The organism is Halobacillus sp. GSS1, assembly GCF_017307035.1.
Taxonomy (GTDB): Bacteria; Bacillota; Bacilli; order Bacillales; family Halobacillaceae; genus Halobacillus; species Halobacillus litoralis.
The window spans coordinates 57,672-173,014 of sequence record NZ_JAFLHE010000003.1; the positions used below are offsets into that span (position 1 = coordinate 57,672).

The following is a 115,343-nucleotide window of genomic DNA, read 5'->3' on the forward strand; positions in this document are numbered from 1 at the left end:
CCTTTTCATCTCCCTCTATTGTTTGTGTTCTGCACTGAAAATATTCCCTGGGAATGGCACCTCTTACAAGTTTTAAAGAAAGGTCAGGAATAGGGAGTATTTTGAGAAATGAAAAACTCAGAGCCATGCTCTGAGTTTTGTTTCACGTGAAATATTCGAGACTTGCCTCAGGAAAGTATTGATTGATGTATCCGCCTAGTACGTTCTTCATTTCTTCTTGTTCATCTTTTTGATAAACGTACTTTCCTATGCCATATTTGCCCCACTTGTATTTGCGTTTTTCCTCATCCATTTCCAATTTTGTCATCGGATAATTCTTTTGGATGACGCGCTTCGCCGGTTTTGTAAAGCGGTGTTGAATCAATTCAAAGGTTAAATCCTTCGTAGCATAGTCCGGCAATTTGTCCTGAAGCTTTTCAAAAAGGATACGGTATCCTTCTTTCCAATCCTCGTACAAATAAATTGGTGCAATGATGAACCCAAGAGGGTAGCCGGCTTTTGCGACTTTCGCAGCAGCCTCAATCCGCTCATCTAAACGGGACGTGCCAGGTTCTAAGTATTTGATGACATAATCTGCATTCATGCTGAAGCGAAATCTTGTTCTTCCGTTGTGTTTGGCGTCGAGCAGATGGTCGACATGCGCGAATTTCGTTACAAAACGAAGTCGTCCGTGTTCTGATTCTCCAAAGTATTCAATCGCCCGCTTCAACGAGTGGGTTAAGTGATCGACTCCAACGATATCGGATGTACAGGAGGCCTCAAAGCGGGTCTCTTCCGGCGCACGCTCCTTCATATATTGTTCAGCCGCATCAAACACTTCCTCGACATTCACATACGTACGAATATAAGGCTTGCTGCCCATCGTGGTTTGCAGATAACAATAGTGGCAATGCCCCATGCACCCTGTTGCAAGAGGAATGGCATACTCCGCAGAGGGTTTCGATGTATCGAATTTAAGCGTTTTTCTTACCCCGACCACAAGTGTGGATTTCGCCATCCGGTATTTTTGAAAATCATTTTCCCCAGGAAGGTTGCGCACCTGATTGTGCGAGGTGGTCTCCCTGATTTCTATTCCCAAACCTTCGAATTTTTCTTTTAATTCCCGACCTAAAGGGTATTCAAGAGCTCTTGGTTCGATATAGACAAGTTCTGGCATGAATGGTTTTACCACAGCTCACCCTCCGATTCTACTCCCCCACCAAAGGCATCGTAGTACGCGCGTTCCGCTTCCCCTTCGGAGGCATATATTGCGATATTTTCATCCAGCGGAAAATAGGTTTCATATAAAAACAAAGCCAATTCTCCTGGTTGTTCAGGGTTATTTACAACAGCAGCTTCTTGCACATTGGCTACATCATACGTGTGTGGGTTTCTGTAAACCACGTAAACGATGTCGCCTGCTTTATAGTTTTGTTGTAGATCCATCCGATCACCTGCTTTTCATATTTTTGGGTTCCATTTGTCCCTTTTAGTTTTTCATCTAATCGTGCTCATTTTTCCACAAATGCCGACTTTTATTACGACTTTATTTGTAAAAAAGGATTATCCCATATGAAACTAGAAGTACATTCTATATCCAAAGAGGAGGGTGGAAATGGAGCTGCATACAGAGAGACTTTGTTTGAGACCTTACACGAATGATTTAGCAGAACGGGTGGTTGAATTAGCAGGAGATGAAGCCGTGGCGGCGACCACTTTTGTTCCCCATCCTTATACGCTTGAAGTGGCTGAAGAATGGATAGCCCTACATAAGGATTGGATTGAAAAAGGAACGGCGTACCCTTTGGCAATGATCGTAAAGGAGTCCAATGTCCTTGTGGGTACGATGACTTTAAGAATCGATGGAAAACACCACAAAGGGGAACTCGCTTACTGGGTTGGGAAACCTTATTGGAACCAGGGATATGCGACAGAAGCGGCAATCCGGGTAGTGGACTTCGGTTTTGGAGAATTGAAGTTGAATCGAATATGGTCGGCAGCTATCACTTCCAACCCGGGCTCGACCAAAGTCATGCAAAAAGCCGGTCTGAGCTATGAGGGAACGTTAAAGCAGGACATCTATCATTGGGGAGAATACAAAGACCTTGATGTGTATGGAAGAATCAATAATAATGGATAGGTTTCATGTGAAACAAAGCCCGCCCGATCGTATCGGACGGGCTTGTTAATTTTTAAAAAGTTATGTTGAAGCTTGACGAATAGGGATCAACGTTCCTATCAATGCAATGCCTGCACAAACGAAGAACATGGGCATAAAACCGAAGGGTGCAATTCCGCTTACGGTCATAAAAATTACCAGGTCAAACAAAGAGTCCAGAATGGAAAGCAAAGAAATGGTCGTCGCTCTCACATTTGAAGGAATAATGTCGTTGGCCAACTGAGAATAAACGGGATATCGTATGGCGCTCACAAGTTTCAAAAAAATGAGTGCTAAAAGAACCATCCAAAGATGAGTGTGCAGTAAAGCAGTGGCTGTAAGTGAGAGCACGGCAAGGATACCTGTGATGAACAAAAGCTGTACCCGTGTCACCCACTTTGTCATCCACCCAATCGATCGCGCCGCAACAAAGCCGAAGATTGCAGTAACTGCATACACCACCCCGATTCCGTAAACCGGGAGTCCGGCATCTACCAACAATTTTTGATCGAATTTCTCAAAAATAGCGACAGCCGGAATGAAAACCAGGGAGATGTTAATGAACATCCAGAGCACTTGCGGCGTTTTGCGGATGGCCTGATATCCTTCTATCACTTGTTTCACCATTGGCGTCCGTATCCCACCTTGATTCGAAGGGTTCTTAACGAACAAGAGCACGACGAATTGGATGACCATGAAAAAGACACCAAGCATGAGGAGAAGTCGGAATTGACTTTCATCCAGGTCCCTGGCTAGGAAGGCTCCTATGATGACCACAAATATAGAAACGATAAAACGGGCGGAACCAATCTGCCCCATCGCCCGGTCCATAAGATTTTCTTCATTACTTTCTTTTAATGATTCATAGACGAGCGCTTCATCTGCCCCACTGAAAAACGTTGCAGCGAAGCCCGTAAGAAAGCTGCTTGCGAAAAACACCCATGGATCGAAAGCGAAAATTAATATAGCGTGGGAAAAGATGCTGAGAACAGAACCAATAAGAAAAGCCTGTTTGGCACCAAAACGATCGGCAATGACCCCTGTAGGAATCTCCCCAAATAGTACGCCTATACTGAAGAAGGTCATGACGAAGAGAATCATTGTTTCATCAAGACCTCTTGCGAAATAAAACAACGTAAGGACAGGCTGAATAAAACGGAAGTTTCCAAAGATTTCTGCCCAAAATAATAGTTGAATGTTATAAGATGCTAACGTATTCCTTTTCAAGATGTTTCCTCCTGCAAAGTAAAATCTGATGCAAGCAGGAGATTAAGCGTAAGTGAAAATTAAGAAGCTCTCCCCCCCTGCTGATTGAGTGATACGTTCTGTGGAATTTTTTTGCATATCTATAATCCTCCTAAAAATTAGTCCAATTCTATATATTATTCATCCCTCCCCTATATTCCTCCCCAACCTCTAACACTATAGCTCCCTATTCTTGAAGACTCAATTTCGAGATGTTTCCAGGGTTGTTGCCTGGTTAAGCGTTAGGGGCGGCTGGGAGCCACTCGCTTTCCTGTGGAGGAGCGCCGAGCTTCCTCGGACTACGTCCTGCGGATCTCGTCTATCTCCTTCTGCCACGGGAGTCTCGCAGCTTCCCAACCACCCCATTTCATATGAGGGAGAAACGAACCCCCTATACCGAGATGGAGTGTCCCCCACTCTCCCATCTAGAGTGGGGATAAGCTTCTGTATCAAGCTTTCACTTTCTGAATGCCCACTGGGGCAGAATTAATATTATCCTTTTCCCAAAACCATATAAGCTTAGTTTTAAGTAGTGGTTTCGAGAATCTTCCGTAGCCCCCATCCACTCAATCAAAGACTCGAAACTGAGTCTTCCACAATACTGCCATATTGCTTAAGAACTTTTGTCATTGAGAAAATATATCGACTTGTTTTGTCAGGAAAAGTCATGAAAGGGAGGCGTTCAAATGGCGGAAAAACACGTTTTACATGAGAAAATTGTGCGTTTTCGACAAAGACGACGATCATTTCTTCAATCTTGAAGATACTTTTCATAGATTAAATGTGATAAAATGAATAGAGAAATGAAAAACGGCATACGTACGCGCAGCAGCTGAGTAGCCTGCGGCGCTTTTTATGTTTCAAAATATAGGGTATATACAATAAAAACAGCGTATGCTCGATCGTATAAAGGTGGTGTCTGATCGTGTTACATCCTTTTGGTCGTTTGTTCGGGCTAGGGGACAAACCGGATTCGGATAATGACAACAATGAAGAAGAAGGCTACAACCCCGACGAGGTTGTACAAGTTCCAGTCGAACGCGTGCAGCCCAACCGTTACCAACCTCGAGCGATTTTCAACAACGAGAAGATTAGCGAACTCGCCCAGACGATACATACGCATGGGATGATTCAGCCGATCGTTCTCCGTCGGTTAAATGAAGAAGAGTATGAATTAATCGCCGGTGAACGTAGGTGGCGTGCCGTTCAGTCTCTGGGCTGGGAAACGGTCCCTGCGATTATCCGCGAGATGAATGATTCACAAACAGCTTCTGTTGCTCTTATAGAAAACTTGCAACGGGAAGAGCTTACCGTAATTGAAGAAGCAGTCGCGTATGCGAAGCTTCTGGAACTGCATCAGATTACGCAGGAAGCCTTAGCGCAACGGCTGGGAAAAAGTCAATCGACCATTGCCAATAAATTGCGTCTTTTGAAGTTGCCGGAGTCTGTTCAGCAGGCCGTTATGGATAAAAAGATTACGGAACGGCATGCACGGGCTCTCATTGCTCTGAAAGAAGAGGAACAACAGGAAAAGATTTTGGCAGAAATCATTGAAAAGCAGTTGAACGTGAAGCAGACAGAAGAACGGATTGCTAAATTAAATGACCCGTCACCAAAGAAAAAGAAACCGAAGATGAAGGGCGTCAATAAGGATATGCGTATCGCCATGAATACGATTCGCCAATCCTTGACAATGGTGACGGATACTGGGATCGACTTAGAAACGGACGAAGAAGATCATGACGATTATTATCAGATCACAATCAAGATCCCAAAAGGTAAGAAAAAATAATAAGCCTGAACGACCCATCTTGACTTATGTGGAGATGGGGCTTTTTTTAAGCCATTTTACCTAATTCTTTCAATAAAATGGTAGAATGATAAAAAAGACAGTGAGGCAGGTGACATCATGGGGAAAGTGATTTCAATCGCCAATCAAAAAGGCGGGGTTGGGAAAACAACGACAGCCGTCAATTTAAGTGCATGTCTTGCGCACTTGAATTATAAAGTCCTTTTGGTGGATATTGATCCCCAGGGGAATGCAACGAGTGGAATAGGCGTAGAAAAAGGAGATATGGAGCGGTGTGTCTATGACGTGCTCGTGGATAATGTAAAAGCGAAGGATGTCAAGACAAGTACGATTGTAAGCAACCTTGATGCCATTCCAGCAACGATTCAATTGGCTGGCGCGGAAATAGAATTAGTACCGATTATTTCCCGGGAAGTAAAATTGAAAAAAGCGCTGGATGAGATCAAAAGTGATTATGATTATATTATTATCGACTGCCCCCCTTCTCTCGGACTTCTAACATTGAATGCTTTGACCGCCTCCGATTCTGTTTTAATTCCTGTACAATGTGAATATTATGCCCTGGAAGGTTTGAGCCAGCTTTTGAATACGGTACGGCTCGTTCAGAAGCATATGAACCATGATTTAATGATTGAGGGTGTACTTATGACCATGCTGGATGCCCGTACAAATCTGGGAATCCAGGTGATAGAAGAAGTAAAGAAATACTTCAGGGATCGTGTTTATCGATCGATTATCCCGCGGAACGTACGTTTAAGCGAAGCGCCCAGCCACGGAAGACCAGCAATTCTTTATGATGCCAAATCACGTGGCGCAGAAGTATATTTAGATTTAGCAAAGGAAGTGATTGTGAATGGCGAAAGGGTTAGGTAGCAAAGGCCATGAGGCTTTAGGCGCTTTTTTCAACAACCAGACATCAACAGAAGAAATTCAACACGTAGCGATTAAAGACTGTCGTCCGAACCCTTACCAACCCCGCAAACAGTTTGAGCCAGAAGCATTGGAAGAGTTGAAACAATCCATTGCCGAACACGGCATCCTTCAACCCTTGATTGTGAGAAAAAGCATCAAAGGATATGAAATTGTTGTCGGGGAGCGTCGTTTTCGCGCAGCACAAAAAGCCGGTCTCACGCATGTACCTGCAATTTCCAGGGATATGACGGATGAACAAATGATGGAAATTGCTTTGCTTGAAAACTTACAAAGAGAAGATCTCTCACCTATTGAAGAGGCAAAATCTTACGAACAATTGATTGAAGACCTCGGAGTAACCCAGGATGAGTTATCCCAACGCTTAGGGAAAAGCCGTTCTCATATTGCCAACCTTATTCGTCTCTTAGCTTTGCCTAAAGCAGTGACAGATAAAATAAATGCAGGCAGCCTATCCATGGGCCATGGACGTGCCCTATTAGGTGTGAAGGATCAAGATTTACAATTGGACCTGGTTAAAAAAATTGAAGCAGAGGCTCTGAATGTTCGGCAGGTGGAACGGTTGATCCATGACATGACGAACCGTCCTTCGAAAAAGAAAGACAAGAAACCTCGGGATATTTTTTTGCAGGAACGTGAGAAGAACCTAAAAGAGCGCCTGGGTACAGGTGTGAAGATCCATAAGGGGAAACGTAAAGGGAAAATCGAAATCGAGTTCACGAACAATGAAGATTTAGAACGGATTATCGATTTGTTTGCAGATAAAGAATAAAAAAACTGGAGATTTGAGTGATCTCTGGTTCTTTCTTTTTTTAAGGAGCAAAAAGAAAAGGTAATGGAGAGAGTGCAATGGTTTTATTTGGAGCGTTAGTAAATGGTTTATGTATATTTGTCGGTACATTGTTAGGGCTTTTTTTCACGAAAATTCCGGAGCGGTTCAAAGAAACGGTCATGAGCGGTGTGGGACTTGTTGTACTTTTAATCGGTTTGCAAATGGCGTTGGAAACGGAAAACATCGTTATTGTCCTGCTCAGCCTGCTTTCGGGTGCAATGATCGGTGAGGCAGTACATCTGGAAGATAAGCTTGAATACATCGGTCGTTGGATTGAAAGGAAATTTACAAAACCCGATCAAACCTCAAGCGTGGCTCAGGGCTTTATTACTGCTTCGCTTATTTTTGTCATCGGTGCTCTCGCCGTAATCGGGGCTCTTGACAGTGGACTACGTAATGACCATGAAGTGCTGGTTACCAAAGCGATTATTGATGGTTTTGTTTCTCTTGTGTTGACTTCAACACTTGGGATTGGAGTGATTTTTTCCGTTATTCCGGTCGTTCTCTATGAAGGATCCATTGCTCTTTTAGCGACACAAATTAATAACTGGATCCCCCAGCATATGCTCGATCTGTTTATTATTGAAATGACGGCAACAGGCGGCCTGATGATCGTAGCGATCGGACTGAATTTATTAAAAATAACTAAAATACGTGTCGCGAATTTATTACCAGCCTTACTTACGGTGGGCCTCATTTTAACAATCGCTGAGTGGTTTTAATCGTTATTGAATGCTCTTTTTGAATTTTGCAGAAGAGGTGGTGAAGGTGTGGAAAGGCTTGGCTTCCATATGAACCTGCTTCCTTTTTGCTTCTGTTAACTGGATGGCTGCCGCTACTTTTGCTGCCATCTGCATCACGACATGTAGTCTTGTATTCTGTAAGACCACATGCTCCATAAAACCACTGACATTGACCATTCCGCTAATGTGTAGTTGACCTACAGGCGGGAGGTCTTTTTTTAATGCCGATCCCGGGTTTAATGAACCTTTCCCAAGCACGACAGAACCGACGGATGAAGATTTTCCAAGGCAGGCATCAACCGCAAGAATGTAAGGATTCGGATGATTTTTCCTGATGGCAGCTAACCTTTCCTTCAGATTTAATGCATGTAAAGGTTCTTCAAGTGTTCCATATATATGGAACGTTTCTAGTGCATGATCGTGGAGCATCGAACCGACTAAAGGACCGAACGAATCACCTGTTGATCTGTCGGTGCCGATACAGGCGATTACGATATTTTGGGAAGGTGGAAGCCATTCTTGCAAGTAAGTGCTCAATAAATCGCTCATGGCTGGATCGTCCGTATTTACGCGTTTCTCTTCTTTTGAAAACTTGTCCTTGAAATTCATAGCTTCTCCTCCAGACACATAGTAGTAACAGTATATAAGGTTGTCCACGGTTCTATACGTGACAAATACATAGATGTGGAGGAACGGCCATGTTAAAAGCAGGGTTCAAGTGGATGTTTTTAATCATAGGGACTATGATCGGTGCCGGATATGCTTCTGGAAGGGAACTTTGGCAGTTTTTTGGACATGATAGCAGCCTGGCGATACTCTTGTTCTCTCTCATGTTCATCATTTCTTGTAAAGCCATACTGGATATCAGCTACAAGAAACAGACCGGCCATTATTTGCCGGTTCTCCGGGCAGTTGTCGGGAAACATTTGACCGGCGTCTATGACTGGATGATTATCATTTACCTTTTTACCACGACTGTTATCATGCTGGCAGGAAGCGGTGCCACGTGGCAGGCCTTCAATTTTTCTTATCGCATCGGTGTTCTGGCGATTGTCATTCCGCTGATTCTTTTGTTCGTATGGGATGTGAAAGGGATCGTCATTGTAAACAGTTTTGTTCTCCCCCTGCTTATCTCAGGTCTTCTGTTTGTTTTGATTTTGTTTATCAGGGATCAGGAGCTGTCGCTTTTTGGACATGTCCATGAGATGAGCAACTGGATGTCGGCTTTTCCGTTTACGGCATTGAACATTCTCCCACTGATCGCTGTTCTCGGGGCCATTGGGAACCAGGTGAGAAATAAAGGGGAAATCTGGATTGCAAGCATTGGCAGTGGAGTTATTCTGGGGTCAGTCTCTTACCTATACAACAACAGCCTGATTCAAATTTCGGAAGACATCATTTTGTATGAAATCCCCCTTTTCGCGATTTTAAAACATTATCCGTATGAGATGATGATCTTCATGTCCGTTATGCTTTGGATCGCAATTTTCACTACGGCTGCCTCAGGGACACTGGGGCTTGTAACGAGGTTCAGAGAATACCTCAGACAACCGCTTTGGATTCTGGCTATGGCAGTCATCGCTCTGATGCTTCCTTTTACATCATTCGGATTCTCAACGCTCATTGAATACTTGTATCCGTTATACGGCATCCTGAACCTGTATGTTTTAGTATCCCTTCTTTTATACCCGATTCTTTCCCGATTCAAAATTCGCTAGAAACCTGTTAAAATAGATTTCATATTCATAGTCGGAAACAGGAGGGAAAGTGGTGGCCGAGCCTAATGTGGTAGAGGATGCTAAAACAGCGGTAGAAGACGCAAAAACACAATGGGATGAAATTGTGGCCTATGTAACCGGGCCTGACCTTTGGATAACCATAGCGCTTGGGGCAATACGAATTGCTCTCATATTATTGGTTTCCTTTGTAATCATTCGAGTTGGAAGGAGACTCATCACGCAGTTTTTTGCCAACAAAAGGCGCGGTCCTTTTCGGATTACGGAACGAAGGGAAGCCACGCTCAATAAATTGGTTTTGAACACCATGTCTTATGTTGTGTACTTTATGGCCTTCATCATGATTCTTGAAACGTTCAACTTTGAAGTCGGTGCATTGCTTGCCGGTGCTGGTGTGGCAGGGCTTGCCATCGGTTTCGGGGCGCAAAACCTTGTCCGTGATATCATTTCCGGTTTCTTCATCATCTTTGAAGATCAGTTTTCTGTCGGAGATTATATCCAGACGTCTGGTGTGGAGGGTTTTGTTGAAGAAGTAGGCCTCCGTACGACAAAAGTGAAGGCATGGACAGGTGAAGTTCATATCCTTCCTAACGGCAATGTCACACAGGTGACGAACTTTTCCATCCATAACAGCATTGCCGTTGTTGATGTAAGTATCGCTTACGAGGAAGACATTGAAGCCGCAGAAAAAGTGATTCAGGAATTGTTGAAAGAAATGCCGGAACGTTATGAATCGATATTAAATGTCCCTGAATTGTTGGGCGTTCAGACGCTTGGCGCATCGGATGTCGTTATGCGTATCATTTGTGAAGTGAACCCGATGGAGCACTGGGCCATGGCAAGAGTCCTCCGCAAAGAAGTGAAGAATAGACTCGATGCGGAAGGAATCGAGATTCCATTCCCTCGTATGGTGATGTATTCACGTGACGAAGAGCCGAATGATCCCATTAATCATGGAGAAAAAGGAGGAGTTTCCTGATGGCGGATAAATCCTATGAGTTGAATGATGTTGTTCAGATGAAAAAACCTCACCCCTGCGGAGAGAATCGTTGGAAAATCATCCGTATGGGTGCAGACATCCGAATTAAATGTGAGGGGTGCGGCCACAGCGTTCTCGTTCCTCGCAAAAAATTCGAAACGAAGTTGAAAAAGGTGCTGGAAACAAGTGAATGATCCCCTCCCCTTCTGAAATTCAGAGGGGGATTTTCTTATGCAGCTTTCTTGTGAATTTATGAACAGAAAGCCTGGTACACGATACCCGCTTGTCGGTGCCAGGCACCGGATCTTCTTCTATGGTGCCTGGCACCCGATATGAGGCACCCAAATGCGTGAAAACCAATATGATAAAGTTTTTGCAAACCTCAATGAAAAGATTGTTCTTCTTCTCTTTTTCAATAAATATTGAATTTGTTACTGTAGAAAAAGGAGTTTTTTAGGAGAAACGACCGAAGCTTTCCCGTTTTTGCATAGGTTGTTATTTTCAAGTACAGAATCTATAATTAAGTGGACTAACATGCATGTATGTAAATCCTTAAGGAGTGAAAGTCTCATATGGCACTAACAGCAGGAATCGTAGGTTTACCGAACGTAGGGAAATCTACGTTATTTAACGCAATTACACAAGCAGGCGCTTTGTCTGCCAACTACCCGTTCGCCACAATTGATCCGAACGTCGGGATCGTGGAAGTTCCGGATAGTCGTCTGGAGAAGCTGACCGAGCTTGTGAACCCTAAGAAAACTGTACCGACAGCTTTTGAATTCACAGATATTGCAGGAATCGTCAAAGGCGCGAGTAAAGGGGAAGGACTAGGAAACCAGTTCTTGTCTCACATTCGTCAAGTGGATGCGATTTGTCACGTGGTACGAGCGTTTGAAGATGAAAATATCACTCACGTATCCGGTCAGGTTGATCCGATCACGGATATTGAAACCATCAACCTTGAGCTGATTTTGGCGGACCTTGAAACCGTGTCGAAGCGCATGGATCGTGTCGCTAAAATGGCACGTCAAAAAGATAAAGAAGCATTGGCCGAGTATGCGGTGCTTGAAAAACTGAAAGATGCACTGGAGGAAGAAACCCCTGCCCGTGCCGTCGAATTCAGCAGCGATCAAGAAAAGATCGTTAAAGGCCTTCATCTATTAACTTCAAAGCCTATCCTCTATGTGGCGAATGTAAGTGAAGATGAAATCGGGGAAGCAGACAACGATCGAGTGAAACAAATTCGCGAATTTGCAGCAAAGGAAAACGCAGAAGTCATCGTGGTTTGTGCAAAAATCGAGTCTGAAATCGCTGAGCTTGATAACGAAGAAAAAGAAGAGTTTCTTGAAGATCTTGGTATTGAAGAATCCGGTCTTGATCAACTGATCAAAGCCACCTATAACTTGCTCGGGCTTGCCACATACTTTACTGCTGGTGAGCAGGAAGTCCGTGCTTGGACATTTAAAGAAGGCATGACCGCTCCACAGGCAGCCGGTATCATTCACACAGATTTCGAAAGAGGGTTCATCCGTGCGGAGACGGTTTCATATGATGATCTCGTAGATGCAGGATCCATGGCTGTTGCCCGCGATCGTGGTCGTGTACGTTTAGAAGGTAAAGAGTATTTGGTGAAAGACGGCGACGTTATTCATTTCCGTTTCAACGTATAAGCGAGGATCCTTCCGTTAAAAGGTTGTAAATCTTGGACAACTTTGGTACAATACTAAATTGTGAGTAATTAAATGAAGATTACTCCTTGCTCCTTTGATAGAAAAGGAGCCGTCAAGTCCATAAGGAGGTGAAAACGGATGAGTAGAAAATACGAAATCATGTATATCATCCGCCCAGACATCGAGGAGGAAGCGAAAACATCTGTCAAAGATCGTTTCAGCAAAATCCTAACAGATAACGGAGCGGAGATTGAAGAAGTTAAAGAAGTTGGCAAGCGTCGTCTTGCTTACGAAATTAACGACTACCGTGATGGGATCTATGTAACAGTTGATTTCACAGGTACACGTGATGCAATCAACGAATTCGACCGTCAAGCGAAGTTCACGGATGATATTATCCGCCACATCGCTGTACGCGAAGATGACAAATAAGGAGTGGTTCTGATGTTAAATCGTGTCGTATTAGCCGGCAGATTGACGAAGGATCCTGATTTACGCTATACGCCAAACGGAGTAGCTGTCGCCAACTTTACAATCGCCGTAAACCGTCCTTTTTCCAACAACTCAGGAGATCGCGATGCCGATTTCATCAACTGTGTCGTTTGGAGACGAGCGGCTGAGAACCTGGCTAACTTTATGAGTAAAGGTAGTCTTGTCGGTGTTGATGGACGTCTACAGTCCCGCAGCTTCGATAACCAAGAAGGTAAGCGTGTATTTGTAACAGAAGTTGTTGCAGATAGCGTGCAGTTCCTAGAATCCAAAGGTGCTTCCCAAGGTGGCGGTAACCGTGGAGGTTCAGGATTCCAACCAAATCAGAATCAACAACCATCAGGAAACAACTTCGGTTCTAATAATAACAATAACCAACAACGAAATGACGACCCATTCGCAGATAATGGGGAGCCAATCGATATATCAGATGATGATTTACCATTCTAAATAAAAAGGAGTGAATGCTACATGGCACGTCGTGGACGCGGAAAACGTAAAAAGGTGTGTTTCTTCACAGCTAACGGAATCACACACATCGACTTTAAAGATGTGGATTTGCTAAAACGTTTCGTCTCTGACCGTGGAAAAATTCTTCCTCGTCGAGTAACTGGAACGTCTGCAAAATATCAGCGTAAATTGACGAAAGCGATCAAACGCGCTCGTACAATGGCCCTACTTCCTTACACTACAGAGTAAGAGTAGCGCAGCAAACCCCTTGATAGCTCTAACGAGCTATCAAGGGGTTTTTTGTTATTTTTATTTATGTATATGGCAGTCTTCCACAATCGGGAGCTATTACGCAATAAATAGTTTTCCCAATTTAAAAACCCGGCTGCTTCTCCGAAATTGGAAAAGCAGCCGGGTTTTTTATTTTTATTTGAGTCCCATTAAGGCTCTCAGCTCTTGTTTGTTCGTCAGCAGGTCTTCCAGTGTATATTTATCTAATACGTTTAGAAAGGCTCGTAAGGCTTCGTGGAGAACGCCTTTCAGCTTACAAGCCGGGGTGATGACGCAATAGTTAGTGGCACAGTCAAAGCATTCGAGCAGGTGGAAGTCATCTTCCATAGCACGGACAACGTTTCCTATGTTGATCTCTGCCGGTTCTTTTGCCAGACGGATGCCGCCCGACCGTCCCCGGAGGGTTTCGATCAGCTCTAATTTATTCAATTCGTGGATGATCTTCCCTAAATGGTTTTCGGAGATGTTGAAAACCTCTGAAATCTCCTTTTTATTTGCGAGCTCACCATTGCGTTTCGATGCGGTAAAAATCAGGACTCTCAAAGCGTAATCGGTGTATTTCTTGAGACGCATTTATATAAACCCTCATTCTTGTTTTTTTATTATCTTATCATAAACCGCTATGACTGTCTTACTTAGAGGAATGTTTTGTTTTCTGTCACAAAAGATGTATTTTGAATATTGCTTTTATAAGGGTGAACTCTCTATAATAAAGATGTATATAAAATACACCAATTAAAAAGGGGTTTTAAAGTATGTCTACAAAGGCGACTGAAATTCTCGATCAACAAACGATAAAGACGATTAAATCAACCGTGCCTGTATTAGCAGAACATGGGGAAGCGATTACGACTCACTTTTACAAACGGATGTTTGAAAATCATCCAGAGCTGAAGAACATATTCAATCAGACACACCAGCGGGCGGGAGATCAGCCAAAAGCACTTGCGAATACCGTCTACGCTGCAGCACAATACATTGATCAACTGGAAGTTATTCTGCCGCGTGTTAAACAAATTGCAGAAAAGCATCGTAGCTTAAATGTGAAACCTGAACATTACCCGATTGTAGGAGAATACTTATTAAAAGCCATCAAAGAGGTTCTTGGGGACGCGGCCACTGATGATATTATTGAAGCATGGGGGAAAGCATACGGAGTCATTGCGGATGCTTTTATAGGAGTAGAGAAAGATTTGTACGAGGAAGCAGAACAGCAAAAAGGCGGATGGACTGGATACCGCTTATTTGATGTGGTGGATAAGGTTAAAGAGAGTGATGAGATTACTTCTTTCTACCTGGAACCTAAGGATGGTAAGGCTCTAGCTGATTACAAACCTGGACAGTATTTAACCATCAGGGCAGAAATTACAGGGGAAACCTATACGCACCTAAGGCAGTACAGCCTTTCTGATGCCCCGGGAAAATCATATTACAGAATTAGTGTTAAAAAAGAGCAAGGACTCTTGGACCATCCTGATGGCAAGGTTTCTTCCTGGCTGCATGATCAAGTGAACCCTGGGGATTCAATCCCTGTCAGTGCCCCTGCAGGCGACTTTTGCTTGGATAACCATACGGAACGTCCGCTCGTTTTAATTAGTGGCGGTGTCGGTCTCACTCCTTTGATGAGCATGTGGAAATATGCAGAGAAGGTTCAGCCGGATCGTGAGGTTCGTTTTATCCACGCGGCTAGAAATGGACGCGTCCATGCATTTAAAGAGGAAATGGAAGAGTCAAAACCAGGGATGACTCATCTCATATATGAAAAGCCCGAAGATCAAGATCGATTGAAAGGACTGCACACTTCAGAAGGCTATATCACACTTGATTGGCTGAAGACGGTTGCTCCTGAAGACGCAGAATTTTATTTCTGCGGACCGGAAGGATTCATGAAGGCTGTTTATGGCATGTTGAACCGCTGGGGCATTTCTCAAGATCGCATTCATTATGAATTTTTTGGACCTCAAGGCGAGTTATAAAAAAGAAGCGGAATCACCTCGTGATTCCGCTTCTTTTTACTATTGGACAGATGCTCTGCAGGGCAGTATCTATGAGGTGAGCAATCACTCTGGAATTTGGATGGTTCCTCTTCCTCCAGACGATTTATTTCTAGCCCCCTACCCTTTTTGTTTATGAACAGGAAGGGGCTACGGGCTGCAGGTGCCGATCGAATCTGTTGATTTGCGCCATGAACCCTTGGATGATTGGACCACTGAACAGGGTGATTAATACCGTCCCTATGCCGATCGCTCCGCTGAAGAAGAAGGCGAGAATCACAAGAAGGATGCTGATGAGCGCTCGCGAGATGGAAACGTTCCAGCCGGTGAGTTTACTGACCACGAGCATCATACGGTCGAATGGATTCGGGGCGAAATCGGCCTGAAGATTAAGCGCAATACCGAAACCTGCAATGCCCATTCCAAGTACAAGACAGATCAACTGTGTCCAGAATACGTCTGGGTGGATGGTATCACGTACGGTAAAAACCCAAAAATCAATGCCGACTCCTGTTAAAAGAGACGTCGCCAGGGCAAGGAGCTCGGGGCGTCTTTTCTCAGCAATGGCGTTAAATACAATCATGCTGAAACCGACAACGATCTCCCAGCTTCCGATCGTCAAACCGAAAGTCCGGTGCAGACCGACAAGAAGAGCATCAAATGGAGACGTCCCCAGTGCAGACTGGATTGTTAAGGCGATGCCAAGCGTCATGATGATAATGCCTATCATATAATACATCGACCTCACATAGATGCGCTTCATGTCCATCCATCCCTTTCTTTTTTCATATCTTAAGAGACTATATCGCGAATAGAGGGTGGATTTCAAGACTGGCAATGTAAAAAAACGGCAGGGAGATTTCCCTGCCGTTTTATAGACTCGTTTATTCTTCTACATAAGCCCATTTGAATTCGAATTCTGGACCTGTTGCTGTTGTAAAGACACCTTTGATGGATGGACGGAAAAGCTGAGCTTTTGCATCCTGATAGATTGGTGCTACTGCTTGATCTTCTTCGAGTAGCAGCTTTTCAGCTTCTAAGAATGTTTCAAAACGTTTTTCAGGCTCTTGGGCATACTCGCCGTTTGCCTTTTCAATCAACGCATCATATTCTTCACTGGAGTACCCCATATTGTTGTTCTGACCATCTGTAAGGTACATGTTCAGGTATGTGTTCGGATCCACATAGTCTGGTCCCCATGTAGCAGCTTCCATCTCGAATTCGCCTTCGTTGTCACGACGAACACGTTCTTTGAATGGTACTTCCATCAATTTGATAGTTACACCTTCAAGGTTTTCTTCCAGTTGGTTCTTGTAGTATGCAAGGACGTCCTTGGAAGTTCCTGTATCATCACCCAGCAATTCGATTTCAACAGAATCGGTACCCAGTGCTTCCAGGCCTTTCTGCCAATGTTCTTTTGCTTTCTCTACATTATATTCAACCAATGGACCTTGAGCTTCACGGAAGTCCTGGTCACTGTTCGGCATTGATACGAAGTTGGATGGAACGTAGCCTTCCGCCGGTACAGAACCATCGTTCAAGATGACGTCAACGAGGGACTGGCGGTCGATTGCATAGGAAATGGCTTTACGAACGTCTACATTTGCAAGAGCTTCATTATTTTCCTGATTGAACTTGAAGAAGTATAAGTATGGTTTTTCCGCCACGTTGAAAGCATCGCTCGTGCGGTACTGGTCAACGAATTCAGCGTTCAGTTCAGTCTGATCGATTTCACCAGTGTCATAAAGGTTGACCCCTGTAGAAACTTCTTTAATGACTTTTGCATTGATCGTTTCTAATTGTACGGTGTCTGCATCCCAATACGTATCACTTTTCTCAACGGTCCAGCCTTCGCCGTGGTTCCACTCTGTCATTTGGAATGGCCCGTTAGAAATTGTATATTCAGCTTCTGTAGCAAATTTGTCGCCCTGTTCTTCTACATATTTCTCATTCAAAGGCATGAAGGTAATGAATACCGTCATGGACTTGAAGTATGGGACAGGTTTTTCAAGTTCAACGACAAGAGTTTTATCATCTTCTGCAGTGGCACCCAAATCTTCGAGTTCTGCTTCACCGTCACTGATGGCTTGGGCATTTTTAATGATGCCTCCAAGGAAGTAAGGGCCGTACTCAGAGCCAACCTCTGGATCTACCGCTCTTCTCCATGCATATACGAAGTCTTGTGCTGTGACAGGGTCACCGTTGGACCATTCTGCATCACGCAATTTAAAAGTCCATGTAAGTCCATCTTCACTTACTTCGGAGCTTTCTGCCATTCCATCTACAAGCTGACTGTTCTCATCCAGGCGGTAGAGCCCTTCATAAGTTTCTCCAGCCCACTGGAAACCGACCGAATCGGTGATTAAAGATGGATCCATGCTAGGAATCTCACTTTTCGCTGTTACGGTAATCTCTTGATCTCCGGAAGCTTCTCCTTCTTCTGACTGTTCCGTTGTTTCGTCTGAGTTTTCTTCACCTGTGTCTGTTGATGTTTCGCTGTCTCCCCCGCTGCAAGCTGCAAGGAGCAGTGCGAACATCAGTGCCATTAACACTAATAGATGCTTTCTCAAAGTGTATTCCCCCTATTTTTAATTTTCTAAAAATAATTACTTTTTGAATTATACAGATAAAAAAGAAAAAAATCAAAGTCCTTTATTCGATAAAAATAAGAAAAAAACGTCGATAAACGGAATATTCTAATTTAATTGACAATGGTTCTTTCTTTGATAGGATTAGAGAATATCATTGCTTTTCTAAAGCATAAAAGGATCTAAGGAGAAAAGTGAATCGCGGAATATAGAGGAGGTTGAAAGAAGTATGAAACGTGAATGGGATTTGCTGCACACCCCTGGTCCAACGCCGATTCCACCGAGTGTAGAACGGAGCATGAATCAGCCGATGATCGGACACCGTGGTGGAAAAGCCAAGGATTTGATTCATCATATTGCTCCAAGACTAAAGCCGGTGTTCGGGACTTCGGGTGAGGTATTGATCGTTACAGGAAGTGGTACGTCCTCTTTGGAAGCTTCTGTTGTAAATACAACAAAGCCCGGCGATAAAGTAATCGTCGTCGTAGCCGGAGCATTCGGTGATCGATTTGCCCAGATTTGTGAGACGTATGAATTAAATGTGGTACGCATAGAAGTATCGTGGGGAAAAGCGGTAGAAGTTTCCCAAGTGGAAGAAACGCTTCAGAACCACCCGGATACCAAGGCTGTGTTCCTGACACACTGTGAAACATCGACCGGAGTCATGCATCCCGTGGAAAAGGTCGCCGAGCGTGTGAAAAACGTCAGTTCAGCTCTTGTCATCGTCGATGGGGTTTCTTCTATTGGTGGTTCCGAAGTGAAGATGGATCAGTCTGGAATCGATATCTTAGTTTCAGGTTCACAAAAAGCGATGATGCTTCCTGCGGGGCTCGCATTTTTAGCTGTTGGTCATAAGGCTTGGTCTGTCATTGAAGAAAATCCGCGCCCTCGTTTTTACTTAGATTTACGGAAATACCGTCAACAGCTTGAAGGAGGACAAACGCCTTTCACCCCTGCTCTTTCTCTTCTTTTCGGACTCCAGCAGGTCCTTGAATTGTTCGAAGAGGAAGGCTTAGATCGGGTTTTTGAACGGCACCAAACGATGAAGGAAATGACACGGAACGCTTGTCGTGCCTTAAACCTTCCTTTGTTGGTCTCTGATGAGGATGCTTCATCGACCGTAACATCCATTCGACCAGAATCCTTTGAGGCGGAACAACTTCGAAAAGTGGCGAATGAAGAGTTCGGACTTATTTTAGCTGGCGGACAAAAGCATATGAAGGGTGAAATTTTCAGGATTGGACACATGGGATACTCCCGTCCTGCCAATGTTCTTCAATATATAGGTATTCTAGAAATTGTCTTGAAACGTTTAGGTCATGAATTCGAACCGGGAGCGGGTGTCGCAGCTGCGCAAGCCGCCTACCTGGATCGTACAAGGGAGGAATAAAGATGCATCGTGTATTGATTAGTGATCCATTGAGTGAAGATGGAATCAGACCTCTATTAGAGGCGGAAGATATCGAAACTGTTATGAATCCGAACTTATCCCATGAGCAACTGTTGGAGGAAATAGGATCGGCAGAAGCGCTTATCGTAAGAAGTCAGACACAAGTGACTAGGGAAGTCATTGAACACGCTCCTCACTTGAAGATCATCGGCCGTGCAGGTGTAGGGGTGGATAACATCGATCTCGATGCAGCAACGGAAAACGGCGTCATTGTCGTAAATGCTCCAGATGGGAATACGATTTCGACAGCCGAACACACGATGGCGATGCTCATGTCGTTAGCGCGTAACATTCCACAAGCCTATCATCAACTGCAACAAAAACGGTGGGAACGTAAAAAATTCGTTGGGGTGGAGTTGAAAGATAAAGTACTCGGCATTGTCGGGTTCGGCCGTATCGGTCGCGAAGTTGCCCAGCGTGCTAAAGGTCACCGCATGAAAGTGGTTGCCTTCGATCCATTCTTGAATGAAGAAAAAGCAGAAAAAGCAGGAGTTACGCACGGGACTTTAGAGGAAGTGCTCAAACAGGCAGACTTCCTGACTGTTCACACCCCTTTGATTGAAAAAACGAAGCATCTGATCAACGAAGAGGCTATTGCCATGATGAAGACAGGCGCGCGCATTTTAAATTGCGCCCGTGGAGGAATTGTAGAAGAAAATGCACTATTTGAAGCGGTCCAATCAGGAAAAATCGCGGGGGCCGCGCTTGATGTCTTTGAAGAGGAGCCTGCGACAGAGCACCCGTTGTTATCCTTGCCGGAAGTAATTGCCACCCCGCACCTCGGGGCAAGTACAATTGAAGCTCAGGAAAATGTCGCGACAGACGTCAGTTTTGATGTGCTGGAACTATTGCGAGGGGGAACGGTGAAAAATCCGGTTAATCTCCCTTCTGTTTCTTCAGAAATGATGGAGAAGCTCTCCCCTTACTTCAAGCTTTCTGAACGTTTGGGCGTCTTTTTATCAAAAGTGGCAGAAGGTACGCTTGAACGTGTGAATGTCTATTATAGTGGCGAGTTGCTCGAGGTTGATACAATGCCTCTCACACGGATCGCTGTCAAAGGGATCTTGAAACGCCATATTGGTGAACGTGTGAATGATGTTAATGCATTCAAGACAGCTTCAGATAAAGGGATTACGGTGAATGAGCAGAAGTCGACCCAAACGAAAGGTTTCACGAACTTAATTACTGTAGAGATCGAAACCGATCAGGAAAAGCGCAGCCTCGCGGGTACGCTGCTGAATGGTTTAGGTGCACGTATTGTGCAGTTTGATCAGTATTCCATCGACGTAGTTCCAGAGGGGCATCTTGTTGTCATTCGCCACACCGACCAGCCAGGCGCGATTGGCCGCGTGGGAAGTTTACTTGCTGAACATGCGATCAACATCGCAACGATGCAGGTGGGACGTACGAACGAAGGTGGAGAAGCTGTTATGGTGCTTACGGTAGATAGACCGGTAGATGGAGATTGTAATGAAAAGCTTGCTCAAATTGCAGATATTAAGCAAGTGCAGTGTTTGACGATTTAATGGAATTCAAATGGGATCCGCTCATTTAGAGATATGCCTCAATCAATAAAAAGACAAACTTCGACAAGTTTGTCTTTTTATTATGGAACAAAAGCGGTTATATTTTATACTTTTGTAAAACCTGGAACAAAAGCTTTGACTTTGAAACTTTCTCTTGTTAAATTTAATCCCGACTTAATTCATCGACTTTGTAGGGAGGGGATATAATGAAGGAAAACAGAACAGAGATTTCATCTGGTCGCAGGTTTTTATTTCGTATTTTAGATGGCATCGAATGGCTGGGGAATAAGCTTCCATCACCATTGTTGCTGTTTGCTATATTAGCATTTATTGTCGTTATTATTTCTGGGGTATTTGCGGGTGTATCTGTCACGAACCCGACGACAGGGGAAGCTGTAGAGGTGAAAAACCTGTTCAGTCTGAGCGGACTGGACTATATATTTAACAGTGCCGTCGAAAACTTTATCGGGTTTCCACCGCTTGGAGCGGTCCTTGTAACCATGCTCGGTATTGGCCTAGCTGAACAGACAGGCTTGATTAATGCTTCTTTAAAGGGAATTGTCTTTTCCTTTCCTCAAAAATTATTGACGGCTGCTTTAGTTTTTGCCGGAGTTATGTCCAGTGTGGCAGTTAACGCTGGTTATGTGGTACTTCCCCCACTTGGAGCTGTTCTTTTCTTAGGACTTGGGCGACATCCACTTGCTGGACTTGCTGCTGCCTTTGCAGGTGTTTCAGGTGGTTTTGGTGCCAACCTTGCGCTCACCTCTACAGATGCCATTCTTCAGGAGTTGACTGCTGAGGCTACCCGTACGATTGACCCTGCGTATGCAGAAACGATTACGGTCACGATGAACTACTTTTTCGCCGCCGTTTCAGTTGTTCTCATCACGTTTATTGGGACGCTCGTGACTGAGAAAATTGTGGAACCGCGACTTGGTAAGTATGAAGGGGATCAGGAGGGGGACATCGATGCGTTGACTGCTCTTGAGAAAAAAGGAATGCGTCTTGCGGGGATTGGATTCCTGATTACGTTTGCCCTCATGGCATACTTGTCTTTCGGTCCTTTACGTGGGGACGGCGCTTATATCGAATCGCCATTTTTCAGCGCTTTGGTCTTCGTCATCTTCCTATTATTCCTTGTTCCGGGCTTAATTTACGGTATGGTTACGAAAGAAATTACAAGTGACAAAGACCTTACTAAACTGCTCGGAAAAACAATGGCAACCATGAGCGGTTATATTGCTCTTGCGTTTACGGCAGGTCAGTTTATTGCGTATTTCCGTGAAACGAATTTAGGAACGGTCATCGCTTTTCGTGGTGCCGACTTCTTGAACTCTACAGGATTTGATGGCATTGGGCTTATCTTAACGTTCATTGGACTGACGATGGTCGTCAACTTCTTCATTGGAAGTTCTTCAGCTAAATGGACGATTTTAGCTCCTGTGTTCGTTCCCATCATGATGAACCTGGGCTATTCTCCGGAGTTTACAACATTGCTCTATCGAATCGCAGACTCTGTGACAAACATGATCACACCGCTGCTTCTATACTTCCCGGTCATTATCGCGTTCGCTCAGCGCTACGATAAGAAACTAGGGATTGGTACACTCATTTCCATGATGATTCCTTATTCCGTCGCCTTCTTACTCGGCTGGCTGCTGCTATTGCTCGTGTGGGTACTTTTAGGAATCCCTGTAGGACCTGGTGCACCGATTCTATATTAAAAAAAAGCTCAACGTCACACCGACGTTGAGCTTTTTACGTTAACCTTCATTAAAAAGAAAATTGTGTGGACTTCAGTAATTGATTCAAGACGTAATTTTCCCGTTTGATTCATCTTTTTCTTCGAGGCCGAATCGTTTTTTAAAACGGAGATCACCCAATGGGGTGCACCTGGCGTTTTCGGTTGGAGAAGGTATGGACTTCTTTGTATCCGACGGATTTTGCCAGATCAATGGCTTCCTCATAACGGTAACCGATATGGTCCGGTTTGTGGGCATCTGAGCAGAGAACGATTCCAACACCCTCATCTTTACACATTTGCAGAAGCGTCGGATCGGGGTAGAGTTCTCCAACAGGCTTCCGCAAGCCTGCCGTGCTGATTTCTATGCACGTATCTGTTTTTGCGAGAGCTTTTGCTGCGCGTTTGTATTGTTCTTTCAAAAATTCTTCGTCATCTGGGCGGTATCCGAAAACTTTGATGACATCGATATGACCGACAAAATCAAAAAGTCCGGACTCAGCAAGGGTGACGACACGGTCAAAGTATTGCTGATACACGTCTTTCATATCCCGTTTTTCGTACTCATCCCGGTAAATCGCAAGGTCGATGCCCCATTCATCGATCCAGTGGACCGAACCGATCACGTAATCGAAAGGATGGGACGATATGAAGGCTTCCATTTCTTTTTCTTTTCCTGGCATGTAATCCATTTCAATGCCCATTTTGATTGGAAGTTCTGCTTTGTATGCTTCATCAAACATCTTTTGGTAGGTTTTAAAGTCCAGCGTACGACGGTTCTCCACCCATGGGTTGGAGAGAATGTCGCGTGTTTCCTGAAAGAAATACGCATGTTCAGATATGCCTAATTCTTCGATTCCTTCTTCTTTCGCTTTTGTTATGTAGGTTCGTAGATAGTCGACATCAAGGTTTCCGGTTTCCGCCATATGGACGTGGTAATCGGTGCGCATGTGCGTCCCTCCTCTATCGAATTTTATTCATCATAACAAACATTAGAAAAAATCACCAAGAAGAAGCGGATGGAAGCAATTGATACGAGAAGTGTGAGGGGGTGATATGTTAAAATAGGGAGGTTAAGACAAGCGCGATAGAAATAGAGGTGCTTTATCAATCATGAATGACACAAAGAGGTTGACGGAAGGGGCTTTAATGACCGGCCTATATCTGCTATTGTTATTGGTAATCATTTTTGTGCCGGTTATAGGACCACTACTATTATTGATCCTGCCTGTTCCATTTATTTACTATAGTTACCGTCATGGTGGAAAAGCGGGGGGCCTTATGTTTGTGGCCGCGACCATTTTCACACTGTTATTTGCTCCCGTATTTACTGTTTTCACCTTACTTGCCGGAATTGGCGGGCTTTTCTTAGGAATTGCTTTGCACCACAAACGCTCATCCTATGAAGCTCTGGCCATTGGCTCTGTGGGGTTTGTCATCGGTCTTCTAGGAATTCTCCTGGTCACACAGCTCTTCCTTGGCGTTAATTTAATGGAAGAACTGAAAAGTGGGATGAACCAGGGATACGGTACTTTCGAAAGAATTTTCTCAGGACTTCTCGATGGAGAAGAGGTAGAGACGGATTTGGCTGAAATCGGGCAATTGATTGAATTCATTCCCGATATTGTCCCAAGTATATTGGCGATGAGTGGTGTGATGATGGCTTTTGTCAGCCAATGGACGACTTATAAGTTGATCAACCGCATTGAAAATCAGTCCATGGGATTCACAGATTTCAAGAATTTCAAGCTGCCAACATCGATCTTATGGTATTACTTTGTTGCGATGATCTTGAATTATGTCACGATGGATGGAAATGATTTAATTTACTTAGCTGCCGTGAATGTATTCATACTGACGGGAGCACTGATTGTCCTTCAGGGATTCTCTTTCGTCTTTTTCTACGCATGGAAGAAAAAGTGGTCAAAAGCTATACCGATTCTTGTGGTTGTATTTTCTATACTTCTTCCGCAAATCGTCATGTACCTTGTGAGAATAATCGGTATAATTGATATAGGATTTCCAATGAGGGAACGTGTGGAAGAAAAGAAAGAATGATCGCTCTCAAGAAGATGGTAGGAGCTGAATGCAATGCCGAATTTTTTTAAAAAACCAACGATGAGCGGACACTTGTGGATCATATATTTGATCTCTCTCTTTCTGCTTGGCTTCATCTGGTACTATCAATGGATGCTCGGACTGATGATGACGCTGTTTTTAGCTGCGTCCATTTTTTACAGTGTCCGTACTGAACAGAACATGATCAATGAGACAGAAGAATATATATCGACTTTATCCTACAGGGTGAAAAAAGTCGGCGAAGAAGCCTTGTTGGAGATGCCCATCGGAATCGTTCTGTATAGTGAAAATTATATGATCGAGTGGGCAAATCCTTACATGAACAAGTTTACAGAAGAGGATACCATTGTTGGAGAATCTTTAAAACGACTTTCCGATCATCTGATTCCCTGTGTGAAAGATGAGGAAGATGAAGTTTGGATCACAATAGCCGGTTATAAATTTCAGACAATCATCAAAAGGGATGAACGTCTGCTTTACTTGTTCGATCGGACGCAGCAGACGGAGATCCACAACCGTTATGAAAATGAACAGACGGTTCTTTCTATTATTTTTCTTGATAATTATGAAGAAATCACCCAAGGCATGGATGATACGGCCAAAAGCCATATCAACTCACAAGTGACTTCGATTTTGAATAAGTGGGCTGGAGACTATGGCATTTACTTGAAGCGAACGTCTCAAGAACGTTTCATGGCTGTCATGAATCAGAAAATCCTGTACACCTTGGAAAAAGCGAAGTTTGAAATTCTTGATGATGTACGTGAATTGATTACAGACCAGAATGTTCCGTTGACGTTAAGTTTCGGTATTGGTGTCGGCCCTGTCAGCCTTCCGGAACTGGGGGAACTGGCTCAATCAAGTCTTGATCTGGCCCTGGGCCGTGGAGGGGACCAGGTGGCCATCAAGGATGATTCAGGGAAAGTCCGTTTCTATGGTGGAAAAACGAATCCGATGGAAAAACGGACACGGGTACGTGCGCGGGTCATTTCCCACGCTATGAAAGAACTCGTACAGGCAAGTGAAAAAGTCCTGATCATGGGCCACAAATCTCCGGATATGGATTCTGTCGGCGCATCGATCGGTATTTTGAAAATTGCCCAGGCGAACGACAAGAAAGCTGCCATTGTCCTCGATCCGGATGATATTGACACCGGCGTTCAACGCATGGTCGAGGAAATCGAGAAAGACGAAGAGCTCTGGCATTATTTCATTCCGCCAGAGGATGCTTTAGAGATGGTAACGAATGAGACATTGCTTGTCGTTGTGGATACGCACAAGCCATCCATGGTCATCGAGGAGAAGCTTTTATCCAAAACGGAGCATGTCGTTGTGATCGATCACCACAGACGTGCAGAGGAATTCATTGCTGATCCTACCCTTGTTTATATGGAACCATACGCTTCATCAACGGCAGAGCTTGTCACCGAGCTGCTTGAATACCAGCCGAAAAAACTGAAACTGTCGATGCTCGAATCTACTGCCCTGCTCGCAGGTATCATCGTCGATACGAAAAGCTTCACACTTCGTACAGGCTCACGTACGTTCGATGCTGCTTCGTATTTGAGGTCTAAGGGAGCGGATACTGTACAAGTCCAGAAGTTTATGAAAGAAGATTTAGATGTCTATATTCGTAGAAGTAAGCTGATCGAACGGGCCTCTGTTTACAGAGACGGAATTGCGATCTCCACCGGGGACCGTGGAGAAACTTACGGACCTGTCATCATTGCACAGGCAGCAGATACTTTACTGACCATGAGCGGCATCGTTTCTTCCTTTGTCATATCTGAACGGAAGGATGGACGGATCGGTATTAGTGCCCGTTCTCTCGGAGATATTAATGTTCAGGTCATTATGGAAAAGATGAACGGCGGCGGGCATTTGACGAACGCAGCTACGCAGCTTGAAGATACAACGATTGAAGATGCAAAAGCATTGTTGCAAGATATTATTGATGAGTATTTTGAAGGGGGAGACACAGAATGAAAGTAATTTTCAAAGCGGATGTCAAAGGAAAAGGCAAAAAAGGCGAAATTAAAGAAGTGAACGATGGATACGCACGCAACTACCTCCTGAAGAACAATTTGGCGGTAGAAGCGACGAAGGGGAATGTCCAGGCGCAAAAAGCCAAAGATGCCAAAGTCGAGCAGCAAGCACAGGAAGAAGTCGAGGAAGCGAAGCGGTTGAAAGAGACACTGGCGGACCTCGAAGTGAAGCTTGTGGCGAAATCCGGAGATAATGGACGCCTATTCGGTTCCATTACAAGCAAACAAATCGCTGAGCAGTTGAAGAAATCCCACAATATTAAAATCGATAAACGTAAAATCGAGCTTGATGATCCGATCCGGACGTTGGGCTATACGAACGTCCCTGTAAAACTTCATCCAGAAGTAACAGGCACGATCAAAGTCCATGTCGAGGAAAAGTAAGTCCTGAACGATCAAGCGCCCAATCCATTTTATTGGGCGCTTCTGTTTTGTATTTCTGGCTCCCATCCCTCTTTTTCATAACGAGAAGGAAGGATGTATAAAATAACCGTACCACGTATAGTTATTTGTGACGGACGGGCCATCCGTGCTTTAGATTCAGAGGAGGAACAACAGTGAGTGAAATGTGGAACGATCGTACCCCGCCCCATAATATAGAAGCAGAACAGGCGGTACTCGGGGCGGTCTTTTTAGAACCTGAAGCGATGTCGACAGCGGCTGAGTATCTTCTTCCTGAAGATTTCTATCGGGCGAGTCACCAGCGAATATTCGAAGTGATGCTTTCTCTTTCAGATAAAGGGGAGCCCATCGATCTCGTAACCGTAACGGCAGCTCTTTCTAACAACCAGGTGTTGGAGGAGGTCGGAGGGGTTTCTTATTTGACGGATATTGCAAACTCCGTCCCGACAGCTGCGAATATCCAGTACTACACGAGCATTGTGAGTGAAAAATCGACCCTTAGAAGTTTAATACGTACGGCTACGAATATCGTAACGACGGGCTATTCAGAAGAAGAGGACTTAGAGGATGTATTGAATGCCGCAGAAAAAGACATTCTCGAGGTTTCCCAAAGGAAAAATTCCAGTGCTTTCAAAAGTATCAAAGATGTATTGATTGACGTTTATGACAACATTGAGCAGTTGCACCACAATGATGGAAGTACGACTGGAATTCCGACAGGGTACCGTGACCTTGATCATATCACCTCTGGTTTCCAACGGAATGATTTAATTATCATCGCCGCTCGTCCGTCTATGGGTAAGACCGCGTTTGCTTTGAATATTGCCCAGAACGTAGCGGTCCATACTGATGAGAATGTTGCGATCTTCAGTTTGGAGATGGGGGCCGATCAGCTCGTATCCCGTATGATTTGTGCGGAAGGAAACATTGATGCCCAGCGTCTCCGTACAGGACAGATGGAAACAGAAGATTGGAACAAACTGACGATGGCGATGGGAAGTCTATCCAATGCCGGGATTTATATTGACGATACACCAGGGATCCGGGTCAGTGAAATCCGTTCCAAGTGCCGTCGCCTCAAACAGGAACATGGACTTGGCATGATTTTGATCGACTACTTACAGTTGATCCAGGGTAGCGCCAACTCCAAGGAAAACCGACAACAGGAAGTATCAGAAATTTCCCGTTCCTTAAAAGGGTTGGCTCGTGAACTTAATGTTCCTTTGATTGCTTTGTCCCAGCTCTCCCGTGGAGTTGAATCAAGACAGGATAAGCGACCGATGATGTCTGACTTGCGTGAATCTGGTTCCATTGAGCAGGATGCCGATATTGTTGGGTTCCTTTATCGTGATGATTATTACGATCAGGAATCCGAAAACCAGAACATTATTGAAATCATCCTTGCCAAACAACGTAACGGTCCAGTGGGGACGGTCTCACTCGCCTTTGTGAAAGAATACAACAAGTTCGTCGACTTGGACCACCGGTATTCCGATGCCGATGTACCGCCCGCTTAAAGAAGAAAGACGCCCGAGACTTGAAGTCTCGAGCGTCTTTTTTATGAGCAGCTTCTCAAAGAAGCCATCTATATCATCTCCCTCATCACGCCTCCCGAAAAGTCACGCTGAGAAATGGATGATCCTATAGGGTTAGGAAATAGTCAATGGCGTGGGCGACACCATTTTCGTCATTCGTTTTCGTATTGAAGTGGCAGGACTCTTTCACTTCATCCTTCGCGTTGCCCATCGCGGCGCTGTACCCTGCCACCTTAATCATAGATAAATCATTCAAGCTGTCTCCAATGACCGCTGTCCTTTTTATCGATCGGTTCAGTTCTTCTGCCAATTTCATGACGGCATTTCCTTTGGAAGCAAGCCTGTGTTCCAGTTCGAAGTTATGGTTGGCAGAACTTACAAGGGTCAGGTCAGGATAGTCAATGAATCGATCCCATCCTTTTTGGAGTTTTCCCTCTTCAAAGGAGAAGGCCAGAATGTTGTGCACATTCCTTTTGCTATCTACAATTTCTTTGTAAGAATCTACATGTAAAAAACCGGACTGACTAAACTGTTTTTCAGCTGCCTTTTCCAGGCTTGTCAGATCCGCTTTTGGATTAGCACTACGAATCCGATCAAGCTCAATGCTCATAAGCTCTCTGCCATTTTGAGGGGTTAAGATCGCTTCATCATCAATCGCTTCATAGTAGAACGCTTCTTCTTCCAGCCACCCTAAAATTTCGGTGACGTCTTCCTTCTCCATCGGTATGGATGAAAAAAGTGTACCATCGGGACGATGAATGGTCGCTCCATTGGCCGCAATCACCCATGTTTGAAGATCAAGGCTGGAGAACAGGTTTCGGACATCGAATGCTGCCCTTCCTGTTGCGATGACCACCTCTACGCCCTCTTCCTTGGCACGGTGTATCGCCTGAATATTATCTGGACTGATTTTATTCTCGGAATTTAACAGTGTCCCGTCTAAGTCAATGGCAATCATGTCCATAAGTCAGATCCCTCCTCACCTGTAACAATCAGGTCTACATGATGCTCTTGTAGTCTTTGCTGAAATTCTTCATCAGGAAGCTGGTCTGTAATGATGACATCTACGTCTTCAAGTTCTGCGAAAGTAAAGAACTCGGTCACTCCAAATTTCGTATGGTCTGCAAGAACGATGACTTGTTCTGCCTGCTTGATCATGTTCCGTTTGACCATCCCATCTTCTTCGTGGGCAATCGAGAGTCCTGAATCAGAGATTCCTACCACTCCGATAAACGCCTGATCCACATGGTAACTTTTTAAACGTTCAATGACGGAAGCTCCATAAAGGAATTGATGCTCCTTTTGGAGAAAACCACCAAGCAACTGAATGGACACGCTTTCAACGTTCGATAAAATTTCTGCCTGGTGAATCGAATTTGTAATGACTGTGATGTCCATCGGGCGTATTTGATTCGCACATGCCTGAACGGTCGTGGATGTATCCAGAATGATTTTGTCTCCTGGCCGAATGAAAGATACAGCCTTACTACCGATCTGCTGTTTTTCAAAGGATACGGTCTTCAATCGGTGAGAATAATCCTGGATGGTTGTATGTGTGCGTGGCAGAATGGCTCCCCCGCGTGTACGAACGATCGCTTTTCGTTCCTCTAACTTTACTAAATCCCGTCTTGCTGTGTCTCTGGATATATCAAACATCTCACACATTTGATCAATGGAAATCCTACGATTTTCTTTTAAAAATTGTATGACTCCAATCAGACGTTCTTCCTGATACATCGAATTCTCCTTCCAATGTTGCTCTTATAAGTGATTATAAGTAAAATTTTAATTGAAATCAATTAAAAACAAGTTATTTTAAGTATTAATGTAAATATTAGTTAATCTTGTGCTTTTATGTTAAAAATAAGGTATTCATTGTCAAAGAAACTTTCCCATAAGAGTTGGATTCGCTTTAACTCTCCCGAACATCCTATGACAAGAAAGCAGATTATATCGAGAGTTATGAAGTTCTGGTTTATAATCGAACAATAATTATAAAATTATAATTTAATGTTCGGTTTTAGCGTTGACTTGCGAGGTGTGAATTGGTAAACTGACGATGGATAACATATTTAACAAATTTTTGGCGGAGGTGCCTTATGTCTTCTGTAGTTGTAGTCGGAACCCAGTGGGGGGACGAAGGAAAAGGCAAGATTACTGATTTTTTATCACAAAATGCCGAAGTTGTCGCTCGTTATCAGGGCGGAAATAATGCGGGTCATACAATAAAATTTGATGGAGTCACATATAAGCTTCACTTGATTCCTTCAGGGATCTTTTTTGAAGATAAAACGTGTGTGCTTGGAAACGGAATGGTGATTGATCCGAAAGCGCTGCTTGAAGAATTGAAATACTTACATGACAAAGGCGTATCGACAGATAATCTGCGCATCAGCAACCGTGCTCATGTCATTCTTCCGTATCACTTGAAATTAGATACGCTGCAAGAGGAAGACAAGGGTGCGAATAAAATCGGAACGACCAAAAAAGGAATTGGTCCTGCTTACATGGACAAGGCGGCTCGTACCGGAATCCGTATTGCCGATTTACTTGATAAAGAAAGCTTCCGTGAGAAGCTTGAACAGAACCTTGCTGAGAAGAATCGTCTTTTTGAAAAAGTATATGAAACAGAACCATTTACGGTGGAAGAAATTCTTGATGAATACTATGAATATGGGCAAAAGATTGCTTCCTATGTTTGCGATACGTCTGTTGTATTGAATGATGGATTGGACGATGGCCGTCGTGTTCTTTTTGAAGGGGCCCAGGGAGTTATGCTTGATATTGATCAGGGAACGTATCCATTTGTTACTTCTTCTAACCCAATTGCAGGTGGCGTAACGATCGGTTCTGGTGTGGGACCATCGAAAATTAAACACGTTGTTGGTGTTTCGAAAGCTTACACAACACGTGTGGGAGATGGACCTTTCCCGACTGAGCTTGAGAACGAAGTCGGAGATCAAATCCGCGAAGTAGGACGCGAATATGGTACGACGACAGGACGTCCTCGCCGTGTGGGCTGGTTTGATAGTGTCGTTGTCCGTCATGCACGTCGTGTAAGTGGAATTACGGATCTTTCTTTGAATTCTATTGATGTACTGACAGGTATTGAAACACTGAAAATATGTACGGCATACAAATACAAAGGGGAAATCATGGAAGAGTTCCCGGCAAGTTTGAAAGTCCTTGCCGAATGTGAGCCTGTTTACGAAGAAATGCCAGGCTGGACGGAAGACATCACAGACGCTAAAACGCTGAGCGACCTTCCTGAGAACGCCCGCCATTACATTGAGCGTGTGTCTCAGCTGACAGGCATTCCGTTGTCTATTTTCTCTGTTGGCCCTGACCGTGCACAAACAAACGTTGTTCGTAGTGTATATAGTGAATAATAGGAAAGCCTGGCTTACAAAGCCGGGCTTTTTTTACAAAAGTCAGCAGGGATGAGAATTGTATAAGCGTTTGTTAGGGTAAACTCTACATAGATGAACAAGAAGAGGAGTGTTTCACGTGAAACGTATTTGTGTTTTTGCTGGGTCAAGCGCAGGGAATGACCCGGTTTTTATAGAGAAAACGGAAGCCTTGGGAGAATGCCTGGCCGCTAAGGACATTGAACTGGTCTATGGCGGTGCTAAAAGTGGTTTAATGGGTGTCTTAGCTGATCAGGTTCTGAATAGCGGGGGGAAAGTGACGGGCATTATGCCAAGTCACCTTTTTGACAAGGAAATCGTCCACCCCAACTTAACAGAAATGATTGAAGTAGGAACTATGCATGAAAGAAAAGCGAAGATGAGCGAATTGGCTGACGGATTTATCGCTCTCCCCGGAGGTTTTGGTACGTTTGAAGAACTTTTTGAAACGGTCAGTTGGGCTCAAATCGGCCTTCATACAAAACCGCTCGCCCTATACAACATTGGGGATTACTACGCTCCGCTCGTTCAGCTCATTGAACACGCAATAAAAGCAGGATTTGTACCTGAGGATAACCGTGAACTTTTTATCGACTCCAACGACCCTTCTTCTTTATTGAATGAAATGGAGCGGAAAAAATAAAAGACGTGCCTGCAGGCGCGTCTTTTATACTTGGATCGTTTTAAAGAAAATCAGCCCAAAAAAGCGATACGTCAATTTAATACTTTCAATCGAGGACTCTTCGGTAATGCTCAAACCGTAGATCGTCGTTGGTGAGGTATCAGGTGACGCAGCCATTGCTTTAGAGGCTAGTGGCGAAGTGTCAGGGGCGAGAGGAATGGTTTCATATTCATTGATGGCATACGCATCTTCTACAAGCGCGTATGTGTCGGTAATCATGAAACCTTTTTCAGAATCACTGATCTGCATCTTGATATTAGTGGGTTTTTGGTTGTTATTGATAGAAACATCAGTGATCTGGATGCTTCCAAGTAAGCTCTTGTTACCAAGTGCGACAATGACAGTCTGCTTATCTTCTGTTGTACCGATTGACCCATGAGTAAGCGGTGGGTTCAGCTTCAAAAAACCAATAATGGAGACAAATAAAAGGATAAGGACGAGAATAATGTAACGAAAAACCTTTTTCAAACAAACCCTCCTTTCTTTTTGATGAACAGAATTCAGGGAGAAAATATATGTTTCTAGTAAAATTACTATTGCTTACGTCTATTCTGTATGGTACGATAGTTATCGTTGCGGTGAACAAGCCGTTTGGTCCGGTAGTTCAGTTGGTTAGAATGCCTGCCTGTCACGCAGGAGGTCGCGGGTTCGAGTCCCGTCCGGACCGCCATTTTCATTATACCATTTGAGGTAGTCGAATACACACGTAATGTGATGGCCTCATTAGGTTTTAATGTCGAATGGTAATAAATAAATTGATTATGGCTCGGTAGCTCAGTCGGTAGAGCAACGGACTGAAAATCCGTGTGTCGGCGGTTCGATTCCGTCCCGAGCCACTCCTTAAAAAGCTTACGGAAATATTCCGTAAGCTTTTTTTATGAATTATTATTCAATTTCTTATAATTCCTTATTTAACTATCTGGCAGGATTGTGGGAGAGTCAGTTTCGAGATGTTTTTTGAGTGGATGGGGGCTGCGGGGAATAACTCGCTTTCCACGGGAGCGCGGTGAGCCTCCTCGGACTGCGTCCTGCGGGGTCTCACCAAGCACTCTTTTCCCGCAGGAGTCTCGCCATTCCCCTCCGCCCACTAATCAAAGAAGATACTCGAAACTTCTACTTAAAAAATCAGCTTGTATGGTTAAGGGAAGTGGATAATTAAAACACCTCCAAAGTACGAAAAGCCTAGTTCAGAGCGTGTCATCCCTTTACTTTTAAATAAGGTTCCAATTCTCAAGTCGTTTCGAGACACCTATAAGGTAAAGGGGCGTAGGGAAACGGTGAGACTCCTATAGGAAGATGGAGCAAGACGAACCTTTTCCCGGAGCCCCTAGAATCACACAAACCTCTCGAAACTTAGTCTTCAAGAAAAGGGTGCTTATTTGGAATATAGGGAACTTATTATAATGAACAGTTTAATATGAAAAAATGACTACTATTTCGTAATTTTGGTAAGAATATTATACCTTTTTTACATATTTGAATATCTATTTCTTATAAATCCTCCATGTGATAGATTAATCTAGGGAAAGTTTAGACAGGAGCATCAGGAGGATCAATATCATGTGGAAGAAACTAGCTGTCACAGCAATCTCTGTCGTAAGTGTCGGCGTAGGGACGGTCTACGCTGAAAGTTCACTTCCGACGGTTTATCACGTTTATATAGATGAACAACATGTGGGTATGGTAGAAAATCAAGCAGAGATCAAAGCGGAATTACGAGAACGTATGGAAGAGGCGGAAAAAGACCATAAAGAATTGGATCTTTCTTATATGGAAGAAGTCTCATTCAAGGAACAGAAAGTATTTTCTGTGAATGACGAATCGTCGCAAGTTATGAATTCGTTTGAGAATGAATTAACGTTTGCAGTAGACGTTGTGCGTCTTAACATCGATGGGAAGCCCGTTGCTCATCTTCCGAATGAAGAAAAGGCAGAACAAGTGATAGAATCCGTCAAAAAAGAATATGTCGGAGACGGTGAACTAGCCAAATTAGAAAATGGAACGCCTGAGCTGCCCGACGTTGGTGAAACGAAGGTGATGGATGTCGGTTTATCGCTCCCCGTTACAATGGAAGAAGATCAGGTCGCGCTCTCCCAGGTCCATACGGTCGATGAAGCCGTGTCCCGGGTGGAAGAAGGGCGTTCTTATCCGAGTAATCATTCTGAAACGACATCGTTTATAGGGATGATGGCTAAATCAAAGAAGCCGCTCGTGGATGTAGTATTTACAGAGAAGGAACGTAAGGAAGAAGTGATTCCCCATAAAGTTCAAATGAAAAAGTCGGATGAACTCTATAAAGGGGAATCTGAAGTGAAGCAAGAAGGTAAAGAAGGCAAAAGAGAGCTATTGATTGAGCGAACGTACCGAAATGGTGAAGAATTAAAAGAAGAGGTAGTGGAAAAAGAAGTCGTCAAAGAACCGGTAAAGAAAATTGTACTTCAAGGGACAAAGAGAGTTCCCTCTAAAGGTACCGGTGATTTCTCCTGGCCTGCTGTTGGTGGTCAAATTACCAGTAAGCAAGGCGAGCGCTGGGGACGCTACCATAAAGGAATTGATATTGCCGGTGTATCCGATAAAACGATTAAAGCTGCTGATTATGGAAAAGTGATTGAAGCTGGGTATCGAAAAAGCTTTGGAAATAAAGTAGTTATTGATCATGGGAATGGATATGAGACGATTTACGCTCACCTCTCCTCCATCGACGTTAAAAAAGGACAAACCGTTAAAAAAGGTGAAAAGATCGGAGTGATGGGAACGACGGGACGTTCTACAGGTGTACACCTCCATTTTGAAATTCACAAAGAAGGATCGCTTGAAAACCCACTTTCCCACGTCTCCCGCTGACTCTAACCGCTATGATTGAATCATAGCGGTTTTTTCTTTATAAAACCGACCGTGTTGGAAACGACCTTTTTTTCTCATTCCCCCTAATTTAAGTATCAAAACTCATGACGATGATAGGCTGGAATAAGGTTTAGTAAGAGATTAAGAAATAGGCATGATAAAAGTATAGGTGAAACGACTGATTTCGAGAGAGGTTTATGGTGAAATAAGACATTTCTCATTAAATAAGTTAAAATAAGAGAAAGAAAAGATGTCGAGGAAAGGGATGTGACGTAATATGGCACAGAAGATTTTAGTGGTGGATGACGAGAAACCCATTGCGGATATATTGAAATTTAACTTAGAAAAAGAAGGTTATGATGTTGTTTGTGCATATGACGGGGATGAGGCGATTGCAAAAGCGGATGCAGAAGAACCGGAATTGATTCTCCTTGATATTATGCTGCCGAATAAAGACGGTAATGAAGTCTGCCGCGAAGTGAGGAAGCGTCATAATATGCCAATCATTATGTTGACGGCAAAAGATGCAGAGATTGATAAAGTACTCGGTCTGGAAATGGGAGCAGATGACTATGTGACCAAGCCTTTCAGTAACCGTGAATTGATTGCCCGCGTAAAGGCGAACCTGCGACGCCAACAGCAGGAGCCTGAAGACAGCGCGCAGCAGACGAAGGATATTGAAATCGGTCGTCTGGCGATTCACCCGGATGCTTATACGGTGACTCGTGACGGGAATCATATTGAATTGACTCATCGTGAATTTGAACTTCTTCACTATCTTGCTCGCCATATCGGGCAAGTCATGACTCGTGAACATTTGCTTGAAACGGTTTGGGGTTATGATTATTATGGTGACGTTCGTACTGTCGACGTAACGGTAAGACGTTTGCGTGAAAAAATTGAAGAGAATCCTAGTAACCCAATGTGGATTGTTACCCGTCGCGGGGTTGGGTATTATTTGAGAAACCCAGAACAGGAGTAACGCCTTTATGAAAGAAGTAGGCTTCTTTCAGTCTGTGAGGCTGAAGCTGATTCTCGTATACATTTTGTTATTGTTATTGGGCATTCAAGTCATTGGTGTCTATTTTGTCGATCGATTGGAAGAACAGTTGGAAACCAACTTTACGAATTCAGTTGAAGGGCAGCTGAATTCTTTAACCTACAGCTTGCAAAATGCTTTTAATACAGACCGGGGAGAAGATTCGCTGCCTTTAAATTATGACCTTCAAGGTCTTATTAATGATTTTAGTGATGATAATACAGATATTGGGAAATTGATGGTTGTCGACAATAACCAAAAGGTACTTGCAGCCACAACGACGAGCGATCAGTCTCCTATTGGTAAGAAAGTGACGGACCCTGCCATTACTAAGGTGTTCCTGTTTGGGGAGGCCACAGAGCCAAAACCGTGGCGAGAAGAAGGAACCAACAACCGTCTGTTCCGCGGAACTAATCCAATTACGGACGAGTCCGGAGATGAAATTGTTGGGGCTCTTTATTATGAAGTTTATATGAATGATATCTATGATCAACTCGGGGAAATCATCAGCATTTTTGCCAAAGGGACGGTCTTAGCCATTACGGTTACGGCTTTGCTCGGGATTTTGGTGGCGAGGACTATCACGAAACCTCTGACAGAAATGAAACGTCAGGCACAAGTCATGGCGACAGGGGACTTCTCCCAGAAGGTCGATGTCAAAGGAAACGACGAAATTGGACAGCTAGGCCATACATTCAATGATCTGAATGATAAATTGAAGCTGGCTACTGCAACGACAGAGGGCGAGCGCCGGAAGCTGAGCTCTGTACTCTCCAATATGTCGGACGGAGTCATTGCGACAGATCGTCTTGGTGCGATCACACTTATGAATGCACCGGCATCTAAATTAATTGGACAGACGTTCGAGGAAGTCCAGGGTCAATCCCTTGTGGATGTTCTTGACTTGAATGATCAGGTTGAAGATATATCTGAAGTGGAAGAGGCGGGGTCCATGATCATTGATTTAAGCAGTGATGATAACCACCTACTTCTTAAAGCAAACTTTTCTGCGGTTGAAGATGAAAACCATGACATGAATGGTTTTATTACCGTCATAAGTGATGTGACCGAACAACAACGTGTGGAAAAAGAGAGAAGAGAGTTTGTTTCAAATGTGTCGCACGAACTACGTACTCCGTTGACGACGATGAGAAGTTATATTGAGGCATTGAACGACGGGGCTTGGCAGGATCCGAATATCGCACCAAGGTTCCTTGATGTGACCCAAAATGAGACGGACCGTATGATTCGTTTGGTGAACGATCTTCTGCAATTGACCAAGATGGATCATAAAGAAACAAGTCTGATGAAAGAGCGTGTGGAGTTTGTGAGTTTCTTCGACCATATCATTGATCGTTTTGAAATGAACAAAAATGAAAAAGTAGAGCTCGTTCGCAACTTGTCGAATAAGAACATGTACGTATGGATGGACAAAGATAAAATTACTCAAGTACTGGACAACATCATCTCTAACGCCATCAAATACTCCCCAGAAGGTGGGAGTATACGGTTTAATGCCTATTCTACGAAGAAACAGCTGCGGGTAAGCATTACCGATGAAGGGATCGGCATGCCTCCAGACACCGTTGATAAAATCTTTGACCGCTTTTATCGTGTCGATAAATCCCGTGCGAGAGAAATGGGAGGAACAGGACTGGGTCTTGCTATTGCCCGGGAAATGATTGAAGCTCATCATGGGAAAATATGGGCGGAAAGCCGTGAAGGTAAGGGCACGACTGTCCACTTTACTCTACCGCTCATGAATCAGAAGCGGAGGGGACAGTCATGAAAAAAGAAACCATGAAGTCCGTCATTATGGTGATCCTCATTGCCTTCAGCTTAGTATTGACGGTAGCTCTTTGGACGTATCAGCCCGTAAATGAAACGTTGGAAGAAGATGTGTTCATTGAAGATACGAAATTAGAAGAAATAGGATCAGAGCGGGCGGTTCCAAATCTGGTTCCTCCTGATAAAGTCGTTTTTCATGAGCAAAATTCATATTTCTCATTCAAAGATAATATTGATCGCACCGCTTTTTACCAAAAACAGATGCAGCAGTGGAATCTATCTAATCTGGACACAAGTCCTAGAACGATAGATGTCGACAACCATAGCGATATTGTGGAAATCATTTTTCCTGCCCATCTGCCAATCCAGGTAATCAGTGATATCTTTCAAGTGAACGAGAGTATTCCACTGGAGGGGCTGCAGGCCAACTTCAATCGGATATTTTTGTTACGGCATTCCCAGGAGGGGAGTGCTGTTTCCCCAGCTTCTTACGATTTATGGTTTGTCAATAGTGACTCTGAAGGGAGTGAAGTCACTCTTCAGGCCGATATCAGTGCGGCTTCTGGAGAACGGGCCATGCAGGAAGTCGATAATAAAGATGAATTGGTGGAGATGGCCCGGGTGGCCGATGTCCTCCAGATCGCCCCGGAGGATGGAACGAATGCTTCACACATTTACGTACCTAAAAACCCGGTGAGTATATCGGAATATGTACTTCAGACAGGAGCGGTCAATGTAAAACCGATCCAAAATGATATTTTCCCTTCTAATACACGGGTCTTCAAATCCCGGACAAATAGTGGAGAGAATATCACTAAAACATTCCAGCGGCGGTTGACACAGTATGACAAGAGAATGGAATATGACTTGACGATCCCTAACTCAGCAAACCAGAAGAACTTGACGGAATATGAATTGTTTGTACAAAGCATGGAGGATATCAATAGTCATTTGGGGTGGACGGATGACTATCGACTGAACTCGATCTTGAGTGGTCGTGATGAAGTCCGCTACCGTCTCTACTTTAATGACCGCCCTGTTTTGGAGAATATCGATACTTATAATTTGGCGAGCATTCAGTTAAGTTATCAACAAGGGCAGATTCAGGAATATGACCGCCCGCTTGTTCAGTACAGCAGTATAAACGAAAGTGAGACGAAACTTTTATCAGGAGTGGAAGTCCTATCGAATATTCGACAAGCTGGGGAATTGGAACCGTCCAGAATCAGGGACTTGGAGATTATGTACACGCTTGAAGAACAAAGGAGCGAGTTGGTGTACAGTTTGATTCCTGAGTGGTATATGTTGACAAACAGTGGTTGGACGAAAGTGTACCCGGGAGAAAGGTCCCAAAATGAAGAGGTTTCGTGACGAGGAGGTAAAACATGCAGTGGGGGCAAATTAAAACATTGTTCATCATCAGTTTCTTAATCCTCGACCTTTTCCTGCTGCAGCAATTGTTAGGAAAGCAAGCGGAGGATGAAGTGGGGCAGATTTCCACCGTTGCTGAAAGCATTGAAACCGAACTGGATGCGAACGACATTTCCATTAAGGATGATGCGATCCCGGAGGAATTGCCAGAAGCTACTCCGATTGAATCGGAAAGTACGCATACGCTTCCCGATGACGTGATGAGTATGATTGAAGGTATGGATGAGAGCGATAAGGAGATCGAGCTAAAAGAAGACAATCAAGTATTGCAAGTCACCTTTGATGAGCCAATCGAAGTGACGGAAGAGACAATCCAGGGTGTGGTCATGGACGTCGTACCGTTTGCTTCCCGGTATTCCTACTGGGGCTGGAATGAAGAAGAGGGTGCGGCTCTCTTTTTCCAGGCAAAAGACAATAAAACGATTTATTTTAATAATAACGGATATTTGTTATTGAATATCGTAAATGGTGAACTCACAGGATATGTCGCAACCCTGTTATCCTTTGAAGATGGGGGATATTCAGGTGCTTCTGGTGAAACGGAAGTCACCATCGAACCATTAAGTGCCATTCGCATCCTCTTGAATAACGGACTGATTGAGCCGGGCGATGAAATTACATCGATGGATATCGGATATCATACGAGTTACAGTTTACCTGCTGGTGAGGAAAATGAGACTCAAGTGTTCGCATCCACATGGAAAGTGACGGTCAATGGGGATCGCAACCACTTTCTCTACACTTTTGACGGAACAATCATTGAATATATCAATGAAGAATCCTTCATCTCAGATGTGAAAGATGAGCATGGCTTAATAAGTACGGAAGCAGAGCAAACGGCAGCCAATGAAAATAGAGAAAACAATTAAATGGAGTGTATGGAATGAGCATGAGATTTAGTGTACTTGCTTCGGGCAGTACGGGGAACGCATTCTACATTGAATCGGGAGATGAGAGAATATTAGTTGATGCTGGCTTGAGTGGTAAGAAAATGGAAGGGTTGCTTGATCAAGTCAACATCGATCCGCAATCCTTATCGCGAATCCTTGTTACTCATGAGCATAGTGATCACATTAAAGGTCTAGGCATTATGGCCAGGCGCTACAACCTTCCTATCTACGCTAACGAAAAAACTTGGAATGCGATGGAAGGGCAAATCGGCAAACTTTCCATTGATCAGAAATTCCATTTTTCCATGGAGGAGACCAAGACATTCGGGGGTCTGGATGTAGAGTCCTTTGCCGTTTCTCATGACGCGGCAGATCCTATGTTTTATACGTTCTATAAAGATGGAAAGAAAATTGCACTTGTCACCGACCTCGGCTATGTTTCCGAACGGATTAAAAAGACAGTGGAAGGTGCTGACGCTTACATTTTTGAATCAAACCATGATGTGAGCATGCTTCGAATGGGGCGCTACCCATGGAATGTAAAACGACGGATATTAGGGGATTCCGGTCACGTTTCCAATGAAGACTGTGCCCTGGCCCTTACCGACATCATTTCAGACCAGACAAAAAGAATCTATCTTGCGCATTTAAGCCTGGATAATAATATGAAAGATCTTGCCCATATGTCTGTAAAAAATGTTTTGGAAGAGCGTGGGATTGAAGTGGGGAGCCACATTGAATTGCACGATACAGACCCACAGGAAGCCACACCAATCTTTGAGGTTTAAAAGGTTTTAAATTGTAAAGAATAAGGAAACAGTACCTTAGAAATCTGAGAGCGTGAGAAAGGTAAGGTGAAAGAGACGTGGGTTATTATGATGATCATTCCCCTACCCGTCAGCAGAAACAGCAGCGCAGGCGGTGGGTGATGCCGACAATTGTCGGAGGTATTTTAGGAGCCGTTCTTGTCTTATTGGCTTTGCCAGCTTTGGTTCAGACAGATTTGCTTCCTTATGATATGACGATTCCTGAGGATGAAAGTGGACTTGTTGAAGACGATCAGGGGCTGACAGGTGGTACGACTAAGAACGTCAAACTTGATGTAAATACCCAAATCACCGATGTGGTTGATAAAGTGACTCCCTCCGTCGTAGGAGTCGTCAACTTACAGACACGTCAAGACTTTTGGCAGCAGGAAGGCGATTCGGCACAACAGGCAGGGGTAGGGTCAGGCGTGATTTATAAAAAAGAAGACGGCACGGCTTATGTGGTGACGAATAATCACGTTATTGAAGGGGCGAGTGAAATTGAAGTCGTCCTTTCCGATGAAACAAGGGTCAAAGCTCAATTGATTGGGGGAGATTTATTCACCGATCTTGCAGTTTTGAAAATGCCGGCTGATCAAGTCGAACAAGTTGCTGAGCTAGGGACTTCAGAAAACTTGAAAGTCGGTGAACCGGCAATCGCTATCGGAAACCCACTTGGTCTCAGTTTCGCAGGCTCGGTTACTCAAGGAATTATTAGTGGTAAGGAAAGAGCGATCCCTCAAGACTTTAATGGAGATGGAATGGAAGACTGGCAGGCGGAAGTTATTCAGACGGATGCAGCCATAAACCCTGGAAACAGTGGTGGGGCACTCATTAACATTGATGGCCAATTGATTGGAATTAACTCAATGAAGATTGCTCAGTCTTCCGTTGAGGGCATCGGTTTTGCGATCCCGATTGATTCAGCTAAGCCAATCATTGATGAATTGGAACAGTATGGCCAAGTAAACCGTCCGTACATTGGTATTGAAGCTTATGGACTGAATGAGGTACCAACGTCTGAATGGGACAATACGCTGAACCTTCCTGATGATGTAGATGGAGGATTGTACATTCGCAGCATCCGTCAAATGTCTCCAGCTGCTAAAGCAGGTCTTGAGCCGTTGGACGTCATCACCGCTCTTGATGGAGAACCTGTACGTGACATTATCGATTTACGTAAGTATCTTTACAATGAAAAAGATCCTGGGGATGAGATGGAAATCACTTATTATCGAGATGGTGAGAAGGCGACAACCACTTTAAAGCTTGGATCCCAAGAGTAATTCACATAAAAAGAGTATCCATAATTGGGTACTCTTTTTCACGGTCAAAATTCGATAGTATTCTACGAAATTCGCTCCAAGGTTATCCACAGGGTGTGAATAGTATTCTGGATAAGTGTCATATATGGTAGTAGAAAATATGTTCGCCACCATATAGAATAACCTGTTGTGTATATGTGGATAAATTCAGTGGATAACCTGTTTATATTCAGGGGAAAGCTGTGAATATCAGAAAATTTACAAGGTTTGTGCATAAGTCTGTGGACAATTGTGGGTAACTATTTTCGTTAGTCTTTATTTTCCACATGTGTATAAAGGTAAACGGAGATTTCCCACTAAATCTTATGCTTTTTCTTTATTTAATCCCATCAAAAATTGTCTAATGGTAACGATAGTCGAGAATTCTTTTAAGCACTTTGTTTTTTCACTTTCTTAATCTTGAATTTTTTACGGTAATGCCAATTGAATAGGTAAATGAGTGGCGTTAAAAGGGCAGTGGGCAAGAACCATAACCAGATGTTTATGTTTGATATATTCAACAAACGAGGAGCACCGAATACGGTGAAGGCAGTAAGAGTGGCTATTGAACAACCGATTAAATTTCCGTAATGCTCAAAATACCAGTGCATTTTATGTTGGGGAGGGGTCAGCCAGTAAAACAATTGGCCTCCGCCAAGAATGATCCCTAAAATAGGGAAGTATTGAAGCAATGGAAATTCGTACATCCACCCGAACACCATGGTAATTACTGACATGAAGATCAGCAGACTTGAAATTCCTAGATCGTACAGATTGCGATGTTTTTCTGTCCGGCGTTTAAAGCGCAGTACGCGTATGCCCATCCATGCTGTCGCCGCACTTAATGTGGCGATGAAAAGCAGGAAAAAAGAAAAAGCTCGAGCCTCTGGTGCGGTATAATCAAAAAAGATACGATAAATTCCCAAATATAAAGCTGTTGCTGCTACCGTGTACATCGCCGTGACATAAAACCAGCCGACCTTCCTGTGGATATTTCCTCCTTTTTTCGTTACAAGAGGGATCCAAAAGATCGTGAGCGCGCTGAATCCAGCGATGATATGAATAGTAAGTATGATTGAGAATAATAACATAGCCATTGCTCCTTCCTTAACCTCCTTCTACATATACGCTTTCTGGAAACTTATCTCCTCCCCTTTTACTAGATGTTTACAAAAAAAAGACCGGCGTCAGCCAGTCTTTTTAATCAAGTTGATCCTGTTTCCATGTTTTCTTGATGATTTTCGTTAAAGCGAGGATTGCAATTAAGTTCGGCAGTACCATAAGTGCATTGAATGTGTCAGCCATCTGCCAGACAAATTCCACTTGGACAAGCGAACCGGCCACGATGAACATCAACACAATGGCACGGTAGAATGGGACTCCTTTTTCACCGAACAAAAATTTCACGTTCACTTCTCCAAAATAAGCCCAGCCGAGAATTGTTGTGAAAGCAAAGAATAGGAGACAGATGGCGATGAATGGAATACCGAAATCCCCAAGTCCCCGTGCAAATCCTTCCTGAGTAATCGCACTTCCCTGCAAATCTGTTTGATGGGCATCTGTAGTCAAAATAACCATCGCTGTCAGGGTACAAATGATGACAGTATCGATGAAAACGCCAACCATGGCTACGAGCCCTTGATGGGAAGGGCGCTTCACGTTTGCAATCGCGTGCGCATGAGGGGTTGAACCCATGCCGGCTTCATTTGAAAAGAGCCCGCGCGCAATACCATAGCGAATCGCTTCTTTGATGGTCGCACCGAGAACCCCCCCACCGGCTGCTTCAGGGCTGATCGCGGCTTGGACAATGAGCTGCAGTGTCGGAAGCACCTGGTCCCAAAAGTTCACCATAATCATGAGACTTCCAATGATATAGAGCAAGGCCATGACCGGGACAACATTTCCAGCGAAGGAAGAGATACGGGTAATGCCTCCGAATAAAATGAGTCCGATGAAAAAGGCGACGGCAATTCCAAGACCAAGATTCAGCGTTGTGGAACTTGATCCCATCGCTTCGTTCATTGCGGTCGTAATTGCGTTGGACTGCACCATATTACCGACAAACCCAAGAGCGATGATGATAGCAACGGCAAAGAAACCTGCAAGCCACTTGCTGCCAAGCCCGTCCCGGATGTAATACGCGGGTCCACCGTGGACTTGATCTCCTTTTTTTACTTTATAAAGCTGAGCGAGGACGGCTTCTGCGAAAATCGTGGCCATCCCGAAGAAGGAGCTGATCCACATCCAGAAAATCGCCCCGGGTCCGCCAGCTGCGATGGCGGTCGCGACACCAGCGAGGTTTCCTGTTCCGACCTGTGCAGAAATCGAAGTCGCTAGCGCCTTGAAGGAGTGGATGCCTTCAGTTTTTTCTTTTTTGAAAAGGGGAGCGAAGGTCTGCTTGAATCCTTGACCAAGAAATCGTACTTGGATGAAGCGCAGCTGGAATGTGAGCCAGACACCCGTTCCGAGCAGGAAGATCAGCATGACTGGTCCCCATAAAAAGCTATTAATATCTATGAATACGTTGGTTAGTTGTTCCATGGGCTAGATCCTTTCTTTCTTTAACATATGACTATGAAAAAGAGTATCTCACTTGCAAGCGTTTTAGGACAAGAGAAAATGTTATTTAGGAATTCGACGGCGCAATTTTAGTATTTGATACAGATATTTAAGTATCAGCCGCCACTGCTAATGCTTTCCAAATGCTGAGTAAGTTACGTACAATAGATAAAAGGAGGGGTAGTTATGATTGATTTGCGAAGTGATACCGTAACCAAGCCGACGATGGCCATGCGTCAGGCAGCTTTTGAAGCAGAGGTTGGGGATGATGTGTACGAAGAAGATCCAACGGTGAAAATACTTGAAGACAAGGCAGCGGAAATGCTCGGTAAAGAGGCAGCTTTGTTTGTGACCAGTGGAACTCAGGGCAATCAGATTGCTGTATTGACTCACTGCAGACCTGGGGATGAAGTACTCTTGGAAGCAAACGCCCATCTTTTTCTATATGAAGGGGCTTCGATGTCGGCACTAGCAGGCGTTCAGCCGCGAACGATTCAAGGGACGCGTGGGGTTATGGACCCTGAAGATGTAAAGGCTGCGATTCGTCCGGACGACATTCATTTCCCGGAAACAAGCTTGATCTGCCTAGAGAATACGCACAACAAAGCAGGTGGGGTTGTCGTTCCACTCGAGAATATGCGTGCGATTTATGAAGTGGCTAGAGAAAAAGGAATTCCCGTCCATCTTGATGGGGCGCGATTGTTCAATGCTTCTGTCGCCTCAGGTATATCTTTACGCCGGTATGCGGACCAAACCGATACGGTACAGGTGTGTTTGTCGAAAGGGTTAGGTGCACCGGTCGGATCAGTCATTGCCGGTTCCTATGATTTTATTCAAAAGGCGCGAAAATGGAGGAAGCGCCTCGGCGGCGGATTGCGCCAAGTCGGAATGGTTGCTGCACCTGCGTATGTCGCTCTGACCGAGATGGTCGACCGTTTAGCGGAGGATCATGCTCATGCGAGGCAGCTGGCGAACGGACTTCAGCATGTGAAAGGCCTGGAGGTTGAAAAAGTGGAAACGAATATCGTGCTCGTTCATGTCGGTGGACTGGGGGAAACCGCCCAATCCTTTTTACATAAGCTGAAGGATGACGGGATTTCAGCCGTTCCTTTCGGGCCAGCTACAGTTAGGTTCGTCACGAATTATGATGTGAGCGCTAAAGACATCGACCGGGTGATCGATGTGGTCATTTCCCGATATCAGTACTAGGAGTATCTTTTCATGAATAGGGTATAGTTAGGCAACAACCCTAGGAGGTGGCTTTCATAGCGGACATCCGAGCAAATCAGGTCAGGCGAGGGTCGTCGGTCAATGATGAAAAATTTGCTGAGATGTTGTACAAGGATTCATTTGTAGATGGCATTCCGCTGGATGAGCTAGGCAAGGATTTGAGAAGAATGAAACGATATAGAAAAGAATTGGATAAGCGAAAATAGTAAAACCCCCATGGAAGCATCCATGGGGGTCATTTATTAGACAAGTGCAGGCAGTCGTCTTGGCTCCTGGTACTGTGCTTCAAGACCAGCTTTGTTCAGGAAGTTCCACGGCTGATTAAAGTGTGGCTGGAAGAAGAAATCAGTGTACGCCAGTTCGTCGATCGTCATCCCTGTTTGGATGCACACGCTCATCGTGTTGATGGATTGTGTTACGTCTGCCTTGGAAATGACTTGGGCACCAAGAATACGGCGGGTATCCGGGTTGATCGTCACTTTCAGCATCACTTTTTCAGCTGTCGGCATAAACGCAGGACGATGAGTCTCCTCAATTGTGATGCTTTTCACATGAATGTCTAAAAGTTGAGCAGAAGTTTCCGTAAGTCCAGTTGAAGCCATGTTGAGATCGAAAATGTGTAGGCCGGATGTGCCTTGTGTTCCGACGTGCTTCATCATCGGCTCAAATAAATTGCGGGCGACTAAGGTTCCCATACGGACAGCATTCGTGGCAAGTGGAATATACATATGTCCTCCCGTAGGGTTGTAAGGAACGGCACAACAGTCGCCGGCAGCGAAAATATCAGGGTCATTCGTTTGCATATATTCATTGACTCTAATCGCTCCGTTATCGAGCATGTCCACTTTTCCTTTTAAAAGATCCGTGTTTGGACGGAAGCCTACGCAAAGGATAACAAGGTCTGTCTCGTACGTTCCGTTGTTTGTTGTGACGCTGGATACAGACCCGTTCGTTCCGTCAAAACGCTGCACCGTTTCGTTCATAGCGAGCTCAATGCCACGTGCGTTGAAATCATCTTCGACCATCGTGGTGAACTCTTCATCTAAATATTTGTTTAAAATTCGATCGGCACCATCAATGAGGGTCACATCTTTTCCTGCTTTTTCAAAAGCTTCAACAAGTTCTACACCGATATAACCGGCTCCCACGACGGTAACCTTCCGGGCGTCTTTCGCACGCTCGATGATGGTGTTTGCCTGGTGATAGTTTTTCGCAAGCAAGATGTTATCTAGATTGATGCCTTCGATGGGAGGTGTGACAGGCCAGGACCCTGTAGTCATGACGAGCTTATCGTACGTGTCGTAGACTTTTTCACCTGTAACAAGGTTTGTAGCTTCCATTGTTCTTCTGTCGGTATCGATATGTTCCACGTCATGCTGAATCCTCATCGTTACACCAAGCTTTTGCAGCTCTTCTGGTGAAGAGTAAAACAACCCTTGTGGATCATCGACGACACCACCGACGTATAAAGCTAAACCGCAAGATAAAAAGGATACATTGTCATTTCGTTCATAAACCGTAATGTCTGCTTCAGGATATAGTTTCGCCATATTTGTAACCGCAGCCGTACCTGCGTGAGTGCTTCCAATAACAACAATTTTCATGGTAAATCCTCCTTGAAAATGCATGTGAATTATTTCACATTCCGGATATGTTTTTAATTATAGAACGGTTCACAATGAAAAACAACCCTTTTGCTCAACGTTTCACATAACACCTTTATTTTTTACTACACCTTTTTTGCTATACATTTTTTGGGAGACCAGGTCATACATATTTTGGGAATTTTATATAGTCTGTGTTAAGGGTGTGTGAGGTTTATATTAATTTTGTGGTGAGCTGAAGGAAAAGATGATCCGACATGGAAGAGATAGGCGAAGGTCTAATTTCTATATAGGGAGTGATTGAATTGAAGAGGATGTTCGTTTTCTTTTTTAGTCTTGTCTTTATTTTATCTGTCCATGGTGTTCAGGCTGCTGGAACGATAACCGTAGGCGATGCTTTGTACACTCCAAATGGAACAGATGTAGTGGTGGAAGGGTATATTGTAGGGGTTCCTGTGGGCATTGATACGGTTGAACAGAGCAGTTTCACAAGTAATTATGCTTTAGCGGTAGCGGATGATGCTTCGGAAACTCAGGTGGACGACATGATTTTTGTAAAGTTGGATTCAGAATATCGCAGTGAATATGGACTACAGAACAACCCTGGTTTGATGGGAACAAAAATCAGAGTAGATGGCATCAGGGACGATTATTTTACTCACCAGGGGATTGAATATGTAAATTCGATCTCTAAAGTTTCAAGTGATAGTGACGATGGTGGTACATACACAGGGAGCTACTATCAAGGGGTCGAAGGTTTGACAGGTTCTGCACTCAAGCAATCGCTGCATGAGATCATTGACGACCATACCGAGCTTTCATATTCCAACGTCTGGGATGCACTGCGTCATACAGATGAGGATCCATCAAACCCGAATAATGTACGGCTTTTATACTCTGGAAAGTCCTATAGCAAGTATGACAACGGAGGATATGTTGATGACTGGAACCGTGAGCATGTGTGGGCGAAGTCCCATGGAGATTTCGGAACATCGATGGGAGCGGGTACGGATATCCATCACCTCCGACCGACCGATGTTACCGTCAATTCCGCTCGTGGAAATCTGGATTTTGATGAAGGAGGATCCGATTTTTATGAAGCGCCGGGCACGTACTATGACGGAGATTCATGGGAGCCCCGTGACGCGGTAAAAGGGGACGTCGCACGAATGATTTTCTATATGGCCGTCCGTTATGAAGGGGACCAAGGGGAATTGGATTTGGAGATTGCTGATTATGTAGGAACGAGCGGGCCGTACTTAGGAAAACTTTCTGTGTTGAAGGAATGGCATGCACAGGATCCTGTCGATGACTTTGAACGCAACCGAAATGAAGTAATCTTTAATGATTATCAAGGAAACCGCAATCCTTTCATCGATCACCCAGAATACGTTGAACAGATATGGTAAAAGAAGCAAGAAACGAACCGGACCGTTTTATGGTCCGGTTTTTTACAAGGTTTAAATTACCATTATCTGTATGACCTGGTACAACAATTTTTGGGATCTTTATGAACCGGTGCAGGAGTTTGGTTTTTGGGTGTAGTAGTTTATAGGATGTGAGATTTTTAGGAGGGATTGGATGGCAAGGGATGTTCGGTTTAAGGTGGACGGTCAGCGGTTCAACTATCGGGCGGCGGGCATTATGATTGAGAATGGTCATGTGCTTTTACATAAACAGGTGAATGATTCATACTGGGCGCTTCCAGGCGGAGGTATAGAACTGGGAGAAGCTTCTGAAGATACGATTGTAAGGGAGATGAAAGAGGAGCTTGGCTATGTTGTGGAAGTGGAGCGGACGGTATGGATGGCGGAGACGTTTTTCGAACACCGCGGGGATGATATGCATGAGGTGGCTTTCTATTACTTATTAACCACCGAACTACCGAATTTCACAGAAGGGCCTTTCCATGGACTTGAAGGGGAGCAGCTGATCTATCAATGGATCCCTTTAGAAGATATCGAGAAAATTGAAGTACGACCCACTTTTCTCAGAAAAGCATTAACCAATGTTCCATGTGAAACATCGCATCTCGTTGTGAAAAGATAAGAGAGTTCTAGTCACTCACACAGGCTCGTACAATGGTACGAGTCCTATTTTTCGGAGGTGGGGAAGTGAAGAAAAAGTTCATCACTTGGACACTCGTGTTGTATGTTATCTATGGTCTTTTATTAGGCCTTTATTTCTTCCAGTGGACAGATGTCGGTGTGCCGCCAGCCTATGAAGGAACGGCTGCAGATCCCGCGACTTTCATGACGGAAAAAGAGCTTGAGTTGAGTCAGGAGTATTCGCGGTATCAGAATTTCTTATCCTTTCTCGGAGAGCCGCTCGAGTGGATGATCTATCTTGGTGTGATGATTTTTGGTACCACCGTCGTTTTTAAGAATTTCGGAAAGCAGATCTCCCGTTTTCGCATCATCCAAATACCGATCTTCGTTTTACTGCTGCAAACGTTGACGACGATTCTTTTATTTCCGCTGGATTATGCGAGACGATGGCTGTCTGTAGAATATGGCATTTCGACTCAAAGCTTTTCAAGCTGGATGCGCGATGAGCTGATCGGGTTTTGGATCGGGTTCATTATCATGGCCCTGCTTATCACGGTCCTTTATCTTCTTATGAAAAAGTTTGAAAAGCGTTGGTGGTTAATCGCCTGGGTGCTCATGATCCCGTTTTTATTTTTTATGATGTACTTACAGCCGGTTGTTATTGATCCGCTTTACAACGATTTCACCGAGCTTCAAGACAAACAGCTGGAAGAGAAAATCCTTGCGCTTGCGGATGAAGCAGACGTTCCGGCTGATCGGGTGTATGAAGTGAATATGTCTGAAAAGACCAATAGCATGAATGCTTATGTGAATGGCATCGGATCGAATTTGCGCATCGTTCTATGGGATACGACGCTGAACCGCCTTGAAGAAAATGAAGTGCTGTTTATTATGGCGCACGAAATCGGCCATTACGTCATGAACCACTTGTATTGGAATTTAGCGGGTGTCATTATCGCTACGTTTTTCGGACTCTTCTTCACCTATCATTTGTTACGGTACGCGACGCGCAGGTGGGGGGAGCGTCTTGGATTCACAAAGGTTTCGGACATTGCAAGTTTGCCAATGTTCTTCCTTATCTTGACGATGCTTTCATTCCTATCTAGTCCTGTGGAGCTTGCCATATCAAGGAACGCTGAAACAGATGCCGACAAGTACGCAATTGAAATGACCCGGGACCCGGATGCGGCAATCGGATCGTTCCAGGAGCTCACCGTAAACGGGTTGAGCGACGTTCATCCACCTGCGCTCGTTAAATATTTACGGTACGGACACCCGACCATGATGGAGCGCATCCATATGCTTGAATCCTATCAGGGGATTGATGTGAAAGAAGAATAACAGGCTTACAATAACTGCCACACCAGGTCATCCATAATCTGGATGACCTGGTGTGGTAGTTTTTAGGTTGTATCTAGTATGTGCGGGGGTATTCTGGTAGAATTTTAGTAAATGACTTTGTAAACGTTATCATATTAAATAGGAAGAAAGAGGAGGGTATGGGATGCTTTCTATGCTTGAGGATTACCGGAATCAAGTGCTTGAAACGTTGTTTGGGAATGTGGAACATTGTATTGTCGTCGTCGATCGGGAGGGCTGCATTTCTTACATGAATGAAAGCTACTGTCGGTTCATTGAAGTGGATCAAACGATGGTAAAGGGAAAGCATGTGACGGACGTCATTGAAAATACGCGCATGCACATTGTGGCAGCTACAGGGGAGGAAGAAATGGCCGACCTTCAGCAGATCCGTGGCGATTACATGATTGCCCATCGCATTCCACTCTGGGAAAACGGTGAGGTGATTGGTGCTCTCGGCATGGTCCTATTCCGTGACACGGATGAGTGGAAAATCATGAATACGCACATTAAGGATCTCCTCCTTGAGCTTGAAACGTACCGTAATCAAATGCAGCAGCAAAACGGTGCCAAGTACTCCCTGCATGACATCATTACGAGCTCCCCGGACGTACTGCTGTTAAAGGAAAAAATACGCAAAACGGCTCACAGCGATGTTTCTGTTCTTTTACGAGGGGAGAGCGGGACAGGGAAGGAGCTGTTCGCCCACAGTATCCATCACCTCAGCGAGCGGAGCACAAAGCCTTTTGTGAAGGTGAACTGTGCGGCTATTCCTGAGGATCTCATCGAAGCCGAGCTGTTTGGCTATCAGGATGGGGCGTTTACCGGGGCGAAAAAAGGTGGAAAGCCAGGAAAATTCCAGCTCGCCCATGGTGGGACGCTTTTTCTTGATGAAATTGGGGATATGCCACTAAGAGCGCAGGTAAAAATCTTGCGCGCTCTCCAGGAAGGAGAAATTGAAGCGGTAGGAGCCGTCCATCCGCAGGAAGTGGATGTCCGCATCATTGCTGCGACCAACCAGTCGCTCGAGGAAATGATTCAGGAACAGCGCTTTCGTGAGGACCTCTTTTACCGGATCAATGTCGTCCAGATTGATATTCCTCCTCTTCGCACGAGGCGTGGCGACATTAAAATCCTCTCCAAATATTTATTGCAGAAAATATCCGATCGTACGGGCAAACGTGTGGAAGAGTTTTCGAAAGCCGTCGAAGACGTCTTTTACAAATACCATTGGCCGGGCAATGTTCGTGAGCTTGAAAACGTCATCGAATCAGCGGTGCATATGACCGATGGGGAGACTGTTCAATATGATGACCTGCCTTCTCACCTTCAAAAAGAATCTGCTCCCGCTCAGGAAGCGGAAACATTGAAACAAATCGTTGAGCAGACTGAAAAGCATGCGATTCAAAAGGTGTTGAAAGAAGTCGATGGCGATAAGGGCTTGGCTGCGAAGCGGCTGGGTATCGGAAAGTCATCGCTTTATGAAAAAGTAAAAAAATACAATCTCTAACCATTCCAGAATTCAGGAATCTATTCCGAATTTCCGGAATGGTTCTTTTTATGCGTTTATGTAAGGGCTTTCATTATTTAGTGACCTTGAATTCCGGAAATCCGGAAAAGATCGTTCACAAAAGATTCAAAATCCTTGATGCATCAATACCGCAAAGTTGGCATGAAACTTGCTTGTAAAAGGGTGAAGGGAGTGTGAAGACTCATGAAACAAATTTATTCATCATTTCATGAAGCTGTGAAAGATATAAAGGATCATTCAACAATTATGGTAGGAGGATTCGGTCTCGTCGGAATTCCGGAGAACTTGATTCTTGCCCTCGTCGAATCAAAAGTGAAGCACTTGACGGTCATCTCCAACAACTGCGGTGTCGATGATTGGGGACTCGGACTACTTTTGAAAAATAAACAGATTGATAAAATGATTGGCTCGTACGTGGGGGAAAACAAAGAATTTGAACGCCAGGTACTCGCAGGTGAGCTTGAAGTTGAGCTGACACCACAAGGAACGCTTGCTGAGAAAATCCGTGCAGGTGGAGCGGGAATCCCAGCCTTTTACACACCAGCAGGAGTCGGTACGCCTATTGCGGAAGGCAAAGAGGTACGCACATTCAACGGTAAGGAATACCTTTTACAAGAAGGATTGACGGCAGACTTCAGTCTTGTCCGTGCGTTTAGAGGGGACCGTCACGGAAATCTCGTGTACAACAAAACGGCCCGTAACTTCAACCCGATGATGGCGGCAGCTGGTGCTGTGACGATTGCAGAAGTCGAAGAACTCGTCGAGCCGGGTGAATTGGAAGCTGATGCGATTCACACCCCGGGCATTTATGTACAAGGACTGATTGAAGGCCAGCAGGAGAAGCGCATTGAACGTTATACGGTAAAAGCAGAAGCATAAATAGGAGGTAGATGAACAATGGCAGTACAAAAAGACAAAGCGGCAATCCGCGAAATGATTGCCAGACGAGCAGAGCAGGAAATTGAAAGCGGTTACTACGTAAACCTCGGGATCGGTATGCCGACAATGGTCGCGAACTACATCCAGCCGGATAAAGAAGTTGTGCTTCAGTCAGAAAACGGACTACTGGGCATCGGCCGTTCACCTTATGAGCATGAAGTTGACCCGGATTTAATTAATGCCGGAAAAGAAACAGTAACGGCTTCTGTGGGTGCCGCATACTGCGATAGTGCGGAATCGTTTGCCATGATCCGTGGTGAGCACCTCGATTTAGCCATTTTAGGTGGTATGGAAGTTGCAGAAAACGGTGACCTCGCCAACTGGATGATCCCCGGGAAAATGATTAAAGGCATGGGCGGTGCGATGGATATCGTACACGGGTCGAAAAAGGTCGTCATCATCATGGATCACGTCAATAAACATGGCGATCCGAAGATTTTAAAAGAATGTAAACTGCCCCTGACAGGAAAAGGCGTCGTTGACCGTATCATCACAGACCGTGCGGTTATGGACGTGACGGACAAAGGACTGATGCTAGTCGAAATTGCTGAAGGATGGACCGTGGACGAAATCAAAGCTCAGACAGAAGCGAACCTCATCATCAGTGATGAACTTTTAAAAATGCCATCCAGCAAATAAGGAGGAACACCCATGGTTGAGAATAAAGTGGTATTCATTACAGGTGCAGCGAGCGGGATCGGCTATGAAATCGGTACCGAATTCGCTCGTAACGGTGCAAAAGTAGCACTCAGCGATATTAACGAAGAAAAAGTAAAAGAAGCAGCGGAACGTCTGAATCAGGAAGGTCTGCAGGCGATCGGACTTGTCTGTGACGTGACGAAAGAGGAACAGATTCAGAGTGCGATTGACGAAACGGTAGAAAAATTCGGTCGTCTTGATGTGCTCGTCAACAATGCCGGGTTGCAGCACGTCGCATCGATTGAAGACTTCCCAACAGAAAAATTCGAATTGATTACTAAAATTATGTTAGTTGCCCCGTTCATGGCGACGAAACATGCTTTCCCGATTATGAAAAAGCAAGGTTTCGGCCGCATCATCAACATGGCGTCCATTAATGGACTAATCGGATTTGCCGGAAAGTCCGCCTACAATAGTGCCAAACATGGCGTCATCGGTCTTACGAAGGTGACAGCTCTTGAAGGTGCGGAAGACGGAATCACGGTGAATGCCGTCTGCCCAGGTTATGTAGACACACCGCTGGTTCGAAATCAACTGGAGGATCTCGCTGAAAACCGTGGGGTTACTCTAGAAAAAGCGCTGGAAGAAGTCATTTACCCGCTTGTTCCTCAAAAACGTCTATTGTCTGTTCAGGAAATTGCAGATTACACGTTGTTTCTTGCAAGCGACAAGGCCAAAGGGGTCACAGGTCAGGCGGTCGTTATCGATGGCGGTTATACGGCTCAATAAACGAAAGGGGATTTTTACATGAAACCAGTCTATATCGTAGAAGGGGCACGCACTCCGTTCGGCACGTTCGGCGGTTCCCTGAAAGACGTAGATCCAACCGATTTAGGAGTCACCGCAAGTAAAGAAGCCTTGAAAAGAAGCGGCATTTCCGCAGAACATATTGATCTCACTATCATGGGAAATGTCATCCACTCTTCTCAAAACGCGCCTTACTTAGCGCGCCACATTTCTTTGAAAACAGGCGTACCACATACAAGCCCGGCTCTTGCAGTCAACCGGTTGTGTGGATCCGGTATGCAATCCGTCATCTCGGCTGCACAGTCCATTCAGCTTGGCGAGGGGGAAACGGCTTTAGCTGGTGGTGTGGAAAGCATGAGTCTTGCACCACATGCCATGCGGGGCAGTCGTTTTGGAACGAAGCTCGGTACACCAAAAGTTGATGACATGCTCTGGGCTGCATTGACGGATGAATACATCGGTGCCGGCATGGGTGTGACCGGTGAAAATCTTGCCGAGAAATATAAAATTTCAAGAGAACAGCAGGATGAGTATGCCACACGCAGTCATAAGCTTGCTGCAGAAGCCCGTTCAACAGGGAAATTTGCAGATGAAATCGTTCCTGTCGAAATTAAGACACGCAAAGGGACTAAAGTGGTCGACCAGGATGAGCATATCCGTGAAGATACGAACCCTGAATCCTTATCCAAGCTGAAGCCTGCCTTCAAAAAGGACGGCACGGTGACAGGTGGAAACGCCAGTGGCATCAATGACGGAGCAGGTGCTGTGGTTTTAGCAAGCGAAAATTTCGTGAGGGATCATAATGTTCAGCCGATAGCCAAGATTCTTTCCTGGTCCGTTGCGGGCGTTGAACCTGAATATATGGGCATCGGTCCTGCACCAGCGATTCGTCAGGCATTGGAAAAGGCGGAGCTCTCGCTTGATGATATGGACCTTGTTGAAGTGAACGAAGCGTTCGCATCTCAATATCTTGCGGTTGAAAAAGAACTGGGCCTCGACCGTGACAAAGTGAACGTCAACGGAGGAGCCATCGCCCTTGGTCATCCAATCGGCGTAAGCGGCACACGTGTCCTGTACACGATGATCAAGGAACTTAAACGAAGAGGTGGACGTTACGGCGTCGCATCGCTATGCATCGGCGGCGGTCAAGGCATCGCCATGGTCGTCGAGACTCAATAAACCTAAGGAGGAAAAACCATGCTCGGAATTTTTCTCGGACTTGCCGTATTGATGGCCCTCGCCTATTTAGGCTGGTCGATCATCTGGGTGGCGCCCATCGCAGCTGGTGTCGTCGCCCTCACCGGCGGTCTCGATCTACTCGAAGCTTATAAAGATACATACATGGGCGGATTTGTCGCCTTCGCGAAAGACTGGTTCCCGGTCTTCATGCTCGGTGCCATTTTTGGAAAGCTGATGGAAGACACAGGGATGGCTCGTTCTGTTGCGGTCGCTCTTACAAAATTGATCGGTACCCAGCGTGCGATTTTAGGGGTACTCGTATCTGCTGCTGTTCTGACGTATGGCGGAGTCAGTCTGTTCGTTGTTGTTTTCGCTGTTTATCCATTGGCCCTATCGCTGTTCCGTGAAGCGAATATCAGTCGTAAACTGATTCCCGCTACGGTCGCTTTAGGTGCGTTTACATTCACGATGACAGCCCTGCCGGGTTCCCCTCAAATCCAGAACCTGATCCCGATGGAATATTTCCAGACGGATGCCATGGCTGCACCTGTCATGGGGGTTATTGCTGCCATCATCATGGGTGGTGGAGGTTACTTTTACCTGAGATGGCGTGAAAAGAAACTCGTCGCTCAAGGAGAGGTATTCACTGAACCGAAAGAAAAGAAAGAAGTGGAACAACCCGATCAAACGCCGAATTTCTTCCTGTCCCTTTTGCCCTTATTAACGGTTCTTCTTACATTGAATCTATTAGAATGGGACGTTGTCACGGCTTTGATTTCAGGAATCGTGCTCATCATGCTTTTGAATGTGACGATGTACAAGAAGTTCATTCCTTCCATGAACAGTGGAGCAGGCGGATCGGTTATTGCCATCATTAACACGAGTGCCGCGGTCGGTTTCGGTACAGTCGTACGCGAAGTCCCCGGCTTCGCCAACCTGACACAACTGCTGATGGGCATCAAAGGAAATCCACTGATCTCTGAAGCAATTGCGGTTAACGTGCTCGCTGGTGCAACCGGTTCCGCATCAGGCGGTATGGGGATCGCCTTGGAAGCGTTAGGATCCAAATACTATGAAATCGCGATGAATACAGGGATCAGCCCGGAAGCCTTCCACCGTGTTGCTTCCTTATCCTCCGGCGGTCTCGATGCACTTCCTCACAACGGAGCGGTTTTGACACTGTTTGCGATTACGGGAATGACGCATAAAGACAGCTATAAGGATATCTTTGTTGTTGCTGTATTGATTCCGGTAATTTCTGTGGCTTTTGTCATCTTGTTGAACACGATTGGCATTCTCTAATAACACAAACAGCAGGACATCCTATGATGGGTGTCCTGTTTTGTTTAACTATACGTTTAGTTGTCATTTAATGTTAGAGATATAGAGGGATTTTCTCTATGAAGATGTAATAGTAATAGAATTGCTTATTTAAGGAGGATTTCATGTCAACTTTTCAAGAAGGAGTTATGGATCACTTTATTATGCTATCCGAGAAGATTGGATGTCGCCCTGTAGGATCAAAAGCGAACCATGCAGCAGCTGATTATATCGAGAAAATTTTCCGAAATGCAGGGTTGGTAGTAGAAAAACAGGAGTTTGAGGTGCCCGCTTGGCATCTGAATGAAACAAATCTTGAGTTTAATGGTGAAACTCTTGAGGCCAAGGGGAATAATTTTTCAGAAGCCTGTGAGGTTAGTGGAGAGATTGTGCCTTTTTGTACACTTGAAGAGCTTGAGTCTTCACCCTATTTGGGGGGGAACATTGCTTTTTTATATGGAGAGTTATCGAAAGAAAATTATGTTCCCAAAGGTTTTACTATATATAACCCTGATCACCATCAGAAGACTCTGCAACTCCTTGAAGAGAAAAAACCTTCAGCGATTATTTTCGTACGAATGGAGAAGGGTAAAAACCTTCCCATTATTAACGACTGGGACTTTTCTATCCCGTCTTTAACGATATCACCAGAGGTTGGATTGAAAATAATGAATGACCATCCACGCTCATCAGCTACTTGTAAGATCCATAGTAAAAGAAACAAGGGGCGGACGAAAAATATTATCGGGAGAAAGCAGGGGCAAGGAAAAGAGAAGATCATTCTTGCCGCTCATTATGATACCGTATTTGAAACGAATGGGGCATACGACAATGCTTCAGGTATAGCTACTTTACTTTCCCTGGTGGAAGAAATCTCAAAGAGAAAAGATTGGGAGGTGGGGTTTGAATTTATTGCTTTCAGCTCTGAAGAATACCTTGGTCTCGGGGATGAATATTATTTAAGGAAACATAAAGGAAGTTTGGAAGATGCTATTCTTGCTTTGAACTTCGATGGGGTTGGACAAACTCTTGGAACAAACAATATTACGCTCATGGGCGGTTCCGATGAACTGGAGAATTATTTAAGAAATATAAAAAGAAAGTTCCCTGCGGTACAATGGACCCTTCCATGGTATGAAAGCAATCATTATACATTTTTCTCGAATGGTGTACCAAGTATTCCATTCAGCAGCAGTGGTGTTCGAGACTTAATACATACCAAAGACGATACCATACAATGGGTGAGCGAAAGTAAATTGAATGAAGTCCGCGTATTTGCTTTAGAAATAATAGAAGGTCTGCAAGGGAAATCAAACGTTTGGACAAGGAAAAAACAAGCTTCTTTATAATTTGAACTATAGACAAACAAAAAAGACCAAATTCTTAAGAATTTGGTCTTTCACTCTTGTTGAACCTTCATCTGTATTCAAACCTAAACGAATCGATTCCTTTTAGAGAGTTTGGATTAGGTTTTCTATTTCTTTCTGTTGAACGTCTTGTCTTTGATCGATTTAAACGCTTTTGAAGAATTGTCCACCGTTTTGCCAATGACATCTGAGCCTTTCTCAGAAGCTTTCTTAACGATATTACCGGAAGAATCCACTGTCTTTCCGATCAAACCGCCTTCACCCGTAATTGATTTAATGATTTTACCGGAAGCGTCGACCGTATTATGAATGAAGTCATTGGCTTCTTTAGATACCCCTTTTACAAATCCATCATCTTTCTTCTGAGCCTGCTCATCTTCCCTAGAGTCGTTGTTCTTTTTGAAGTTACTCATGCTTTCATCTCCTCTTTAGGAATTAATGGCTTACCTTTCATGTCTATGTGGTAAAGGGAGGCTTATGAGTAAATTCCATATTATGTATGACCTGGTACACCTAATGATGGAAATCCACTTCGTGGTACACTAGATACAAATGAAGCGATACGGGGGAATACAGCATGAAAATTACGATTGTCAGTGTTGGGAAATTGAAAGAGAAATATTTAAAGCAGGGGATTGCGGAATATGTGAAACGACTCGGCCCCTACGCGAAAGTAGATGTTGTCGAGGTCCCGGATGAAAAAGCGCCGGAAAACTTAAGTGATGCGCAAATGGTTGAAGTGAAGCAAAAAGAAGGGGAGCGCATTCTTTCGAAGATTTCACAGGATACATACGTCATCACACTGGAAATCGAAGGCAAGCAGTTGACGTCTGAGAAGCTTGCGAAAAAAATGGACGAGCTTGCGACTTACGGAAAGAGTAAAGTGGCGTTTGTGATCGGTGGTTCGCTTGGCTTAAGTGATGAGGTGCTCAATCGAAGTGATTTTGGGTTGTCGTTTTCGAATATGACCTTCCCTCACCAGTTGATGCGGTTGATGCTTGTGGAGCAGGTATATCGTGCTTTTAAGATTATACGAAACGAACCGTATCACAAGTAAATGATTTTTTGCATTCGTACAGCACAGCGAAGGAGCAATACTTTTAAATCAATCTCATCATCAACCTGAACAGCGACATTGGTTATCAGAATGTGCAGTTGAAAGGTCAGGGCGGCTCGTGGATTCCGTTACTCTAATGATATTGCAAATGCGGTTAAGGTACCGAGTGCCCCCTACTATACACGAGCACAAAAACGGACGCCTGAAGCGCGTCCGTTTTTGTGCTGCTTATTTTGATTCTATCTTTTCTACAATCTGTTCACAGATCTCATGGGTGGTAAGCGAGTCTTGAATCGACGGATCAGGCGTCCGGGTGTTGGCGATACAGTCGATGAAATGATCGGTAATCTGGTAAAAGCCACGTTTATATAATGTTGGGTCCCAACCGCCGAATTGAGAGATATTTATTTCTTTGTCGTGATAGTGGATCGTTTCCACCAGGTCCTTGATGACATATTTGTGCTCTCCCGCGGAATATTCAATGATTTCTTCTGTAACGCCGCCGTTCCTGTTCATAACGCCCATCGCTGTGCACTCTTCCCCGATCAACTGGATGATCAGGTGGTCCATCATATCGCCGTTTTTGAGGGCCTGAACATTTACATCCTTCACTTCGGTATCCATCAAAAAGCGGAGCGTATCTACCACATGGATGAAATCTTCTACGACAAAACGCTGGACATTATCAGGCAGCCGGAACCGGTTTTTCTGCATGAGGACCAGACTCGGTTTCCCTTTTTCTTTCAAGGCTTTCACTGGAGGAATGAACCGCCGGTTGAAACCTACCATCGCTATGGCCTGGTTTTCTTCTGCGAGCTGGACGATTCTTTGGGTTTCATGAAAATGCATCGAAATCGGCTTGTCTATGTAAGTGTTGATGCCATGCGATAGCAGCTTTTCAGCTATTTCGAAATGTGCTTCAGTCGCTGCACTGACGATAGCGCCATCGATATCCTTCTCAATCAGCTCCTCGACGGTCTGGACTTTTTCAGAAATCCGATATTTAGCGGACAGCTTGTCCAGCGTTTCTTTATTTCGTGTGCAGAGCACAAGTTCCACGCCTTCTTTTTCCGAAAGAACAGGCAGGTAGGCTTTCTTCGCGATGTCTCCTAAACCAACAATCCCTATTTTCATAGTTATCACCCCTGATAGTAATTGTTTTCAGCGTAACATGGAATGACAAATAGCTCTTGTCTTTTGCTTTTGTCGTGTTGACTATCCGCGTTTCTACTTTACAGTTTTTAGCTATGATAAACTAAAATTATCCTCACAAAAGAAGGGAAATCAGGTAACCTTCGTCATCGACGGATCACTCGGATTGTGAGGTACTTGAGTGCAGTGACATAGGGCTGCTTTTTCCAAAATGACGTTCCCCATCAGCTGATGCGGTTGATTCTGGTTGAACAGATCTGCCGTGCGTTTAAAATCAATCGAAATGATCCGTACCATAAATAATCGTATATGAGGCTATTCGTGGAGTTTCTTACGTTTCATGGCCGACGTTATATATAGGGTGTAGTCATAATAAAGTTGAAAGGATAGAATCTAAATTGTCTGAATACCGAGATTATAATGAAGGTAAAAAGATAACCTTTCAGTCAGAAAGGTGTTACATAAGACCTTTTGTCAATGCTGATCTTGATGAGTTTTTAGTATATCGTAATGACCTAGAATGGATGAGGTTTCAAGGATTTAAGGGATTATCGAGAGAAGAATATAAAGAACATTTATTAAAGGAACCGTCTTTAGAAAACGGGGCACAATTGGCCATAATAAGTAAATCAGACCAACACCTTGTTGGCGATGTCTTTATCAAAAAAGAAGAGGATACGTTCTGGTTTGGATATACAGTAAGTCCTGCATTTAAAAGACAAGGGTATGCCTATGAAGTAGCTGATTCAATGATTGCGTGGATCAAACAACAAGGAGATTTTCAGGTGAAAGCAGGTGTTTCACCTGAAAATATATCTTCCATCAGGTTGCTTGAAAAATTAGGTTTTTCGAGACAGTATGAGAAAGAGGGAGACTTCATTTATTCCTTGTAAAAAATTATTTAGGATGTCGACTGACCCTCATTCAGAATGGATCACGTGGGACAGTTCCGCTGTTTGTGAGCGAATGAGTAAACGCGAGAACCGTCCCCATATAAAAGGGGGAAATGAAAGTGAGAAAACGCGACTTAGGTAATACAGGCATACAAGTGTCAGATGTGGGATTCGGGGCATGGCAGTTAGGTAACGAAAAAGATTGGGGAGAGATGACCGACAAGAAAGCGCTCCAATTAGTAAGAGAAGCGATGGATTACGGTTGTAATTTCTTTGATACCGCTCCTAACTATGGTGACGGAAAGAGCGAAGAAATCCTTGGCAAAGCTCTTAAGGGAAAACGAGATCAGGTGGTCATTAGCAGTAAATGCGGGCATCACCCTTTTGGAGAACAAGACTTTGAACCTGATAGATTGATGCAGTCAGTGGAAGAGAGTTTACGAAGGTTGAATACGGATTATCTGGATAGTCTCCTTCTTCACAATCCTCCTTTCACAATCCTTCACGGGGACAGTCCTCAATTTCAAATGCTCAAAAAACTAAAACAACAGGGCAAGATTAGAGCGTATGGGGCTTCTGTCGATACAGGAAAAGAGATGGACGAATTACTAAACAATACGAACAGCCAGATCATTGAGGTTATGTTCAATATCTTTCACCAAGAACCTACCGATGGGATACAAGAGGCGTATAACCAAGGTGTTGGGGTGATTACGAAGGTTCCATTAGATTCGGGATGGCTCACAGGAAAATATGATGCCAACAGTAGATTTACCGGTATTAGAAGCAGATGGAGTGCAGACCAAATTGAAAGACGTGGAAGGTTAGTGGAACAGGTACGTCGTATTGTTGGAAATGATGCATCGATGGTGAAAATAGCACTGCAATTTATTCTTTCTTATCCAGGAGTATCTACCGTAATACCTGGGGCTAAGGATTCTCAACAGTTAAAACAAAATATTACAGCATCAGAAGCTATGTTATCGCAAAAGGTCAAAGAACAGTTGGAAAATTTATTTGTGAAAGATATAGAGAAATCACAGTTGGGGTGGTAGCAGGTTGGCAGTTCTGCTGTGTTGCCATGCATTCGCTTGTCTTTGCAACACCACAGCTTTTTCTTTTCTGCCATTTACTACATAGATTTTAGCTCATCCAGCCTTTGCATGATACTCATATCCTCCGTTCGATTTTACCGTCTATAAAAGTGAGAGAAAGGCTTTTACATGCAACCTCCATACTCACATATATTGAGTAATAAGAGGTGACACCTTATGAGAAAAGACATTGTGAGTATCTTCAAACGCTTCCTGCCTCCCACAGCCACCATGGTACATCTTGCAACACCTGAATCTAAGTATGCCTTATTAGTTACCGACCTTGAAGGGGATGGTGTTACAGAAATCGCAGGCATCTACTACTGGGGAGGAGAAAACTACCTGATGATCCTGAAGCAGGGGCCGGCAGGGTGGTATATCGCTGATACTAAAAAAGATAAAGGGTATGGGGTCAAGTACTTAGGGGCGGTTCCACTAAAAAACAGAAACGAATACAACATCCTTGTAGGTTGGCAAGTAGGGTCGATCTGGTCGGAACTCAGCGTTTATGAATGGGGAAATGGTGGATTCACAGATTTAGTTGAGGGCAATCAATACTTCAGTATGATCGATGTGGAAGACATGGAGGGCGAACAAGGAAGGGATGGACTTTACGAGGTCGCTTTGTGGAAACACGATACTGGCTTGGCTTATACTGTAGAGGTTTTTCGTTTGGGGCGTGATGGGTTTGAGAAGGCGGAAGACGTTTACCCCGCTTATTTTAAAAAGGTGGAACACTATTACAGCTCACTATTAAGAGAATATGATTCTTCTACGTATTGGTATTATTTAGCGGATGCACAAATGAAAACAGGTCGTAAACGGGAAGCTTACAAGTCTATTACTCATGCTCTAGATTTTGAATATCCTTATCCATCCAGAAATACATTATTGAATTTAAGAAGGGACCTTTGTAAAATTGAACCGTTCTCTAATCAAAAGGGGATTGATTTTTCTTCGCTCACTTATGTTTGTTCAGAAACAGAAAGAGACCTTAAATTAGAAGCAGCGATTGAAAAGGAATATAATTTTAACCTATCTGAAGAAAACATCAGGTATTTTTATAATAGAATCGACTTGAATAACGATGGGCACAAAGAGGTTTTTGTATTTTTAGTTGGTCCATTTGTCTGTGGGACGGGTGGGTGCAGTGCTGTTATTTTCAAAGAAATAGAAGGTGAATATCAAGTATTGTCTCGCTTCTCCCTCGTAAGAAACCCTGTCATTGTGTCCAATACGACAACCAATGGGTACCGGGATTTGATCATGTATGTGGCTGGAGGAGGAATCGAAGACTTCTTCGCTCACATCAAGTTCGACGGTCAAACCTATGCTCAGAACCCCTCTGTCCAGCCAAGAGTCGCACCTGGGACGAAAGTGGAAGGGGAGGCCATTGTGGCAGACGATTTGGCGAAGAGCAAAGGGATTCAGATCAATGGAACATAAAAAAGTGCCTGCTCGTCATTAAGCGAGCAGGCACTTTTTTTATTGATAATTCACAATCGCTGGACTTGGATCGAGCTTCACCACTTCTTCTGGTGTCATTACCGGCTTATCTTTATCATAGAAAATTTTAAAACCACCATACTGGGAAGGCTTGTCGCGTACATATTTTTTATACAGCGCCATTTTATCAATGGATGCTCCCCAGCCGTCAAAATTAAGCGCCACTTCTACATTGTCAGTGGGCTGAATGGCATCTTTATTCGTGAGCACATGTTCCGTGAACTGATGGACAAGGACAAATTTATCAGGGAGATGATTTTTCTCCGTCAGATTGGAAAGGTATTCCACAGCTTTTTGGATCTCTGTTCCATCCACCTGTCCGAGATCCTCTCCTGGTACTTCCCCTTCAGCAACTTGAAATTCTGTGTCGATCGCCAGGTGAACGTTCGGGTGCTTGAGCCACTTCTCGATGCTCTTGACCTGATTCATCACCGTATCGGTACCAAGCTGGATATCAAGAATGACGAGTGCATCATGTTTCTTTGCGAGGTTTACATACTCCTCAATCTTTTCATCGGGGAGCTTACTTACATATGTACCCTCTGGACCAGGATCGCGTTGAGCCATTGTCGTAATCAGTTCAATGGTTGGGATGGCCGGCCGTGCAGGATCAGCATTCGAATAGACTTGAGCCTGTTCCTTGAGCTGCTTCATGAGTTCCTCCGGCTCCATCGTACCGAGAATCCCCATGTTTTCGGATTGAGGAGTTCCATAATACGTGACGAGTCTGTGGTCTTTCAATGGTCCCTCAGACTTATCCACCGCCCCCTTGGCGAGCGTTTCACCTGCAGGTACGGAACGGGTTGGATCGCCTCCGAGAACCGCCTCCTCATCCGGCATATTCTTAAGTGCTTCTTCGGACAAGCTATCTTTGAGTGGGACGGCATCTTCAGATGGGGTTAATGGTTGATATGGAGGCTCGGGTGCCTTCTTTTGTTCAGGTGTCGTTTCTTTTTCAGGCGCTTCTTCTGCCTCTTTTGAAGTCTGTTCGGCACAGGCTCCAAGAAGAAAAATGAGAAAGGCTGCAAGCAGCAGTTGTGTGAATGTTTTCATGATGTTCTCCACTTCCTTTATACAGAAAAGATTGGTTTTATAGGTACAATATAGAAGAATACTAACATATTGTTGATGATCTAAGACACATGTCATGAGAATGAAAAAGAAATATAAAAAAAGGGTTCTTACATTTCGGTTGAGCATTGAGATGAAGTCGAATGATTAAGAGGGAGGGGAGGGTTTTAAGGTTTTTCCATCATGATAAAATGATTCAGTACGTGATAGACGGGGCAATATTTTATAGCAACAGTCACTCCCTTTCTGTTCACGTAACAACCAGGGAGCAGGATTTTTGTATGCTTTTCTTATTCCTATATAATAAAGGAAGTAAACTTCCAACTCACAACTAGAAAGAAGGATCACACGTGTCAAAAGCAGTCACTATTTTTCTGCAAATCGCAGGCTTATATATCATTTATCTTTTTGGTACATTCATACAAAAGACGTTTAACCTGTTCATTCCAGGCAGTGTCATCGGCCTGGTTTTCCTTTTCACCCTTTTATCATTAAAAATAGTCCCAGAACATTGGGTTAATCAGGGCGTTGGTTTTATGATCAAACATCTCCCGTTCTTTTTCATTCCGGCAACGGTGGGAGTGATGAGCTATGCGTATGTTTTTGAAGGGAAAGGGGTTCTCTTAATACTCATTGGTCTCTTGAGTACGGCGCTGGTGATGGGCATCTCAGGTTTCGTTGCTCAATGGATGGCGAGAAGGAGGGAGGCTGCTCATGAATAGTCTTCTTTCGGCTTCGGTTATCATCTTCCTGACGATTTTAATCTATCAAGGGGCATTGTTCGTTTATCGAAAGTTTCGCCGCATCTACACGGCACCGATTATCTTATCGACGGTGACCATCATCGTTCTATTGCTGTTGTTCGGTTTTTCTTATGATACGTATATGCTTGGCGGTAAGTGGATCGATTACTTGCTTGGACCGGCAGTCGTTGCGCTTGCTTTCCCGCTTTATCAGTACCGTGACCTTTTGAAAAGGATGCTCCTGCCGATTTTAGTAGGGACTTCTGTAGGTGCGTTTATTGGTGTAACCTCTGGCCTTCTGCTCAGCAAATGGGCGGGGTTCAGTGAGTTGATTATCCATTCAATCGTTCCGAAATCGGTTACGACACCTGTGGCGATGTCGATTGCAGAATCAAGCGGTGGTGTCATGCCGCTCGCGGCTGTCTTTGTCATGATTGCAGGCATCGGCGGGGTACTGATCCATCCTGTGGTGATGCACTACGCCCGTTTGACCCATCCTCTTGGAAAAGGGGTAGGGATGGGAAGCGCGTCTCATGCGATTGGAACGGCGACTTCCATGGAGCGGGATCCGCTTGAAGGCTCTGTTAGTACGATTGCGATGGTGTTGAGTGCTGTCATCGTTTCGGTTCTTGCTCCGGGTTTAACATTACTGCTTATGTGAAAAAGTGTCTGCCTCTAGGAGAAGAGGCAGACACTTTTTAATTGCATGAATAACCCATAACCTAGGTTCTCTTCATTTAAGCATCATTGTCCTGAACCCAGTGGCCCTTTTTTGAATAGGCTGATGGTGCGATGTTTTTCATCCCCTAATGGAAATTCCCCTTCCAAATTCACTCACGGAAGGGCTTCCAAATATTTTAATTTTTCAACAATAATGATACACTGAACATAGATAAAAATATCTGATAATAGGGAGAATGAAAGGGAAATGAGCAAAAAATACTCGAAGACAGACGTGATTTTAATTGGTGCAGGGATCATGAGTGCGACATTGGGATCCTTGCTTAAAGAGTTAGTACCGGACTGGAATATTCGTGTTTTTGAAAGGCTCGGAAGTGCAGGGGAAGAAAGTTCGAATGTATGGAACAATGCAGGCACAGGCCATGCTGCCCTTTGTGAGCTGAATTACACGAACGAAAAGCCCGACGGATCGATTGATATGACAAAAGCCATTAAAGTAAATGAACAGTTTCAAGTCTCCAAGCAATTTTGGTCTTATCTCGTAAAAAACAACCGAATCAGTAACCCGAATGATTTCATTATGCCATTGCCTCACATGAGTTTCGTTCAGGGAGAGAAAAATGTGGACTTCTTGAGAAAGCGCTTTAACACGATGTCTCAGAACCCATTGTTCAAGGACATGGAATTTTCCGATGATCCGGATAAACTGGAAGAATGGATTCCGCTAATTATGAAGAACCGCACGATTACTGAACCCATTGCCGCAACAAAGATTGATGCGGGAACAGATGTGAACTTCGGTTCGTTGACGCGGAAGATGTTTGATCATCTCGAAAAAGAAGACCTTGAAATCAACTATAAGCATAGTGTAGAAGATATCAAACGTGCGGAAGACGGTTCTTGGGAAGTGAAAGTACGCGATCTTCAAAACGATAAGATGGAATTTCATAAGTCCAATTTTGTCTTTATCGGTGGCGGGGGCGGAAGTCTGCACTTGCTTCAAAAAACAGGCATTCCAGAATCCAAACAGATCGGCGGATTCCCTGTCAGTGGTTTGTTCATGGTGTGCAACAATCCGGAAGTGATTGCCGAACACCGCGCGAAAGTGTATGGCAAAGCGAAAGTCGGTGCCCCACCGATGTCCGTGCCGCACTTGGATACACGCTTTATAGATGGCAGGGAGAGCTTGCTTTTCGGACCTTTCGCCGGCTTCTCGCCGAAGTTTTTGAAAACAGGATCACTGCTTGATTTAATTACATCCGTCCAAAAGGATAATTTAGCTACAATGGTCGCAGCAGGTGTGAAGAACGCTTCCTTGACGAAATATCTAATTGAGCAGGTCATCCAATCGAAGGAAAAACGTTTGGAAGAACTGCGTGAATTCATCCCTACAGCTAAAGCAGAGGACTGGGATCTCGTCACCGCAGGTCAACGTGTGCAGGTGATCAAGGATACCGAAGGTGGAGGAAAAGGAACCCTTCAATTTGGAACCGAAGTTGTCAGTTCCGCAGACGGCTCCATTGCTGCCCTCCTAGGTGCCTCTCCAGGAGCATCGACAGCTGTTTCAGTCATGCTTGAGCTGATGGGGAGATGTTTCCCAGAGCAGCTGAAGGAATGGGAACCGAAAATCAAGGAGATGATTCCTTCTTACGGGCAACCACTAGTGGAAAATCCAGAATTAATTCGTGAAATTCATGCGACGACTGAAGATACGCTTGAGCTGACGGAAGAACAGGAAGAGAGTCCTGTGAACATTTAAAGGGAGTTAAAAGTGCCTTTTTCCATCAAGATGGAAAGGCACTTTTTTTATGATCCTTTGGCAAATGTTCTGTCATTCTTATTCAGTCCAAAGTTGTACCCGGACTTCATTCTTTCCGCTAATGAGCTTTCCTTCTGAATCAGTTACGATTGGTTTTAAAAGAGGGCTTTCCAGTTCCTATCAAGGAGTGCTCGTTATAATGGGAGGAAAATGAATGAAATTCACAAGTTTTGAAGCATCACAAATAAGAATGGCGAGACCAACGGATCAATTCGAAAAAGTGATCGATTTTTATGAGTCTGGACTTGGGTTAGAGAGACTGACAGACTTTTCAGGGCACAGAGGATACGAGGGAGTGGTGTATGGATTACCCGGGCTCCCTTATCACCTCGAGTTTACTAGACATGAAGCGGGCAGCCCCTGCCCTGCGCCCACGAAAGATAATTTGCTGGTATTTTATATAGAAAATCGTAATGAGGTGTTGAATACAGCTGAACGACTACAGGATATGGGGTACAAGGAAGTAGAATCTGAAAATCCCTATTGGAAGGAAAAAGGGATAACCATTGAAGATCCAGATGGTTGGAGAGTCGTTTTGATGAATACGTTAGGGATTTAAAATGGGAATGAGAGCAAGGATGAAGAAACCGCTATGCTTTCCTCTTTCTTTATTACTGCCCGATAATTCTAGCTTAAATGGATTGTTTTACAAGGGGGCGGTTTGAAATAATGAAAATCTGTAAGGAGGGGTGTGCATGTTATTTTTCATTGTTCTCGCCTGCATGTTATTAGGTTGGTTGATTATGATGACTGGGCCATTAATAGGAGGAATTATCACTTTTGGTATTGTTGTAGGCTGTTTACTCAGGGGATTGTATCTCATTAGTGACATACATAAACAACTAGTCAAAGGTGAAAGAGAAGGAGAATCAGCTGAGAAAAAGGCTCAGTGATTATAAGTGGGATGGAAAAAGCATGGAAGTGGAAGCTCACTCCATGCTTTTTTTGTTGGGCGATTTCATCCTTTTTTAAAAAGCAGTTGCAAAACGACATCAGTGTCGATATAATGGAATTAATAAAAACGACATCAGTGTCGTTTAATTGAGAGGGGCTCAACCTATGGAACGCTTATGGAAAAACAAAGGGTACATGACCTTGATGTCTGCTCAAGCCATTTCGAGCATCGGCGACTGGCTTAGTATTGTTGCGATTATCACGTTAGTTGGATTGAAGTGGGATGCATCACCGCTTGAAGTATCGTTCATCTTCTTGTGTCTGGCTTTGCCGATGGCCTTGTTTGGGCCGATGGCTGGAATGGTGGCTGACCGCTTCAGCCGGAAAACGCTTATGATTATCTCTGACGTTGTCAGGGCAGCTCTGATTCTAATTTTGACGGTTGCGACATCGCTCTGGATGGTCTATGCAACCCTTCTGACGATTGGGATTTTCTCTGCTGTTTTCGTACCTGCGAAAAATGGGAAACTTAAAGAAGTAGTGCCAGAAGAAGATATGAAGGGGGCCATGTCCATTACTTCGATGATTGATTCCTCTACGAAAATCCTCGGTCCTCTCGTCAGTGGATTACTGGTTGCGATCTTTGGGGCACAGCAGGTATTCATCATCGACTCGGCCACGTTTGCTGTGTCCGCGGTTCTCCTTATGTTTGTTCCGAATGCGATCCAGTTAGAAATTCAGGAAAAAGAAAAAGAGGACACTTCATTCAGCGAAGAGTTCGCCCTTGGTTTTTCTTTCATCAAATCTAATCGCTTCATGATTACAGGTTTGGTCCTTGTCGGGCTCAGCCTACTGATTCTTCAATCCGCTGATTCGCAGTTAATCGTCTTAATCCGTGAGCTGACAAACGCTTCTCCGGACCTGTTTGGGTATCTTGTCACAGGTTCAGGGCTAGGCATGTTTGCAGCTGGTTTTTTACTAGCGAAGAAAACCGACTACCGCTCTTATCCCCTTATGCTTCTAGGGGTTTGTGGAATAGGAGCAAGCTTCGGTATTATGGGGGTCCTTACCTATTATGACCTCGGTTATTCCATCCTTTGGGGACCCGGACTTGGATTCACGGCTGGTTTCTCGGCAAGTTTCATTTTTGTTCCATTCCAGGCGACGGTCCAGGTGAACACGCCTGTTCATATGACAGGCCGCGTGTTTGGGGTTATCAATAGTGTCATGACGACGGCTACGATTATCGGCCCACTTGTCGGAGGATGGATCGCAACAATAATCGGCGTCATTCCGACGTTTACGATTACGGCAAGTCTCCTTGTCCTAGTATCCATGATTGGATTTGTAACAAAAAGAAAAGTAGAGAGAGGGAATGCGCATGTCTCCGCGAGTGAGCAAGGAACACCTGAAGCAACGCCGAGCTGATATTTTGAAAGCAGCAAGAAACGTCTTCATCGAACATGGCTATGAGCACACGACGATGAAGCACGTCATGGAGGCTGCTGGTGTCAGCCGGGGTGGGCTATATCAGTATTTTTCAAATAAAGAAGATTTGTTTGAAGCTCTTCTTGAAGAAGGACTCACGGGCGAAGGGGGAGCGACAGAGGCTTCTCTGGGAAACGTAGAATCTTACTGGGATTCGCTTATGCAGCTTTTGTTCGGAGAAGACGGAAGTCCTGATACAGAAATGGATCCACTCGCACCAAGTAAGTTAGAGTTTTTTATCACGGGACGGAACGATGAACGCAGGCGTGCCTATGGGGAAAAGAGGTATGAAATGGGACTGCGTATGTATGATGAACTCATTAAAGCAGGACAACGTTCCGGTGAATTTAGTGACCGCTATGAAAGTGATCTGATTGCTCGGTCGATTATCACTTTCGTTGATGGTCTTGCCCTCGACCATGCGATGCTGCCGGAAGAGAAGGTGAAGCTGAAAGAGCAGTCGGCCATGTTTGTGGAATATTTGAAAATGGCATTGGATGTATCCTCCTCACGATGAGGGGGATTTTCTATATTTGTATGCATGTTTGATGTGCAGAATAGTTGGATATACAACTATATGATTCGACCAAAGGAGGAATCACATATGAAATCACTGGAGAATGCATTGAAACATAAAGTAGGGCTCGGCACAGCGCCTTTAGGGAATATGTTCAGGGATGTTCCGGAAGGAGAAGCACGTGAAACGATCCAAACCGCCTGGAATCAGGGTGTTCGCTATTTTGACACCGCCCCATTCTATGGAGCTGGTTTAGCAGAAATGCGTGTCGGTGACGTGTTATCGAAGTACAACCGTGATGACTATGTGTTAAGCACAAAAGTTGGCCGTTATATGACGGATGAAACAGAAAAGAACGAAGGGCTTTTTGAACATGGCCGGAACAATAAAGTCATTACCGACTATACTGAGGACGCAACAAAGAGGTCCATTGAGCAGAGCCTGGAACGATTGAAGACTGATCGTCTAGATATGGTCTTCGTACATGACGTTTCTCCTGATTTCCACGGTGACGAATGGGTGGCCAAATTCGAAGAAGCGAGGACAGGAGCTTTCCGTGTATTGTCACGTCTTCGCGAAGAAGGCGTCATCCGCTCGTGGGGCCTCGGCGTCAATACGACAGAACCGATTGAACTTGCCATGGAACTTGAGGAAACAAGACCGGATGTCTGCTTATCCGCAACGCAATATACGCTTCTGCAGCACGACCGTGCGCTGCAACGCATGATGACAATGGCTGAAGAGAAGGACGTAGACATCGTAGTGGGCAGTCCTTATAATTCCGGTGCCTTGTTTGGTGGAGAGCACTACAACTATGAAAATGCCGGAGCCGATATCATTGGACGAGTGAATCAATTGAAAGAGATTGGCGATAAGTACAATGTGCCCTTAAAAGCAGCTGCACTCCAATTTTCAACAGCCCATCCAGCTGTAAAATCTGTTATTCCTGGATCGACGCGACCGGATCGGATTAAGGAAGATCTGGAGATGATTCAGCGGGATATTCCGAAAGCATTTTGGGAGGAACTTGTGGAGAGAGGGTTTGTTTCAACGCTTGCACCTCTGCCTTTCTAATTAAGATAAGTTAAAGGAAAAAGGAGGCATTAGCATCTTCCCTCTTTCTTTGGACTTAATTACAAGTTCAGGAGAAGAAGTAACTTCTACAAATGAATATTTGAGTGACAAGCTAAATTTTTAAGATGTAGGCACAATTAAAAGAAGTGCCCACTCATATCCATAGCATAGTCCCCCTATTTGTAAGGGGGTGACTATGCTTTTTCTTTATTCTCTACCACATCTATAATAGTTTCTTTCTGTACTTATTCCTCTATGAATGATAGTAATATTTTGGGTATTTATAGTATAAATGTCTGGCCTGTCCTTCCATTTTTAAGTAGAAATGGTAGTATAATAGATGCGTATATTAGCTCAAGGAGGATTTTAATGAAAAAAATAATCGGGTTATTTCTAACACTAACACTTGTGTTTAGTTTATTTCCTTACCAGGCGTTTGCAGCGGTTGGTGACTCTGTAACACTGGCAGCCAATGAAAATTATCCATGTGCGAAAAGTGATGCTGAGGTAACATGCAGTGATATTAATGAGATGTTAACAGAGAGCGCTTTAGAACGTGGCATCCCGCCGGAAGTAGCCAAAGCTGTTGCATTTGCGGAATCTACTTGGAAGCAATGGGTAGATGAGGATCAAACGGAACCAAATATCCAAGACGATGGTGGTATTGGCATCATGCAGGTAACCGATGGCGGATATGATGTAGGGAAATTGAAGAACGATATTCAATACAACATCAACGTTGGTCTTGATATTCTGAATGATAAATGGAATCTTGGTGTCCGTGGTGTAATTCCAACAGTCAACGATAACTCCAAAGACACTATTGAACACTGGTACTTCGCCGTTCTCGCATATAATGGAGTGAAAGAAGTGAACAGTCCAATTAAGCGTGAGGATGGAGAAGTAAACGAGTCCGCTTATCAGGAAAAAGTATTTGGCGTAATTGAGGAATATAATAATGGACTGGAGTTAAAGACGCTCCCTTTAGAAAAAGACGACTTTACATACGACCCGAATGACAAAGATACGACTCTAAACTTCAATAAAATGCTCTATCAAGTGCCGGCTCCTTTAACAAGTTCAAGGCAGATGTATAAAGCTGAAGATAAAGCTTTGACGATTGAAGGAACGATGCTGAGAGATACAAAGAATGGACAAGGCGGAGAGAAGCTTGAACAACGGGAAGTCGTAGACATTAAAGATGCGACCATTTTTTATGATACTTCTGATCAATCACCGGGACGTCACTGGGTTCGCTATCATGTGAAGCTTGAAGACGGACGTGAAGGTTTTGTCGCTTCGGGTGCAATTGAGCCAGTGACTTCACGTTTAAAAGGTGAAACACGAATTGAAACAGCTATCGATATTTCTGAGAAGGGATGGCAGAATGGCGCCGATACGGTTGTGTTAGCCAAAGCTTTCGATTTTCCAGACGCATTGGCAGGTGCTCCGTTAGCCTATAAATATGATGCACCTATCCTTTTGACACGTACCGGTTCATTGAATCCTTCAACAAAAGAAGAGATTGAGAGACTTCATGCTGATCGAGTGATTATTCTTGGCAGCGTAGGGGCTGTAAGCAAGGACGTAGAAGATGAATTAACAGCAATGAATTTGGAAGATGTGACACGAATTGGCGGTAAAGATCGTTATGAAACAGCTCATATGATTGCAGATAAGCTCGGCTCTGATAAAGGCGAAGTCGTGTTGACTACAGGCCTGAATTACCCGGATGCCCTGGCGGTTGCTCCTTATGCTGCGCGTCAAGGTCTTCCAATACTATTGACCCGTCCCCAATCTGCTCCTGCCGCAACGAACGATGCTCTTAAGGACCAATCCCAAGTATATGTAATTGGTGGGAATGATGTGGTCAGTGATGCTGTCCTTGAAGAAATTAATGGCAGGGTGGACCGGATTTCCGGTCCTACACGTTTTGAAACGGCTGCTGACATCATCGATACCTTTGATCTTGGTAATCAACAGGCGCTTGTTGCAACGGGATACAACTATGCGGATGCTTTAACTGGTTCGGTGCTTGCTGCAAAGAAAAACGCACCACTTTTATTAGTAAGAGAAGATAATATACCTGCCGCAATGGAGAAGACGATTAGTGCGAGACAGATTCACAACTATATCCTCCTTGGAGGGTCTGATGTTGTAGACGTGGCCGATCCATTGGCTGAATTAGCTGAAAATATGATGCAGTAATGAAAGAGAACCGGAGCTGACTCCGGTTCTTTTTGTTGAATAAAAGCCTTACGAAATTGCTGGGAGTAGGATTCCTTACATGATCCTAATGACTTGATTCGTGGATTGTGGACGGCTATGCATTGTGAATTTTTCAAATTTGTTCTCTTTATGTATCAAGTATAAGGAGTATCAATTAGATTATTTTATTATGCTTTTAAATAAAAAGCCCCTTCTCTATAAGAGAAGGGGAATCCATCATTTAAAGCTTTCAAAGTAGGCGTCAGACCACTGAAGGAGTTTAAGGATATCTTTACGTTCATCTTCAAATTGCGAGGATGGGTTCTCAAACTCATTCTCAATCCTCTCATTGGATGCTAAATCAATAATGCGTTCATCAAAACGACTGTTCTTAGCGATAAAGAATGCATTTTTATTAAAGAACGAGCTTGTAGGTACGTAATAGCGCATCCCCAGAAGGTTATCGGAATAATGCCAGAGGTTATGGCCGAAGTAAAGGGTATTCGGCTCAACTCCCAAAAGGTTAAGGAGTGTCGGCATCATATCAATTTGTCCGCCAATATGATCTACAACTCCTGACACTTCTTCTTTTCCTGGCACACCTACGATGAACGGAATATTGAAGCGGTTTAATAACGAATAGCGGTCACCGATAAAGTCTTCCAGTAAATCCTGATCTTCACTTTTCAGTAATTTTCCGTGTAAACCAGAATGGTCTCCATATAGGGCTATAACAGAATTATTCCATAACCCTGAATCTTTGAGGTCTTGGAAAAAATCACCCAGGGATTGATCAGCATAATGGACCGACTGCATGTAGTTTCCGGTCAATGTACCTTCATAAGCGGCAGGAAGATCGAGTCCCTCTTTATCCTTTGGCATTTCGAACGGAGTATGGCTGGTTAAACTCAATACATGAGCATAGAAATTCTTATGGTTGGAAGAGATCTCTTTTATAACATCCATAGATCTTTCGTAAAACAAACCATCCGAAGGACCAAAGCCAACGGTGTCTTTTTCTCCATAAAATTCTTTTGCATAATAGTCATCAAACCCAAGAGCAGGGTACAGTTCGTCACGATTCCAGTATGTCACAACATCTGCATGCATGGTTACGGAGTGATAACCTTGATCTCCCAGCATACGTGGAAGGGAAGGAAGCTGCATGCCGCCTACCTGCTCCGTAGTTGCTTGATTTCCAAGCGGATACAGGGACGTGTTCATCAAGAATTCCGCATCGGATGTGTTTCCTGAACCAATTTGTTGATACACATCGGAAAAATATAGACTGTCCTCAAGCCATTGATTAATCGTGGGTGTGATTTCCTGCCCATTAATGGATTTTCCAATTACGAAACCTTGCAGAGATTCAATTTGAATCACAATAAGATTACGGTCTTTGGCAATACCAAAATGTTCGTGTTCTTTCATTGGTACATAATCATTACCTTTAAGTTCCTGGATACGTTTGAGTGTTACGTTTTGTTCTTCACCAGTAAAGGCAAGGGCCGTTTCACTATTTGAATTTTCATGGTAATACTGGATGAATTGGGTTTGGAAGAATCCATTTTCTTTAGCAAATAAAGCATTATCCAAAACCATTTCACTTTTGTTCATTTGGAAATTCACTATGGTCACAACCAAACTCATTACCAGTACCCCGGTCATTGCTAATTTTGAGGTTTTAATTGATGGGTAAGACCACTTCCTCGAGAAAAACCATAGAACAACAAGAAGGAGGAAATCTGAAAAGAAAATAAGGTCTGTTTTGTCAAAGAGCATCCACATACTCTCATTCACACTGCCTACCTGATTCAACTGGGATAGATCATAATAGGTAGGAATGGTACTGAAATATCTTTCATAAATGAGCATTCCTACAAACAATGCGGATAAAAGTAAATCAAGGAAAATATACAGAACAAGCTTTCCGCGTTTGAAAATTAATTCAAAGGTAGACATAACGATCAGGACCAGGCTCATTTCAAACCACAAGCTTGCAAAAGGATTGAAGTCGTATAGGAGCCAGTACCTTAGAAGAATAAACTTTAATGTAAGTACGACAGTAAAAAAGAAGAAGTAACTCTTTATAAATCTTTTAAATGATTCTTTCATAGTAGACACACCTCAACACTAGTTTATCTAAATGTTAAGTTTATGTAAATATTTTGTAAAGTTTAATGCGTCGAAAGGAGCAGAGGGGTAGGATATGAGAACGTAATTAAAAACTGGAATTAAAAAAGGAGGGACGATGGTCACCTCCTTTTTGTATGAATTAATAAATGAAAATAATTTAGAAAAATTGAGAATACAACCTTATCTATGATTCGTTAATACCTCACTAATATTTAAAGATAGCTATAAAAAAAGAGGTATAGGGCGGGTCCCTATACCTCGTCTATTCGAATTAGTTCCGAATCAAGTAATCAAACGCTCCAAGCGCCGCGTTTGCACCATCACCCATAGAGATGATGATTTGATTGTACGGGCTATCGGTGACGTCACCAGCAGCAAATAAACCAGGTACATTTGTAGCCCCGTTTTTATTTGTGATGATCTCACCGATGCGGTTCTTTTCAACAGATTCGTCCATCCATTCGGTGTTCGGTACAAGTCCGATTTGAACGAAGACACCTTGAAGGTCGATGTGCTGCTCTTCCCCTGATTCACGGTCGATGTATGTGATTCCATTTACATTGTCATCGCCGGTGATTTTTTTGGTTTGAGCATTTGTTTTCACTTCAGCATTTGGAAGACTGTTCAAGCGTTCTTGTAGAACTTCATCTGCTTTTAGTGAGTCTGCGAATTCCAGCACAGTTACGTTTTGCACGATACCGGCAAGGTCTATCGCTGCTTCGACACCAGAGTTTCCTCCGCCGATGACGGCAACGTCTTTGCCTTCAAACAATGGCCCGTCACAGTGTGGGCAGTAGGCGACACCTTTGTTTTTGTACTCGTCCTCACCAGGTACGCCTAGTTGACGCCAGCGTGCACCTGTGGAGATGATAACGGTCTTACTTTTCAGCACCCCGCCATTTTCGAGTTCAAGCTCAAATAAGTTGTCGTCGTTCTTCTGCAAGCTTTTCGCACGCTGAAGGTTCATGATATCGATCTCATAATCTTTCACGTGTTCTTCAAGGCTTGCCGCAAACTTCGGACCTTCTGTACTTTTCACACTGATGAAGTTTTCAATCGTCATCGTATCAAGGACTTGTCCCCCGAATCGTTCAGCAACGATTCCGGTACGGATGCCTTTTCGTGCAGAGTAGATCGCTGCACTTGCGCCTGCAGGGCCACCACCGATGACAAGAACCTCATATGGCTCACGGTTCGTGAATTCCTCTGGAGATGGGCCTTCACTGATTTTAGCAACGATTTCTTCAAGCGTCGTGCGTCCACCACTGAAGAATTCTCCGTTAAGGTGTACAGAAGGAACAGCCATGATGTTTTTCTCTTCTGCTTCTTCTTTAAACGCCGCACCGTCGATCATCGTGTGCGTAATGTTCGGGTTCAGCACGCTCATGATATTCAGGGCCTGAACAACATCCGGGCAGTTGTGACAGCTCAAGCTGACATACGTTTCGAAATGAAACTCACCGGAAATGTTAGTGATTTGGTCGATCATCGTATCATCGATTTTCGGAGCTCTACCGCTCACTTGCAGCAAAGCAAGAACCAAGGACGTGAATTCATGACCAAGCGGAACACCGGCAAACGTAACGCCTGTTTCTTCTTGAGGGCGGTTCACGCTGAAGCTTGGTGTGCGTTTTAATTCTGTGTTTTGTGCTGTGATTTTCGGTGACATGGATGCAAGCTCATCCGTGAGAGCCAGCATGTCACGGGAGACCTTATCGTCCCCCGCGCTGACTTTCAGTTCGATGTCACCTTCTAAAAGCTTTAGATACTCTTCTAATTGTGCTTTTATTTGTGCATCGAGAACCATTTATTTTCCACTCCTTAAATTTTGCCGACTAGGTCAAGGCTTGGTGTTAGTGTTTCTTCGCCTTCTTCCCATTTTGCTGGGCAAACTTCGCCAGGATTGTTGCGTACATATTGAGCTGCTTTGATTTTGCCGATCAGGCTGCTTGCATCGCGGCCGATTCCGCCAGCATTGATTTCTACTGTTTGGATAACGCCATCTGGATCGATGATGAATGTACCGCGCTCAGCTAGTCCATCTTCTTCGTTCAGTACGTCAAATTGACGGGAGATCTGCTGAGAAGGGTCACCGATCATGGAGTAAGTGATTTTGTTGATTTTTTCAGAAGCATCGTGCCAGCCTTTGTGTACGAAGTGAGTATCTGTAGAAACAGAGTAAACTTCAGCACCTAGTTCTTTTAGTGCATCATAGTTGTTTTGTAGATCTTCAAGTTCTGTTGGGCAAACGAAAGAGAAGTCAGCTGGGTAGAAGCAGACAACGCTCCATTGTCCTTTGAAGTTTTGTTCTGATACGTCAACGAAATCACCGTTTTTGAATGCTTTCGCCTGGAATGGTTGTACTTCTTTACCGATTAGAGCCATAGTAGAATTCCTCCTGTAAAGTATGTTTGAGTAGCTGCTGGATTGTTGCAGCTTTTTATAATAATTCTAATTCAGTAGCTATTATTATATAAAATCGAGTATTTGTCAACAAAGACAAAAATCTGTCGAAAATTTATTCTTAGCTGGCTGAATGAGAATGATTATACAAAAATTTCTCACGTTTTCTAGTGTAACAAGAAATAGAGAAAGGGTTTAGTAATTAGCCTTCCCGATTTTCATTTAATATAGAATCATATTGAGGAAATAATTTCATGTGAACTTCTTTTTTCTTTTGTTCGGGTTATGTAAAGGATGGAAGGAAAATACAGGGGATTGGCAGATGGTGTCGAATAGTATATAAGCAGTTAAATAAAGAGGAGGATGAGAATGACCGAGGATAAGAAAAATGTAGTGGCTTTTGCGCAGCCTTCCAAACAGACGGCTCCTTTTCGTCATGGACCGCCGTTATCAGAAGAAGTCGTAGACGCGTTTTTGCCTGAGCTATACAATGAATTTGTTTCATTTATAGTGGAAAGGGTGGGAGAAGTGTACCGGCCGTTATTGATGGAGTTTGTGGAGGATCACGATCCCCCGGAAGACAAACGCCTCGTGCTTGAGTTGAACTTATTTTGGTGGAGGGTCCTATATGATGTTACTGAAAATGAGAGCGTAAGCTTTGTAGAAGATTTTTGTGTTGAACGGAAGCAAGGTTTAAAGCAAAACCCTTTGATGAAATCATGGCTTGAAGAATGGGAGAAAGCGACTCCTAAATTCTATTATATCGGAGAGAAGTTCGGAGCCAATGCTTTTGTAGCTGTGGACATGGTCACAGATGAAACGGTGGAGGTGGTCCTCATTGATAGAAAGATGAAGGAGCCTGAAAGAGGCAGTGTTGTTGTAGGTACGCTCATTCCAATGGGAGATGCTCTCTATTTTCCAGTTACCAGTTTCTATTGTTTTGACCCAGAAGTGAGTAAAGAAATAGCCCGGCCGCTTTTATACCATTATAAAAAGCAGCTGGTAGAATCGCCCGTGCTTGAGGGATTCGTCCATGTCCTCTCCACTGCTTTACAAATGGAACGTATGATTTTAGAAAAAACCACACCTTCTTTTCCTCTTAAGAGCCCCTAATTTCCCTCATCACCCATTCCTGTGTCATAGAAGACTCTCTTCGTGGTAGTATTGAAGGAGTAACCATTTGAGCGGAGGAGCTTACTATGCGCATTTTCAGAATTCTGAACAACAACGCGGTCGTTGTTTATGATGGTCCACAGGAGAAGATCGTCATGGGGAAGGGCGTCGCTTTTCAAAAGAAGCGGAATGATATTGTACCGAAACATAAAATCGAAAAGATCTTCCTCTTACGAGACCAGTCCTCAGAAAAGTTCCAACAACTATTATCCACCTTACCGGAAAAGCATATTGAAGTGGCTGAGCGAATCATCAGTCATGCGGAAGGATATTTGGAAGCCCCTTTGAATGATCATATCCATATCGCGCTCACCGACCATTTGTCGTTTGCGTTGGAACGCCTGGAGCAAGGGTTTCCGATCCAGAACAAATTGACAAATGAAATTAAGTTTTTATATAAGAAAGAATTCGAGGTCGGGATGTGGGCGAAAGAAGAGATTAAGCGCGAGATTGGTGTAGAAGTTCCGATGGATGAGGTCGCGCACATTGCCCTTCACGTTCATACCGCCAAAATGGATGCGCCGTCGATGAGTGAATCGTTGCAGACGGCGACCATTTTGCGTGATTTTGTTGAGCAGGTCGAGACGATTGCTGGACTTACCATCGAAGAGACGAGCATCAACTATCAACGTTTAATCACCCATCTTCGCTTTGCGTTGAATCGTGTGGAAGAGGGCAGCAACTTCGAACCGATCGATGAAGATATGTTGGAGCTGATTCAAACGAAATATAAGGAAGCTTATGAAACATCAGAGAAGGTAGCAGGATTTTTAAAGGAAGAGTATGGGGTTGATTTTCCAAATTCTGAAATTGCCTACATTGCTCTGCATATTCAGCGGCTTTTGAATGTAAATTAATTTTATTAAGGGATTGACGATAGCGTTTTCATTGGTTAGAATGAAGTTGTTCAAAGTTGAATAAAGCAGGATTGTTACTGGTGAAGCAGGCAAGACCTAAAATGTGTAGAGTTGGCTAGGTGACTCGTGTATGCGAATGACCTACCCACACTGTGCGCGTTTTAGGTCTTTTTTATTTTCTAAAAATGACAAGGAGGAAGTATTATGAATCATAAAGAAGTAGCTGAACAATTGGTTTCGTTGCTTGGTGGCAAGGATAATGTAGTCAGCGCCACTCACTGTGCCACACGTTTACGGCTCGTCATTGACGATGAGAGTCAAATCGATAAAGCAGCCATTGAAGACCTCGATGGGGTCAAAGGGGCGTTTTCAAGTTCCGGTCAGTTCCAAATCATTTTTGGTACAGGAACCGTCAACAAAGTATTCACCCATTTCGGTCCAATGGTAGGGGCTTCAGTGGAAGAAGAGGAAAATGATAAATCCGTGTCTCACAAGGATGCGGCGAAAAGTAAAATGAACCCACTGGCACGTTTTGCCCGGACGTTATCGAACATCTTCGTTCCAATCATCCCGGCAATCGTTGCTGCGGGTATGCTGATGGGGCTGCTCGGCCTGATGAACACATACAACTGGGTGGATCCTGAAAGTGGAATGTTCGTCATGCTTGATATGTTCTCATCTGCCTCCTTCATCATTCTGCCGATCTTGATTGGTTTTAGTGCTGCGAAGGAATTTGGAGGGAACACGTATTTAGGTGCGGTTATTGGTGGAATTATGACCCATCCGAACCTTTTGAACCCTTGGGGACTTTCTGATGCTCAACCGGAAACACTAGATTTTCTGGGCTTTGGTGTTGAAATGCTCGGGTACCAGGGAACGGTTATTCCCGTTCTATTGACCGTTTATGTGATGGCAAAAATGGAGCGAGCTTTTCGCAAGGTTGTTCCGAATGCGATCGATCTATTACTCACGCCTTTCTTGACAGTTATTTTCACAGGGTTTGTTGCGTTGCTGGTCGTGGGACCACTTGGTCGTACCCTCGGTAATGGACTGACTTCTGTGCTTGGCGTTGTGTATGACACGGCAGGTCCGATTGCCGGACTGATTTTTGGTGGTTTATACTCCACAATCGTACTGACAGGTGTGCACCACAGTTTCCACGCTATTGAAGCGGAACTGTTGAATGTTGGCGGGAACTACTTGCTTCCGATTTGGGCGATGGCGAACGTAGCTCAAGGGGGAGCGACGATTGCGGTCTTCTTCAAGACGAAAAGCAAGAAAACGAAAGAGATTGCTCTTCCGGCAGGCATCTCTGCTTTTCTTGGAATTACGGAACCTGCGATTTTCGGTGTGAACTTGAAGTACCGTCGTCCGTTCATCGGAGCGGCCATTGGTGGTGCGCTGGGTGGCGCTTATGTTGTGTTCACAAAAGTGATGGCGAACGGAATCGGTCTGACTGGTTTACCGATGTTCGCGATTGCCCAGGACCCAATTAATTATGGAATCGGCTGTTTAATTGCAATCGGTGGATCCATCATTGCGACGCTTCTGCTCGGATGGAATGAAGATACGAAATAATAGCGGCGGATCCTTACTAGTCTTACGGCTGGTAAGGATTTGTTTTGCATTGGTGAATGAAACATAATAAAGCTAGAGAACATTTTTTGAGGAGGATGAATGATGAAAAAAGGTGTCATTTCGCTTGGGGAAGCATTGATCGATTTTATCCCGTTAGATCAAGACAATACAAACTATCAAAAGAGTCCAGGAGGAGCGCCGGCGAACGTTTCTGTAGGTGTCGCGAGACTTGGAGCGACGTCTACCTTCTTAGGAAAAGTCGGCGATGACGTGCTCGGTCGTTTTATGAAAAAAACGCTCACGGACTACGGGGTGCAGACACACCGTATGTTTCTGACGCCGGAGGTGAGGACTGGCGTTGTTTTTGTAACGAATGCCGAGGACGGGGAACGGAGCTTTGACTTTTACATCCATCCGAGTGCCGATCAGTTCCTGGAAGCAGAGGAGATCGACGTTTCAGATTTCGATACTCATAAAGTGCTTCACTTCGGTTCGATCTCAATGATTGGTGAGACGGTCAAAGAGGCGACGCGCCATGCGGTTTCCTTGGCGAAAGAAAAAGGGATGGTCGTCTCCTATGATCCGAACTTACGCCTCCCTCTATGGGACTCAGAGGAACAAGCGAGAGAAACGATTCAGTCGATGCTTTCAGAAGCAGACCTTTTGAAAATATCGGAGGAAGAACTGGAATTCATCACAGGCGAAACGGACATTGAACGTGGGCTTGAAAAGCTTGCGGGTTACGACATTCCTTTGACACTGATTACAATGGGTGGAGAAGGCAACTATGTGTGTACATCTGATGGAATACAACATGTCCCTGCAATGAAAGTGAAAGCGGTCGATACGACAGGTGCAGGCGATGCGTTTGTTTCGGGTATGTTGTACTCCTTGAATGAGTATGAAGGCGATATCGCTGCCATCACGCTACCGGAAGCAGTGAAGATGGCGAGATTCGCAAGCGTATCCGGGGCGCTTGCGGCATCGACGAAAGGTGCGATGACAGCCCTTCCGACAAAGGAAGAAGTGATGAAGCACCTTGAAGAGGCAGGCGAGTAAGTGATGAGTAAAGATCAGGAATTGCGCCGGTCAGCCTTTGAAGAAATGGAAAAGTACCAGAATCTTGTGGAATCGGACCCTTATCGTCTGCACTATCACATCATGCCACCCGTCGGTTTGTTGAATGATCCAAACGGCTGGATTCAGTGGAACGGGACCTATCATTTGTTTTATCAGTGGATGCCTTTCAAAACCGGTCATGGGGCAAAGTTCTGGGGTCATTATTCGTCCGAGGATCTCGTTAACTGGAAACATGAAGATATTGCTCTTACGCCCTCTGAATGGTTTGAGAAAAATGGCTGTTATTCAGGATCTGCGATTGAGAAAAATGGCGAGCTTTATGCTTTTTACACAGGGAACGTGAAGGATGAGGCAGGCAATCGCGAGTCATATCAATGCCTTGCTGTGTCCAAGGACGGCATTCATTTTGATAAAAAAGGACCGGTTGTACACATGCCGGAAGGGTACACGGCACATTTCCGTGATCCGAAAGTGTGGGAGCAGGATGGTTCTTACTTTATGGTCGTCGGCGCTCAGACGGAAGCTTTAAAAGGGGCAGTTGCCCTGCTTCGAAGTGAGGATTTACGTGAGTGGACCCATATTGGAGTCTTAGCCGGCGGGGGAGAAGGGCGTCTTGCCCAGTTCGGCTATATGTTCGAATGCCCGGATTTGTTTGAGCTGGGTGGCGTGGACGTGCTGGTTTTTTCACCCCAGGGGCTTGAGCCTGAAGGAATGAAGTATCAGAACGTCTATCAAGCAGGCTATGTTGTCGGGGCCTTTAATTCTAAGAATGGTTCCTATGAGCATGGCGATTTTTATGAGCTGGATCACGGCTTTGATTTTTATGCACCTCAGACAACCGAAGATGAACACGGCCGCCGAATTTTGTTCGGCTGGATGAGCGTGCCGGATCAGGATGAACAGGAACACCCGACTGTGAAGCATCAATGGCTCCATAATATGACCCTGCCTCGTGAACTGAAGCTTATGGATGGACGAGTCTACCAGACACCCGTAGTGGAGCTTGAAGGTTTACGTAAGGATGATGGGGTGGAGCGAGAAGTAGTGCTTACTCAGGAGACCCTTGAGGTGGACGGTGTCAAAGGTAAAGCGGTAGAGCTTAAACTTGAAGATATCGATGTTTCTGAAGGTTGGTTCGCACTTGAAGTCGGAGGTGCTGCACGTCTCGTTTATTCCCGTGAGCAAAGAATTTTCACATTGGAACGAGAAAGTTACGTGAATGGTGTCGTTGAGAAGCGGCAGACAGAAGTTGCTGACTTGAAGGACATGCACGTCTTTATCGATACATCATCTGTAGAAGTGTTTGTTAACGGAGGCGCTCATGTCTTTACCGCCCGCTTCTACCCAGCACCCAACAACGACAGTATCCAATTCACTGCATCAGACAAAACATCCCTGAACCTCAAAAAATGGAATTTAGGGAAAGTGTTTTAATTTCCATTATCTGTATGACCTGGTGCACCAATAAATGTAAAAAGACGCCCTGCGATATGTAGGGCGTCTTTTTTGGTTATGGGGTGTACAGTTTTCCTTTGTCGTCGATATAAACGGACTGTATGATGGTCCGTTCGAGAGGAGTACCATCGTAGGTTCCTTTCACGTCAATGGTCATGTTATAGACCCCTTCCCCAAGACTTGGAATCTTAAAGTCTTTCCCATTCTTCTTGGCCTGCATCTTCTTCTCTTTCAACTTTCCATTTTTATCATAGTACTCGATGGTCATATCGGTGTTTACGTTCAGCTTTTTGTGTGCTTTCACCTTCATTTGGTTTCCTTCCACTTCACTACTTAGCATGGCATCGACGGGACTTTCGTAGGCTGTGTTCAGGAGGTAGCTTTCTTTTTGGTCGGCTTTCGTTTCGAGTGTCCATTTCCCGGATTCCGGATTTTTAAGGGTGATGCTATGGTGATACGCCCCGTCGAAAAATTCCGTATCGTCTGCCGTTACATCGAAGTCGGCATACGTTTTATTACTCGGTGATTGGAGTGTTAAGGAGGTGTCTTTATGGTCACTGATCCAGTCGAAGGTGACCGATGACACTCCTTTTTCAACTGCTACCCTTTCCTTGTGTGTCCCCACATATTCCCCACCGGTAACGTAATGCCCGGCAGAGGCCCCCACTTCTTCCTTGACGGCAGCTGTCTCGAAACTTGCTATAGAAGCCGAATAGGCCATACTTTCATTCAGATAATCTTTAAAGAGGTTAAAGGTGGACGATCCTTCTTTGATGGTCGTGTGATCCCATCTTCCTACACTAACTTCAGTAGCATAAGGAAGGCGAGAGCTTTGGACAGTTACAGCGCCGTCATTGCTTCCATAGGAGCTTAAATAAAGACCACCCCAATAGAGAGCGCTTCCAAAACTGCCCCATTTCGTGCCACCGAATGTGTAAAAAGGAGTGTTGTACACATTGGGCTGATTATCGGTTACGGAGCGGTAATAATCCATATAGCCGGTTTGGAGCGAGTAGGTTCCATCATTTTTACTTCCTATGATGCCGGCAAGCCACCCCGCCCAGCTGCTGTAGGCGAGGTCTGCGAGTTGTGAGCCGCGGTGGGGGGAGGATAATGTAATGACACGTTCGATATACGGATCGGCACCGTAATGCACGAGAGCAGACTGGGTATCCACCCCGCCTTTACTATGGGCGACGACGACAACTTTTTCCCCGAAGTAGTTATAGATCTCCTTGACCTTCTCTGCTAAAAGGGCGCCGTTATCCCACATGCTTTTGCCAGCATTAAGGTCGATGAAAGCTGTTTCATAGCCGCTTTGGTAGGCGGTTGTGTACATATTATTGTTCACATACCAAGTGTCTGAGGAGCTGTTCAATCCGTGTACAAAAAGAATGGGGTGTGAGTTAGCAGTGATTGAGGAGGGGGTTTCTCCGACATACCATTCACCTGGGTTACCCGAGGCACCATCCTTGATCGACCCGGCCAAACTGACAGATGGTACGCTGAGAAAAAAGGCTGTAAAAACGATGAACCACTTCTTAAAATTAAGCATTGCCTGTCTCCTTTAACAAAAGTTTTTGGGAGTCGTGAACGTGATCTGTGAGGTGTCTCCTTCTATACCATTCGTTGCAGGTAGTTCATTTCCTCCATTTGGAAGATAGGAAGTTTTGTTGAAATATGTTCCTTAGACCTTCCGCTTTCAAGTTGGCTCACATAGGATATACCATGAGCAAATGGGGGAGGAATGAGGATGTCCCACAGAATCACTTCAGGCAACCGTCTTCTTTTCGTCACAGAACCAGGCGGGCAGGTCGTCGAGGAAGGACAAACGGTCGATTTGACGGAAGAATATCCGGCGGGCATCGATGTCAGCCCTTTTTATACGATCCGGGTGGCTGGAGGAAACCGGGTGGTCTCAGAAGGAGCGGTCACGTTCAAGTTACTTATGAAAGTCAACCAGGTTAGTTTTTTGACCCTCGATCAGATTACGGTTTATCCGGGAGAAAGGTTCAACCGTACCTATAATGTTCCGGGGATCGGCCTTGGAATTAAAGCGGAAGCAGAAAACGGCTCGGGTGTGGATGCCGTTGATTTAGTGGTGATCGGGTTTAAATTTTAGAATACAAAGAACGACCTAAAAAAGGACGCCTCTACTAAAAGACGTCCTTTTGCTTTATTCCTTTTCAATGGTGTAAGTCCCTCGTGAGGTTTCCAAAGTGAAGCGGTCATTCAAATACTGGTATCGAGTCGAATCCTCCAGGGGAATTTCATAATAGGCAGACGGCAGCGGCTGGGCGCTTTGCGCATCGGTTTCTGTTTGACCTTGGCCGTGTAAGTATAGGGCATGCATTGGAGTGTAATCGTCCAGCCTGCGTGTGTGGGTCTCATATGAGATATGATCAAGGTTCATGGTGATGGTATCTTCATCACGTAGTTCGTGTTTTTGAATGCGTATGTCTTCTCCCTGCCATTGTTGCAAGCGCTGATTGAATTCTTCGATAGTTAAATCGTTCATGCTGATCCCTCCTGCGTTTATCTTTTCCACCAGGGTCGTAAACATGCAGGTGATACTTTCTATATCATGGTAAAATGAAGGCAGATCAGTCATACCAGTTCTGATATTGCCCCACTTTGCGGATATATCCATTCAACAGAGAATATATCAATAAAAGGTAGAATCGAATAGCTGAATTTGGAATTTACCAATGAAAGGATTTTGCTTACATACCATTCAGATGAAGGGGGCGTCCACCTTGAGGAAAACAGGACAAGTTTTAGCCGTGATCCTTTTGCTCACTTTTTTAACGGCGTGCGTGGAAGGGGATCTGAAGTTGAAGATCGATAAAGATGGAAGCGGCGAACATACGATTACGGCAGGCGTCGAAGAAGAAACGTTGAGTCGCTTCGGAGGCCGTGCTGAAAATATGATGGATTCCGTCACCGGGGAGCTTGAGTCAAAAGGTTACGAAGTGGAATCCTATAAGAAGAATGGCTTCACTGGTTTTCGGGCCAAAAAGCACTTTGAGGATGTACAGGAGATGGAAGTCCTGCCTGTGTCCACTGGTATGACAGAAGCAGGTGTTTCGCCTGCGATCGGCAATGTTCCCGTCGAAATGACGACAGAAGGCGGGATTTTCACAACGACCTATAAAGTAGAGGCAGCGCTTGACCTGTCTAATTCCGGTGTCATCGGAGGCATGCAGTCACTCGTGGCCGATCAGTTGGATCTTACGTTCACCCTTGACCTTCCTATAAAACCGAAGTCACATAATGCGGATCGTGTGGATGGCGACGTTTTGCAATGGGACATCCGGGCAGCCGGAGAAACGAACATGATGGTGGAGATGGTTGTACCGAATGTGAAAAATATCATCATTGCAGCGGTTGCAGCAATCATCATATTAGCTCTGGTCTTCTTCTTCATTCGAAAACAACGCCGCAAATAGAAAAAACTCCCGGATTAACGGGAGTTTTTTTGTGCTTGGGCAAATTCGTGTTTTCTTTTTTTCATGGATTCGTACAAATCTACAATAGGCAGCGGATAGTCTTCTCCCAGAATAACTCCGTACTGTTCCTGTTCGATCATCCCCATCTCTCTAGGCTGGTGGATCCATGGTGCTGGAAGCTCCCTTAATTCAGGCAGCCAGTGGCGCAAATAGGAACCATCTGGATCGTAGTCGAGGGACTGCTTTTCTACATTGAACGCTCGGAAAGGCACAGCATCATTTCCTACTCCTGCGATATAAAGCCAGTTTCCGTAGTTGCTGGCAACATCATAATCCACCAGTTGCGATTCAAACCACGCCGCCCCGATGCGCCAATCCAATCCGAGATTTTTTGTGAAAAAGCTGGCGGCGTTCTGCCTTGCGCGGTTGGACATAAATCCTGTTTTCTTCAGTTCTCTCATAGCGGCGTCGACGAGTGGGTACCCAGTCGTGCCATCCATCCAGCGGAACAGAAGCTCTTGGTCGTCATGCCAGGGAATACGTGCTTTTTTAATCCCCGCAGCATGGAAAATTTGATCGCCATATTTACGGTGCACCAGATGAAAGTAATCGCGCCATAACAGTTCAAAGTAAAGCATATACGTGGACTCATTTTTTCCGTATTTCTTTTCATAGTTGCGAATCTGGTCAAGGACGACCTTTGGGGACAGACATCCGTTCGCAAGGTAGGGAGAAAATTTAGAGGAGTCATCTTCCCTCAGCATCCCATTCCTTGTCTCCTTGTAGACCTTCATCCGATCGGCATTGAAAATATAATGAAGCAGACGTTCTTTGGCTTTAGACGAGCCTCCAGGGTAACGCGGAGGCCTGTCCAACTCCCCTAAACCAAGCTCCTGCAAAGTAGGAATCTCCCCTTCAGGAAAACCCGAAGGCAAAGTTACACCACGGACAGATGCTGGTATGGATATTTCTGTAATACCTGGTACACCACTTTTTTCCAAACCCTTACGAAACTGTGAAAAGGTGTCTGGGAGTTCGCTGGTGCTAAAGGGCAGGTCTCTTGGTGGATAGAGGTTATGGCCGTGGTCAACGGTAAAGGTGGTATGGGGAAGTCGTTCACGGACTTCTCGCTCAACGGAAATTTCTTCACTGCCGATCTCTTCATGGAGGAACACCTGTTGTATATTGAAACTCTTTGATATGGATGTGAAAACTTCTTCAGGAGCTCCATGCCTCACGAGCAGGGGCACACCTAATTGAATTAAGTTCTGCCGCAAGTCTGCCACACTTTCCCTGATGAATTGAGCACGATGTCTGCCGGTTTTTGGAAATCCATAGGGAAGCGTTCGATATAAGGTTTGATCAAATACATAAACAGCGAGAACCGGAAGCCCGTGGGAAGAGGCGCGTAACAATGGACGGTGGTCGTGCACGCGTAAATCATTTCGGAACCAGACGATGACGCAGGATTCCATTCAATCGCCTCCTTTTTTGTCTAGTGTACTCCCTCTGTGATGGTGCAATAAACTTATAATCGGCTCCAACCCTCGTCAAATGTACGCCATGTGGAAACGAATAACATCAGACTGACACCTTCCGTTAGTGGTCACTTTTTCATTGAGAAATTTGAAAAGTTTGTAAAAGATTAAGTTATCGCTTTCCTTTATTCGACAAGAACATTATAGTAAACATAGATATGAGCAGCCGTAGACGAAGCTTTTCCAGAATCCTGTCACATCCCGGCGTCTACATTGAAAACCCGCAGCAAAACAGTCATGGAGGGTACACAATGTTCAAGTGGTTTAAGAAAAAGAAGAAAAAATCGATGACCATGATGACAGTATTGTCTCTTTTCATCTTAGGGGCTTGTACTGTTGGACCAGGAGGGATAGAGGCGAAAAGCTGGAAGCAAGTCCTGGAGCAGGCGGAGGATTTGAAGTATTCAGAAGAGGTGACAGACGGCCTTTATAAACAGCTTCGTAAAGAGGCAGAAGGACCGCTTCCTTTTTCAGATGCATTAGTTGAAATTCAATCGTTGAGTAAAGTGAAGGCTATGGATTTATACTTAGATCGTAACAACAAAAAAGTGAGACCGGGTGAAATCCGTGCTATCGTCAATGGTGTGTTCGGCATTGACCTTGAAGCGGTTTCTGAACTGGGTGTTGGAAAACAAAAGAGCACCTACTCTGATGACGTGCTTCAAAGAGTGAGAGAAGCGCTGGAGGAGCAAGTCAGTGACGAAGCGATCATTGATATGACAAAGGTAGAGGTGATGGACTTATACTGGGAGACCTTTGATGGGAGAATGTCCGGCGAGGAGATGCGCACGATGATTAATGCCATTTTTGGAATTAATTTAACGGGCATATCGGGACTTGAAGGCACAGGAGTTGCTCTTTTCTCGAAAAACCAGTGGATTTCCCGTTATGAGCATGATTTGTTTGTCGTCCATACAGGAGCAGATGATGTAGATGTTTGGATTTATCCGACGGATTATTATAAAGAGCAGACAGGTATGGAGGAGATCCCTCAGGAGTTGGAAACATCCCTTACCGCTTTAGGTTTTGTCTATAGTGAGGAGAAAGACGCGATTTATTACGCAAACCCTGCGGGGGAGTCGGTGCCTGACAACTTCAAAGGCAAGACCATGGGAACGGTTATAGGTTTCATTAAAAAGAATGATGAAGATTTCCGGTAATGAAAAAGCTCTGCGTCATGACGCAGAGCTGTTTTACTGCCTGTTTTTCTGTAGATAAACAGGCAGAAGGATTTATTTTTTCAGAATATCCACGAAATGGGAAAGGATTCTTGCTGTCATCCCCCAAATCACTTTATCACCGTATATATAAAAGTATTCCTCAAGCTGACGCGTTCGCCAGTTGTATTCTTCTCCGCCGGGAATCAAATCGAATGGGAAATTCGCTTCCGGCTGTGCTTCGAAGTGGACGTAGTGGATGCGCGGCCCATTTTCCATGAAAAAGGAAAGCGGCACGGTAAACACTTCACGGACTTCATCAGGGTTACGGACGAGGTCGCCTTCGCTCACATTCAAATATCCGGCAAATGTGTAGACGATCATACCGAAAGGTGAAATCAGGTAGTCGAGCGGATGGACTTCTGTGAACTGCCCTGATTTCACGCCTAATTCTTCTTCCGTTTCACGGATTGCCGCTTCTTTTGCAGAAGGGTCCTCAGGGTCGATTTTTCCACCTGGAAAACAAATCTCCCCCGGTTGTCTTCTCAGCTGATGGGAACGCACTTCGAAAACGACATGAAGCTCATTGTTTTTTTCGATAATTGGTAAAAGGACAGCGAACTTACGGAACTGTTCGTGTCCAAGAACAGAGGGCTTGTGTTTTTTCACTGTCTCAAAAATGGTTTTTGCGTCCATAGTTTTCACCTCGTCTTTTTACTATACCAGAACATTCTTCGGAATAGAAAAGAGGCACTCATCAGAGCGCCTCTTTAATGATTTTTTTGTAATAAAGCACAGACAGCAGTCCGAAAATGGAATAGAAAGCGGTGTAAAGCCCCATGACAATCAGCATCGGTGTCCATAATTCGGTCCCGAAAAAGAACCAGCCCGATTTGACGGCAAAGTAGCTGTGCAGGAGTCCAATCAATAAAGGGATACCGAAGTTAAATAACTGTTTCCCTTGAATTCCTCGTAAAAGGTCGCCACGGGTAAATCCGAGTTTTCTTAAAATCGTATAGCTGCCCTTTTCGTCTTCGCCTTCATCCATCTGTTTGAAGTAAAGCACACAACCGGATGTAATCAGGAAGGTGAGACCGAGGAAGCCGACGATAAACATGACGAGCCCCATGTTTTGTTTCTGCGACATCGCACTATGCCACTGAGAGCCGTTTTCTCTTCCTTCATCCAGCCCCATATCAGCAAATATTTCGTAAGCCTCTTCTTGTTTACTGGAATCTTCGAGGTTCACTCCGGTATAGAGCGTAGATTTTGTCTGGATTTCAGGGTTGTAGTTCTGGCTCAGCTGTTCAAATAATGCCTCATCAACGACTCCGATTGGAAGGCCGCCTGCAACGTAATAGGAAGAGAGCAAGTATTCTTCTTCGAGCCCTCGATATTCCAGTTCGCGCCAGTTTCCGTCCAATAAGATCTGTACATTCCCTTCATCATGGAGAGAGATAAAGGACTGCATCAAATCCGTATAACCGGTGAGTTTCATTTCCCCTTCATTGAGTTCGATTCCGTCTGTATGGACTTCACTGATAACGGAGAAGGTCGTCTGTTCGGTGTTGAAATTCAACTCTTCCAAATTTGCATCGAGGATGTCTTTGACGTTGAATTCTGCTTCGTATACGGAAATTGATTTTTCTGTGTAGGCAATCCCTTCTTCTTCCAGATGGTCCATAAAGGCATCCGCCTTTTCAGGTTCAATGATGGAAAAATCATCCGGTACCGTCGTCTCAGCCAGTTTCTCTGCCGAATAGTAGGAGATATACATCAGCGAAAGTAAGCTGATCGCTAGTGCGGACACCGTCGTAATTACCGTCAGCAAAAAGGCGTTTGACTTCATCCGGAACATGACAGACGACAAGGACAGGACTTCGTTAATGTTCAAATAGCCGTTTTTATTTTTTCGTATCAAATTGGAGACGAAGCGGACCGATCCTTTATACAAAAAATACGTTCCTATGATGACGGACCCTAGAATATAAAGCATCGCCAGGTAAAATCCGTTGATCGTCGTAATGCTTCCTTCGAACAGCTGGGAGGATAGATAATACCCGGATGCAATCAACCCGATGCCGAGTATGCCCATCAGATGTTCCCAGACCGACAGCTTTTTCACTTTTCCTTGTGCGCTTGAAGTTACACGGAAAAGAGAAAGGATCGATTGTCTGTGAATGAACAGATAGTTCGTCGCCATGATGACGAGATAGATTCCGGCAAATACGATCAGCGTCTGGAAAAAGGCCTGGGTGGAAAAATTGAGCTCAGCGATTTCATTCACACCGACGACACGAAAGAAACTCATCAGGATCAATTTGGAAATGGCAAAACCGATAAAAATCCCGACGGCCAGCGACCCGAAATATATCATCAAGTTCTCGACGCCTAAAATACGGGCGATGCGGTTTTTCGTCATGCCGATCAGCTGGAACAAGCCGATTTCCTGACTTCTTCTTTTAATGAACAACGCATTGGCATAAAATAGAAAGATAGCCACAATCGCAATTAGCAGAATAGAGGCGACTCTGACTGCCGCTTCGCCTTTGACCGATCCATCCTGACTCATGGAGGGATCATACTGTAAGGTGACGAATGAAAAGTACAAGGCTACACTGAAAATGAGTGCAAAGACATAGAGATAATAGTTTTTCAGGTTCTTTTTCAAGTTACGGAAGATCAGTTGATTAATGGTCATATTGAACACCGCCAAGGACGCCCTGGGTCTTCATAATGTCTTTAAGGAACGTCTGCCTCGTCTGGTCGCCTTTATTGAGCTGCGTATAGATCTGTCCGTCTCTGATAAAAATGACACGGCTGCTGTAGCTGGCGGCGACAGGATCGTGCGTGACCATTGCAATCGTCGCTTGACGCTTCTCATTCATTTCACTCAGTTTATCTAAAAGGTCGGAGGCCGATTTGGAATCGAGTGCTCCCGTCGGCTCATCAGCGAAGATGATGCTTGGTTCGTGGATGAAGGCCCGTGCAGCCGAGGTCCGCTGCTTCTGCCCACCTGAGATTTCATTCGGGTATTTATTCTGGATGTCTTCAATGCCTAGTTCCTTCGCTACCGCCTCAAATTTCGCCTGCGCCTCCTTTTTGGACACTTTGGAAATCGATAGAGGCAGAAGGATGTTCTCTTTGACCGTAAGAGTATCCAACAGATTGTACTCTTGAAAAATAAAGCCGAGATGATGTTTTCGGAATTCAGCGAGTTTCTTATCCTTTTGCCCTGTGATCTCCTGCCCATCTATGGAAATTGTTCCGTGACTGACGCGGTCAATGGAGGATAAAACGTTAAGGAGCGTCGTTTTCCCCGATCCCGATGCGCCCATGATCGTGACGAACTCCCCGCGCTGGATGGAAAGGTCAATACCCTCCAAGACATGTTGTTTCATAAACTTGTTTCCGTAACTTTTATGAATCTTTCGTGCGACTAGTAAACTCATTTCGTTACCCCCTTCATGCTATGACTTTATTGTAGAACCACTCGAAATTTTTTTCCTTCGATTCATCTAACAAAATGACGGAAGCATGTGACAGTTTTGTCACATGCTTCTGAGCTTCGTAAATTCATTCGGTTCCGGGAACAGGAGGATGAATGTTGTTCCTCTTCCGAGTTCAGATCGCACATCAATGTCGATCTTCAATGCTTTCCTGATCTGGTCCGTCAAATAGAGACCCATACCAGTCGCCGCTTGATCCTGGTGGGTTGTCGTTGAAGTGAACCCTTTTTCAAAAATGCGTGAGAGATCCCTCGGATCGATACCGCGCCCCTCATCCTGAATGATAAGCTTCACGCGCCCGGCTTCATCTGTACTTGAGATGGTAATGTCCGATTCCTCGCTGTATTTAATCGCATTTGTCATCAGCTGTCTGCATATAAATGCTAGCCATTTCGCATCCGTCAGCACCGTTTCCGCTCGAAGATCAATTTCAAAGCCGATTCCTTTTTGCATGCACCATGACCGGAGCGATTTAATTTCATTAAACAACAGTGGTTCAAGCTCCACTTCTTCAATATAAAGGTCGTTTTCGATAAAAGGGATCCGTTTCTGATGCAGCTGCTGGTCAAGGAGCAGGTGGATACGCATCCATTCAAAAGTCAGCTGTGACTTCAGTTTGAAATCGTCGATGCGATCGATGATCAACCGCATCGCCGTCATCGGTGTTTTCACTTCATGGATCCATGATAAAAGCTCGTCCTTTTCCTGTTCGAGTAAACTCTGGTTACGGGATGATTCCTGCTTCAACTGTTCCATTTGATCACGTACATTTGTCTCGATGACCGCTTCGAAAGGACTATCAGCCTCAGGGAATGTCGTTAAATCGAGGTCATTGTCCCGCTCCTCGAGTTCGGTATAAAATCGAGTTTCTTTATGGTAGCGGATGAAAAGGAAAAGAACGACCAGAAGTCCTGATAACAATATGTAGTAGAGCATGGAAGAAAGCGGAACGGTCTGATCAACGATCGCAACGAACAGGGCGAGCAGCTGAAGGATGACGATGAGAAGAATCCAGCTGATTCGTTCGATCAGGAATTTTCGGATCATGAATCATCCCTCGCCACATACCCTTGGCCGACCTTCGTCTCAATGGCATCATCAAGACCGAGATCTGCAAGCTTTTTCCGCAGGCGATTGACGTTGACCGTGAGCGTGTTGTCACTGACAAATCGTTCGTCTTCCCACAAACGCTGGATGATTTCTTCACGACTGACAATTTTGCTTTTTTTCTCAATCAGCTGTTTTAAGATGAGCATTTCATTTTTTGTGAGGTCAACCGTTCCACCATCATTTGAGATGCGGTTCCGTTCATAATCTATGGTGGCTCCAAGCCACGTTTTCAATTCATTCTGGTCGGTGTTGTAGTTATAAACCCGACGTAGAATCGCCTGTACTTTTGCGATCAGCACATCAAAGTGGAACGGTTTTTGTATGAAGTCGTCCGCACCGAGGTTCATCGACATCACCATGTCTGTCGGGTGATCCCTTGAAGAAAGGAAGATGATGGGGACGTTGGAATGTTCCCGGATCATCCGGCACCAGTGGAAACCGTCAAACTTCGGAAGCTGAATATCGATGATGACAAGATGAGGATCCACATGCGTAAATACATCCATCACCCGGCTGAAATCATGGATACCATGAACATCATAGGACCACTGAGACAGACGCTCGACCATTTCATGAAAGAGAGTATGGTCATCTTCAATTAACAGCAATTTGAACAATAGGGACACCGCCTTTCCGTATTTTACCTTTTCATAGTATAGCAAAAGATGAGTGGTCCGCGCATTTTACTACAAGAAAGCGGCAGTGTAGTAAAAATTTTTTGATCATTCCGTCAAATGCCCTTTAAAAAAGAAGAGGATGGGCGTAGAATGGATACTAATATTCGAAGCCCACCATAGAAAAGGAGTCATGAAAATGTCATTGAACATCGTCGAAGCAACCCATAAAAAAGCCAAACCAGAAAGTGAAAAGATTCCTTTCGGACGAACCTTCACGGATCATATGTTTGTGATGGATTATGAAGAGGATAAAGGATGGCATGAACCACGAATCGTGCCTTATGAACCACTAACGCTCGATCCTGCGGCGATGATCTTCCATTATGGACAGACCGTTTTTGAAGGATTGAAAGCCTACCGCACGGATGATGACCGCGTGCTTCTTTTCCGTCCTGAAAAAAACTTTGAGCGCTTGAACCTGTCCAGTGACCGTTTGAGCATCCCACCGGTCGATGAAGAGGAAGTGCTTGGTTACTTGAAAGAATTGGTTCAGCTCGAAAAAGACTGGGTCCCTTCTTTTGAAGGAACGTCGCTGTACATACGACCATTTATTATTGCGACAGAACCAAGCCTTGCGGTGGCTCCATCCAAATCATATAAATTAATGGTGATCTTATCACCGGTCGGGCCGTATTTCTCAGGCGGCATCAAACCGGTAACGATTAACGTGGAAGACAAATTCACACGTGCGGTTAAAGGCGGAACCGGTATGGCGAAAACCGCTGGAAACTATTCTTCTGGCTATCAGGCTCAAGCGAAAGCCGTAGAGGAAGGAAACAACGATGTCCTTTGGCTTGATGGCGTAGAGAAACGCTACATCGAGGAAGTTGGAAGCATGAATATCTTTTTCAAAATTGATGGAGAAATCGTGACTCCAGCATTGAGTGGAAGCATTCTGCAGGGTATTACGCGTACGTCAATTCTTGAGCTTTTGCGTGAATGGGAAATTCCTGTAACTGAACGAAGGATTTCAATTGATGAACTGTATCAGGCCTATGAAGACGGCAAGCTCGAGGAAGCCTTCGGCACGGGAACTGCAGCTGTCATTTCGCCGGTCGGGGAGTTGAACTGGCTCGGCAAGAAGATGGTCATAAACAACCATGAAATCGGTGCCTTATCGCAGGAACTTTATGATACGATCACAGGGATTCAGCGTAGAAGAAAAGAAGATCGCTATGGTTGGACAGTGGAAGTATAAAAAGGAAGCCTCAGGCATTGGTGCCTGAGGCTTTTTTAATGATCATTTTTTTTTTGATTCAGAAAAGTGATTAGTGACATTAAGATGAAGTATAGCAGGAAAACGATCGCAAGGCTCACAAACCAATCGAATGCTTCATGGAGAAAAGGACTAAGCATGATGACAGCGAGAAGAAAAAGGACCCGGGCTATGTCTTTCTTCTGATTCTTCCGAGTGGACACGTTACCTCTCCTTTTTCCAACCTTTAACCCAAAATGGATAACCTTAAGCTTTTTTAACCAAAGGTGTTTAGATGATCACTATAGAATAAAAATAGAAATACCCATATCTTTTTCATGGATTTTTCCGTTATAGCTGTGAGAGGTCGAAAGGAGTGTGAAAGGTGGAGCTGAATACGAGTCAATTCAATTGGAAGCTTGGGCTTGAGGATATCGAGAAGAACTATGAGAAACTATTACGCTATTGTCTTTTCTTAACGAGCGATGGATGGGACGGAAGAGACCTTGCCCAGGAGTCGGTGGCAAGGGCGTGTGAGCATTATGATGCGGATGATATAAAACCAGCCCTTCTTAAGAAAATCGCCTACCATGTCTGGGTAGATCAAAAGCGCAAGGAAAAAATGGAACCCTTGGTGAAGAGCGCATCGGATGACTTTGTCATAAAAGAAGAAACTGTCGATGAAACATTAGTTCAGCTTTTGTTAGAGAAATTAACGGTGAAGCAAATGCTTACCTTTATTTTGAAGGAAGCTTTTCATTATAAGATTTCTGAAATAGCAGAATTGCTACAAATGAAAGAAACAGGGGTGAAGGCATTATTGAAGCGCTCGCGTGACAATCTTAACAGGTGTGCAGAGGTGGAAAGGCTTCAAATCATGCGTACCCGCTCAGAGGACGATCTTCTATACCAAACCTTGGTTAGAACGCTAACCATACAGGATCCAGCTGTATTGATTGAAAAGATCCCAGTCCTCCTTAAACCAGCTTCCAGAAATCAGCTTCCAGGATCACCTTTAAACGATCTCTCCTTAGCAGCATAAAAGGAGGGAAATCTGATGAATACGATTCCTTATGTCATTGAACAGACGAGCAGAGGAGAGAGGTCCTACGACATCTACTCCCGGCTTTTGAAAGACCGGATCGTTATGGTAAGTGAAGAAATCAATGACCACATGGCCAACAGCATCGTCGCCCAGCTTTTATACCTGGCAGCGGATGACCCGGAAAAAGATATCTCCTTGTATATCAACAGCCCCGGAGGATCGACGACTGCAGGGTTTTCTATCCTGGATACGATGCAGTATATCCAGCCGAATGTACGAACGATCTGTACCGGAATGGCGGCTTCTTTTGGGGCAATGCTTTTGTTGGCAGGTACCAAAGGAAAGCGGTATGCTCTGCCGAATAGTGAAATCATGATTCACCAGCCGCTTGGAGGAGCACGCGGGCAGGCAGCTGATATAGAGATTTCTGCTAGAAGAATCATTAAATTAAGGCAGCATATCAATGAAATCATCGCCGAACGCACGGGGCAGCCTGTAGAAAAGGTGGCAGAAGATACCGATCGTGATTATTTTATGAGTGCGGAAGAAGCGAAGGAATACGGGATTATTGATGAGATTGTCTACAAAAAATGAAAAAACCGCCCATGATGGGCGGTTTTTCTTATGAAGCCTTTACCGCTTCTTTCGGTTGTACTTTTTCAAGTTCACCGAGTACATGCTTTTGTTCTTCTTCTGTAAGCGGCAGGAGCGGAAGACGGACGCCGCCGACCTCTACACCTTTAGCATTCAGCGCTGCTTTCACAGGGGACGGGCTTGGTGCAGAAAAGATGGCATGCATCACAGGAACAAGCTTTTGGTGAAGGCGGGCGGCATAAGCAAAGTCGCCTTCGCGAAAACTTTGGATCATCTCCTGCATTTCATTTCCAATCACATGGGAGGATACGGAGACGATTCCTGTACCTCCAATAGAGATGAATGGAAGTGTATTGGAGTCCTCACCACTGTAAACGGCAAAATCATCGGATGTTTCACGAATGATTGCCGTTGCTGCATCAAGGTCACCGCTAGCTTCCTTAATCGCCACAATATTTTTGATTTGAGATAAACGAATGACGGTATCCGGCTCCATATTGATGACGCTTCTGCCTGGAATGTTATAAAGCATCACCGGAAGTGATGTGGATCTTGCAATCGTAGAGAAGTGCTGGTAAAGACCTTCTTGAGTTGGCTTATTGTAATAAGGGGTCACGAGCATGACAGCGTCGACGCCGATTTCCTCGGCTTTTTCAGTTAAATGGATGGACGCTCTCGTGTTATTGGATCCGGTCCCTGCAATGACAGGAACTCTTCCGTCAACCACTTCGACAACGAACTTGAAGAGACTCACTTTCTCTTCTGTCGTTAGTGTTGGTGATTCACCGGTTGTACCTGCAATGACAAGGCCGTCCGAACCATTTTCGATCAAGTGGTTGACTAACGTTCGGGTTGCATCAAAATCAATGTTCTCTTCTCTGTCAAATGGGGTCACCATCGCTGTTAATACCTGGCCGAAATTCATAACCTCACACCTTTGTTTAGAATTTTGAATACGTTCGAGGTTGTGAGGGCTAGGGCAGTCAAAATAAAAACGGCAGCAACGAGGGCTTCGCTGCTGCCGTAGAAACTTTTAACCGTTCCTGCGTAAGATAGCCCTCCATATAGTTTCCTATATGACAGTTCTGTACTTGTTCAGCAGCAGAACCAGCATCAGGGATATGAGATCCCTTTCGCTTCGGCAATTTCCCCTTTCCACCTTCATCTCAGGAGCTCATTCTCCTCCGACAAGTGTACTTATGTCATTGCACCTCTATCCTTACTTCAAAATCATTTGAAATAAGAAAATATTTAGTTAGTTAAAAGACTATCAAAAAAGTATCCATCTTACAAGTGGTAAGACAAGGGAACAAACAATTCGACAAAATCTCTGAGATTCTTATCTTAAGCTATATAGCAGGATTGTGGAAGACTCAGTTTCGAGATGTTTTCCGGGGTTCGTTGCCAGGATTGAGCTCAGGGGTGGCTGGGAAGCTACTCGCTTTCCTGCGGGGATGACGGCAAGCCTCCTCGGACTTCGTCCTGTGGGGTCTTGCCAGCCAATCCATTCCCGCTGGAGTCTCGCAGCTTCCCAACCACCCCTTTCGATGTAAAGGAGAAACGAACCCATGTACCAAGTTGGGTGGTCTTCAACTATCCAACTGTTAAAGTTATAAAACAATCCGAATCAAGGTTTTACGTACTATGGAGGTCTTCTAATCATCCACTTCCCGTATCCATACGAGCTGACTTTTCAGGAGTAGTTTCGAGAATCTTCCATGGCAAAGGGGCGGAGGGAAACGGTGAGACCCCAGAAGGCGTAGCCTGAGGAGGCTCACCGTTTCCCTCCGCCCCATGGAAAGCAATCCTTTTCCCGGAGCCCCTAGAATCACACGAACATCTCGAAACTGAGTCTTCAAGAATAGAGAGCGTTTCTTAATTAAGGAGAAATGGTGAGGATAGGCACGATTTGTGGGTTGGGTTCTTAATATAGGGTGTATGAGTTTTTTAGAAGGGACGGGTCGAATGAATCAGTATCCAAGTGATTATAGTTACGGGAATCAGGATCGGATCGTTTTCGGCGGTGGTGGGATGTTTAACCCAGGAGCTGGAGGAGGTTTTGGAGGAATGCTTCCCCCGGGCATGTGGGGTGGTGGAACAGGCGGACAGTGGCAGCAGCCGTTTCCGTGGGGAAGTTCAGGCGGTGGAGGATGGCAACCGCAGCCGTCCGTTCCTGGGCAGTGGGTAGGTCCTGGTGGTCTTCCTCCTGGGTACAACGGAGGTTTCCAACCCGGAGGTTCGTGGGGAGGAGCGTTTCCACCATCAGGCCAAAGCCAGCACGATTTGTACCGGACATGTATCAACAATTGTGCCGCACAGTTTGGATCCAATGACCAAGCATATTTTAATTGTATTAATCGCTGCCGTAGTCAATACATGGGCGGCTGATATCCCAGGGGTTTGCAACAAGCAAACCCCTTTTTACATAGATTAGGAGAATTTCAGCCTCGAGGCGGATGAAGATTCATTCCCGGGCACATCGATGAAGGTATGGACCTTTTATACAATGAAATCAACCAATAACATATGAAGGTGTGATTCAAATGACAGTTCATGAAATAGCGTTGCAACAATCAGAAACGGAATCGAAAGAGATTCCGTCCATATTTAAAAATCGAAACTTTTTGCTGCTATGGGGAGCGGCGCTTTTATCAAGCTTCGGTATTTCCTTTTTCCTTTTCTCACAAAGCTGGTATGTCGTCAATGTATTAGGTTTAGAGGCTTCCCTTGGCATTCTATATATTGCTGTCAGTATTCCACGGGTAGTATTCATGATTATCAGTGGAACGGTGGCGGATCGCTTTGATAAGACAAAAATCATGTTTTTGTCAGATTTCATCCGTGGTCTGCTCCTGATTGGTCTTGTCGTCTGGTTTATGTTTGGAGGGATTACGTTATGGACGTTTGTGACGTTCGCCTTCTTCTTCGGCATTCTGGATGCTTTTTTTTGGGCAGCGGAAAGTGCTGTCATTCCTTCAATCATTCATAAAGATAACTTGACGCGAGGCAATTCCATTATTCAAATGACCAACCAGACCTCCTTCATCCTTGCTCCGATGCTTGCCGGGATCATCATTGCCTTTGGAAACTATGAAATTGTGTTTGCGACAACAGCGGTTATGCTCATCGTGGCGAGTGCTTTCATTTTCTTTATGCGTGTACCAAGACTGAAAGGAGAGTCGGAGGAACAGAAAAGGTTTTGGGATGACTTTAAGGAAGGTTTGCTATACGTGAAAAATTCCCGTGTTATTTCACTTGTCGTTCTGACGACAATTTTTATGAATCTCTTCCTAGTCGGTCCTTTGACAATGGGACTTCCGTTATTTGTGAAGACCATTTTAGAAGGAACGGCCATGGATTTCAGCTTTCTTGAAGCAGGTTTGGCTGTGGGAATGCTGCTTGGTTCGATCGTGGTGGGTGTGTTGAATGTGAAAAAGAACCGAGGGAAAATTGGTATGTTGGCTCTGGTCATAGCAGGAATGGCGTTTACAGGACTCAGCTTCACAACGGAACTTTGGATGAGTATTCTTTGTCTTGGAATCTTCGGGTTCGCCTTATCGGGTTCCAATATTCCATTCGTTGCTGCGATTCAGAGTTTAATTGAAGAGAAGATGCTTGGGAGGGTAATGGGGCTCATTTCGCTTGCTTCTATGGGGCTCATCCCTGTCAGTTATGCTATAACATCAGGGGTTTTAGCTTTCGGCGTTTCCATCCATCACATTATGGCGGTCGGTGCGATTTTAGTAACGTTTTATTCTGTGTTTATTTTCTTTAAGTTCAAAGAGCTGAGAGACATCCAATAAGTAAAAAAACCAGGACCTAAGAAGGTTTTAGGATCCTATTTCGAGATAAGAATCGGCTGAAGACCTATAGAACCTTGCTGAGCAATTAAACGAACATGTCCGCCGATTCAAACTTTAAATACAGAAACCTCGCCTATAGGGCGAGGTTTTTTCACGTTCCTATGGAGTGCAATTATAGGCAGGTGGACGAGTTAGTGTGTGCGTGTGGATAAGTTTCTTGGAACGAACAGCCTAAGGGGAGGGAGTTGTCTAACAAAGTATCTCCTTCTAGAGAGAATCACTGAAAAAATCAACGTCGGGATTTTTTGTACCAGCCTTTTTCTTTAAACCTCGATATAGCTTCGATACGGTTGCTGACTTCTAATTTTTCCAAGATGACAGAAACGTAGTTACGCACGGTTCCCGGGGTGATGAACAACTCCTGGGAGATGTCTTTAGTGTTTTTTCCATCTGCCATCAGTTGGATTACTTCACGCTCACGTTCTGTTAAAGGGTTTTGCTGGGTAAACGCGAGGTCGACGAGTTCTGGATCAAAGATGCGCTGTCCGTTGGTGATTTTACGAATGGCTGTGGCAAGTTCTTCACTAGGGCTGTCCTTTAGCAGATATCCACTGACGCCGGCGCGGCGAGCGCGGTCGAAGTAGCCAGGGCGGGCGAACGTTGTCAAAATAATCACTTTGCACGGCTCTTCATATAATTCTTCAGCAGCATCCAGTCCATCTTTCACCGGCATTTCAATATCCATGATGCACACATCCGGTTTTAATTTTCTTACTAGCTCACAGGCTTCTTCACCGTTTTGAGCCTGGCCCACAACCTCCATGCCGTCTTCTAAATCAAGAAGTGCTCCAAGTGCGCCTAGAAGCATGCGCTGGTCTTCGGCAATCACGATCCGGATCATGCTTATCCCTCCTTTTCTTTGTTTTTGATGACGTTAGGAACGTGAAATTGTAGTTTCGTTCCATTTCTCGATTCAATTTCAAGCTTTCCGTTCACAAATTCGAGGCGTTCGCGCATGCCTTGTAATCCATTGCCACGAAAGGGCTCCAGTGAGGCGGGGAGGCCTTTTCCATTATCTTCAATACTGATGAGTATTTCAGTTGGGGACTGTTCTATAGTGACAAGGCAGGTCGTTGCTTTGCTGTGTTTTACAATATTTGTTGCAGCTTCCTTCAAACACATGCTGAGTACATTTTCCACGAGCAGGGGAGTATTGGTGACCTGGGGGTCTCCTTCGAACTGAAAGTGCATTTCTGCCGCTTCGATAATCTGCTGGACGCGGACGATTTCATCTTCGAGCTTCGTCCCTTTCATATTCGATACCATCTCCCTGACTTCCTTCAAAGCTGTCCTGGCTGTGTTGCGGATATCTTCCACTTCTTTATTGGCTTTTTCCGGTTGGGCCGTCATTAACTTGCGGGCGAGGTCACTTTTTAAACCGATCATCGAAAGCTTTTGTCCAAGTGTGTCATGGAGGTCTCTCGCAATTCTTTCCCGCTCTTCAATAACCATAAGTTGCGAAATTCGTTCATTTGCATCTTCCAATTCCCCTTCGAGTTTTTGTTGCTGGTTCCGGTATCGGACAGTAAATGGAAGGAGAATAACCCCGATCACGGTCACGATAATGAAAGGAAGGTTCGGGAAAAGAGAATCAATTTGGTAAATGAATGTCGTTGTAATCGCAATCAATGTAGACGTCAAATGGACGATATATAAAGATAAAAAACCTCCCAGATGTTTGATGTTTCCAATGAAATAGGCGATAAAGAGAGCGAAATAAATGTACCCGAACAGAGCCGTCATGACGATACTGATGGCCATCTCCACACTTACCCATAAATAGACGAATCGGCTGTTGGATATGAATGACAACCGGTAGGCGAGGAAGAAGATCAGCGTCATCAGAATGCCGAACAGCATTTCGTACATGGATGAAGAACGGAAAATAAAGAAAAAGGGCAGGAGACAAAAAATAATCCAGACGTATATGCTGAGCCCTGTATTTTTCGGGATGATTTGATACCAGTTCTGCATGGGGATGCACCTCCTTTTTCTTAGCATAAAGGAAAAGCCCATTCGAGGGAATGGGCTTTCAACTTCTTTATTCATCCTGGAAGCTTGGCTGCCTTTGGTCGAGCATGGCTAGGCGCTTCTTTTTCAGGAGTGGTTTCACTTCCTTGAAGGATACAAATGTTTTATTTTCTGTGTCATACAGTCGGAATCGGATTGATTCAAGGCTTGTTGCCAGCGTAATCGTCGTTGCATGTTTTAAAGGAGGTGTCTTTTCATGCGCTTCCTCCAATGCATAATTCGGAACCCTCGGAGCTAAATGGTGCACGTGGTGGAAGCCGATATTGCCGGATACCCACTGAAGCACTTTAGGAAGCTTGTAATAGGAGCTGCCATCGACGGCTGCTTTTACAAAATCCCACTCTGACTCGTCTTCGAAGTAAGAATCTTCGAATTGGTGCTGTACATAAAACAACCAGATGCCCAGTACGCCTGAAACATAAAGGACCGGGATTTGAATGATTAAGAAAGCTTCCCAGCCAATCGCAAAGATGATCAAGCTGTAGATGGCGAGCACAGCAATATTTGTCACATACGTATTGGTGCGCTCCTTCTTTTTAGCACCTTTCCGGTTGAAACGGTTGGAGACAAGGAATAAGTAAAGCGGTCCTAAACCAAACATGACAATCGGGTTACGGTAAAGGCGGTAGGCGAGTCTTTCTTTCCACGATGCTTTTATATACTCGTCCACGGTCATGACCCAAATGTCACCGGTGCCGCGTTTATCTAAGTTTCCGCTTGTTGCATGGTGAATCGAATGGCTTCGTTTCCACTTATCAAAAGGAAACAACGTAAGAATGCCTGTGATCGTTCCTATGATGCGGTTGGCCTTTTGGCTTTTCAAGAACGACTGATGCGTACAGTCGTGGAAGATGATGAAAAGACGAATGACAAATCCACCAGCAATCATAGCGACAGGAACGGCAAGCCATACAGAGACGGACAGGCTTGCATAGGCCAATACCCACAATAAAACGAAGGGGATGACTGTATTGATCAACTGGCGGATGCCTGCTTTTGTATCAGGTTTCGCAAAGGCTGAAACGCTTTTCTTCAGCTCTCGTTGTTTATCCTTGTTCATAATAACGACTCCTTCATATTTCTTCATGTTACTTATGATAGGAAAAACCTCTTCATTTTATAAGACATAAACGTCAGGACATTTATATGACACTTGTCATGGGTGTTTGTCTTTTCTTAGGAGGTGAATGGTTTAGGAGAATGAATGATTTTGTTGATCTTGCTCATCAGTTGTTGAGATCACCGTTAAGATAACGCTTACAATGTGATATAATGGAAATGATCATTGATACTCTATTATTGGAGGGTTACCCTATGACCAAACGAATTCTCGTTGCGTACGATGGGAGTGACATGAGTAGAGAAGCGGTGTGGGAAGCAAGGAACCAGGCGTGTGAAACTCCCAATAGGGAAATTCACATTGTAGCTGTTGTAAAACCTACAGGACCAGCAACAAACGCTGCAGTCTCTCATAGTATCGGAGACGAAATGGCAGAGAATTTTGCTTCAGAGATGGATGCCCTGAAGGAAGAAATGGCTACATCTGAAGTGGGCGTTATCACAGAGGTGATCATTAGTGATGTACAGGAAAACCCAGGTATTAGTATCTGTAAATATGCGGATGAGAAAGCGGTAGACTTGATTATTGTCGGGAACCGTGGACTTGGTAAAGTAAAAAAAATGCTATTAGGAAGCGTGAGCAATAACGTCGTACAGCATGCCACCTGCCCTGTATTAGTCATGAAATAGAGAAAAAGAAAGCCTGAAGATACTTCTTCAGGCTTTCTTTTTATACCCATAAAAACGTGTACTGCGTAGCCCTCCATAATCTGGTGTACCAGATCTTACATAAATACCCATAAAAACCAAATAAGAGGAAAGTGTGTTCCCGCCGGCGGTCTTTCATAAACGGAGGTTGGTCGCTTTTGTGTTTAAACTATAAAACTGGGGCCTTATCTTTGTGTTTGCTACACGTTGCTGAATGTAAGCGCTATTCGTTACAATTTTCTTAACAGTTCAAACATTATTACTTCCATTCCACCTAACGAGCCCACTTGGTGAATCAATAGGAGAATGATGAAAGGGTGTGGTGATCTTGGAAGCCATCAGTAAGAATTTTTTCTTATACCTTTCCAACAATAAGTTGTTAGATCGCTTTGCTAAGCGCTTTGGCAGTAAATTTGGGGCTGACAAGATAGTAGGGGGAGAAACGTTCTCCCAGGCAATTCCATTAATACAGCAATTGAACCATGAGGGTTTGGTCGTTACGGTTGACCATTTAGGAGAGTTTGTAGACTGTGAGGAAGAATCCAGAGACCGCGCGGGTGAATGCATCCGTTGTATTCAACAGATTGCGAGCAACCAGCTGCAGTCGGAAGTATCTCTTAAACTGACATCGCTTGGACTGGACATCAGTCACGAGTTGGTTATGGAAAATATGGAACTTATTTTGAAAGAAGCCCAGAAGCATGACATTACGGTCACCATTGATATGGAAGACTCGTCACGTTGCGGGGCTACCCTGGACATTTATCAGGAATTGAAAAAGGACTACCCGAACCTGGGTACGGTCGTACAGTCGTATCTATATCGAACCGATGAGGATCTCGATCGACTGAATGAGTGCCAACCTTACTTGCGTCTTGTAAAAGGGGCCTATAAGGAGTCTGGCAAAGTCGCTTTTCCTGAGAAGCATCTCGTCGACGATAATTTGAAGCATCTGATTAAGAAGAACTTGTTGAACGGCAACTACACAGCCATCGCAAGCCACGATGATGCGATTGTCGATTATACGAAGAAGCTTGTGGAAGAACACAACATTTCGAAAGACCGCTTTGAATTTCAAATGCTTTACGGAATGAGAAATCAAATGCAGAAAGATCTTCTCGAAGAAGGTTACAAAGTGAGAGTGTATCTTCCTTATGGAGAAGATTGGTACGGGTACTTCATGAGAAGGCTCGCCGAAAGACCAGCGAACATCGCCTTTGCTTTAAAAGGTGTTTTCAGTAAATAAAACTTCTACACATTAGAAAGGGGAATTTTATCATGGTCCAGCCTTATAAACACGAACCATTCACAGACTTTACAATTGAAGAAAACAAGAAAGCTTTCGAGGAAGCATTGAAGCAAGTGAAAGAAGAATTAGGGCAGCATCATGATCTTCTTATCGATGGCGATCGCATTCGCACAGACAATACGATTACTTCTACAAACCCAGCGGACACGAAGCAGGTCGTAGGTACCGTGTCGAAAGCGAACCAGGATTTAGCAGAAAAAGCCGTCCAGTCAGCAGCGACTGCTTTTGAAGACTGGAGAAAATGGGATCCGCGTGCTCGCGCTGAGCTATTGTTCCGTGCTGCTCACATTATCCGTCGTCGTAAGCATGAATTTTCCGCTTATCTCGTGTACGAAGTAGGAAAGCCATGGAAAGAAGCCGATGCTGATACAGCAGAAGCGATTGATTTCCTTGAGTATTATGGACGTCAGATGATCGAACTGAAGGAAGGAAAGCCAGTTGAGAGCCGTCCTGGTGAGCAGAACCGCTACATCTATACTTCTACAGGCGTTGCAGTTGTTATCCCGCCTTGGAACCTTGCATTCGCCATCATGGCAGGTACAACGGTCGCTCCTCTTGTTACAGGAAGCACGGTCGTCATGAAGCCGGCAAGTAACAGTCCGGTCATTGCTGCGAAATTCGTAGAAGTGCTAGAAGAAGCAGGTCTACCGAAAGGTGTGTTGAACTTCGTACCAGGAAGCGGTGGCGAAGTTGGCGACTATCTTGTCGATCACCCGAAAACGGCCCTGATTTCCTTTACAGGTTCCCGTGATGTCGGAACACGTATCATCAAGCGTGCGGCAGAAATTCAAGAAGGGCAGAATCACCTGAAGCAGGTTATTGCTGAAATGGGTGGTAAAGACACCGTCGTCGTCGATAAGGAAGCCAATATCGAGACAGCGGTTGATGCCATCATCGTCTCTGCCTTCGGATTCTCTGGTCAAAAATGTTCTTCTGGTTCCCGCGCCGTCGTTCACGAAGATGTGTATGACGAAGTGTTGGAAAAAGTAAAAGAACGTGCCGAGAAGCTGACCGTTGGAAATGCATCGGAAGAGAATGTCTATATGGGGCCAGTCGTTGACCAGGGCGCTTATGATAAGATCATGAGCTACATGGAAATCGGCAAAGAAGAAGGACGCCTTGTGACAGGTGGTAAAGGGGACGATTCGAAAGGATACTTCATCGAGCCGACGGTCTTTGCAGATCTTGCTCCAGACTCCCGCATGCAGCAGGAAGAAATTTTCGGACCGGTTGTCTGCTTTACTAAAGCGAAAAACTTCGATGAAGCCATCGACATTGCCAACAATACAGAATACGGGCTGACAGGAGCGGTCATCTCTGACAACCGTGACCACCTGGAAAAAGCGAAATATGACTTCCACGTTGGGAACTTGTATTTCAACCGTAACTGTACAGGCGCCATCGTCGGTTATCAGCCATTCGGCGGATTCAAGATGAGTGGTACAGACTCCAAAGCCGGAGGACCTGACTACCTTGCTCTACACATGCAAGCGAAGACGATCTCTGAAATGTTTTAAAAAAGCCTGAGGCTCTCCCAAACTTGGGGGAGCTTTTTTTTCTTAGACGAACACCGTTCTCTTTTAACTAAAGAAAGGAACAGGATGAGAGTTATTCACAATGCCTTAGATATATTTCTTTTTCTTTCCATCCACAACCGATATAATGGAGGGTAACGATACATGACATTCAACCTACTCGGAAAGGTCAGGATTCCTATGGAAGTCAAAGAATTGATCCTTCAGGCAGAAGATATTCATAAAGCGACAGAGCTGATCAGTTCGAAGTTGAAGAAGCCTGTCATTATTGAAAATAAAAATTTCGAATTGATTGCCTATAGTTCAACGTTTGATGATTTTGATCAGACCCAGCAGAAAACGATCCTTTCGAAAAAATGTCCCATTTTCATTATCGACCGTTTAAAGAAAGAAGGCATCGTCACTCGTCTGGAAAAACAGTCAGATCCTATTCGCGTCCATCCTATGGAAGACCTTGGGTTCCAACAGCGTGTCGTCATTGCAGCGAAACATCTTGGCCATACACTGGGGTACGTGTGGGTTCAGGAGTCAGACCAAGCATTGAACACGGAGGAAATGGAATTTTTAGAAGAAATCAATGCCCATCTAGGGAAATTAATTTATGACCAGTTCATGAAAGAGAACGCCAAAGAGGGTCGTAAAGAAGAGCTTCTCTGGCAGCTGCTTCACCATGAGTATGCCAGTGAAAGCCAGTTTCGTCATGATGCTTCTCTCGCCCAACTTAAAATCCCGAATCGCTTTTCAATCGTCGTCTTTTCTGTGACTGCTCCTCAATACAAGTCGATGCTGGATGACTTGGAGAGCACGGTCAATCGTTTCCGGACGAATCGTCAACTGTATTACTTAAAAACCGAATTTCAGCTGATTCTGTTTATTGAGGGAAGAGAAGCCGACCGCTTTTCATCCAGAGATATCGCGCGTGACCTCATTGATGTCGTAAAAGTGGAAACAGGCGAGGATGATTTCTATCATTTCCTCATTGGTGTCGGAAAAGAATACACGAAGATTTATTATATGCGAAAAAGCTTTCTTGAAGCGTTGGAAGTCATTGAGACCGCAAACTTCATCGGCCCTCGTCCTGAAACGATGCCGCGCGAGTTTTCCAAGCTTGGCTTATACCGATACTTAGCTGCATTGTATGAAAAAAACAGTTCGGAGGATTACTACAGTGAAGATTTGCTGACCTTGATTAAAAATGACACGGCAAAGCAGACGGAACTCCTTTTTACATTGGAAGCTTATCTTGCGAATAACGGGAAAGGAAAGCAGACAGCCAATGAACTGTTCATCCATCCCAATACGTTGAATTACCGAATCAAGCAAATTCAGGAGCTTACGAACATCGATTTCTCTGATTTTAATATGAAGGCCTATTTATACACTGAGTTATTGTTGTTGAATAATGTAGATAGCTATTATGAACGATACGAAGCAGCGGTGCAAAACAAATGACGTGGGTACCTGTCATAGTATCGGCCGGTTTTGCAGGCTGATTGTTGGAGCATCCGTTGTACCGAAATTTACTAATATCATGGCTGAAATAAAAGGAGGGGGCATAGAATATGTCCCCTCCTTTTCCTTATGCTTGGACGGCGCTTTCGTAAGTTTTGTAACCACCGCTCAAGTTCTTAGCTTGATAACCGTTATGGGTAAGGATTCTGGTAGCCAGATAACCTCTTAAACCAACCTGACAGTGTACATAAACAGGACGGTCATGAGGCAGTTCACTCAATCGGTTCCTTAACTCTCCTAAAGGAATATGGATGGACCCTTCAATCGCTCCGTTTTCCCTCTCCTTCTGCTCTCTGACATCTACAATGATTTCCCCTTCTGCAAGGAGGTCCGATACTTCATGGTAGTGAAAAACGGAGACTTCACCATCGATTACATTGGAAGCTACGTAACCTGCCATGTTCACAGGGTCTTTTGCTGATGAGTACGGAGGCGCATACGCCAACTCCAAATCTGCAAGGTCAGCAGCCTTCAAATCCCCTTTAATGGCTGTTGCAATTACATCAATTCTTTTCTCTACACCTTTCACACCGACACCTTGGGCCCCCAGTATTCTCCCTGTGGTCGGATTGAACAGCAACTTCAGGGATACCGGGCTTCCGCCAGGGTAATAGGACGCATTTGATGCCGGATGAATATGAATGGCCTCGTAATCTTTTTGAAGAGCTTGCAAAAGTTTTTCGTTATTTCCGGTAGTCGCAACGGTAAGGTCGAAAATTTTTGCTACGGATGTTCCCAATGAACCTGAATAAGACACAGTTTGACCATGGATATGGTCAGCAACAAGGCGCCCTTGACGGTTGGCCGGCCAGGCAAGTGGAATCATCGCCGGGGTTTGCTGGATATAATCTTTGACTTCAATGGCATCTCCAATGGCGTATATGTGCTCATCCTTCGTTTGGAGGTGTTCATTTACCACGATGCCGCCACGATCTCCGATTTCCAGGTCCGCTTTTTTAGCAAGGTCATTTTCAGGTCGGACACCAATGGACAAGATGGTTAAATCGCTCGCAATGGAACGGCCGCTCTCTAAAAGGATTTTTCTCCCCCGGTCTTCAAATGACTTTACTCCGTCATTAAAGATCAAGTTCACTCCGTGTTTTTTCAATTCTTTATGCACCATGGCTGCCATTTCGTAATCAAGTGGGGCCATCACCTGGCTGCCAAGTTCAACAATCGTTACTTTTACGCCACGGTGAACGAGGTTTTCTGCCATTTCCAGGCCAATAAACCCTCCACCTATAATGACCGCATGTTCTGGTGTTTGATCGTCCACCCATCCTTTAATTTTATCCGTATCAGGAACTGTCCGAAGTGTGAACAAGTTTTCAGCTTCTTCCAAGCCTTTAAAAGGTGGAATAATCGGCTTCGCTCCAGGGGATAAGATGAGTGTATCGTATGTTTCCTCATAGGTTTCACCAGTATCCACTTTTTGAATGGTGAGCGTTTTTCTTTCCCGGTCAATCCCTGTCGCTTCACTAAGGTTGCGGATATCGAGGTTGAATTTCTTGGACATGCCTTCAACGGTTTGAACAAGGAGCTGGTCCCGGTCTTTAATCACTTCTCCAATATAATAGGGCAAACCACAGTTTGCGAATGAAATATAAGGCCCTTTTTCTATCATAATGATTTCATTTTCTTCACTCAGGCGTCTTAATCTGGCTGCAGCCGTTGCACCGCCGGCCACACCACCCACAATGATAATCTTTTTAGCCATCGTAATCCTCCCCCTTATCTCTTAATGTGAAACCTTTCACATTAAGTCTTATCTACAGTTTACTCTCAGGTTCTCAAGAAATCAATATACCCCTATGTGTATATTTTGTGACGAACTTTTTTAATAAAAAGAGGATTCGTGCATGAGGGAGTGCTTACGTTGTAAGATATAGATAGTGGAAAAAGGAGATGGTGTTCGATGGTCGATGAAAGAAAGCTTATTCAGCAGCATTTAGCTAATGAACGTACCTATTTAGCTTGGATTCGGACGAGTATTGCCCTTGTCGGAATCGGGTTTTTAGCTACGACACTCCATGTTTCAGCGCTTCCGATGGCTGGAGATGTGGCGAATAGTCTGGCCATGCTCGTCAGCATTTCCTCATTGTTTCTTGGTGTGATGACAATTATTGGTGCGACCGTGAATTATTATCAAACGCGGAAGAACATCAATGAAAACCGTTTTGTATCATCCCACCGGATTATTGTCTATATGACGTCGGTGGCCTTTTTGCTATTTATTTTGGTGACCACGTATTTATTTTTTGTGTAATTCCTTCTATAAAGAAAAAGCCTCGCTGTCCTGTCAGCGAGGCTTTCTTATATGGGGATTTTTTTAAGCGTTACTGAATTCACCTTCATGACGGGACTTTTTAATGAAAAATGCCATGATGAAACCGGCAACGGCGAAAATCCCAGCAACAATAAAGGAGACGTTCACTCCATGAATCAGACCTGTCACTCCTTCAGAAGGAATGGTTTGGCTTGTCATCACAGACACGAGCATGGCTGTACCCACGGCACCGGACACTTGGCGCATGGTATTGTTCATGGCCGTTCCGTGCGGCATCAAGTGCTGGGGCAGCTGGTTAAGTCCTGCTGTTGTGACAGGCATCATCACCATGGCAATCCCGAACATACGGACACAATTGACGAGAGCCAAATATAGGAACGTTGTTGATGGATCAAGTTTTGTAAACAGAAATGTAGAGACCGAGAGCAGTCCGAGACCGAT

At 44.5% G+C, this 115,343-nt stretch carries 105 protein-coding genes, 2 tRNA genes, 1 pseudogene and 1 riboswitch (1 of these 109 only partly in view); of the genes and pseudogenes, 74 read left to right on the forward strand and 34 right to left on the reverse strand.

Features of this window, described 5'->3' with window-relative positions; translation table 11 throughout:
• Nucleotides 1-142 precede the first annotated feature (142 nt).
• Nucleotides 143-1,171 carry a spore photoproduct lyase gene (gene splB / locus J0K78_RS08815; RefSeq protein ID WP_206946350.1) on the reverse strand — a complete coding sequence of 343 codons (1,029 nt, stop codon included), beginning with the start codon at nucleotides 1,169-1,171 and terminating at the stop codon, nucleotides 143-145.
• Entirely contained in the window at nucleotides 1,165-1,425 is a 261-nt protein-coding gene (locus J0K78_RS08820) for a transcriptional regulator SplA domain-containing protein (protein WP_160910502.1), read from the reverse strand. Before J0K78_RS08820 ends, splB begins: the two co-directional genes overlap by 7 nt.
• Before the next feature lie 169 nt (nucleotides 1,426-1,594).
• Between J0K78_RS08820 and J0K78_RS08825 the strand changes: the two genes are divergently transcribed.
• On the forward strand, nucleotides 1,595-2,119 hold the full coding sequence (locus tag J0K78_RS08825; RefSeq protein WP_160910503.1) for a GNAT family N-acetyltransferase: 525 nt from the start codon (nucleotides 1,595-1,597) through the stop codon (nucleotides 2,117-2,119).
• Between the two features lie 60 nt (nucleotides 2,120-2,179).
• Here the strand turns inward: J0K78_RS08825 and J0K78_RS08830 are convergent, their stop codons facing one another.
• Nucleotides 2,180-3,364, reverse strand: a complete 1,185-nt coding sequence (locus J0K78_RS08830; RefSeq protein ID WP_206946351.1) for an MFS transporter — start codon at nucleotides 3,362-3,364, stop codon at nucleotides 2,180-2,182.
• A gap of 943 nt (nucleotides 3,365-4,307) precedes the next feature.
• Here J0K78_RS08830 and noc point away from each other — a divergent pair.
• The 4 genes from noc to J0K78_RS08850 all read left to right on the forward strand — a co-directional run bounded on the left by noc (nucleotide 4,308) and on the right by J0K78_RS08850 (nucleotide 7,676).
• On the forward strand, nucleotides 4,308-5,174 hold the full coding sequence (gene noc, locus J0K78_RS08835) for a nucleoid occlusion protein (RefSeq protein ID WP_206946352.1): 867 nt from the start codon (nucleotides 4,308-4,310) through the stop codon (nucleotides 5,172-5,174).
• A gap of 117 nt (nucleotides 5,175-5,291) precedes the next feature.
• Nucleotides 5,292-6,065 (forward strand): ParA family protein, encoded by a 774-nt coding sequence (locus tag J0K78_RS08840; protein ID WP_206946353.1) that lies wholly within the window; start codon nucleotides 5,292-5,294, stop codon nucleotides 6,063-6,065.
• Nucleotides 6,046-6,894: a ParB/RepB/Spo0J family partition protein gene (locus J0K78_RS08845; protein ID WP_206946354.1), complete on the forward strand. Its 849-nt coding sequence runs from the start codon at nucleotides 6,046-6,048 to the stop codon at nucleotides 6,892-6,894. Before J0K78_RS08840 ends, J0K78_RS08845 begins: the two co-directional genes overlap by 20 nt.
• Nucleotides 6,895-6,971: 77 nt before the next feature.
• Entirely contained in the window at nucleotides 6,972-7,676 is a 705-nt protein-coding gene (locus J0K78_RS08850) for a DUF554 domain-containing protein (RefSeq protein WP_206946355.1), read from the forward strand.
• A gap of 3 nt (nucleotides 7,677-7,679) precedes the next feature.
• Here J0K78_RS08850 and yyaC read toward each other — a convergent pair whose 3' ends face one another.
• A complete protein-coding gene (gene yyaC, locus J0K78_RS08855; RefSeq protein ID WP_206946356.1) occupies nucleotides 7,680-8,306 on the reverse strand; it encodes a spore protease YyaC in 627 nt (208 codons plus the stop codon).
• An 89-nt stretch (nucleotides 8,307-8,395) separates the two neighbouring features.
• On the opposite strand from yyaC, the gene J0K78_RS08860 reads away from it, so the two are divergent.
• From J0K78_RS08860 to rpsR, 7 genes are all read left to right on the forward strand, one after another.
• Nucleotides 8,396-9,415: a YkvI family membrane protein gene (locus J0K78_RS08860; protein ID WP_206946357.1), complete on the forward strand. Its 1,020-nt coding sequence runs from the start codon at nucleotides 8,396-8,398 to the stop codon at nucleotides 9,413-9,415.
• A gap of 52 nt (nucleotides 9,416-9,467) precedes the next feature.
• Nucleotides 9,468-10,412, forward strand: coding sequence for a mechanosensitive ion channel family protein (locus tag J0K78_RS08865; RefSeq protein WP_370551100.1), 945 nt, complete (start codon nucleotides 9,468-9,470; stop codon nucleotides 10,410-10,412).
• Nucleotides 10,412-10,606, forward strand: a complete 195-nt coding sequence (locus tag J0K78_RS08870) for a DUF951 domain-containing protein (protein ID WP_202412322.1) — start codon at nucleotides 10,412-10,414, stop codon at nucleotides 10,604-10,606. The genes J0K78_RS08865 and J0K78_RS08870 overlap by 1 nt, the downstream gene beginning before the upstream one ends.
• 378 nt (nucleotides 10,607-10,984) lie before the next feature.
• A complete protein-coding gene (gene ychF, locus J0K78_RS08875) occupies nucleotides 10,985-12,082 on the forward strand; it encodes a redox-regulated ATPase YchF (RefSeq protein WP_206946358.1) in 1,098 nt (365 codons plus the stop codon).
• A 138-nt stretch (nucleotides 12,083-12,220) separates the two neighbouring features.
• On the forward strand, nucleotides 12,221-12,514 hold the full coding sequence (rpsF, locus tag J0K78_RS08880) for a 30S ribosomal protein S6 (RefSeq protein WP_089650708.1): 294 nt from the start codon (nucleotides 12,221-12,223) through the stop codon (nucleotides 12,512-12,514).
• A gap of 12 nt (nucleotides 12,515-12,526) precedes the next feature.
• Entirely contained in the window at nucleotides 12,527-13,021 is a 495-nt protein-coding gene (gene ssb, locus J0K78_RS08885; RefSeq protein WP_160910510.1) for a single-stranded DNA-binding protein, read from the forward strand.
• Nucleotides 13,022-13,042: 21 nt separating this feature from the next.
• Entirely contained in the window at nucleotides 13,043-13,270 is a 228-nt protein-coding gene (rpsR, locus tag J0K78_RS08890; protein WP_115822996.1) for a 30S ribosomal protein S18, read from the forward strand.
• A 177-nt stretch (nucleotides 13,271-13,447) separates the two neighbouring features.
• Here the strand turns inward: rpsR and J0K78_RS08895 are convergent, their stop codons facing one another.
• On the reverse strand, nucleotides 13,448-13,885 hold the full coding sequence (locus J0K78_RS08895; RefSeq protein ID WP_160910511.1) for an Rrf2 family transcriptional regulator: 438 nt from the start codon (nucleotides 13,883-13,885) through the stop codon (nucleotides 13,448-13,450).
• 203 nt (nucleotides 13,886-14,088) lie between these two features.
• Here J0K78_RS08895 and hmpA point away from each other — a divergent pair, with 203 nt between their 5' ends.
• Nucleotides 14,089-15,288: an NO-inducible flavohemoprotein gene (gene hmpA, locus J0K78_RS08900; RefSeq protein ID WP_206946712.1), complete on the forward strand. Its 1,200-nt coding sequence runs from the start codon at nucleotides 14,089-14,091 to the stop codon at nucleotides 15,286-15,288.
• Nucleotides 15,289-15,439: 151 nt separating this feature from the next.
• Here the strand turns inward: hmpA and J0K78_RS08905 are convergent, their stop codons facing one another.
• Together J0K78_RS08905 and J0K78_RS08910 are read right to left on the reverse strand one after the other, a co-directional pair.
• Complete coding sequence (locus J0K78_RS08905; protein WP_206946359.1) at nucleotides 15,440-16,069, reverse strand: YczE/YyaS/YitT family protein; 630 nt, start codon at nucleotides 16,067-16,069, stop codon at nucleotides 15,440-15,442.
• Between the two features lie 121 nt (nucleotides 16,070-16,190).
• Complete coding sequence (locus J0K78_RS08910; RefSeq protein WP_370551110.1) at nucleotides 16,191-17,852, reverse strand: peptide ABC transporter substrate-binding protein; 1,662 nt, start codon at nucleotides 17,850-17,852, stop codon at nucleotides 16,191-16,193.
• 271 nt (nucleotides 17,853-18,123) lie between these two features.
• Here J0K78_RS08910 and J0K78_RS08915 point away from each other — a divergent pair, with 271 nt between their 5' ends.
• The 3 genes from J0K78_RS08915 (at nucleotide 18,124) to J0K78_RS08925 (ending at nucleotide 22,594) form a co-directional block, all read left to right on the forward strand.
• A complete protein-coding gene (locus tag J0K78_RS08915) occupies nucleotides 18,124-19,284 on the forward strand; it encodes a pyridoxal-phosphate-dependent aminotransferase family protein (RefSeq protein WP_206946361.1) in 1,161 nt (386 codons plus the stop codon).
• A 2-nt stretch (nucleotides 19,285-19,286) separates the two neighbouring features.
• Nucleotides 19,287-20,870 (forward strand): phosphoglycerate dehydrogenase, encoded by a 1,584-nt coding sequence (gene serA / locus J0K78_RS08920; protein ID WP_206946362.1) that lies wholly within the window; start codon nucleotides 19,287-19,289, stop codon nucleotides 20,868-20,870.
• 206 nt (nucleotides 20,871-21,076) lie between these two features.
• Nucleotides 21,077-22,594 (forward strand): AbgT family transporter, encoded by a 1,518-nt coding sequence (locus tag J0K78_RS08925; protein WP_206946363.1) that lies wholly within the window; start codon nucleotides 21,077-21,079, stop codon nucleotides 22,592-22,594.
• 151 nt (nucleotides 22,595-22,745) lie between these two features.
• Here the strand turns inward: J0K78_RS08925 and J0K78_RS08930 are convergent, their stop codons facing one another.
• Nucleotides 22,746-23,561 carry a histidinol-phosphatase HisJ family protein gene (locus J0K78_RS08930; RefSeq protein WP_206946364.1) on the reverse strand — a complete coding sequence of 272 codons (816 nt, stop codon included), beginning with the start codon at nucleotides 23,559-23,561 and terminating at the stop codon, nucleotides 22,746-22,748.
• A 163-nt stretch (nucleotides 23,562-23,724) separates the two neighbouring features.
• Here J0K78_RS08930 and J0K78_RS08935 point away from each other — a divergent pair, with 163 nt between their 5' ends.
• From J0K78_RS08935 to dnaB, 4 genes are all read left to right on the forward strand, one after another.
• Nucleotides 23,725-24,669 carry a YybS family protein gene (locus J0K78_RS08935; protein WP_206946365.1) on the forward strand — a complete coding sequence of 315 codons (945 nt, stop codon included), beginning with the start codon at nucleotides 23,725-23,727 and terminating at the stop codon, nucleotides 24,667-24,669.
• 33 nt (nucleotides 24,670-24,702) lie between these two features.
• Entirely contained in the window at nucleotides 24,703-26,676 is a 1,974-nt protein-coding gene (locus J0K78_RS08940; RefSeq protein WP_206946366.1) for a DHH family phosphoesterase, read from the forward strand.
• Nucleotides 26,673-27,119: a 50S ribosomal protein L9 gene (rplI, locus tag J0K78_RS08945; RefSeq protein ID WP_160910521.1), complete on the forward strand. Its 447-nt coding sequence runs from the start codon at nucleotides 26,673-26,675 to the stop codon at nucleotides 27,117-27,119. The genes J0K78_RS08940 and rplI overlap by 4 nt, the downstream gene beginning before the upstream one ends.
• Nucleotides 27,120-27,292: 173 nt before the next feature.
• Nucleotides 27,293-28,654 carry a replicative DNA helicase gene (gene dnaB / locus J0K78_RS08950; protein WP_089650694.1) on the forward strand — a complete coding sequence of 454 codons (1,362 nt, stop codon included), beginning with the start codon at nucleotides 27,293-27,295 and terminating at the stop codon, nucleotides 28,652-28,654.
• A 124-nt stretch (nucleotides 28,655-28,778) separates the two neighbouring features.
• Here the strand turns inward: dnaB and J0K78_RS08955 are convergent, their stop codons facing one another.
• On the reverse strand, nucleotides 28,779-29,636 hold the full coding sequence (locus tag J0K78_RS08955; protein ID WP_206946367.1) for a Cof-type HAD-IIB family hydrolase: 858 nt from the start codon (nucleotides 29,634-29,636) through the stop codon (nucleotides 28,779-28,781).
• Nucleotides 29,627-30,409, reverse strand: coding sequence for a DeoR/GlpR family DNA-binding transcription regulator (locus J0K78_RS08960; RefSeq protein ID WP_206946368.1), 783 nt, complete (start codon nucleotides 30,407-30,409; stop codon nucleotides 29,627-29,629). The genes J0K78_RS08955 and J0K78_RS08960 overlap by 10 nt, the downstream gene beginning before the upstream one ends.
• A gap of 362 nt (nucleotides 30,410-30,771) precedes the next feature.
• Here J0K78_RS08960 and J0K78_RS08965 point away from each other — a divergent pair, with 362 nt between their 5' ends.
• Nucleotides 30,772-32,061 carry an adenylosuccinate synthase gene (locus J0K78_RS08965; RefSeq protein ID WP_206946369.1) on the forward strand — a complete coding sequence of 430 codons (1,290 nt, stop codon included), beginning with the start codon at nucleotides 30,772-30,774 and terminating at the stop codon, nucleotides 32,059-32,061.
• Nucleotides 32,062-32,179: 118 nt separating this feature from the next.
• Nucleotides 32,180-32,722 (forward strand): LOG family protein, encoded by a 543-nt coding sequence (locus tag J0K78_RS08970; RefSeq protein WP_206946370.1) that lies wholly within the window; start codon nucleotides 32,180-32,182, stop codon nucleotides 32,720-32,722.
• A gap of 24 nt (nucleotides 32,723-32,746) precedes the next feature.
• Here J0K78_RS08970 and J0K78_RS08975 read toward each other — a convergent pair whose 3' ends face one another.
• Nucleotides 32,747-33,229 carry a hypothetical protein gene (locus J0K78_RS08975; protein WP_160910526.1) on the reverse strand — a complete coding sequence of 161 codons (483 nt, stop codon included), beginning with the start codon at nucleotides 33,227-33,229 and terminating at the stop codon, nucleotides 32,747-32,749.
• A 125-nt stretch (nucleotides 33,230-33,354) separates the two neighbouring features.
• On the opposite strand from J0K78_RS08975, the gene J0K78_RS08980 reads away from it, so the two are divergent.
• From J0K78_RS08980 to J0K78_RS09020, 9 genes are all read left to right on the forward strand, one after another.
• Nucleotides 33,355-33,431 (forward strand) — tRNA-Asp (locus tag J0K78_RS08980).
• Between the two features lie 93 nt (nucleotides 33,432-33,524).
• Nucleotides 33,525-33,597: transfer RNA gene (locus J0K78_RS08985), tRNA-Phe, on the forward strand.
• Between the two features lie 724 nt (nucleotides 33,598-34,321).
• The gene (locus J0K78_RS20215; protein ID WP_206946371.1) at nucleotides 34,322-35,605 is read left to right on the forward strand and encodes a peptidoglycan DD-metalloendopeptidase family protein; all 1,284 of its coding nucleotides are present in this window, start codon (nucleotides 34,322-34,324) and stop codon (nucleotides 35,603-35,605) included.
• Nucleotides 35,606-35,882: 277 nt separating this feature from the next.
• On the forward strand, nucleotides 35,883-36,587 hold the full coding sequence (gene yycF / locus J0K78_RS08995) for a response regulator YycF (protein ID WP_206946372.1): 705 nt from the start codon (nucleotides 35,883-35,885) through the stop codon (nucleotides 36,585-36,587).
• Between the two features lie 7 nt (nucleotides 36,588-36,594).
• A complete protein-coding gene (walK, locus tag J0K78_RS09000; protein ID WP_206946373.1) occupies nucleotides 36,595-38,433 on the forward strand; it encodes a cell wall metabolism sensor histidine kinase WalK in 1,839 nt (612 codons plus the stop codon).
• A complete protein-coding gene (locus tag J0K78_RS09005) occupies nucleotides 38,430-39,803 on the forward strand; it encodes a YycH family regulatory protein (protein ID WP_206946374.1) in 1,374 nt (457 codons plus the stop codon). The genes walK and J0K78_RS09005 overlap by 4 nt, the downstream gene beginning before the upstream one ends.
• A gap of 14 nt (nucleotides 39,804-39,817) precedes the next feature.
• Nucleotides 39,818-40,732, forward strand: coding sequence for a two-component system regulatory protein YycI (gene yycI / locus J0K78_RS09010; RefSeq protein ID WP_206946375.1), 915 nt, complete (start codon nucleotides 39,818-39,820; stop codon nucleotides 40,730-40,732).
• A 14-nt stretch (nucleotides 40,733-40,746) separates the two neighbouring features.
• Nucleotides 40,747-41,541 carry an MBL fold metallo-hydrolase gene (locus tag J0K78_RS09015; RefSeq protein ID WP_206946376.1) on the forward strand — a complete coding sequence of 265 codons (795 nt, stop codon included), beginning with the start codon at nucleotides 40,747-40,749 and terminating at the stop codon, nucleotides 41,539-41,541.
• Between the two features lie 77 nt (nucleotides 41,542-41,618).
• Entirely contained in the window at nucleotides 41,619-42,845 is a 1,227-nt protein-coding gene (locus J0K78_RS09020) for a S1C family serine protease (protein ID WP_206946377.1), read from the forward strand.
• A 407-nt stretch (nucleotides 42,846-43,252) separates the two neighbouring features.
• Here J0K78_RS09020 and J0K78_RS09025 read toward each other — a convergent pair whose 3' ends face one another.
• Together J0K78_RS09025 and J0K78_RS09030 are read right to left on the reverse strand one after the other, a co-directional pair.
• Nucleotides 43,253-43,960: a DUF2306 domain-containing protein gene (locus J0K78_RS09025; protein WP_370551101.1), complete on the reverse strand. Its 708-nt coding sequence runs from the start codon at nucleotides 43,958-43,960 to the stop codon at nucleotides 43,253-43,255.
• A 103-nt stretch (nucleotides 43,961-44,063) separates the two neighbouring features.
• Nucleotides 44,064-45,404, reverse strand: a complete 1,341-nt coding sequence (locus J0K78_RS09030) for an alanine/glycine:cation symporter family protein (RefSeq protein ID WP_206946378.1) — start codon at nucleotides 45,402-45,404, stop codon at nucleotides 44,064-44,066.
• Nucleotides 45,405-45,608: 204 nt separating this feature from the next.
• Here J0K78_RS09030 and ltaE point away from each other — a divergent pair, with 204 nt between their 5' ends.
• Complete coding sequence (gene ltaE / locus J0K78_RS09035; protein ID WP_206946379.1) at nucleotides 45,609-46,631, forward strand: low-specificity L-threonine aldolase; 1,023 nt, start codon at nucleotides 45,609-45,611, stop codon at nucleotides 46,629-46,631.
• Nucleotides 46,632-46,894: 263 nt separating this feature from the next.
• On the opposite strand, the gene J0K78_RS09040 is transcribed toward ltaE, so the two are convergent.
• Nucleotides 46,895-48,256, reverse strand: a complete 1,362-nt coding sequence (locus J0K78_RS09040; protein WP_206946380.1) for an FAD-dependent oxidoreductase — start codon at nucleotides 48,254-48,256, stop codon at nucleotides 46,895-46,897.
• Nucleotides 48,257-48,570: 314 nt separating this feature from the next.
• Here J0K78_RS09040 and J0K78_RS09045 point away from each other — a divergent pair, with 314 nt between their 5' ends.
• The 10 genes from J0K78_RS09045 (at nucleotide 48,571) to J0K78_RS09090 (ending at nucleotide 59,427) form a co-directional block, all read left to right on the forward strand.
• Nucleotides 48,571-49,665: an endonuclease gene (locus J0K78_RS09045; protein ID WP_206946716.1), complete on the forward strand. Its 1,095-nt coding sequence runs from the start codon at nucleotides 48,571-48,573 to the stop codon at nucleotides 49,663-49,665.
• Between the two features lie 172 nt (nucleotides 49,666-49,837).
• Nucleotides 49,838-50,305 (forward strand): NUDIX hydrolase, encoded by a 468-nt coding sequence (locus J0K78_RS09050; protein WP_206946381.1) that lies wholly within the window; start codon nucleotides 49,838-49,840, stop codon nucleotides 50,303-50,305.
• Nucleotides 50,306-50,370: 65 nt separating this feature from the next.
• Complete coding sequence (locus tag J0K78_RS09055) at nucleotides 50,371-51,645, forward strand: M48 family metallopeptidase (RefSeq protein WP_370551102.1); 1,275 nt, start codon at nucleotides 50,371-50,373, stop codon at nucleotides 51,643-51,645.
• Nucleotides 51,646-51,808: 163 nt separating this feature from the next.
• On the forward strand, nucleotides 51,809-53,173 hold the full coding sequence (locus J0K78_RS09060) for a sigma-54 interaction domain-containing protein (RefSeq protein ID WP_206946383.1): 1,365 nt from the start codon (nucleotides 51,809-51,811) through the stop codon (nucleotides 53,171-53,173).
• Between the two features lie 204 nt (nucleotides 53,174-53,377).
• Nucleotides 53,378-54,073, forward strand: a complete 696-nt coding sequence (locus tag J0K78_RS09065; protein WP_206946384.1) for a CoA transferase subunit A — start codon at nucleotides 53,378-53,380, stop codon at nucleotides 54,071-54,073.
• An 18-nt stretch (nucleotides 54,074-54,091) separates the two neighbouring features.
• Entirely contained in the window at nucleotides 54,092-54,772 is a 681-nt protein-coding gene (locus J0K78_RS09070) for a 3-oxoacid CoA-transferase subunit B (protein ID WP_206946385.1), read from the forward strand.
• 12 nt (nucleotides 54,773-54,784) lie between these two features.
• On the forward strand, nucleotides 54,785-55,561 hold the full coding sequence (locus J0K78_RS09075) for a 3-hydroxybutyrate dehydrogenase (RefSeq protein ID WP_206946386.1): 777 nt from the start codon (nucleotides 54,785-54,787) through the stop codon (nucleotides 55,559-55,561).
• Between the two features lie 18 nt (nucleotides 55,562-55,579).
• On the forward strand, nucleotides 55,580-56,758 hold the full coding sequence (locus J0K78_RS09080) for a thiolase family protein (protein WP_206946387.1): 1,179 nt from the start codon (nucleotides 55,580-55,582) through the stop codon (nucleotides 56,756-56,758).
• Between the two features lie 18 nt (nucleotides 56,759-56,776).
• The gene (locus J0K78_RS09085) at nucleotides 56,777-58,060 is read left to right on the forward strand and encodes a GntP family permease (RefSeq protein WP_206946388.1); all 1,284 of its coding nucleotides are present in this window, start codon (nucleotides 56,777-56,779) and stop codon (nucleotides 58,058-58,060) included.
• Between the two features lie 143 nt (nucleotides 58,061-58,203).
• A complete protein-coding gene (locus J0K78_RS09090; protein ID WP_206946389.1) occupies nucleotides 58,204-59,427 on the forward strand; it encodes a M28 family metallopeptidase in 1,224 nt (407 codons plus the stop codon).
• A 125-nt stretch (nucleotides 59,428-59,552) separates the two neighbouring features.
• Here J0K78_RS09090 and J0K78_RS09095 read toward each other — a convergent pair whose 3' ends face one another.
• On the reverse strand, nucleotides 59,553-59,858 hold the full coding sequence (locus J0K78_RS09095) for a hypothetical protein (protein ID WP_206946390.1): 306 nt from the start codon (nucleotides 59,856-59,858) through the stop codon (nucleotides 59,553-59,555).
• Between the two features lie 164 nt (nucleotides 59,859-60,022).
• Between J0K78_RS09095 and rlmH the strand changes: the two genes are divergently transcribed.
• Entirely contained in the window at nucleotides 60,023-60,502 is a 480-nt protein-coding gene (gene rlmH / locus J0K78_RS09100; protein WP_206946391.1) for a 23S rRNA (pseudouridine(1915)-N(3))-methyltransferase RlmH, read from the forward strand.
• 228 nt (nucleotides 60,503-60,730) lie between these two features.
• On the opposite strand, the gene J0K78_RS09105 is transcribed toward rlmH, so the two are convergent.
• A complete protein-coding gene (locus J0K78_RS09105; protein WP_206946392.1) occupies nucleotides 60,731-61,636 on the reverse strand; it encodes a Gfo/Idh/MocA family protein in 906 nt (301 codons plus the stop codon).
• Nucleotides 61,637-61,784: 148 nt separating this feature from the next.
• Here J0K78_RS09105 and J0K78_RS20295 point away from each other — a divergent pair.
• From J0K78_RS20295 to J0K78_RS09125, 4 genes and pseudogenes are all read left to right on the forward strand, one after another.
• Nucleotides 61,785-61,957, forward strand: a pseudogene (locus J0K78_RS20295) (23S rRNA (pseudouridine(1915)-N(3))-methyltransferase RlmH); the annotation flags it as partial.
• A gap of 95 nt (nucleotides 61,958-62,052) precedes the next feature.
• Nucleotides 62,053-62,547, forward strand: a complete 495-nt coding sequence (locus tag J0K78_RS09115) for a GNAT family N-acetyltransferase (RefSeq protein WP_206946393.1) — start codon at nucleotides 62,053-62,055, stop codon at nucleotides 62,545-62,547.
• Nucleotides 62,548-62,660: 113 nt separating this feature from the next.
• Entirely contained in the window at nucleotides 62,661-63,602 is a 942-nt protein-coding gene (locus J0K78_RS09120) for an aldo/keto reductase (protein WP_242517800.1), read from the forward strand.
• 216 nt (nucleotides 63,603-63,818) lie between these two features.
• A complete protein-coding gene (locus J0K78_RS09125) occupies nucleotides 63,819-65,087 on the forward strand; it encodes a hypothetical protein (protein WP_206946395.1) in 1,269 nt (422 codons plus the stop codon).
• A gap of 39 nt (nucleotides 65,088-65,126) precedes the next feature.
• On the opposite strand, the gene J0K78_RS09130 is transcribed toward J0K78_RS09125, so the two are convergent.
• Nucleotides 65,127-66,200 (reverse strand): hypothetical protein, encoded by a 1,074-nt coding sequence (locus J0K78_RS09130; RefSeq protein ID WP_206946396.1) that lies wholly within the window; start codon nucleotides 66,198-66,200, stop codon nucleotides 65,127-65,129.
• Between the two features lie 368 nt (nucleotides 66,201-66,568).
• Between J0K78_RS09130 and J0K78_RS09135 the strand changes: the two genes are divergently transcribed.
• The 9 genes from J0K78_RS09135 (at nucleotide 66,569) to J0K78_RS09175 (ending at nucleotide 75,642) form a co-directional block, all read left to right on the forward strand.
• Nucleotides 66,569-66,940, forward strand: coding sequence for a CidA/LrgA family protein (locus tag J0K78_RS09135; RefSeq protein ID WP_206946397.1), 372 nt, complete (start codon nucleotides 66,569-66,571; stop codon nucleotides 66,938-66,940).
• Nucleotides 66,933-67,622 (forward strand): LrgB family protein, encoded by a 690-nt coding sequence (locus tag J0K78_RS09140; RefSeq protein WP_206946398.1) that lies wholly within the window; start codon nucleotides 66,933-66,935, stop codon nucleotides 67,620-67,622. The genes J0K78_RS09135 and J0K78_RS09140 overlap by 8 nt, the downstream gene beginning before the upstream one ends.
• 267 nt (nucleotides 67,623-67,889) lie before the next feature.
• Nucleotides 67,890-69,401, forward strand: a complete 1,512-nt coding sequence (locus J0K78_RS09145; protein WP_206946399.1) for a malate:quinone oxidoreductase — start codon at nucleotides 67,890-67,892, stop codon at nucleotides 69,399-69,401.
• Nucleotides 69,402-69,615: 214 nt separating this feature from the next.
• Nucleotides 69,616-70,020, forward strand: coding sequence for a VOC family protein (locus tag J0K78_RS09150; RefSeq protein ID WP_206946400.1), 405 nt, complete (start codon nucleotides 69,616-69,618; stop codon nucleotides 70,018-70,020).
• Between the two features lie 136 nt (nucleotides 70,021-70,156).
• Entirely contained in the window at nucleotides 70,157-70,354 is a 198-nt protein-coding gene (locus tag J0K78_RS09155) for a hypothetical protein (protein ID WP_242517801.1), read from the forward strand.
• Between the two features lie 166 nt (nucleotides 70,355-70,520).
• Entirely contained in the window at nucleotides 70,521-71,783 is a 1,263-nt protein-coding gene (locus J0K78_RS09160) for an MFS transporter (RefSeq protein ID WP_206946402.1), read from the forward strand.
• Nucleotides 71,737-72,360: a TetR/AcrR family transcriptional regulator gene (locus J0K78_RS09165; protein WP_206946403.1), complete on the forward strand. Its 624-nt coding sequence runs from the start codon at nucleotides 71,737-71,739 to the stop codon at nucleotides 72,358-72,360. Before J0K78_RS09160 ends, J0K78_RS09165 begins: the two co-directional genes overlap by 47 nt.
• An 87-nt stretch (nucleotides 72,361-72,447) precedes the next feature.
• On the forward strand, nucleotides 72,448-73,434 hold the full coding sequence (locus J0K78_RS09170) for an aldo/keto reductase (protein WP_206946404.1): 987 nt from the start codon (nucleotides 72,448-72,450) through the stop codon (nucleotides 73,432-73,434).
• 369 nt (nucleotides 73,435-73,803) lie between these two features.
• Entirely contained in the window at nucleotides 73,804-75,642 is a 1,839-nt protein-coding gene (locus tag J0K78_RS09175; protein WP_206946405.1) for a cell wall-binding repeat-containing protein, read from the forward strand.
• Nucleotides 75,643-75,879: 237 nt separating this feature from the next.
• Here J0K78_RS09175 and J0K78_RS09180 read toward each other — a convergent pair whose 3' ends face one another.
• The 3 genes from J0K78_RS09180 to ahpC form a co-directional block, all read right to left on the reverse strand.
• Entirely contained in the window at nucleotides 75,880-77,757 is a 1,878-nt protein-coding gene (locus tag J0K78_RS09180; protein ID WP_206946406.1) for an LTA synthase family protein, read from the reverse strand.
• Nucleotides 77,758-78,049: 292 nt separating this feature from the next.
• Nucleotides 78,050-79,585, reverse strand: coding sequence for an alkyl hydroperoxide reductase subunit F (ahpF, locus tag J0K78_RS09185; protein ID WP_206946407.1), 1,536 nt, complete (start codon nucleotides 79,583-79,585; stop codon nucleotides 78,050-78,052).
• A gap of 14 nt (nucleotides 79,586-79,599) precedes the next feature.
• Nucleotides 79,600-80,163, reverse strand: a complete 564-nt coding sequence (gene ahpC, locus J0K78_RS09190) for an alkyl hydroperoxide reductase subunit C (RefSeq protein ID WP_146814671.1) — start codon at nucleotides 80,161-80,163, stop codon at nucleotides 79,600-79,602.
• Between the two features lie 387 nt (nucleotides 80,164-80,550).
• Between ahpC and J0K78_RS09195 the strand changes: the two genes are divergently transcribed.
• From J0K78_RS09195 to J0K78_RS09215, 5 genes are all read left to right on the forward strand, one after another.
• A complete protein-coding gene (locus J0K78_RS09195) occupies nucleotides 80,551-81,294 on the forward strand; it encodes a hypothetical protein (protein ID WP_206946408.1) in 744 nt (247 codons plus the stop codon).
• A gap of 86 nt (nucleotides 81,295-81,380) precedes the next feature.
• Nucleotides 81,381-82,211, forward strand: coding sequence for a PRD domain-containing protein (locus J0K78_RS09200; RefSeq protein ID WP_206946409.1), 831 nt, complete (start codon nucleotides 81,381-81,383; stop codon nucleotides 82,209-82,211).
• A gap of 204 nt (nucleotides 82,212-82,415) precedes the next feature.
• Nucleotides 82,416-83,789, forward strand: coding sequence for a sucrose-specific PTS transporter subunit IIBC (locus J0K78_RS09205; RefSeq protein ID WP_206946410.1), 1,374 nt, complete (start codon nucleotides 82,416-82,418; stop codon nucleotides 83,787-83,789).
• Nucleotides 83,790-83,891: 102 nt separating this feature from the next.
• The gene (locus J0K78_RS09210; RefSeq protein ID WP_206946411.1) at nucleotides 83,892-84,848 is read left to right on the forward strand and encodes an aminoimidazole riboside kinase; all 957 of its coding nucleotides are present in this window, start codon (nucleotides 83,892-83,894) and stop codon (nucleotides 84,846-84,848) included.
• 3 nt (nucleotides 84,849-84,851) lie between these two features.
• The gene (locus tag J0K78_RS09215; protein ID WP_206946412.1) at nucleotides 84,852-86,303 is read left to right on the forward strand and encodes a glycoside hydrolase family 32 protein; all 1,452 of its coding nucleotides are present in this window, start codon (nucleotides 84,852-84,854) and stop codon (nucleotides 86,301-86,303) included.
• Nucleotides 86,304-86,379: 76 nt separating this feature from the next.
• Here J0K78_RS09215 and J0K78_RS09220 read toward each other — a convergent pair whose 3' ends face one another.
• Nucleotides 86,380-87,879: an esterase/lipase family protein gene (locus J0K78_RS09220; RefSeq protein WP_206946413.1), complete on the reverse strand. Its 1,500-nt coding sequence runs from the start codon at nucleotides 87,877-87,879 to the stop codon at nucleotides 86,380-86,382.
• A 198-nt stretch (nucleotides 87,880-88,077) separates the two neighbouring features.
• On the opposite strand from J0K78_RS09220, the gene J0K78_RS09225 reads away from it, so the two are divergent.
• Nucleotides 88,078-88,446: a hypothetical protein gene (locus tag J0K78_RS09225; protein ID WP_160910569.1), complete on the forward strand. Its 369-nt coding sequence runs from the start codon at nucleotides 88,078-88,080 to the stop codon at nucleotides 88,444-88,446.
• Between the two features lie 54 nt (nucleotides 88,447-88,500).
• On the opposite strand, the gene ymzB is transcribed toward J0K78_RS09225, so the two are convergent.
• Nucleotides 88,501-88,842 carry a protein YmzB gene (gene ymzB / locus J0K78_RS09230; RefSeq protein WP_160910570.1) on the reverse strand — a complete coding sequence of 114 codons (342 nt, stop codon included), beginning with the start codon at nucleotides 88,840-88,842 and terminating at the stop codon, nucleotides 88,501-88,503.
• 238 nt (nucleotides 88,843-89,080) lie between these two features.
• Between ymzB and J0K78_RS09235 the strand changes: the two genes are divergently transcribed.
• Nucleotides 89,081-89,773 (forward strand): LppM family (lipo)protein, encoded by a 693-nt coding sequence (locus J0K78_RS09235; RefSeq protein ID WP_206946414.1) that lies wholly within the window; start codon nucleotides 89,081-89,083, stop codon nucleotides 89,771-89,773.
• Nucleotides 89,774-89,787: 14 nt separating this feature from the next.
• Here J0K78_RS09235 and J0K78_RS09240 read toward each other — a convergent pair whose 3' ends face one another.
• On the reverse strand, nucleotides 89,788-91,248 hold the full coding sequence (locus tag J0K78_RS09240) for a DASH family cryptochrome (RefSeq protein WP_206946415.1): 1,461 nt from the start codon (nucleotides 91,246-91,248) through the stop codon (nucleotides 89,788-89,790).
• Nucleotides 91,249-91,562: 314 nt separating this feature from the next.
• Between J0K78_RS09240 and J0K78_RS09245 the strand changes: the two genes are divergently transcribed.
• Entirely contained in the window at nucleotides 91,563-92,471 is a 909-nt protein-coding gene (locus J0K78_RS09245; protein WP_206946416.1) for a hypothetical protein, read from the forward strand.
• Nucleotides 92,472-92,543: 72 nt separating this feature from the next.
• Here the strand turns inward: J0K78_RS09245 and J0K78_RS09250 are convergent, their stop codons facing one another.
• The 5 genes from J0K78_RS09250 to J0K78_RS09270 all read right to left on the reverse strand — a co-directional run bounded on the left by J0K78_RS09250 (nucleotide 92,544) and on the right by J0K78_RS09270 (nucleotide 97,704).
• Nucleotides 92,544-93,164, reverse strand: coding sequence for an NUDIX hydrolase (locus J0K78_RS09250; RefSeq protein ID WP_206946417.1), 621 nt, complete (start codon nucleotides 93,162-93,164; stop codon nucleotides 92,544-92,546).
• A gap of 61 nt (nucleotides 93,165-93,225) precedes the next feature.
• A complete protein-coding gene (locus tag J0K78_RS09255; protein ID WP_206946418.1) occupies nucleotides 93,226-95,169 on the reverse strand; it encodes an ABC transporter permease in 1,944 nt (647 codons plus the stop codon).
• Nucleotides 95,159-95,920 carry an ABC transporter ATP-binding protein gene (locus J0K78_RS09260; protein WP_206946419.1) on the reverse strand — a complete coding sequence of 254 codons (762 nt, stop codon included), beginning with the start codon at nucleotides 95,918-95,920 and terminating at the stop codon, nucleotides 95,159-95,161. Before J0K78_RS09260 ends, J0K78_RS09255 begins: the two co-directional genes overlap by 11 nt.
• 99 nt (nucleotides 95,921-96,019) lie before the next feature.
• Complete coding sequence (locus J0K78_RS09265; RefSeq protein ID WP_206946420.1) at nucleotides 96,020-97,024, reverse strand: sensor histidine kinase; 1,005 nt, start codon at nucleotides 97,022-97,024, stop codon at nucleotides 96,020-96,022.
• The gene (locus tag J0K78_RS09270) at nucleotides 97,021-97,704 is read right to left on the reverse strand and encodes a response regulator transcription factor (protein WP_206946421.1); all 684 of its coding nucleotides are present in this window, start codon (nucleotides 97,702-97,704) and stop codon (nucleotides 97,021-97,023) included. The genes J0K78_RS09265 and J0K78_RS09270 overlap by 4 nt, the downstream gene beginning before the upstream one ends.
• 190 nt (nucleotides 97,705-97,894) lie before the next feature.
• On the opposite strand from J0K78_RS09270, the gene J0K78_RS09275 reads away from it, so the two are divergent.
• The 3 genes from J0K78_RS09275 (at nucleotide 97,895) to clpP (ending at nucleotide 100,598) form a co-directional block, all read left to right on the forward strand.
• A complete protein-coding gene (locus tag J0K78_RS09275) occupies nucleotides 97,895-98,962 on the forward strand; it encodes a branched-chain amino acid aminotransferase (protein ID WP_370551103.1) in 1,068 nt (355 codons plus the stop codon).
• 382 nt (nucleotides 98,963-99,344) lie between these two features.
• Nucleotides 99,345-100,001, forward strand: a complete 657-nt coding sequence (locus tag J0K78_RS09280) for a sigma factor-like helix-turn-helix DNA-binding protein (RefSeq protein ID WP_206946423.1) — start codon at nucleotides 99,345-99,347, stop codon at nucleotides 99,999-100,001.
• A gap of 15 nt (nucleotides 100,002-100,016) precedes the next feature.
• A complete protein-coding gene (gene clpP, locus J0K78_RS09285; protein WP_206946424.1) occupies nucleotides 100,017-100,598 on the forward strand; it encodes an ATP-dependent Clp endopeptidase proteolytic subunit ClpP in 582 nt (193 codons plus the stop codon).
• A gap of 28 nt (nucleotides 100,599-100,626) precedes the next feature.
• Here the strand turns inward: clpP and dapA are convergent, their stop codons facing one another.
• Nucleotides 100,627-101,523, reverse strand: coding sequence for a 4-hydroxy-tetrahydrodipicolinate synthase (gene dapA / locus J0K78_RS09290; RefSeq protein WP_206946425.1), 897 nt, complete (start codon nucleotides 101,521-101,523; stop codon nucleotides 100,627-100,629).
• A gap of 120 nt (nucleotides 101,524-101,643) precedes the next feature.
• A riboswitch (Lysine riboswitch) is annotated at nucleotides 101,644-101,822 on the reverse strand.
• Nucleotides 101,823-102,563: 741 nt separating this feature from the next.
• On the opposite strand from dapA, the gene J0K78_RS09300 reads away from it, so the two are divergent.
• Complete coding sequence (locus J0K78_RS09300; protein WP_206946426.1) at nucleotides 102,564-102,986, forward strand: hypothetical protein; 423 nt, start codon at nucleotides 102,564-102,566, stop codon at nucleotides 102,984-102,986.
• A 155-nt stretch (nucleotides 102,987-103,141) separates the two neighbouring features.
• Nucleotides 103,142-104,401 carry an MFS transporter gene (locus J0K78_RS09305; RefSeq protein ID WP_206946427.1) on the forward strand — a complete coding sequence of 420 codons (1,260 nt, stop codon included), beginning with the start codon at nucleotides 103,142-103,144 and terminating at the stop codon, nucleotides 104,399-104,401.
• Between the two features lie 289 nt (nucleotides 104,402-104,690).
• On the opposite strand, the gene J0K78_RS09310 is transcribed toward J0K78_RS09305, so the two are convergent.
• The 3 genes from J0K78_RS09310 to desA all read right to left on the reverse strand — a co-directional run bounded on the left by J0K78_RS09310 (nucleotide 104,691) and on the right by desA (nucleotide 107,552).
• On the reverse strand, nucleotides 104,691-105,302 hold the full coding sequence (locus tag J0K78_RS09310; RefSeq protein ID WP_206946428.1) for a response regulator transcription factor: 612 nt from the start codon (nucleotides 105,300-105,302) through the stop codon (nucleotides 104,691-104,693).
• A 2-nt stretch (nucleotides 105,303-105,304) separates the two neighbouring features.
• Nucleotides 105,305-106,435 carry a sensor histidine kinase gene (locus J0K78_RS09315; protein ID WP_206946429.1) on the reverse strand — a complete coding sequence of 377 codons (1,131 nt, stop codon included), beginning with the start codon at nucleotides 106,433-106,435 and terminating at the stop codon, nucleotides 105,305-105,307.
• 67 nt (nucleotides 106,436-106,502) lie between these two features.
• On the reverse strand, nucleotides 106,503-107,552 hold the full coding sequence (gene desA, locus J0K78_RS09320; RefSeq protein WP_206946430.1) for a Delta(5) desaturase DesA: 1,050 nt from the start codon (nucleotides 107,550-107,552) through the stop codon (nucleotides 106,503-106,505).
• 254 nt (nucleotides 107,553-107,806) lie between these two features.
• On the opposite strand from desA, the gene J0K78_RS09325 reads away from it, so the two are divergent.
• The 4 genes from J0K78_RS09325 to J0K78_RS09340 all read left to right on the forward strand — a co-directional run bounded on the left by J0K78_RS09325 (nucleotide 107,807) and on the right by J0K78_RS09340 (nucleotide 112,555).
• Nucleotides 107,807-108,241, forward strand: a complete 435-nt coding sequence (locus J0K78_RS09325; protein WP_206946431.1) for a universal stress protein — start codon at nucleotides 107,807-107,809, stop codon at nucleotides 108,239-108,241.
• A gap of 346 nt (nucleotides 108,242-108,587) precedes the next feature.
• The gene (locus J0K78_RS09330) at nucleotides 108,588-109,505 is read left to right on the forward strand and encodes a proline dehydrogenase family protein (protein WP_206946432.1); all 918 of its coding nucleotides are present in this window, start codon (nucleotides 108,588-108,590) and stop codon (nucleotides 109,503-109,505) included.
• A 32-nt stretch (nucleotides 109,506-109,537) separates the two neighbouring features.
• Entirely contained in the window at nucleotides 109,538-111,085 is a 1,548-nt protein-coding gene (gene pruA, locus J0K78_RS09335) for an L-glutamate gamma-semialdehyde dehydrogenase (protein WP_160910593.1), read from the forward strand.
• 162 nt (nucleotides 111,086-111,247) lie between these two features.
• On the forward strand, nucleotides 111,248-112,555 hold the full coding sequence (locus J0K78_RS09340) for a PucR family transcriptional regulator (RefSeq protein WP_242517802.1): 1,308 nt from the start codon (nucleotides 111,248-111,250) through the stop codon (nucleotides 112,553-112,555).
• Between the two features lie 127 nt (nucleotides 112,556-112,682).
• On the opposite strand, the gene J0K78_RS09345 is transcribed toward J0K78_RS09340, so the two are convergent.
• Nucleotides 112,683-114,332 (reverse strand): FAD-dependent oxidoreductase, encoded by a 1,650-nt coding sequence (locus tag J0K78_RS09345; RefSeq protein WP_206946433.1) that lies wholly within the window; start codon nucleotides 114,330-114,332, stop codon nucleotides 112,683-112,685.
• Nucleotides 114,333-114,530: 198 nt separating this feature from the next.
• Here J0K78_RS09345 and J0K78_RS09350 point away from each other — a divergent pair, with 198 nt between their 5' ends.
• Nucleotides 114,531-114,881, forward strand: a complete 351-nt coding sequence (locus J0K78_RS09350) for a YidH family protein (protein ID WP_160910596.1) — start codon at nucleotides 114,531-114,533, stop codon at nucleotides 114,879-114,881.
• A 63-nt stretch (nucleotides 114,882-114,944) separates the two neighbouring features.
• Here J0K78_RS09350 and J0K78_RS09355 read toward each other — a convergent pair whose 3' ends face one another.
• Nucleotides 114,945-115,343: the 3' portion of a DHA2 family efflux MFS transporter permease subunit gene (locus J0K78_RS09355; protein WP_206946434.1), read on the reverse strand. Its footprint extends 996 nt past the window's final position; only the last 399 of its 1,395 coding nucleotides appear in the window; its start codon lies off the right edge, out of view; the stop codon is at nucleotides 114,945-114,947.

Excerpts from the sequence above, each read along its gene's own strand:
- J0K78_RS09140 (WP_206946398.1), top strand. The coding sequence starts at position 66,933 with ATGAATAGTCTTCTTTCGGCTTCGGTTATCATCTTCCTGACGATTTTA.
- walK (WP_206946373.1), top strand. The coding sequence starts at position 36,595 with ATGAAAGAAGTAGGCTTCTTTCAGTCTGTGAGGCTGAAGCTGATTCTC.
- ymzB (WP_160910570.1), bottom strand. The coding sequence starts at position 88,842 with ATGAACGATTTAACTATCGAAGAATTCAATCAGCGCTTGCAACAATGG.
- J0K78_RS09090 (WP_206946389.1), top strand. The coding sequence starts at position 58,204 with ATGTCAACTTTTCAAGAAGGAGTTATGGATCACTTTATTATGCTATCC.
- J0K78_RS08845 (WP_206946354.1), top strand. The coding sequence starts at position 6,046 with ATGGCGAAAGGGTTAGGTAGCAAAGGCCATGAGGCTTTAGGCGCTTTT.
- J0K78_RS08910 (WP_370551110.1), bottom strand. The coding sequence starts at position 17,852 with ATGGCACTGATGTTCGCACTGCTCCTTGCAGCTTGCAGCGGGGGAGAC.
- J0K78_RS09300 (WP_206946426.1), top strand. The coding sequence starts at position 102,564 with ATGAATCAGTATCCAAGTGATTATAGTTACGGGAATCAGGATCGGATC.
- J0K78_RS09005 (WP_206946374.1), top strand. The coding sequence starts at position 38,430 with ATGAAAAAAGAAACCATGAAGTCCGTCATTATGGTGATCCTCATTGCC.
- yyaC (WP_206946356.1), bottom strand. The coding sequence starts at position 8,306 with ATGAATTTCAAGGACAAGTTTTCAAAAGAAGAGAAACGCGTAAATACG.
- clpP (WP_206946424.1), top strand. The coding sequence starts at position 100,017 with ATGAATACGATTCCTTATGTCATTGAACAGACGAGCAGAGGAGAGAGG.
- ssb (WP_160910510.1), top strand. The coding sequence starts at position 12,527 with ATGTTAAATCGTGTCGTATTAGCCGGCAGATTGACGAAGGATCCTGAT.
- J0K78_RS09105 (WP_206946392.1), bottom strand. The coding sequence starts at position 61,636 with ATGAAAATAGGGATTGTTGGTTTAGGAGACATCGCGAAGAAAGCCTAC.
- J0K78_RS09240 (WP_206946415.1), bottom strand. The coding sequence starts at position 91,248 with ATGGAATCCTGCGTCATCGTCTGGTTCCGAAATGATTTACGCGTGCAC.
- J0K78_RS08915 (WP_206946361.1), top strand. The coding sequence starts at position 18,124 with ATGAAACGTGAATGGGATTTGCTGCACACCCCTGGTCCAACGCCGATT.
- yycI (WP_206946375.1), top strand. The coding sequence starts at position 39,818 with ATGCAGTGGGGGCAAATTAAAACATTGTTCATCATCAGTTTCTTAATC.
- J0K78_RS09120 (WP_242517800.1), top strand. The coding sequence starts at position 62,661 with ATGAAAGTGAGAAAACGCGACTTAGGTAATACAGGCATACAAGTGTCA.
- ychF (WP_206946358.1), top strand. The coding sequence starts at position 10,985 with ATGGCACTAACAGCAGGAATCGTAGGTTTACCGAACGTAGGGAAATCT.
- J0K78_RS09225 (WP_160910569.1), top strand. The coding sequence starts at position 88,078 with ATGTCCCACAGAATCACTTCAGGCAACCGTCTTCTTTTCGTCACAGAA.
- J0K78_RS09315 (WP_206946429.1), bottom strand. The coding sequence starts at position 106,435 with ATGCAGAACTGGTATCAAATCATCCCGAAAAATACAGGGCTCAGCATA.
- J0K78_RS09130 (WP_206946396.1), bottom strand. The coding sequence starts at position 66,200 with ATGAAAACATTCACACAACTGCTGCTTGCAGCCTTTCTCATTTTTCTT.
- J0K78_RS09160 (WP_206946402.1), top strand. The coding sequence starts at position 70,521 with ATGGAACGCTTATGGAAAAACAAAGGGTACATGACCTTGATGTCTGCT.
- J0K78_RS09050 (WP_206946381.1), top strand. The coding sequence starts at position 49,838 with ATGGCAAGGGATGTTCGGTTTAAGGTGGACGGTCAGCGGTTCAACTAT.
- serA (WP_206946362.1), top strand. The coding sequence starts at position 19,287 with ATGCATCGTGTATTGATTAGTGATCCATTGAGTGAAGATGGAATCAGA.
- J0K78_RS08930 (WP_206946364.1), bottom strand. The coding sequence starts at position 23,561 with ATGCGCACCGATTACCACGTCCATATGGCGGAAACCGGAAACCTTGAT.
- J0K78_RS09260 (WP_206946419.1), bottom strand. The coding sequence starts at position 95,920 with ATGAGTTTACTAGTCGCACGAAAGATTCATAAAAGTTACGGAAACAAG.
- J0K78_RS09205 (WP_206946410.1), top strand. The coding sequence starts at position 82,416 with ATGAATCATAAAGAAGTAGCTGAACAATTGGTTTCGTTGCTTGGTGGC.
- J0K78_RS09195 (WP_206946408.1), top strand. The coding sequence starts at position 80,551 with ATGACCGAGGATAAGAAAAATGTAGTGGCTTTTGCGCAGCCTTCCAAA.
- J0K78_RS09265 (WP_206946420.1), bottom strand. The coding sequence starts at position 97,024 with ATGATCCGAAAATTCCTGATCGAACGAATCAGCTGGATTCTTCTCATC.
- J0K78_RS09165 (WP_206946403.1), top strand. The coding sequence starts at position 71,737 with ATGTCTCCGCGAGTGAGCAAGGAACACCTGAAGCAACGCCGAGCTGAT.
- ahpC (WP_146814671.1), bottom strand. The coding sequence starts at position 80,163 with ATGGCTCTAATCGGTAAAGAAGTACAACCATTCCAGGCGAAAGCATTC.
- J0K78_RS08935 (WP_206946365.1), top strand. The coding sequence starts at position 23,725 with ATGAATGACACAAAGAGGTTGACGGAAGGGGCTTTAATGACCGGCCTA.
- pruA (WP_160910593.1), top strand. The coding sequence starts at position 109,538 with ATGGTCCAGCCTTATAAACACGAACCATTCACAGACTTTACAATTGAA.
- J0K78_RS09325 (WP_206946431.1), top strand. The coding sequence starts at position 107,807 with ATGACCAAACGAATTCTCGTTGCGTACGATGGGAGTGACATGAGTAGA.
- J0K78_RS09340 (WP_242517802.1), top strand. The coding sequence starts at position 111,248 with ATGACATTCAACCTACTCGGAAAGGTCAGGATTCCTATGGAAGTCAAA.
- J0K78_RS09045 (WP_206946716.1), top strand. The coding sequence starts at position 48,571 with ATGTTCGTTTTCTTTTTTAGTCTTGTCTTTATTTTATCTGTCCATGGT.
- J0K78_RS08870 (WP_202412322.1), top strand. The coding sequence starts at position 10,412 with ATGGCGGATAAATCCTATGAGTTGAATGATGTTGTTCAGATGAAAAAA.
- rpsR (WP_115822996.1), top strand. The coding sequence starts at position 13,043 with ATGGCACGTCGTGGACGCGGAAAACGTAAAAAGGTGTGTTTCTTCACA.
- J0K78_RS08840 (WP_206946353.1), top strand. The coding sequence starts at position 5,292 with ATGGGGAAAGTGATTTCAATCGCCAATCAAAAAGGCGGGGTTGGGAAA.
- J0K78_RS08825 (WP_160910503.1), top strand. The coding sequence starts at position 1,595 with ATGGAGCTGCATACAGAGAGACTTTGTTTGAGACCTTACACGAATGAT.
- J0K78_RS09125 (WP_206946395.1), top strand. The coding sequence starts at position 63,819 with ATGAGAAAAGACATTGTGAGTATCTTCAAACGCTTCCTGCCTCCCACA.
- rpsF (WP_089650708.1), top strand. The coding sequence starts at position 12,221 with ATGAGTAGAAAATACGAAATCATGTATATCATCCGCCCAGACATCGAG.
- J0K78_RS09175 (WP_206946405.1), top strand. The coding sequence starts at position 73,804 with ATGAAAAAAATAATCGGGTTATTTCTAACACTAACACTTGTGTTTAGT.
- J0K78_RS09210 (WP_206946411.1), top strand. The coding sequence starts at position 83,892 with ATGAAAAAAGGTGTCATTTCGCTTGGGGAAGCATTGATCGATTTTATC.
- J0K78_RS09030 (WP_206946378.1), bottom strand. The coding sequence starts at position 45,404 with ATGGAACAACTAACCAACGTATTCATAGATATTAATAGCTTTTTATGG.
- J0K78_RS09060 (WP_206946383.1), top strand. The coding sequence starts at position 51,809 with ATGCTTTCTATGCTTGAGGATTACCGGAATCAAGTGCTTGAAACGTTG.
- J0K78_RS09275 (WP_370551103.1), top strand. The coding sequence starts at position 97,895 with ATGAAAATGTCATTGAACATCGTCGAAGCAACCCATAAAAAAGCCAAA.
- dapA (WP_206946425.1), bottom strand. The coding sequence starts at position 101,523 with ATGAATTTCGGCCAGGTATTAACAGCGATGGTGACCCCATTTGACAGA.
- J0K78_RS08850 (WP_206946355.1), top strand. The coding sequence starts at position 6,972 with ATGGTTTTATTTGGAGCGTTAGTAAATGGTTTATGTATATTTGTCGGT.
- J0K78_RS08925 (WP_206946363.1), top strand. The coding sequence starts at position 21,077 with ATGAAGGAAAACAGAACAGAGATTTCATCTGGTCGCAGGTTTTTATTT.
- J0K78_RS09180 (WP_206946406.1), bottom strand. The coding sequence starts at position 77,757 with ATGAAAGAATCATTTAAAAGATTTATAAAGAGTTACTTCTTCTTTTTT.
- J0K78_RS09310 (WP_206946428.1), bottom strand. The coding sequence starts at position 105,302 with ATGATCCGGATCGTGATTGCCGAAGACCAGCGCATGCTTCTAGGCGCA.
- J0K78_RS09220 (WP_206946413.1), bottom strand. The coding sequence starts at position 87,879 with ATGCTTAATTTTAAGAAGTGGTTCATCGTTTTTACAGCCTTTTTTCTC.
- rplI (WP_160910521.1), top strand. The coding sequence starts at position 26,673 with ATGAAAGTAATTTTCAAAGCGGATGTCAAAGGAAAAGGCAAAAAAGGC.
- J0K78_RS09025 (WP_370551101.1), bottom strand. The coding sequence starts at position 43,960 with ATGGCTATGTTATTATTCTCAATCATACTTACTATTCATATCATCGCT.
- J0K78_RS09345 (WP_206946433.1), bottom strand. The coding sequence starts at position 114,332 with ATGGCTAAAAAGATTATCATTGTGGGTGGTGTGGCCGGCGGTGCAACG.
- J0K78_RS09070 (WP_206946385.1), top strand. The coding sequence starts at position 54,092 with ATGGCAGTACAAAAAGACAAAGCGGCAATCCGCGAAATGATTGCCAGA.
- J0K78_RS09075 (WP_206946386.1), top strand. The coding sequence starts at position 54,785 with ATGGTTGAGAATAAAGTGGTATTCATTACAGGTGCAGCGAGCGGGATC.
- ltaE (WP_206946379.1), top strand. The coding sequence starts at position 45,609 with ATGATTGATTTGCGAAGTGATACCGTAACCAAGCCGACGATGGCCATG.
- J0K78_RS09170 (WP_206946404.1), top strand. The coding sequence starts at position 72,448 with ATGAAATCACTGGAGAATGCATTGAAACATAAAGTAGGGCTCGGCACA.
- desA (WP_206946430.1), bottom strand. The coding sequence starts at position 107,552 with ATGAACAAGGATAAACAACGAGAGCTGAAGAAAAGCGTTTCAGCCTTT.
- J0K78_RS09015 (WP_206946376.1), top strand. The coding sequence starts at position 40,747 with ATGAGCATGAGATTTAGTGTACTTGCTTCGGGCAGTACGGGGAACGCA.
- J0K78_RS09065 (WP_206946384.1), top strand. The coding sequence starts at position 53,378 with ATGAAACAAATTTATTCATCATTTCATGAAGCTGTGAAAGATATAAAG.
- J0K78_RS08965 (WP_206946369.1), top strand. The coding sequence starts at position 30,772 with ATGTCTTCTGTAGTTGTAGTCGGAACCCAGTGGGGGGACGAAGGAAAA.
- J0K78_RS20215 (WP_206946371.1), top strand. The coding sequence starts at position 34,322 with ATGTGGAAGAAACTAGCTGTCACAGCAATCTCTGTCGTAAGTGTCGGC.
- J0K78_RS09255 (WP_206946418.1), bottom strand. The coding sequence starts at position 95,169 with ATGACCATTAATCAACTGATCTTCCGTAACTTGAAAAAGAACCTGAAA.
- J0K78_RS08955 (WP_206946367.1), bottom strand. The coding sequence starts at position 29,636 with ATGGACATGATTGCCATTGACTTAGACGGGACACTGTTAAATTCCGAG.
- J0K78_RS09350 (WP_160910596.1), top strand. The coding sequence starts at position 114,531 with ATGGTCGATGAAAGAAAGCTTATTCAGCAGCATTTAGCTAATGAACGT.
- J0K78_RS08940 (WP_206946366.1), top strand. The coding sequence starts at position 24,703 with ATGCCGAATTTTTTTAAAAAACCAACGATGAGCGGACACTTGTGGATC.
- J0K78_RS09080 (WP_206946387.1), top strand. The coding sequence starts at position 55,580 with ATGAAACCAGTCTATATCGTAGAAGGGGCACGCACTCCGTTCGGCACG.
- ahpF (WP_206946407.1), bottom strand. The coding sequence starts at position 79,585 with ATGGTTCTCGATGCACAAATAAAAGCACAATTAGAAGAGTATCTAAAG.
- J0K78_RS09305 (WP_206946427.1), top strand. The coding sequence starts at position 103,142 with ATGACAGTTCATGAAATAGCGTTGCAACAATCAGAAACGGAATCGAAA.
- J0K78_RS09150 (WP_206946400.1), top strand. The coding sequence starts at position 69,616 with ATGAAATTCACAAGTTTTGAAGCATCACAAATAAGAATGGCGAGACCA.
- rlmH (WP_206946391.1), top strand. The coding sequence starts at position 60,023 with ATGAAAATTACGATTGTCAGTGTTGGGAAATTGAAAGAGAAATATTTA.
- J0K78_RS09215 (WP_206946412.1), top strand. The coding sequence starts at position 84,852 with ATGAGTAAAGATCAGGAATTGCGCCGGTCAGCCTTTGAAGAAATGGAA.
- J0K78_RS09040 (WP_206946380.1), bottom strand. The coding sequence starts at position 48,256 with ATGAAAATTGTTGTTATTGGAAGCACTCACGCAGGTACGGCTGCGGTT.
- J0K78_RS08960 (WP_206946368.1), bottom strand. The coding sequence starts at position 30,409 with ATGTATCAGGAAGAACGTCTGATTGGAGTCATACAATTTTTAAAAGAA.
- J0K78_RS09095 (WP_206946390.1), bottom strand. The coding sequence starts at position 59,858 with ATGAGTAACTTCAAAAAGAACAACGACTCTAGGGAAGATGAGCAGGCT.
- yycF (WP_206946372.1), top strand. The coding sequence starts at position 35,883 with ATGGCACAGAAGATTTTAGTGGTGGATGACGAGAAACCCATTGCGGAT.
- J0K78_RS09250 (WP_206946417.1), bottom strand. The coding sequence starts at position 93,164 with ATGGACGCAAAAACCATTTTTGAGACAGTGAAAAAACACAAGCCCTCT.
- J0K78_RS08895 (WP_160910511.1), bottom strand. The coding sequence starts at position 13,885 with ATGCGTCTCAAGAAATACACCGATTACGCTTTGAGAGTCCTGATTTTT.
- J0K78_RS08860 (WP_206946357.1), top strand. The coding sequence starts at position 8,396 with ATGTTAAAAGCAGGGTTCAAGTGGATGTTTTTAATCATAGGGACTATG.
- J0K78_RS09085 (WP_206946388.1), top strand. The coding sequence starts at position 56,777 with ATGCTCGGAATTTTTCTCGGACTTGCCGTATTGATGGCCCTCGCCTAT.
- J0K78_RS09245 (WP_206946416.1), top strand. The coding sequence starts at position 91,563 with ATGTTCAAGTGGTTTAAGAAAAAGAAGAAAAAATCGATGACCATGATG.
- J0K78_RS09155 (WP_242517801.1), top strand. The coding sequence starts at position 70,157 with ATGTTATTTTTCATTGTTCTCGCCTGCATGTTATTAGGTTGGTTGATT.
- J0K78_RS08905 (WP_206946359.1), bottom strand. The coding sequence starts at position 16,069 with ATGAAGCGCATCTATGTGAGGTCGATGTATTATATGATAGGCATTATC.
- J0K78_RS08820 (WP_160910502.1), bottom strand. The coding sequence starts at position 1,425 with ATGGATCTACAACAAAACTATAAAGCAGGCGACATCGTTTACGTGGTT.
- J0K78_RS09200 (WP_206946409.1), top strand. The coding sequence starts at position 81,381 with ATGCGCATTTTCAGAATTCTGAACAACAACGCGGTCGTTGTTTATGAT.
- J0K78_RS09145 (WP_206946399.1), top strand. The coding sequence starts at position 67,890 with ATGAGCAAAAAATACTCGAAGACAGACGTGATTTTAATTGGTGCAGGG.